The sequence below is a fragment of the Bacillus mojavensis genome, assembly GCF_012648005.1.
GTDB lineage: Bacteria > Bacillota > Bacilli > Bacillales > Bacillaceae > Bacillus > Bacillus mojavensis.
Map to the genome: position 1 here is coordinate 1,171,467 of NZ_CP051464.1, position 113,970 is coordinate 1,285,436.

The following is a 113,970-nucleotide window of genomic DNA, read 5'->3' on the forward strand; positions in this document are numbered from 1 at the left end:
TGAAAGGCTGGCTGACATTAAAATGCAGACGGATTACGGATCAAGCGGCCTGTCTCAATGGGCAGCGGCGCAATGGCTGTCACAAGGTTATTATGATGAACATCTCGCTTGGGTAAGAGTGGAACTGAAGAAAAGGAGAGACGCGGCACTTCAGTTTCTTCAGCAGTATGCAGGGGATATTGCCGAGTGGCGCATTCCAGCCGGCGGCTTTTATATATGGGTCACATTCCACAAACAACTGCCTGTTAGGCAGCTGTTTCTTGAATTATTGAAACAGCATGTGCTGGTGAACCCTGGTTCCGTTTATGACGGCGAAGACCGGCGCAGCATCCGGCTGTCGTATTCCTATGCGTCTCTTCAGGATCTGAAAACCGGCATTAAGGCGGCTGCAGAGACAGCCCACCGCCTGATGACACAGGCTTAAGCTAGACGATGACAGCCCCCAGCGCTCTCGCAAAGGCCATTGCGTGCTCCGGAGCAATTTTGCAGCCTTTTAATTTGTCTAGTGAAACATGGATCTGTTCAAACCTGCAGGAGCTGATGTCCACGTTTTGAAGTGACGTACCGGTAAAGTTGGCGCCCTCCAGTTCGCATGCATCAAAGTGTGTCTGCTGGAGCGCCATGCTGCTGCATTCACTTTGCAGTAGGACACAATGATGAAACAGAACGTGTTTCATGTTCGAATAATAAAATGAACTGAATTGTCCATGACATTCCTCGAACGACACATTCCGCAGCGTTGAGTCCGCCAGGTTCATCCCGACCATCTTCGATTGCTTAAATAAAGTTCTGTGAAGAACAGCCCCGCTGAAATCAGCGTTCGATACATCACATTTTTCGAAAATCACATCTGTCAGCTCAATAAAACGAAAGGAAACATCGATAAACATGACATTCCGAAATACGGTTTTTTCAATACAAAGCCTGTCTATGTCTTCACCGGAAATTGAACAATCTTCAAATAAATGCATGCTGATTACATCATCTGTTGCAGCCGTTTCATGAAAATCGGCAACTTGCAGGTTTTCTGGTACGTACGGTTTTTGAATCGCTGTTTTATTCATCATCTGACATCCTTTACATTCCTGAATGACCTAAAGCTATCAGGATCAATTTCATAGATCGTTTACGCGAATTGATACATATAGTAAAACGTGAAGGGCCTTTTCTGGGTGCTGCAAGCACGCTTGTTTTGTAAGCATAAATGCAAAGCTTCCAGCACGTCAAGGCGTTTACAAGACCGGAAAGAAAAGGGAACAGGAGGAATGTGGAGTGGGGCATTACGTAAAAACCGAGGAGCATGTGACACTGTTTGTGGAGGATATCGGGCAGGGAAGGCCGATTATTTTTTTGCATGGCTGGCCGCTGAATCATAAGATGTTTGAATATCAAATGAATGAGCTGCCGAAAAGAGGTTTCCGTTTTATTGGTATCGATTTTCGGGGCTACGGGGATTCCGACCGTCCGTGGGAAGGCTACGATTATGACACGATGGCAGATGACGTGAAGGCCGTCATTTATACGCTGCAGCTTGAGAACGCGGTTCTTGCCGGTTTTTCGATGGGCGGCGCAATTGCGATCCGCTACATGGCAAGGCATGAGAGCGCCGATATCGATAAGCTGGTTTTATTGTCAGCGGCCGCGCCTGCATTTACAAAGCGCCCGGGCTATCCGTACGGCATGAGGAAACAGGACATTGATGACATGATTGAACAATTCAAAAGCGATCGGCCGAAGACGCTTGCTGACCTGGGAAAGCAGTTTTTCGAGAAACAAGTCTCTCCGGAGTTCCAGCAATGGTTTCAGAACCTTTTGCTGGATGCTTCCTCTTACGGGACAATTCACTCAGGCATTGCGTTAAGAGACGAGGATCTCAGAAAGGATCTGGCAGACATCAAGGTGCCGACACTCATCCTGCACGGCAGAAAGGACAAAATCGCTCCGTTTGATTTTGCTAGAGAATTAAAACGCGGCATAAAGCAGTCGGAATTGGTTCCATTTGAAAACAATGGACACGGGCTCTTTTATGAGGAAAAAGAAAAAATCAACAGCCTGATTGCGCAGTTTGCTAAATAAAAAAACCCGATCAATGTCGGGTTTTTTAAATAATGCCTTTGCGCTGCAATTCTTTGATGATCAAATCAGCTCCGTCCGTAATGGACGTTTGGTCAGATTCAATGATTAAATCGGGAGAGAGAGGTGCTTCATATGGAGAATCAATCCCCGTGAAATGTTTAATGTCTCCGTTGCGCGCTTTTTTATAAAGGCCTTTCGGATCCCGCTGTTCACAAATCTGGAGCGGGCATTTCACATAAATTTCTAGAAATTCTCCGTTGGGAAACAGCGCTCTGACCATATCCCGATCCTCTCTGAACGGAGAAATAAAAGCTGTTAAGATCATTTGGCCGCTATCGACAAACAGCTTCGCGACTTCCCCAATCCGGCGGATGTTTTCAATTCTGTCCTCAGTCCGAAAGCCGAGATCTTGATTCAATCCGTGGCGGATATTATCGCCGTCCAGCACATAACTCCGAATTCCCATGCGATAGAGCTTTTCATCTACTGCATTGGCGAGGACTGATTTTCCTGAGCCGGACAGACCGGTAAACCAAAGGGCGCAGCTTTTATGTCCGTTTAAACTTTGTCTGTCAGATTTTTTGATCGCCGCGGGATGCCAAACGATATTTGGATTATGTGTCATTCTGATCCCTCGCTGTTTCTCTGAATGGCAACAGGCTGCTGATGGAGCCCCTTTATCAGTACGTTTGCGACCTCTGGCCGGCTGAATTCTTTCGGGGGCTTTTTGCCTTGGCGGAGAAGCTCTCTCACTTTGGTGCCTGATAAATGGATGTGATCTCTTGCGCTGTGCGGGCACGTTTTGGAGGTGCCCATATTTCCGCATTTCCGGCAGTAAAAGCTATGCTCAAAAAACAACGGCTTGATACCCAGCTCTTCCTCGGTGAACGATCCGAAAATGGTCTGTGCGTCGTACGTTCCGTAATAGCTGCCGACGCCTGCATGATCGCGGCCGACGATAAAATGGGTGCAGCCGTAATTTTTGCGGACGAGCGCATGGAAAATCGCTTCACGCGGTCCGGCATACCGCATGGCGGCAGGGAACACCGATAACATCACCCGGTCCTTTGGATAATACTGGTCAAGCAAAACTTGGTAGCTTTCCATTCTGATATCACTCGGAATATCATCTGATTTCGTTTCTCCTACTAGCGGATGAAGCAGCAGACCGTCGACGGTTTCCAACGCTGTTTTTTGAATATATTCATGGGCTCTGTGAACGGGATTTCGGGTCTGAAAGCCGACAATCGTTTTCCAGCCGAGCTTTTCAAAGGCCGTTCTCGTTTCCGCCGGCGCTGCATAAAACTGTTCGAAGGACTTGTCGGGAAAGCGGCTGACAAGGATAGGCCCTCCAATATAAAAGTCCGGCCGCTCCAGCAACTTTTTCACTCCGGGGTGAGCGGGATCGTTTGTTTTATAAACAGACAGCGCCTCCAGTGTTTTATCTGGCTGATAGATATCAGTCACTGTCATCATGCCGTACGTCACGCCGTGTTTCACAAGCTTCACGTGATTTCCGACAGACAGCTGTTTTGCTGTTTCTTCACTGACAGGCAGCGTAATAGGCAGGCTCCACGGCAAACCGTTCGCCAGCCTCATCTCTTTCACAACGGAATGATAATCTTTTTCTCCCAAAAAACCTGTTAACGGGCTGTATCCGCCGATCCCGATAAGCTCGAGGTCGCTCAGTGCCAGCTGATCAAGCTCAGCTTCGCAAGTGCAGCCATCAAAAGTGCATGCGGGATCGAAGCGGTTGATTAACACCCCTCCATGGGGCTCGATTGCATTCACGTGCTTAACCTCCATCTTTGCGATTTACGTTGTTTTTAACAGTCTGGACGGGCTTCTTCTTCAATTGAAAATGTGAAACCGTAACACATACAGACTTCATTCAAGAAAAAGAATAAAATCTGCTGGCGCTTCCATTCTCAGGACAAGCGTTCTTTCAATCCTGGTGCAGACCGCATTCAGTTTTCTCGCGTCCGGCCCATCTTCCCGCTCTCTCATCATTTGGGTTTGAAGAAGGCAATGTGCACATTTCACAGCCTATGCTCGGATAATTTTGATCGTGCAGTTTGTTGTAAGGCAAATTGTGGAGCCGGATGTACGTCCAAACATCATCCCATGTCCAGTAAATGAGCGGACAGATTTTAATAAGCTTAAATTTCTGATCCTGATTGATGAATTGAATATGCTTTCTCGTCGGCGACTGCTCCCGGCGCAGACCTGAAATCCAAGCTGTCATGCCCGATAAATGTTTTTGTAGAGGTGCGATTTTCCGTAATTGGCAGCAAAGATTTGGGTTGTGTTTCCATAATTCATCGCCGTACTGCTCCGCTTGTTCCTTTAAGTTCAGTTCAGGTTCAAGCAGCTGGATCGTAAATGCCGGGTATTTTTGTTTGACGGCTTCGATCAGCTCATATGTTTCCTGAAAATGGAGCCCTGTATCTAAAAAGATGATGTGCGCATGTTTGTTGATCTTTGAAATTAAGTCGAGAAGCACCATCCCTTCAGCGCCAAAGCTGCATGCATACACGATCTTATCCCCGTATGTCCTGTAAGCCCATTTCAATACATCGAGCTCATCGATCAATTGGTCCGTTATCTCTTTTGACAGCGTTTCGTTCCATGTGTCAAACGTGATGTGTTCGTTCAATATTTTCCCCCCGTTTTGCATCTGTCTGTTTTTTATCTATTGATCGAGTTATAGGCAGACTATTCACTTTTGAGATAAAGGTTCGTGCGGTAGCCGCCTAAAATGAGGAGACGGAGGCGCGGCGGAACCAATAAGAGACCAGCTGAATATGCTTTTTAGCAAAATGGTTTTATGCCCAAGGAGAGGTATTATGCCGATTACCATTTATCAGGGGCATCATCATTCACTTGCCCCGGCAGATATCAATATCGTTATTGACGTCATTCGAGCCTTTACCGTAGCCCATTTTGCTTTTATCGGCGGGGCGAAAGAAATTCTCTTGGTCCGGACAACTGAGGAAGCCTTCAAGCTGAAAGAAACCTATCCGGATTATGTATTAACAGGAGAGGAAAAGGGGGTCGGAATCAAGGGGTTTGAATTGGATAATTCCCCAAAGCGTATGGCTGAGCAGGATATGGTGGATAAGCGGCTGATTCAGAAAACGACAAACGGCGTCACAGCAGCGTTAGGAGCGCTGAAGGCCAAGCATCTTTTTGTGACCGGATTTTCTAATGCCAGAACAACAGCGGAATATGTGAAAAAGCTCACTGCAAAAGATTGTGTGCTGAACATTGTGGCTTCCCATCCGTCAGGTGATGATGATATGGCGTGTGCGGAATATATCAAAAGCATCATAGAAGGGACGAATGGTGCGGCGGCCGAAGTGATTGAAAGAATCAAAACCTCATCCGTTGCGGAGAAGTTTTTTGACAGCAGCCAGCCGTTATTTGATCCGGAAGACATTGCGTACTGTACAAAAGAAATAACGGGCGATTTCGTGATGAAAGTAAAACAAGAAAGAGAAGTTCCAACGATAGAGAGGGTCCTGATATGAATGATTTTTCACTAGAATTGCCAGTGAGAACAAGTAAACCGAGAGAAAACGGACAGACCATTTTAATCGACAACGGCTACCCCTTGCTGTTTTTCAAAGATGTAATAGGCGCGGCATCCGACTATATTGATTTTGTGAAATTCGGCTGGGGCACTTCATTACTTACAAAAGACCTTGAGGAAAAAATCAGCTCCCTGAAAGAGCATGACGTGAAGTTTTTCTTCGGCGGCACACTGTTTGAGAAATATGTAAGCCAGAATAAAGTCAATGAATTTCATCGGTACTGCACCTACTTCGGGTGCGAATATATTGAGATCTCAAACGGCACTCTCCCGATGACGAATAAAGAAAAAGCGGCTTACATTGCTGATTTTTCTGATGAATTTCTTGTGCTCAGCGAGGTGGGCAGCAAGGATGAAGAAGTGTCAAGCTGCCAGTGCTCTGAGGAATGGCTTGAGTATATTCTTGAAGATATGGAGGCAGGTGCAGAGAAAGTGATTACGGAAGCAAGGGAAAGCGGAACAGGAGGTATCTGTTCCAGCAGCGGAGATGTCCGGTTTCAAATCGTTGATGATATCATTTCGTCACATATTGATATCAGCCGAATGATATTTGAAGCACCGAACAAAACGCTCCAGCAAGGGTTCATTCAAAGGATCGGGCCGAATGTCAATCTGGCGAATATCTCATTTCACGATGCGATTGCTCTGGAGACTTTGCGCTTGGGGTTAAGATCCGATACTTTTTATTTGTAAAACAGCGGCTGCGGGGCTCTCGGTATCGGGAGAGCCTCTTGCCTATTACTTTTTATGACGGTACATAGGCGTAAGTATGGGAAGAGAGGTCAGGCGGATGTTATAGATGAAGTCGATGACTCTTGTTGAGATCACTTGGCAAATCAGAGCTTGAATCACAATGCCCCAGGCAATAATTGATGCGGTAATCATAAAAATGATGCAATTCATAATGAGCAAGATGGTTCCCGGGTTTCCGCCCCGGTAAATTGAGATCATGAGAGCGAGAGCTCCAAATCCTCCGTTAGAAATTTTATATTTGTATAAAAGTCCGATGCCGAGTCCTAATAAAACGGCGCCGCTTGCCAAATCAAGCCACAGGTTTGATGTAATGTCCGGAAAAATGACATCAAAAATCAATACCGAAACAGAGGTGACGGTAATCGAGGCGAGAGTGCCGGTAAATGTTCTCATCTCCAGCCATTTTAAAGCAGTAAAAAGCATCGACACATTCACAGCCCATACCGAGAAGCCGTGGGGAATGTGAAACAAATGGTGCAATAAGACCGCAATACCTGCCGCCCCGCCTGTCGGAATATCATGCGGAAATAAAAATAAGGACATGCCGAGTCCCTGTAATACACCGCCTGTGACAATCATAAACGTGAGTTTTGCTTTCATCAGCAGTTCAGCCATTAAGTCATTTGCTCCTTTATGAAAAGACTTGTCCGCTGTTACCATTTTATGAGGCTGTCCATGATTTATGTCTATAAATAAAGGGATAGGACAGCTTAAAACGCTGAACCATCCCACATGTACCGATTGATGATCTCCATATTGATTTCTCTGCCGATCCCTGTTCCTTTCGGGATGTGCACGATTCCTTTTGAAGGCTGAAGGCTGATCAGTTCTGTAAAAGGATTCTCCATTACATCCCACTCAATCGGTTCAATTTGGTCGTTTTCCATTTTTGACCACGGAGGCAGGCAGGCCTGAGCAAATAAAGCATAAAGCCGGGAAAGAGCGCCGTCATAGGCATGAGCAGACGCTCTCACACCGAAATAACGCGCGAGCTGGAGACAGTCGCGAAACTCATCGATTCCATTGACATGCATGACGTCAGGCTGAATAATATCCAAGCAGCCCTGTGAGAGAAGAGGCGCAAATTGCGCCGCGCCTTTCATATTTTCTCCGCCGGCGACAGGGACGGATAAACGGCTCCGCAGCAAAGTGTAATCCTGCGGCTGGTCAAAAGGCAGAGGCTCTTCCAGCCAGCTAATATTGGCCCATTTCGAAAAATGGCGCTCCCATTTGAAAGTTGCGGCTGTATCGTAGCTTTGGTTTGCGTCCAAAATAATGGAAACTGAGCTGCCGGCCGTGTTTTGCAGGGCAGTGATATGCCGCACATCTTCCTCAAAGGTTGTCCCGCCGATTTTGATTTTAATTTGATTGAAGCCCTTTTTCAATTGCGCTTCAACATTCGTAAGCGAGCTGCTGATGCACTGAGGATGGTCAGAATATGATTGGAAAGAGGCATATACAGGGAGTTCTTCTCTGTACCGTCCGCCCCACATGTCGCATACGGAACAACCTGCCGCTTTCGCAGCAATCTCCGTCAGTGCCATACTTACAGCCGATGCCGCCCGCTGATGCCATTTTTTGATTGTGCGCACTAAAGGCAGGCGGCTGCCTGCCTGTTTACCCAAGAGATAGGGGATGATTCGTTTTGTAAAACCGACATGCAGGGCCGGGAGCCAATCCACGCACTCTCCCCAGCCGTCAATGCCGCTTTCTGTGATAATTCTGATCAGATAGCATGTCCGATATTGTTTAAATCCGTTTGCATCTCCGTAAGGCTTCTCTAATCGGTGAAGAAGCGGGAAGGTCTCAATTCGTTCGATTTTCAAACCGGATGCTACCTTTCCTCAGCCGGCTGCAGCCGATTGCCATTCATTTTAGGCTCTTCTTTTTCATTCGTATCTTCTTTATTTTGTTTGACATGAATCAGCGTCAGCACAAGAATGCCGACAACCAGTGTTAGGCCCGCAATGCTTAAAAACATGCCGGGTCTTGACCACTGCATCAAGCGCCCGAAAATAGGAGGCCCGATCGCCACCCCGAGAAAACGCACTGATCCGTACAGCGATGTCACAAAACCCCGTCTTTCTTTGCCGACAGCGCCTGTGATAAAACTGTTAATACAAGGAAGGACAAGGCCCGAACCGATACTGCTCAGCACGAGAACGCTGATAAACAGGACGAGATTTTCAATGAATGACAGTGCCGCGTAAGACACAGTCATAAACGCTAAACCGATGACGATCAGCTTTTTCATTAACGATTGCTTTTGTCCGATTTTGCTGCCCGTCGTATAAGATGTCACACACATGACCAAAAGCGGAATCGCCAAAATCAGTCCTTTTTTGACGCCGTCTGTATCGTATGTTTTTTCCAGTACGTCTGATAGGTAAAACAAAATGCCGAATAAGGTAAACAAACAGGTAGCCCCGGCTAAATAAGCGGTAAACAGCCATCTGCCTTCATGCTTAAATACACTTAACAGCCCTTTTGCATATTTTCCGATAGGAGGCGGCTCTTCTTCTTTTTTCTTTTCTTTAATAAAAATCCAAGTCAGCACGATTGAAATGATACAAAACACAGGAAAGGCAAAAAATGCGCCATACCAAACGATCAGAGCGATAAGTGAGCCAATAATCGGCGATAGAACTTTCCCCATCCCGTTTGACGCTTCAACAAGGCCGAGCACTTTGCTTTCCTGCGCGCCTTTAAATAGGTCCGCTGACAGCGCCATCGCAATCGGTCCCGTTCCGGCTGCTCCGATACCCTGAAGAGCCCGTCCAGCCATGACCCACGGATAAGCATTGTCAAAAAAACCTGCCGCAAACCCGGCCAGCAATCCGCCTGCTCCATACAAAAATAAGCAGGGAATAATGATGATTTTTCGTGAAAACCGGTCTGCGAGATAGCCGACAATCGGAATCGCAAACGCCGCAATCAGGGAAAACACCGTGATCACGAGACTGACTTGAAATTGGGATAAATGAAGTTCAGATTTCATTTTTGGCAATATAGGAATAAGCATAGAGTTTCCAAGGGTTAATATTAAAGGGATTGAACCGATAGCTACAATCGTCATTCCGTTATTTTGTTTTGATGTATCCATCTCAAAGCACACTCCTTTTCTTCTGCTTAGAGTGTCCCTGAAGGCATGAAAAAAACCGAACAGAATCTTCCTGTCCGGGTAAAAAAGGGTTAACCGAGCGCTTGTGAGATGACAGCGAATAATTGTCCGTTTCGTACAGGCAGCGTCTTTTTTTGGTACATCATAAGCGGAGGTTCATCGTCTAAGTGAAATCCCATTGCTTCCAGGCTGTCATGCAACGATGCGGCGTCACCAGGCACGTCGATTCGCATCGGTCCTTGTTTTCCTGCGGCCAGCCTGTTGATCAATCCGGCAGCGAGACCCGGTGACGGAGCGATAATCGGGCCTAATTTCAGATTGGCCGGTGTTTGTACAGATAAGCCATAGCCAATGAATTCGCCTTCCATATTTCTCGCAATTATACATTCCCCTGATTGAGAGATCAATTGATGCAGGAGTGCTGCTCTGTCTCCGCCAAAGGCGGCTTGATCAGCCGCTGTTAATTCCGGTAAATCCTTCTCTGTAAAAGATGTCAGTTCAATGTCGTGCTGCTTTGTAATCGGATTGAAGCTTTGACAGCTATATTTGCGGATTGAACCCGCTGTTTGAAAACCGGATTTTTCATAAAGCGGCAACCCCTCCTTCGTGGCGCAAAGCATGATGGCGGTGTTTTCATCGACTTGACTGATACACGCGTTCACCATCCGCCGCCCCAGGCCCCGCCGTTTGTATTCGCTGTCGACGATAACAAGTCCAATAGAAGCAAGTCGGCCATACGAAAACAAACCGATGCAGGAGATGACGTCTCCTTGGCTGTTTTGATACCCGAATAATCGTCCGTGTTTTACGAGCAACAGCAGCTCTCGCTCGCCGTAATCCGGCCACCCGGCTTGCCGGGAGAGACGCAATAGACCGGGCACATGTTTTTCTGTAAGCTGAATCAGCTCAAACGCTGAATGCATGTCATCACCTGCTTGTTTCTGTTTTTTTGTACATCACAATATGGGTGCCAATGCCGGAAATCTCAAACGGCTCGCCAAGTTCTTTCCAGCCAAGCTTTTCGTAATAGCCTTTCACATGGTATCTTGCGTTGCACCAGACCGCCTGCACGCCCATATCGGCCAGTTTCTGCTCCGCGTATTTGATCAGTGTGCTTCCGGCTTTTTGATCACGGTATTCTTCGAGCGTTGCCATGCCTCTAAGCCGATATGCGGGAGAATCGGTCAAAAGCGGCTGATTCTCGGGAGAAAAGGAAGCGATGCTGATCAGTGTTTCTTCAAAAAAAGCGCCGAGATGGAAGGAGCCTTCTGCATGATCCTGATCATATTTGCATTGTTCAATTGATTGATGGGGACGCAAAATGCGGTTCCGAATTTCATAAGTATCCTCTGCGGGAATGGTTCTCACTTCAAGCATGATGTTCCTCCTCTAATGTAATTTATTTTCTATATCGTAACACGAATCGGGTTTGAAAAAGACTGCCCAATTGGTTCGGACAGTCTTAGAAAGGGATGTTAATGCAAATAAATATTCTGACGCTGTTCATCTTTTTGCTTAATGTAAGAAGTAAGTTCCGAGGTTAAGTCGGATCTGAGAAAAGGCGTTATTAAATAGATGCCGTTAAACAGCTCGCAGGCAGTATCCAGCAGGGAGCGTGCAATTGCAAGGCCTTCCGCCTTTTGTTTCTCTTTATCTTCGCCGGCACGCGCCATTTTTTCGCGAATGGAATCGGACAGTTTGATGCCGGGAATTTCATTATGGATAAACTCAGCGTTCCGGCTGCTTGTCAGCGGCATAACGCCGATATAAATCGGAGTCTTCAAATGCTTGGTTTCATTATGAATATCGACAAGCTGCTGCTCCGAATAGACGGGCTGTGAGATAAAATAATCAGCGCCGCAGTCCATTTTTTTCTCCAGCCGTTTTACGGCTTTATCGAGATGGCGGACGTTTGGGTTAAAAGCAGCTGCCACTGAGAAATTGGTTTTCTTTCCGAGCGGTTTTCCGGACAGAGACAGCCCTTCATTGAACTGTTTAATCAGCCTGATTAAATCAAAGGACGTTAAGTCATAGACAGACGTTGCACCCGGGAAATCACCGATTTTAGAAGGATCGCCGGTAATCGCCAGCACATCATGCAGCCCTAATGTGTCGAGTCCCATTAGATGTGACTGGAGGCCGATAATGTTTCGGTCCCGGCACGTAAGATGGACAAGAGACCGCATATCGAGCTGCTGCTTAACAAGGGCGCCGCAGGCAACATTGCTGATCCGCGGGGTTGCCAGTGAGTTATCGGCGAGCGTCAGGGCGTCGATTCCCGCTTCTTTTAATTCAGCAGCGGCGGACAGAAATTTGTCAAAGCTCAATTTCTTCGGCGGGTCCAGCTCAACAATAATGGAGCGCTTTTTCGCAGCGATTTCATCCAACCCCGGCTCTGTCCGTTCGTGCTGGACAGTCACCAATTCCTTTGCCCGAACCTTTACATGCTTTTCCGTAATGGGAGCGAGCCCGCCCACAGCCTCTGCCATGGCCCGGATGTGGTTTGGCGTTGTGCCGCAGCAGCCGCCGATAATCCGCGCGCCTTGCTTGCGGAACTCAGCTGCGCTGTTTTGAAAATACGTATCGTCAGTTTCATATACGAGCCGCCCTTCTTCGAGAGAGGGGAGGCTGCTGTTCGGGTAGACAGATAAAAACACGTCATCAAAAATCGGCACTTCACTGAGCGCTTCAATCATGTGGTAAGGGCCGAGCCGGCAGTTCATGCCGACGATATCGGCACCGAGATCCGCAATCGAGCGCAGCGCATCAGAAAGCGGCGTTCCGTCCTGAAGCACACCCTGCTCATGCATGGATACATTCAGCATAATCGGAAGATCGGTTTCTTTCCGGGCGATTTTCAGCACTTCACGGGCTTCTTCCAAATCATAATACGTTTCTAACAGCAACCCGTCCGGTTCTTCATGCAGCAGTAAATACAGCTGTTCGCGAAAGCTTCGTTTGATTTCGTCAAGGCTGTATGCGTTTTTGTTAAACGTGCGGATGCCTCCCATTGTCCCGAGCACATACGCATCGTCTGCGGAAGCCCGCGCAATTTTTACTGCTTCCTGATTCATTTTTTTGATGTCATCTTCAAGGCCGTGCCTCGATAATTTAATATAATTCGCTCCGTACGTGTTGGTTTGAATGATGTTTGCTCCCGCCTCGACATAAGCTTTATGTATACGCTGAATTTCCTCGGGTTTAGAAATATTAAGCTCCTCAAAGCATCTATCTATTCCGTAGGAGTAAAGCAGCGTGCCCATTGCGCCGTCACCGATTAACACCTGTTTCTTCAAATCTTCTAAAAGTCCCATTGTCTGCCTCCTTTATTCACATTCAGCAAGGAAAAAAGAGAAATAAAAAAAGTCCTCTTAAGAAGAAGACTTTGTCAGTGATATTGTCTCTTCTTATCTTCCAAGCTGTTCGAGCTTGCTGGATTTAGCACCTTGGTCATGGCAAATGCGCCATTACACCGGTTGCTGAAGCTTCGTCGGGCCAGTCCCTCTGCTTCTCTTGATAAGAACGGATATGAAATTTTAATGTTCAGGAGCTGCCAAAAGATGCCTGGCATTTTCCCTTTCTCCAAATTTACCGAAAATAAAGACAATAATCAATAGGAATCAGAAAAATTTATCTGAAATTTATAAATTGAACGTCAATTGGCAGATCGGCACCTCGAACTGCTGCGATAACCTGCTGAAGATCATCCTTGTTTTTTCCAGTGACACGCACTTGATCATCCTGTACCTGAGATTTCACTTTCAGTCCGGAGTTTTTGATGATCGTATTGATTTTTTTTGCGTTGTCTTTGTCAATCCCTTGAACGAGCTTTGCACGCTGGCGCACGGTGCCGCCGGACGCATTCTCAATTTTGGCGTAATCAATATTTTTTGTCGGGACGTTGCGCTTAATCAATTTGCTGACAAGCACATCCTTGAGCTGGCTTAATTTAAATTCATCATCGGAAATAAGAACAAGCTCTTCTTTATCTAATGAAATGTCACTTTTGCTCCCTTTGAAGTCATAGCGTGTGCTGATTTCCTTCAGTGCGATTTGAATCGCGTTTTGCACCTCAGGGAGCTCCACCTTGGATACAATATCAAAAGAACTTTCTTTTGCCATATGAAAACCTCCATAACATTTAACTTATGTGTTGATTATAGTAGAATAAAGAGAAACTTCCAACAGAACAAAGAATCAATTTGTGATGATTGGAAAAAATGTTAACAAGATCCGCAGTGAAATCAGCGGGAAGAGGAAGGACGATAGCATGAGACCAGGGCAGCAGTTAACCTTGAGTATAGATCACGAAACTGACTTCGGTTACTTTTTAACCGATGGAGAAGATACGATTCTCTTACATAACAGTGAAGTGACAGAGGATATAGAAGACAGAGATGAGGTAGAGGTCTTTATATACGTTGACCAGCAGGAACGGCTCGCAGCAACGATGAAAATTCCGGTCATCAGCGCGGATGAATACGGTTGGGTAGAGGTAGTGGACACGGTAGAGGATATGGGCGTATTCGTCGATGTCGGCCTCTCGAAAGACGCGCTTGTCGCAACAGAGCATCTGCCGCCGTATGAAGATGTTTGGCCGCAAAAAGGGGATAAGCTCTACTGTATGCTGAAGGTGACGAATCGGGGGCGCATGTTTGCCAAACCCGCACCGGAGGATATCATCAGCGAGCTGTTTACGGACGCTTCAGACGACCTGATGAATAAAGAGCTGACCGGAACGGTGTACAGGCTGATCGCTTCAGGATCGTTCATCATTACGGATGACGGAATCCGTGGTTTTATTCATTCAACAGAAAGAAAAGAAGAGCCAAGACTCGGCTCAAGAGTGACAGGACGAGTGATTCAAGTGAAGGAAGACGGCTCAGTGAATATGTCGCTACTTCCGAGAAAGCAGGATGCGCTGTCTGTTGATGCCGAGTATATTCTTACGTATATAAGAACAAGAAATGGCGCCATGCCGTACAGCGACAAAAGCCAGCCTGATGATATCAAAGAACGTTTTAACATGAGCAAGGCCGCCTTTAAACGGGCGCTCGGCCACTTAATGAAAAACGGAAAAGTGTATCAGGAAGACGGCTGGACATACGAGAAAAAATAGCGCATGAAAATGGCTCGCCTGCAGCAGAACTGCGGAGCGAGCCGTTTTTTATTTCTAATTTAATTCATCAACCAGCGTTCTGATTGCCATTTCGCGATCCACATTGTCTGAAATCGCGATCGGAGTAATATCAATGGCAAGAATGACAAGAATCAGCGCACCGGCTGCGGCAACATAAGAGACATAATAGAAATAGTTAGCGGTTTCGACCGTGTTGACGAGCTCAGCTTGAACTCTGGACGTATCATCCTTGGAAGCGGCAATTTCTTTTGCAGCTTCTACTTTTTCTTCAACGATTTGACCCGCTTTTTTCAGCAGTTCATCCACCTTCATTGCATCTTTGCTGTAAACAGCTTTCTTCAGATTGTCAAAAAAGTCAGCATCCTCTTTTTTAATATCAGCAACAACCTGATTGGCAAAAGCCTTTGCCTGTTTTGTGTTGAGTTTGTCAGTCATGGCTTTATTAAATACCTCTGGAAGCTGTTTGCCCACTTCACCCTGAGCGAACACAAACCCTTTAAAAATCTCTTCACCCGAATACTGAAGCTGCTTTGCCTGTGCTACACTTTCCTGCTGCTTCACCATAAACACTGTCGTCACCAATACAACCGACAAAAATACGAGAAACGCCTTCTTCAAACTGAAACCTCTCCCTTCTTTTCTTTTTTATTCCACTTCAGTCTGCGAATATATGTAAATTGAAACGTGGAATCAATTGGAGTGAGATACAATATCAAAATGCCGGCCATGATGATTGAAAAGCTGATTAAACCCAGCATAACCGCGAATATCTCATGCATAAAAACAGCGATGATTAAAATCAATCTCCAATGCTTCTTCGGCGCGAACAGTGCCGCAAAGATGACAATCTGGACGAGAAGCGTCCCCCATGTCGGAATCACCACAAACGGACTAGTCACAAACGGCTTCGTTAATGCCTGAAAAAAGCCGTTGAAGCCGATGGTTTTTTCCTGGGCGAAATAATAGACGGCTGTACCGTCCACCCATTCCTGCTGAGACAGCTTAGCGACAGTAGAGTGAAAATAAAGCACTGCTACTTGGAGCCTGATGACAAAATAAGAAATAAATGCTGTGATTTTTCCAATTGTTCTTTGGCCCTCTGCATCATCAGGCCTTCCGCTCCAATGCCATTTTCTCGGATCGGTCAGCGTGATAGGAATGAGCAAAAATGTCATAACTGCGGCTGCCTGCTCGCCTCCGTCGATGACAATTAACGACGACTGGAGGCTGTAACTGACATACCAATGAAGTATCCCGGTGATTCTGGGGCGCCATCCGATCACAACAAGCACCAGAATGGCAATGCAGATCCACCTGACCAGGTTTAACATCATATAGTTATTTTCGCCGAGGCAAAAGAGACTGAAATTCATTTTACAAGCAGGATAACTGCTGATTCCGCTGGCGGGCTTCATAATGAGGCTCGGATGATTGACGAGCAGCGTCAGCAGGCTGGATAAAGCAATAATGCTTCGCGCGAGTCCGTATACATTTGTCCACGGGTTTCTCTCGTCCCATCCGGTGATGGTCTGTTTTATGTTTTCGAGCATGAGATCACAACCTTGACTATGCTTTTTATCTGATAAGACGAAGCGGTATATTTAGAATAACTCCACGGAACGATATCCTCTTTCGTTAAATAATAGCTGCCGCAAAGCAGCGGGCGGGGTGCCGGTGTTTGCAGCTGAACGGTTTTGGCTTTGCTTTTGCAGGCACTCAGGTCCGTTTCTTTACATTCTGTCCACTGTTCCTTGCCGACTTGGCTGTAGATAACGCCCATTTCTACACCCTGCGATCGCCCATAACGATACAGGCCGAATATGTTATCAGCCCTCATATTGGGCCATCTGACCTTGGCGCTGGCATTTCCATCCTCATATAAGCCGATGGCGGTATCACGGGGGTTTTTGCTGAAAAAGCCCCAACCCTGAGGAATGACGCTGGACAAGAGAAATTTGGAGTCCTTTGTCAGCGGAATCGGGGTTGTCCCTAAGCTGCCAATGATTGAAAACAGAAATAAAGACCCCCAGAGGACCGAAAAAATGATAAAAAATGATATCGATTTCTGCATTCGACTGCTCCTTTTTAAACTGACGAAATTCACTTTTCTTACTTTTCATCATATTAAAACATTTTTGTAATAAAAAGGTTAGAAAGTAGGAGAAATTCCATTTTTGTTAAATGAAAAAACAGGACATTTTTCACTGCTATATGTCATTGATATATAGTGGTTTTTTCGATATATTTAAACCATGAAAACGAATCAAATTAACGACCGCTGGATTGTTCAATTTCGCAAAGGAATTTTCGAGCTGGCCATTTTATCCCTGCTGCGCTCAAAGCCGATGTATGGTTATGAATTGACATCGTCCTTAAAAACAACTCCGGCACTGGCTATTTCGGAGGGTGCGATTTATCCGATTTTGAAACGGATGACGGAGAAGGACTGGGTCGAATTTTTTTGGCAAGATTCTTTGGACGGCCCGAAAAGGAAGTACTACAAAATGACGCAAAAAGGAGAAGAGATGTTAAAAGAACGGCTGGAGAAATACCTGGAAACCCATCAAGCTTTATTGTCCTTATCGGGGGATTTGCTATGAATGCACAGCACATCATTGACCGCTATACGGAGGAACTAAACGCTGAGCTGGCGAATATGCCTGAAGTAGAGAGAGAAAACACGATAGCCGAATTGAAGGGCCATTTAACCGCTTTTGTACAAGACAGAATGAATGCCGGCCATAGTGTGGAGGATCTGCGGGAAGCTGTCGAAACTGAGTTTTCTCATCCGAAAGAGCTTGCCGAAGCGATGATGGGTGAAGGGGAGGAACAGAAACGGAGGGGTTCTGTGTTAGGAAAAAGCGGACTTTCGGTCTTTCTTATTGCTGTAATCATACTCCTGCCGCTGCTGCCGCCCTCATACAGATATGTGCCATTGGCTCTTTATTTGGCGGTGCTCGCAGGCTATGTATGGAAGCGGAAGAAGGTAATGATGTTTGCGGGTGTAAGAAAAAACAAAATGCGCTCTCAACATGAGATTGTCACGATTTCCAGGGTCGGTGCGGGCTATCTGCTGTTTTTGGCTGTTGTGCTTCTTGTGCAGCCGCTCATCAATGCATTCGTCGTCCTTCTGCTGATTGTGGTTAGCTGTGCCGCTTTTTTTCTTTATTTGAACGTCAAGTAATGTTGTAGGAGGCTGTAATATGGAAATCAGCATCAATTATCTATTAATTGTCATTTCGCTTTTATTCTTTGTGGTAGCTTATTTGGTCGGGATCAAAAAACAGACGTGGATGCTGGCGGGGTTTAATGAGGCACGTATCCGGGATAAGGATCGGCTGGCCAGAATAGCAGGCTACTTTTTCTTGAATTCCGGTTTGTTCATTCTGCTGAACAGCTTTATCTCATTTCAAGGCCAGGAGCAGCTGATTCCGCCGCTTATTTTGGCATATGGCGCAGGGGTTATTATTTACGTGAATAAAAAACTGGTAGAATAGGAGCTGAAGGACGGAGCGAAACCTCTGTCCTTCTTTCTTTTTCCTGAAAATAGGAACGAAGCACCACATACAAGTTTCGGTTTTTTTGTTAGGATGAACGAAAAATAAGTTCCAAATCAGGAAGGATGTGGTGTTTTGCCTACACTGTTCAAGACATCTCTGTTCATGGCCGGCTTATGCACGGCGGCTCAATGTGTTTTTGCATCAAATGCCTCAGCAGATCAAAGCATCAAATACGACCATACGTATCAAACCCCTTCATACATCATCGAAAAATCACAGCCATCATGGCAGCCAGCTCAAAACCTAACGCAGAAAGAAGCGCTTTTTTCATATCTGGACAAGCACCAAACGCATTTTAAGCTCAAAGGAAATGCGAACAGCCATTTTCGCATTTCGAAAACCATAAAGGATCCAAAGACAAAACAAACGTTTTTTAAATTAGAGGAAGTGTATAAAGGAATTCCTGTATACGGCTTTGGACAGGCGGTCGCGATGAAGGAAAACAAACAAGTGAAAAGTTTCTTCGGGAAGGTACACCCGCAACTAAATGACATATCTGTCACACCGTCTGTATCCAAGAAAAAAGCTATACATACAGCGCGCCGTGCGCTTGAGGCATCTATTGGAAAAATCGAGTATGTTGACGGGGAACCAAAAGCCGAATTATATATTTATCCGCACGAAGGCGCATATGATCTTGCCTACCTTGTAAGACTTTCGACGTCTGAACCTGAACCTGGATATTGGCATTATTTCATTCATGCCAAAAGCGGAAAGGTCATTGATTCTTTCAATGCCATTCATGAAGCAGCAGGTACAGGAATTGGCGTATCAGGCGAAGAAAAAAGCTTTGAAGTAACTGAACAGAATGGGCGTTATTATTTGGCTGATGAAACAAGGGGAAAAGGGATAAATACTTTTGACGCAAAGAACCTGAACGAAACCTTATTTACCCTTTTGTCTCAATTGATCGGGTATACAGGCAAAGAAGTGGTCAGCGGCACGTCCGTGTTTAAAGACCCGGCGGCTGTAGATGCCCATGCAAACGCGCAAACGGTTTACGACTATTACAGCCGCACGTTTGGCCGCCATTCCTTCGATCAAAACGGAGCAAGAATTACGTCTACCGTACATGTGGGAAAACAGTGGAACAATGCGGCGTGGAACGGTGTGCAGATGGTGTACGGGGATGGTGACGGCGCAAAGTTTAAGCCGCTTTCCGGATCGCTCGACATTGTGGCGCATGAAATGACACACGCGGTCACCCAGTATTCCGCCGGCCTTTTATATCATGGAGAACCCGGCGCGTTAAACGAATCCATTTCTGATATTATGGCGGTGATGACAGACCGGGATGACTGGGAAATCGGCGAGGATGTATATACGCCGGACGTACGCGGGGATGCTTTACGTTCGTTAGAGGACCCTTCCAAGCAGGGGAATCCGGATCATTATTCAAACCGTTATACGGGCACAGAGGATTACGGCGGGGTGCATATCAATTCGTCGATCCACAATAAAGCGGCATATCTTCTCGCGGAAGGCGGCGTACACCATGATGTGCGGGTAGAGGGGATCGGGCGTGAAGCTTGTGAGCAAATTTATTATCGGGCTTTGACCTATTATGTCACGCCTTCTTCAGACTTCAGCATGATGAGGCAAGCGGCAATCGAAGCTGCCAAGGATTTATACGGTGAGGGCTCGAAGCAATTAGCTTCTGTCAAAAAGGCATATGACGCAGTCGGAATCCAATAAAAATGAAAAAACAGCCAGGGCTTTTCAGCCTGGCTGTTTTTTTTATGACCTTCCCAGAAAAAATATCGCCAGTGTGCCGGGTCCGGAATGGGATCCGACAGCAGAGCCGATGGAGTGCATGATGATGTCTTTCGGCTTGAAGGCGTCTTCGATCAATTGTTTCATTTCATTGGCTGTTCCTTCGTTAGCGGCATAGCTGATTCCGACGGTTTGATCGCTCCAATTGTCTCCTCGATCTTTCATTAATTCGATAATCCGTTTGAACAGCTTTTTCTGTCCGCGGATTTTTTCAAGCGGCACAAGCTTGCCGTCCTCCATATGAAGCAGTGGTTTAATATTGAGCAGACCGCCGACAAAAGCGGACGTTTTTGAAATTCGGCCGCCCCGGGCGAGGTACGTTAAATCATCGACTGTAAAAATGTGCTCAAGCTGTGCGCAAAAGTTCTTTACAGACGTTTCGATTTCTTGTATTGTATTTCCGTTGATACAGAGTTCGCGTGCATGCCGGACGGCCAGACCGTAGCCTAATGAAGCGCATTTGGAATCAATCACCCGCAAATCAAAATCTGGGAATTCTTCCTTCACTTCATTGGCGATCATGACGGCTGTCTGATAGGTGCCGGAGAGCCCTGAGGAAAAAGCAATGTAAAGAGCGGGCTCTCCTGTTTCGGCATATTGCAAAAATACATTTTTAATGGTTTGCGGTGAGGCTTGGGACGTCTTGGGCGCTTCCCCATTTTGCATCGCTTCAAATATTTGTTCCGCATGGATCGTGACTGCATCTTCATATTCTTTGTCGCCGAGAGAAACTCTAAGCGGGATAAAGCCAAGGCCGTTTTCCTCAAAATAAGAACGAGGCAGATCAGCCGCGCTGTCAGCAATGAGGTGAACTGTCATTTTGCTTCCCTTCTTTCCATTTATCGCTCGTTATCATGTGATTTAAGCCAACTATATCATATTAATTACTCAAAATCGTGTTCAAATATTTGTTTTGAGGGAAAACATAATAAAGAAGAATGAGCGGAGGAACATGCCATGGTACTAGATCAAACAAAAAAATTACTCATCGTCATCATCGGGGCTTTACTCAATGCGGCCGGGCTGAACTTATTTCTGATTCCAGCAGATGTATATGCCAGCGGATTTACGGGTGTCGCCCAGCTTTTATCAAGCGTCGTTGACCAATATGCCCCCTTCTACATATCGACGGGAACGCTCTTGTTCCTCTTAAATATTCCGGTCGGTATTTTAGGGTGGCTGAAGGTCGGAAGATCGTTTACGGTGTACAGCATTTTGAGTGTCGCACTGACCACGTTGTTTATGGGAATCCTGCCGGAAATGAGACTGTCTCATGACATCCTGCTGAACGCGGTATTCGGCGGCGTAATTTCTGCGGTCGGCATCGGTTTAACATTAAAGTACGGCGCTTCGACAGGCGGTCTTGATATCGTCGCTATGGTACTGGCCAAGTGGAAGGATAAACCCGTCGGCACGTATTTCTTTATTCTGAACGGGATTATCATTCTGACGGCAGGATTATTGCAAGGTTGGGAGAAAGCTTTATATACCCTTGTTACTTTGTATGTGACAACGAGGGTGATCGACGCGATTCATACCCGCCATATGAAACTGACAGCGATGATTGTGACGAAAAAAGCGGACGAAATTAAAGAAGCCATTTATGGAAAAATGGTGCGGGGCATAACGACTGTCCCAGCCAAAGGCGCTTTTACAAACGAGCCGAAAGAAATGATGATTATCGTCATCACGAGGTATGAATTGTACGATTTAGAAAAAATCGTAAAAGAAGTGGACCCGAAAGCATTTACAAACATTGTCCAAACGACCGGGATTTTTGGTTTCTTTAGAAAAGACTGACGAAAGCAGGTGGAAGTCGTGAAACGGCTGCTTGTGATGCTCTTGCCTGTGGTGCTTTTAATGGGCTGCGGGAAACATGAGCGGACAGAACCCGATAAGGAGGTATCAGGCGGAATGGAGAATCAAGAGGTTGTTTTATCTGTTGACGCAATTCAGGAGCCTGAACAAATCAAGTTTAACATGTCACTGAAGAACCAAAGCGAACGCAGTGTGGAGTTTCAATTCAGCACGGGACAAAAATTTGAACTTGTCGTGTACGATTCAGATCACAAAGAAAGATACCGTTATTCAAAAGACAAAATGTTTACACAGGCTTTTCAAAACCTGACGCTTGAACCGGGAGAAACCTATGATTTCACTGATGAGTGGAAGGAAGTCCCTGAGCCGGGAACTTACGAGGTGAAGGTAACTTTTAAGGGCAAAGCGGAAAATCTCAAGCAGGTTCAGGCTGTTCAGCAATTTGAAGTCAAATAAGAGGCTATGGCGATTCGCCATAGCCTTTTTTTATTGCAATTTATCCAGTTGATCTTGAAATTGATGAAGCTGTTGACGTTCCGCATCTGTCGAATTGGCATACGCAGAAGACACAGCATTTTTGGCCCTCAGAATCGCTTGCTCCTGATCGCCTTCCTCAAAGCCGTTTGTCACCATGACAGCCTGTTGAACAAATGATTTCGCCTGCTGAAACAGTTCGTTTCTCATTAATATTCATACTGCCTTTCAGCCGAGTCTCGTGCCGCGGCATGCTGGTGAGCTTCTTCTAAAGTAGACCGATATGGAAATCTTGCGGCGTGTTGCCCGATGGAGTCTTTACCCTGGTGAATAAACCTTCTAGATTTGCTTCGTTTACCCATTGTGAGACTGCCCCCTTCCATACTTTGACGAGATGAGTCGTCTTCAATAGTATGGTGGGGCGAAGTAACGTTTATGAGTGGGAAAAATTAAAATGGGCGGTCTTTAAAGTGAGAAATATTCTTGTAAAAATCTTGCCACGCCGTCCTCTTCATTTGTAGCCGTTGTCCGGTTGGCAATCTGCTTGACCTCATCAATTCCATTTCCCATCGCAACGCCGCAGCCCGCGAATTCAAGCATCTCCAAATCGTTATCCTCATCTCCGAAAGCGATGATCCGCTCCCTCGGCACACCGTAATAATCACTGATTTTCTGCAGGCCGACCGCTTTATTCATGCCGCTTTTAATAATTTCTATAACATGCCACGGCGCGGCCCATCTTCTATGATCGATCACCTCGGCGTGCACATCCGATAAATAGGAGCGAATGGCCGGTACATCTTCTTCTTTTGCGTGAATGAGTACGGATGTAACATCTTCACCGAGATTTTCCCGCAAGTCTCCGACCGTCACATTTGTTGTATTCATGTTAAAGGCATCAATCAAGTGCTCGTCATGGTAATGAAAGTACACGTCATCAATGACTTCGGCAAGCACATTATGTACGTTATAGCTTTCGCTAATATCCACTAATTGTTTGACAACATCAAGCGGCAGCGAGGTATGATATCGTCCCCAGCTGTCGTCCTGCGGATGATGGACAAACGCTCCGTTAAAATTGACAATTGGCGTTGTCAGCTTCATCTGCTCATAGTACATGGAACTTGAACGGTACGGCCGGCCGGTGGAGATGCAGACGTAATGTCCGTCATTTTTTAGGCGCTGTATCGTTTGAAGGGTGTTTTCTGATATTGTTTTATCGTCCTTTAATAATGTTCCATCTAAATCTAATGCGATTACATAGGGTTTTGTCTCCATGAAAAGCTCCTTTAACCTTAGATTTTGCGTAAGCTGCCTTAATGACAGTGTAGCTTTTTACCATCTTTATTGTCTACATGTTACACTTATGATTATGGTTATCCTAAGGAGGGGACATTGTGATTCAAATTGAAAATCAAACCGTTTCCGGCATCCCGTTTTTACATATTGTAAAAGAAGAGAACAGGCACCGTGCCGTTCCTCTTGTTTTCTTTATACATGGCTTTGCAAGCGCCAAGGAACACAACCTTCATTTTGCTTATCTTCTTGCAGAAAAAGGTTTCAGAGCTGTTTTACCGGAGGCGCTGCACCATGGCGAACGCGGAGAGCATATAGCTGTTGAGAAGCTGGCCGGCTATTTTTGGGACATCGTGCTAAACGAGATTGAAGAGCTTGATGTACTTAAGAATCATTTTGAGAAAGAAGGCCTGATAGACGGCGGCCGTATTGGGCTTGCGGGTACATCTATGGGCGGCATTACAACGCTTGGCGCCTTAACGGTTTATGATTGGGTAAAAGCCGGCGTCAGTCTGATGGGAAGCCCGAATTATGTTGAACTGTTCCAGCAGCAGATCGACCACATCAAATCTCAGGGCATTGATATCGATGTGCCGGAGGAAAGGGTGCAGGAGCTCATGGAGCGCCTTAAAATGCGGGATCTCAGCCGTCAGCCGGAGAAACTACAGCAGCGTCCGCTTTTATTTTGGCATGGTGTTAAAGATCAAGTCGTGCCTTACGCGCCGACCCGGAAATTTTATGACACGATTAAATCTCATTATCGCGAGCAGCCGGAACGTCTCCAGTTTATTGCGGATGAACGAGCGGATCATAAAGTGCCGCGGGCAGCTGTGTTAAAAACCGTTGAATGGTTTGAAACGCATTTATAAAGCACAAAGGTATTAACACTGTCCGGATTTACGTTATACTGTATAAAAAAAGGAGTGAGGGAACGTGGAAGAAGCATTAAAAGAAAACATTATGGGCGCCCTGGAACAGGTTGTCGATCCTGAGCTTGGCGTTGATATCGTGAACCTCGGGTTAGTATACGATGTTGATATGGATGAAGACGGCTTAACGCACGTTACGATGACACTGACATCAATGGGCTGCCCTTTAGCGCCAATTATCGTGGATGAAGTGAAAAAAGCGTTATCGGACATTCCAGAAGTGAAAGAGACGGAAGTTCACATTGTGTGGAACCCGCCTTGGACTCGTGACAAAATGTCAAGATATGCAAAAATCGCACTTGGCATACAATAAAACAAAAGAGGACAGCCTTACTGTGAGGCTGTCCTTTTTAAAACTGAAAGGAGTGAAGCGAAATGATGTACCTGCTTGCCGTTCTATGCCCGCCGCTTGCTGTTTTGTTTACGGGGAAGCCGTTTCAGGCACTGCTCAATCTCATTTTGACATGTATCTTTTGGCTGCCGGGCGCCATTCACGCTTGTTTTATCGTGGCTGACCGCCGCGCTGAAAAACGGGCAAGACGTTAATCTGGAAAAAAGAGGACGCAAACATGGTATAATGGCCATAAAAAACAGGGAGAGCGCCATGAAAAAGAAATTGCTTGCATTCGCGCTGTGCACTGGTGCGTATGCTGCCCTGTTTGCGTACTCTGTTCACTCGGAGCAAAAAAACGACTCCAGCGAGATGACGGATGTCAGCCGTTTGATGCCGGTGAAAATTAAGCAGACAGTGAAAGGGCAGGAAGAAAATAACCTCATTGACACAGTCAAAGAGGCCAATCGAAAAAACATAAAAATCTCAATAGCCGGAACCCAGCATTCGATGGGCGGCCATACATATTACGAGGACGGCATCGTTCTCGACATGACAGGCTACAACAAAATCCTCGCTTTCGATAAAGAGAAAAAAACCATAAGGGTCCAAAGCGGGGCGACGTGGAATGACATACAGAAATACGTGAATCCATACGGGCTTGCGGTAAAAGTTATGCAATCACAAAATATTTTTACAATCGGAGGATCTCTCAGCGCCAATGCCCACGGGCGTGATATTCGCTACGGATCGCTGATTGATACAGTCAAATCATTCCGTCTATTAAAAGCCGACGGTTCAATTGTCACCGTCACTCCAAAAGATGATTTGTTTTCAGCAGTCATCGGCGGGTACGGTCTTTTTGGCGTGATTCTCGATGTTGAGCTTGAATTAACGGATGACGAGCTGTACGTCATGCAAACGGAAAAAATGAACTACAGTACATACGTCGACTATTTTGCAAAGCATGTCAAAGGCAATCCCGGTGTCCGCATGCATCTGGCACGCATCTCAACAGCAGAAAAAGGATTTTTGAAAGACATGTATGTCACAAATTACGCATTAGCAGAGGAGCAGAATCAGCTGACATCTTACAGCGATCTCAAAGAAGACGAGCATACACAAGTGACGAAATTCGCGCTCGGCCTGTCAAGACGGTACGAGTGGGGCAGAAACTGGCTCTGGAACACCCAGCAATCCTATTTTCTAAGCCAAAATGGAACAAAGATCTCACGCAATAACGTCATGCGGTCAGAATCAAAATTTCTCGAATACGAAAACAATGAAAATACAGACGTGCTGCAGGAATACTTTGTGCCGGTGAAGGAGTACGCTTCCTATATTGATGACCTGAGACAAACGCTGTCACATGAAGACCTGAATCTGCTTAATATCACGATCCGATATGTGCAAAAAAACGAAAAGGCCGACCTGTCTTATGCGAAGGAAGATATGTTTTCGCTCGTGCTCTTAATCAACGAGGGCTTCTTAAAAGAAGACCAGGCTGACACTGCTCGGATCATCAGGCGCATGACAGACGTTGCGCTCAAACACGGAGGAAGCTATTATCTGCCGTATATGACATATCAGACAAAAGCGCAAATGAGACAGGCGTACCCGAAAACCGAAGCGTTTTTTCAGAAAAAACGCACGTACGATCCGGATGAGCGGTTTATGAATTACTTTTATCAGAGGTATAAATAATGGGGAAAAACAAATTAAAATGGCTGACACTTTCACAAAGCAGCGTGTTTTTCGCAAGCAGTTTAATTTTTCCGTTTTATATTCTGTTTGTGAAAAATATCGGCTCAAGCTATACGCAGTTCGGGTTTTCCTATGGATTATTCGGACTGAGCGGAGCGCTCATTTACCCGCTCCTCGGCCGGCTGTCTGAAAGGATCGACAGCCGCTATTATCTGCTTGCGAACTCATGGGGCATGGCGGTTCTGCTTTTGTATGTCCCGCATGTTAACGGCGTTCTTCAAGTGTACATCGTGCAAGTGCTGTTAGGTCTCTTTGGAGCGATGCAAAAACACGGAGAAAAAGTATTAATCGCCGACTTTACAGACACTGGGGAACGCGGAAAAAAGATTGGGAATTACCACTTTTGGACCGCTGTTTTTTCAGCGGCTGCTATTATGCTCGGCGGTTTTCTCGCCGACTTTTTTACGGTGCAAATGATTTTTTATACAAGCTCTATTCTATATTTTCTAAGCGGATTGATGATGATGAAAACAGGCTGACACGGTCAGCCTGTTTTTTTATGCAGCTGCAAAAGGCGCTGGAACAACAATTTGAAGCGATTTCTGTTTGCTTTTTATGAGTGGATTTTTTTGTTGAACAGAAAATTTATAAATGAATAAAAATATTAAATATACGATTGAATTAATTTTTATTCATGTTATAATGTTAAATAATTTCACAAAGACCAAGAAGGTGAATTCGTTTTGAAAATAGGAATTGTAGGTGCTACGGGTTATGGGGGCGCCGAACTTGTCAGGATTCTTACACATCATCCTCATGCAGAAGAATGTATACTTTATTCATCCAGCGGGGAAGGAAAGGTCTATAGTAATGTTTACCCTCATCTAACCGGCTTGGCTGAGCAGAAGCTGAAGCCCATTGATATAAATACAATCAAACAAGAAATCGATGTCATGTTTCTTGCTGCGCCCCCGGGAGTATCAAGTGAACTGACTCCGCAGCTTGCAGAGGCGGGAATTCCGGTTATTGACCTGTCAGGTGATCTGAGGATACAAGAGCCTGCTGTATATGAAAAGTGGTATAAACGGACAGCGGCACCAAAAGAAACAATTCAAGAGGCGGTTTACGGCCTTTCAGAGCTGAATCAAAAAAACATTCAGCAGGCGAAGCTCATCGCCAATCCAGGTTGCTTTCCGACGGCTGTACTGCTAGGCCTCGCGCCTTTGGCACAAAAAAAGCTGCTTGATGAATCGTTCGTTATCGTTGATGCGAAAACAGGCGTTTCCGGCGCGGGAAGGAAAGCGTCCATGGGAACTCATTTTTCTGAGCTTAACGACAATTTTAAAATTTATAAAGTAAATGAACATCAGCACACCCCCGAGATTGAACAGACGTTAAAAGAATGGCAGCCAGAGTTGAAGGCTATTACATTCTCTGCTCACTTGGTTCCAATGACAAGGGGAATCATGGCGACGATGTATACGCAATTAACATCTGATCTATCTGCAGAAGATCTGCACGATTTATATTCGGAATTTTACCAAGATTCATATTTTGTGAGAGTGAGGCCTATGGGGCATTATCCGCAAACGAAGGAAGTGTTCGGCAGCAATTTCTGCGATGTATCCGTTACCCTCGACGAAAGAACAAACAGGGTAACGATCGTATCTGTAATTGATAATCTGATGAAGGGTGCCGCCGGGCAGGCAGTACAAAATTTCAATATCATGAATGGCTGGAACGAAGAGACAGGTCTGACCATGACACCAATTTATCCATAGAACAGGAGAGAATCGAACCATGATTCAGTTGAGTGAAGATCAAATAGTGAAAGTAAAAGGTGATATATCCTCGCCGAAAGGATTTCAGGCAAAGGGTGTGCATTGCGGACTGCGCTACTCGAAAAAAGACCTTGGCGTCATCATCAGCGAGACACCGGCAGTGAGCGCGGCAGTTTATACGCAAAGCCACTTCCAGGCGGCTCCGATTAAAGTCACACAGGACAGCTTAAAGCATGGATCAGCTCTGAAAGCAGTCATTGTCAACAGCGCTATTGCCAATGCTTGTACAGGGGAACAAGGCTTAGAGGACGCATACAAAATGCGGGGGAGCCTCGCTTTACAGCTGGGTATTGAGCCGGAGTTTGTCGCTGTTTCATCAACGGGTGTCATCGGCGAATATTTAGACATGGAAAAAATTCAGGCAGGCATCGAGCTCCTGAAACAAACACCTGCGGGATCGGGAGATTTCGAGGAAGCGATTTTAACGACAGATACCGTCATCAAGCAAACGTGCTATGAACTGACCATCGGCGGTCAAAAAGTCACCATCGGCGGAGCGGCTAAAGGCTCCGGAATGATTCACCCAAACATGGCCACCATGCTGGGGTTTGTGACAACAGACGCGGCAATCGAAGAAAAAGCGCTGCAAAAAGTGCTTCGCGACATCACTGATGTCTCTTTTAATCAAATTACAGTTGACGGAGAAACCTCCACCAATGACATGGTATTGGTCATGGCAAATGGCTGCGCGGAAAATGAGTGCCTTACGGAAGATCATAAGGACTGGCCGCTCTTTAAAAAAGCGCTTCTTATGACTTGCGAGGATTTGGCTAAGGAGATTGCCAGAGACGGAGAAGGCGCGACAAAACTAATCGAAGCCCAAGTAAAAGGGGCAAAAAACAATCTTGATGCAAACGTAATTGCCAAGAAAATTGTCGGTTCGAACCTCGTAAAAACAGCTGTGTACGGAACAGACGCAAACTGGGGGCGCATTATCGGGGCTATCGGGCACAGCGCGGCCCAGGTGAAGGCTGAAGAAGTAGAGGTTTATCTCGGGGGCCAATGCCTGTTTAAAAACAACGAACCTCAGCCATTCTCTGAATCTCTCGCGAAAGAATACCTCGAAGGAGACCAGATCACCATTGTCATCAAGATGCATGAAGGGGACGGGAACGGAAGAGCATGGGGCTGTGATCTGACCTATGATTATATCAAAATTAATGCGAGCTATCGCACGTAATAAAGGGGAGCACAATGAAGAAAACAATCGTTTTTAAATGCGGGGGAAGTGTCATCCGTGAGCTGTCGGAAGAATTTTTTCAAAGCCTGAAAGAATTGATGGAATCAGGATGGAAATTGGCAATTGTGCACGGCGGCGGACCGGAAATTACACATATGCTGAAACGGTTAAACATCAAAACAGAGTTCTCAGGCGGACAGCGGAAAACAACCAAACCGGTATTGGAAGTGGCTGAAATGGTCCTGTCCGGCTCAGTCAATAAATTTTTCGTTGCCGAGCTTGCCAAACACGGGCTGCGGGCTGCGGGAGTGTCCGGCAAGGATGGAGGCCTTCTCGAAGCAGACTATCTCGATCCGGACACATACGGCGAAGTCGGAGAAATTAAAAAGGTTAATGCCTCTATGGTAAATGCGCTGATGGATGAAGACATCATTCCGGTTATCGCGCCCCTGTCCTTGACGAGCGACTACAAAACACTGAATGTCAATGCTGATCTTGCGGCTTCGGCGGTCGCCGGGGCGCTGAAAGCCGATAAGCTGATGTTCGTCACAGACGTTGAGGGAATCATGAAGGAAAAACAGCGTCTCGACATCCTGACCCCTGAGGAAATTCAGACTCTCATCAAACAGGAAGTGATCACAGGCGGGATGATACCGAAGGTCAATTCAGCCTTGTCAGCTTTATCGGATCAGGTTTCAGAAGTGATGATCGTAAATGGAAAAGGGTCGTTTTTCTCAAATCAAACATTTGAAGGAACAAAAATCGTCAAAGCAAAGGAGGCTGTTTCATGAGCAGCTTGTTTCAAACCTACGGTCGGTGGAACATCGAGATAAAGAAAGCGAAGGGAACTTGCGTTGAGGATCAAAACGGCAAAACATACCTCGATTTCATTCAAGGGATTGCGGTTTCCAACCTGGGCCACTGCCATGAAGCGGTCACAGAAGCGGTTAAAAAACAGCTCGACAGCGTATGGCACGTATCCAATCTGTTTGAAAACAGTCTTCAGGAGCAAGCGGCACAGCAGTTAGCGGCAAACAGTGCCGGAGATCTCGTTTTTTTCTGCAACAGCGGAGCGGAAGCGAATGAAGGCGCGATTAAGCTGGCACGAAAGGCAACTGGAAAAACGAAAATCATCACGTTTCTCCAATCATTCCACGGCCGCACCTATGCAGGGATGGCAGCTACCGGACAGGATAAAATCAAAACAGGCTTCGGCCCGATGCTGGAAGGCTTTCACTACCTCCTGTACAATGATCCAGCCGCTTTTGCCGCTCTTGGGGGGGAAGACGACATAGCCGCGGTCATGCTTGAGACCGTACAGGGAGAAGGCGGAGTCAATCCGGCCAGTGCAGAATTTTTAACAGCCGTACAGTCGTTTTGTAAGGAAAAGCAGGCGCTTCTGATCGTAGATGAAATTCAGACGGGTATTGGACGGACAGGAAAAGGCTTCGCATACGAACACTTCGGCCTCTCACCTGATATCATCACGGCTGCAAAAGGATTGGGGAACGGCTTTCCAGTCGGTGCGGTAATCGGAAAGAAAGAGCTGGGAGCAGCGTTTACTCCTGGGTCTCACGGAACGACTTTCGGAGGGAATATGCTGGCGATGGCCGCCGTCAATGCAACATTGCAGGTTGTATTCCAGCCTGAATTTCTGCAAGAGGCTGCTGATAAGGGTGCGTTTTTGAAAGATCAGCTGGAGGCTGAACTGAAGAGTCCTTTTGTGAGGCAAATTCGCGGCAAAGGATTAATGCTTGGAATTGAGTGTGATGGGCCGGTTGCAGACATCATTGCTGAATTGCAGACATTAGGCTTGCTCGTACTGCCGGCCGGACCGAACGTGATTCGTCTGCTGCCGCCGCTCACCGTGACAAAGGATGAAATAACAGAAGCCATCAGCAAGCTGAAACAAGCGATTGCACAGCATTCCGCTGTCAATTTGTAAATTTTTTTCGATACAAAAGCATAAAAATTCATTTTTATAATTAATTATTCATCAAGAGGTGGGCTTTTAGATGGAAGGTTATTTAGTATTAGAAGATGGGACAGTGTTCAGCGGCGAACTGGACGGACATGAAAACTGCACGGGCGAAGCTGTGTTTTTCACAGGAATGACGGGCTATCAGGAAGTGCTGACAGACCCGTCATACAAAGGACAGATTATCGTATTTACGTATCCGCTGATCGGCAACTACGGCATTAATGAAAACGACTTTGAAAGCAAAAAACCGCAAGTGAAAGCAGCTGTTGTTTACGAGGCATGCGATCATTTTTCTCATCATGAAGCGGTATACAGCCTTAAGGAATATCTGAAAAAATGGAACATCCCGCTTTTATCCCATGTCGATACGAGGGCTGTCGTCAAAAAAATCCGTGCGAACGGAACGATGGGGGCGTCTGTCACTGCCTCTAAAGAAGCGGCTGAGATTGCTCTGCAGCCTGAGAACGTCGCAGAACAGGCGGCAGCACAGGACATCAGCACAATCGGCGAAGGAAATAAACATATCGCTCTCATTGACTTTGGCTATAAAAAATCAATTGCATCATCACTCGTGAAACGAGGCTGCAAGGTCACCGTTATACCGTATCAGCAAATGGAAACTGTTTACGGCATAAAGCCGGACGGTGTCGTGTTATCCAACGGACCCGGAGATCCGAAAGCCATTACACCGTATATGGAACAAATCAAAAACATCGTCAGCCGTTTTCCGACGCTCGGCATATGTCTCGGCCATCAGCTGATTGCGCTCGCTTTTGGCGGAAATACGTTTAAGCTGCCGTTTGGACACAGAGGCGCAAACCATCCGGTCATCGACCGTGAAACGAAGCGGGTTTTCATGACCAGCCAAAATCACAGCTATGTGGTTGATGAAAAATCCATCAACCAAGAAGAGCTGACGATCAGATTCCACCATGTCAATGACACGTCAGTTGAAGGGCTTTCTCATAAAAAGCTGCCAGTCATGAGTGTGCAATTCCACCCGGAAGCCCATCCCGGCCCGGCGGAAAGCGAATGGATTTTTGATGATTATTTAAAGAATGTGATACCAGCAAGGAGAGAAATCGCCCATGCCTAAAGACACCAGTATTTCAAGCATATTAGTAATCGGCTCAGGCCCGATTATCATCGGCCAGGCGGCAGAATTTGATTATTCAGGCACTCAAGGGTGCATCGCGCTCAAGGAAGAAGGCTATCGGGTTATTCTCGTCAACAACAACCCGGCCACAATTATGACCGATGAAGCTTTCGCGGATGACATTTATTTTGAACCGCTCACGGCGGAAAGCTTAACAGACATTATTAAGAAAGAAAAGCCCGACGGACTTTTGGCCAATTTAGGCGGGCAGACTGCCCTGAATCTAGCGGTTGAACTTGAAGAGGCGGGTATCCTAAAGGCGCACGGCGTCAAACTTCTAGGTACATCCGTGGATACAATCCAAAAAGGAGAGGACCGGGAGAAATTTCGTTCTTTAATGAACGAGCTGAATCAGCCAGTTCCAGAGAGCGAAATTGTCGATAACGAAACCGACGCCATTCGCTTTGCGGAATCGATCGGCTTTCCGGTCATTATCCGGCCTGCTTACACGTTAGGCGGAAAAGGCGGGGGCATCGCGCCTACGAAAGAAGCATTTACCGCCATGATCAAGCAAGCACTTTTGGCTAGCCCGATCAATCAATGCCTGGTAGAAAAGAGCATTGCCGGCTTTAAAGAAATTGAATATGAAGTGATGCGTGACAGCAACAACACATGCATTACCGTCTGTAATATGGAAAACATCGATCCTGTCGGTGTGCATACAGGCGATTCAATCGTAGTGGCGCCTTCACAAACATTAACTGATGAAGACTATCAAATGCTCCGGACGGCAAGTCTGACGATCATTTCGGCACTTGATGTCGTAGGCGGCTGCAACATTCAGTTTGCGCTTGATCCGTTCAGCAAGCAATACTACGTTATAGAAGTGAATCCGCGTGTGAGCCGTTCATCTGCTCTCGCGTCAAAAGCAACAGGTTATCCCATTGCGAAAATGGCTGCGAAATTGGCGGTTGGATACACGCTTGCCGAATTAAAAAACCCGCTTACAGGCTCCACTTATGCGAGCTTTGAACCGGCATTGGACTATGTCATCGTCAAGTTTCCGCGCTGGCCGTTTGATAAATTCAAAAACGCGGACCGCAAGCTCGGCACGAAAATGAAAGCCACCGGAGAAGTGATGGCGATTGAACGTAATATAGAAGCGGCAATCCAAAAGGCGGCAGCCTCCCTTGAGCTGAAAAACGTCGGCACGCATCTGCCCGAGCTCGGCGGCTTATCAATTGAAGCGCTCTGGGAACTGGCAATCACACCTGACGATCGAAGATTTTTCGTTGTGATGGAGCTGTTAAGCCGAAGGATATCGATAGAAGAAATCCATGCAAAAACAAAAATCGACCCGTTTTTCCTCCATACCTTTAACAATATCATTAAGCTGGAAAATCAGATCATGGAAGCGGGGAGCGACCTCTCTTATGATTTATTAAAAAAGGCAAAGGAAAAAGGGTTTTCAGATGCAACGATTGCCTCGCTTATCGGCAAGACAGAGGAAGAGGTGCGCGCTCTTCGCAAGGAGAAGGGGATTACGCCTTCCTTCAAAATTGTTGATACTTGCGCAGCTGAGTTTGATGCGAAAACCAACTATTTTTACTCCACGTATTTCGGAGAAACCGATGGAGACATCAGCCGCAAAGAGAAAAAGCGCGCGCTGATTATCGGATCAGGACCGATCCGCATCGGCCAGGGCGTTGAATTTGATTATAGTGCTGTTCATGGGGTGTTAACGCTGCAAAAGCTTGGGTTCGAAACGATTATGATTAACAACAACCCGGAAACCGTGAGCACAGATTATGAAATTGCGGATCGACTGTATTTTGAACCGCTGACAACGGAGCAAATATTAAACGTGGCGGAGCAGGAAAGCATTGACTTTGCGATCGTGCAGTTCGGCGGCCAAACCGCGATCAATGCTGCTGAAGCGCTCGAAAAAGCCGGAATCACGCTTCTCGGCACATCGTTTGAAACGCTTGACGTGTTAGAGGATCGCGATCAATTTTATCAGCTTCTTGATGAACTCGGATTGCAGCATGCTAAAGGAGAAATTGCCTATACAAAAGAAGAGGCTGCAGAGAAAGCTAACGGCATCGGCTATCCGGTATTAATCCGTCCTTCTTATGTCATTGGCGGGATGGGTATGATTATCGTTGACTCGGAAGCTGCGCTTTCTCAGCTGCTGGACGGAGAAGACAGCATGCCGTACCCCATTTTAATTGATCAGTACGTGTCAGGAAAAGAAGTCGAAATTGATTTGATTTCCGACGGTGAAGAAGTCTTTATCCCGACATATACCGAACATATTGAGCGGGCGGGCGTCCACTCAGGGGACAGCTTTGCCGTTCTCCCGGGGCCTTCCGTCACAAACAAATTGCAGCAAGGAATGAAAGATGCTGCACAAAAAATTGCCCGAAAGCTTTCGTTTAAAGGCATTATGAACATCCAATTTGTGATCGATAACGAAAACATTCTCGTCCTTGAAGTGAATCCGAGAGCGAGCCGTACAGTTCCGGTTGTCAGCAAAGTCATGGGGGTTCCGATGATTCCGCTCGCCACACGGCTTCTGGCGGGGGCATCTCTAAAAGATGTAAACCCGGCAGTTCAAAATCACCACGGCGTTGCTATAAAGTTCCCGGTCTTTTCAACACATGCCATTCAAGATGTAGATGTGAAGCTTGGACCGGAAATGAAATCGACGGGAGAAGGCATGTGTGTTGCATACGACGCCGACAGCGCCTTGAAAAAAATCTACACGCGTGTTTGGAATCAAAAAGGAAGCATTTATTTGCAAAACGGACCCGAAGATTTGAAGACATTAGCGGAAAACGCCGGTTTTACGGTTCATGAAGGTACATTCGCCTCATGGATGGAACAGGATGAAAAAGCTCTTCATATCAATTTAAACGGCTCTGAAGAAGCACGCAAAGAGCGTCTGGAAGCCATGACACACGGCATTACCGTCTTTACTGAAGAGGAAACCGTACGGGCGTTTTTGCAAAGCGGATCAGGCAGTCCGCACCCTGTTTCCCTCAGAGATCTTTATAAAAAGGAAGTGGCATCATGCACACAGTGAATATGGGAGAAACGCAAACCAGTCTATTCGGAAAAGACCTATTAACGCTAAAAGATCTCAGTGAACAGGATATCAGCGCGTTGCTTGCTGAAGCCAGTGAACTGAAACAAAACAAAATTCAGCCTATTTTTCGAGGCAAAACCCTTGCGATGATTTTTGAAAAATCATCCACGCGGACTCGTGTTTCATTTGAAGCCGGAATGGCGCAGCTTGGCGGAAATGCCCTCTTTTTAAGCCAGAAAGATCTGCAGCTGGGCCGCGGTGAAACTGTGGCTGATACGGCAAAAGTGCTCTCAGGCTATGTAGATGCGATCATGATCCGGACCTTCGAGCATGAAAAGGTGGAGGAGCTTGCTGAACACGCTGATATTCCAGTTATCAACGGGCTTACCGATAAATATCATCCTTGCCAGGCGCTTGCGGATCTATTGACGATCAAGGAAATCAAAGGCGATCTCAAAGGTGTGAAAGTCGCATATATCGGTGACGGAAATAATGTGGCGCACTCCCTGATGATCGGCTGCACAAAAATGGGCTGTGATATCTCGATTGCTTCACCTGAGGGATACGAAGTGTTAGACGAAGCGGTGGAAGCAGCCAAGGCAGCGGCCCTTCAATCAGGTGCTTCCATTACACTTACAGCTGATCCGATTGAAGCCGTAAAAAATGCGGACGTCATTTATTCAGATGTATTCACTAGCATGGGACAGGAAGCGGAAGAGCAAGAGCGTCTCGCAGTCTTTTCGCCTTACCAGGTGAATGCATCGCTTGTCAGCCATGCTAATCCTGACTATACATTTTTGCACTGTCTTCCTGCACACCGTGAAGAAGAAGTGACGGCGGAGATTATTGACGGTCCGAATTCCGCTGTATTCCAGCAGGCCGAAAACCGCCTCCATGTGCAAAAAGCGCTGTTAAAGGCGATCCTATACAACGGAGAATAACCAAAAAAACTGCTGAGCCGGCTCTCAGCAGTTTTTTTATGGAAACATATTCACACCCGCTTAGGCGCATACTACACGAAAAAGGAAAAGGAGGAAAAACAGTGGGACAGCAACATCAATTCCGGCCCGGGCAGAAAGCGCCCAACAACGGCGTTTACGTAGAAATCGGCGAGACGGGGAGTATGGTCAAAAATCCGCAAAAGGTCCATCTGTCTGCAGGAGATATGTTTCCTGAAACATCTAATCACAACCGCCTGTGGACGTATAAAAGAAAACCGTGATCACGAAAAAACCCAAAACAATATATGTTTTGGGTTTTTGGCTTATTAATGCTGGCTGGCATTGTTGTTCATAGGCATGATTGCTGCTAGCGCCATGATCAGCACATATAAAACGACAGCAATTATGGATGATGTTGTGAAGTTATACGCTACACTGTTCATGCTGGCAATCAAATAGCATGCCATATGCGATAAAAGGAACGTCCAAATAAAAGCAATAATAAATCGCACGTTTCCACCTCGTCCTTCTCATTCTATTCTAGAAGTTATCATACCATACATAAAGCCAAGGGGGAATCTAATTTTAGAAGAAAGTGAGGTGACAAAAGAGTCTGATTCGTCACATTTTTAATGGTAAAATATAAAAAATAAATATCGTCAATTGGTATAATAGCCAAAACATAGAAAGGCTAGGACTTTACCTTATTCGTTTCTTTTCTTTTTACATAAGATAGCGTGAGATGAAGTGTGAAAGGAGGCGGGCAAGCGATGGGAATAACGGAAAGGTATTTTCAATTGGGAACGGAGCATAACGTGATTCATCTGCCCTATCGTCCGAACGGCTTCGGTATCTTCGTCCTCGGAGACAGAACCCACTTTGTCGGTAATGATTCGAGCTTTTGGCTTCAGCATTACGGCAGAAATCAGCTTTTAAATATGCTGAGGGACGAAGGCTATACCATTTTTAACAGCAATCTGTTCGGAAGGCACTGGGGCGCGGAAAAAGCGGTCACCTATGCCAAGCAGCTGATACATTTCGTGTTGAAGCAGGAAATACTCAATCCGAAGATTCATATTTTAGCAGAAGGAATGGGCGCTCTCGTGGCCGATGAACTGCTTCGTTTTTCCCCGGATCATATCCGATCAGCCGCGATGTTGAATCCTTGTCTCGATCTTCAGGCACATTATGAATCAGAAAAAGAAAATAAATTTTTCTATAAGCAATTTTTGAAAGAAGTATCGGAAAGCTACGAAATCCCCGAAAAAGAAGCGGCTTCACTTCGTTATAAAACAATCGAAACCTATCCGAGCAGCGTACCGGTTCATATATGGCAGAGGATGACCGGATCTCCGTATCCGTACAGCCTGCATGCGGAGGTATTTAAGGAAATGCAGCAGCGAAAACAAGGCTGTCCGGTTGACATAACGTTTCATTTATTTGAGCACCCAAGCAGGATCTATGCATCAATCTGCAAATTCTTTCACAGTCATGAAAAAGAGCTATAAAGAATACAATAACAATAGCCTTCTCTTTTGCGGAGGCTGTTTTGCTTTGGATAAAATGAAAAACCGGAAGGGCGGCAGATGAAATGAAATCAACGCTGATTGTAGGGGCGGATGAATTTTTCGGCCTTTCTTTATGCGAGCGAATGATGGATGAAGGCATATACGTCGATGTCGTTTTGGCTGAAACAGATGATGAAAGCAGACAAATGTACTTAGAGGAAAGACTCATGTGGCTTGGGAGAAATGAGCACTTTCGGAAGCTCGAGCACATTGAGGATCAATTATATGATACAATTTGTATCCAATATGGCAGCGGCTTTTTGCCTTTGGATCAATATAAATCAGCTTATGTTTTGGTATATGAACAAGACCGAAAAGAGTGGGAGAAACGTGAAAAGACAGGTTCAGAAAAAGCGGTGATTCTTCCGAAAATGTATGGGCCGTGGAAAGAAGAACAGGAGGAAGAGGGCTTTTATACAGAAGATGTAGCTGAAGAGCTTTTGAGATTCCTGCTAGACCCCGGCCGTGATCCTGGCGAAAGTTCCATTTTTGATTTGCAAATCACTAAAAAAACCTCCAAAGATGAAGCGAAAACAAAAATTCTCGAGTGGAAAAGACAATTTCCATCAATTTTCGACAAATATTAAGAAAAACCTTCCATGTTTCGAGTTTTCTAGATACAATAAACATATCATTTTAATACATGTTATAGCTTGTCAAAAAGGAGTTGAACATGACTTGATCACAAGGCTTGTCATGATCTTTTCTGTCCTCCTTTTATTAAGCGGATGTGGACAAACTCCGTTTAAAGGAAAAATTGAGAAGGTCGGCATGCTCTTTCCTGATACGATTAATGACCTCGTATGGGGCACAAAAGGGTATAAAGGATTATTGAATATACAGTCTAAATACAATGTGGACGTCTACTATAAAGAAGGCGTAAAAACAGATGAAGATATTATAAATGCGATTGAAGATTTTCATAAGCGCGGCGTCAATCTCCTCTTTGGCCATGGAAGTGAGTTTGAAGAAGTATTTAACTTGGTCAGTGAAGACTATCCGGATATGCAGTTTGTGATTTCAAATGCAAAAGCAAAAGCGGACAATGTCACAAGCGTCCATCTCAGCGGGGAAGCAATCGGCTTTTTCGGCGGAATGACTGCTGCCCATATGTCAAAAACCAATCAGGTCGGTGTTATCGCTTCTTTTACATGGCAGCCAGAAGTTGACGGCTTTATAAAAGGGGCTAAGTATGAAGATCCTAATATAGAAGTGAATACAAAATATACGGATCACTGGGATGATGATTCGACTGCGGTTAACCTTTATCAAAAAATGAAGAATGAAGGCGCAGATGTTGTGTATCCTGCCGGAGATGGGTATAATGTTCCTGTCATTCAGCAAATCAAAAAAGACGGCCTATATGCGATCGGCTATGTCACAGATCAATCCGATCTTGGCGAGAACACCGTGTTAACCAGCACGGTGCAAAATGTGGACAAGGCCTATGAAATCATAGCTGAGCAATTCGACAAAGGCACTTTAAAAGGCGGCGATCACTATTACGATCTGAAAAGCCGAGTTGTCGAAATGGGAACCTTCAGTCCGCTTGTGGACAAAGACTTTCAGAAAAAAATCGCCAAACTGGTCAAAATGTATAACAAAACAGGTGAACTGCCAAAAAACGAGTAACGGGGTGACGTCACATGCAGCACGAAAAATCACTTGAGTTTTTGCAAATTGCAATGAAATATCTGCCTGAAGCGAAAGAGCAGCTAGAAAAATCGGGAATAGAACTGTCGATGGAGGCCATTCAGCCGTTTATGAATTTATTTACAACGGTAATGGCGGAAGCCTACGAGCTAGGTAAATCCGACGCAAAATCTGAAACCGAATAAGAAGAAGCCACTTTCTCGAAAGTGGCTTTTCACATGATTTTCTTTTTAATAGCGGATACCATAGGTGCGAGCTCCTTCAGAGCGGGTTTGATTTGATCGAGAGAGTTCATAATCGAACCGATTTGGTTCATGATATACATGTAATCAATCGTCTCTTCTTCGTTGGTCGGGGAAACCTCCTCCTCCTGCACTTCTTCTTTTTCTGTTTTTTGTTTGGCGTTATCGCCGAACATCATTTTTGAAAACACATCCACCTGCATACGCCTCCTTTTCCATATACCATACTCTATGAGTAAGTTGAACTGATAGTTTAGACGAATATATTGCCATGTGAAAAAAAATAGGATAGAATTAGTACCTGATACTAATAATTGATCATAACCTGATTGATCTTCTAAATTAACTATATAAAGGAGTCTTCCCTTATGAAAGCTGGAATACTTGGAGTTGGACGTTATATCCCTGAGAAGGTTTTAACAAATCATGATTTAGAAAAAATGGTTGAAACTTCTGACGAGTGGATTCGTACAAGAACAGGAATAGAAGAAAGAAGAATTGCCGCAGATGACGTATATTCATCACATATGGCTGTGGCAGCAGCGAAAAAAGCGCTGGAACAAGCTGAAGTGTCCGCTGAGGATCTCGATATGATTCTCGTTGCGACTGTCACACCTGATCAGTCATTTCCTACAGTTTCTTGTATGATTCAAGAGCAGCTCGGCGCAAAGAAAGCATGTGCCATGGATATCAGCGCGGCTTGTGCAGGCTTTATGTACGGGGTTGTAACCGGTAAACAATTTATTGAATCCGGAACCTATAAGCATGTCCTTGTTGTCGGTGTAGAAAAGCTCTCAAGCATTACAGACTGGGAAGACCGCAACACAGCCGTTCTGTTTGGTGACGGAGCGGGCGCTGCGGTAGTCGGGCCAGTCAGTGATGACAGAGGAATCCTTTCATTTGAACTAGGAGCAGACGGCACAGGCGGTCAGCACTTGTATCTGAATGAAAAAGGACATACAATCATGAATGGACGTGAAGTTTTCAAATTTGCGGTCCGCCAAATGGGTGAATCATGCGTAAATGTCATTGAAAAAGCAGGGCTCTCAAAAGAGGACGTTGACTTTTTGATTCCGCATCAGGCGAACATCCGCATCATGGAAGCTGCACGTGAGCGTTTAGAGCTTCCTGTCGAAAAGATGTCTAAAACTGTTCATAAATATGGAAACACTTCTGCCGCATCCATTCCTATTTCTCTCGTAGAAGAATTGGAAGCCGGTAAAATCAAAGATGGCGATGTGATCGTCATGGTAGGATTCGGCGGAGGATTAACTTGGGGCGCCATTGCAATCCGCTGGGGCCGATAAAAAAAGGTGAGGTGCACACAAGATGAGTAAAAAAAGAGTAGTTGTTACAGGACTCGGAGCATTGTCTCCGCTTGGCAACGACGTTGATACAAGTTGGAATAACGCAATCAACGGTGTGTCCGGAATTGGTCCGATCACTCGTGTTGATGCTGAAGAATATCCGGCTAAAGTAGCCGCTGAATTAAAAGACTTTAATGTTGAAGATTACATGGACAAAAAAGAAGCAAGAAAAATGGACCGTTTCACTCAATATGCGGTTGTCGCTGCGAAAATGGCAGTTGAAGACGCAGGTCTTAAAATTACTGATGAAATTGCGCCGAGAGTCGGTGTTTGGGTTGGTTCCGGAATCGGAGGACTTGAAACGCTTGAGTCTCAATTTGAAATCTTCTTAACAAAAGGCCCAAGACGGGTAAGCCCGTTTTTTGTGCCGATGATGATTCCTGATATGGCGACAGGCCAAATTTCTATTGCTTTAGGAGCAAAGGGAGTTAACTCTTGTACGGTAACAGCATGTGCAACAGGAACAAACTCTATCGGTGACGCGTTTAAAGTCATTCAGCGCGGCGATGCAGACGCTATGATCACAGGCGGAACAGAAGCGCCGCTGACTAGAATGTCATTCGCTGGCTTCAGTGCCAACAAAGCGCTTTCTACAAATCCGGATCCGAAAACAGCAAGCCGTCCGTTTGATAAAAACCGTGATGGATTCGTCATGGGTGAAGGTGCGGGAATTATCGTTCTTGAGGAACTTGAGCACGCACTTGCACGCGGCGCTAAAATTTACGGAGAAATCGTCGGTTACGGCTCGACGGGAGACGCTTATCATATCACAGCGCCTGCCCAAGACGGCGAAGGCGGAGCGAGAGCGATGCAAGAAGCCATTAAAGATGCGGGCATTGCGCCTGAAGAGATTGACTATATCAATGCTCACGGCACAAGCACATATTACAATGACAAATACGAAACAATGGCGATTAAGACTGTTTTTGGCGAGCATGCCTACAAACTTGCGGTAAGCTCTACAAAATCTATGACGGGCCACCTTCTAGGCGCGGCGGGCGGTATTGAAGCCATTTTCTCTATCCTTGCCATTAAAGAAGGCATGATCCCGCCAACAATCAATATTGAAACGCCTGACGAAGAATGCGATTTAGATTATGTGCCTGGTGAAGCACGCAGACAGGATCTCAGCTATGTTCTCAGCAACTCACTGGGATTCGGCGGACATAATGCAACGCTCATCTTCAAAAAATATCAGTAATCATGACGCCAAACCGGCTGCCCTAAAAGGGTAGCCGGTTTTTTTCGTGCGCATAGGATAAAAAAGAGGAGGCGATAGCATGAGCGTGGAACAAACATACAAATGGTTTGAAAAAGCCGCTTCAATAGATGATCTGGCGCATTACATTGTCCCGCACTTTTCAGGAACGGAGAAAGAAGACTGGAAAGGCATCTTGAGACATTTGCAGCATCACGGAATGTTTAAAAACATAGAAGAGGGAATAAGCACGTCTTCCATTCTGAAAGAAAAAGGACTTTTTCAGCATATACAAAAAGAGGAGCAGTATCTCAAAAAGAAGTGGCAAGGACCTGACGTGCCAATCGTAGCACTGCCGGTTGATGAACGAAACAGAAGAATCCGTTTAGAATTCGGATCAAAATCAGGGCTCGCCTTTCCAGATAAAATGTTTCTCTTTCTCTCGTCAGATATCGAATTATCCTCGGTGTCAGCCCTTATGACACATGAATATCATCATGTTTGCCGGTTAGATCATATGACTAAAGAGGAAAAAGACGTCACATTACTTGATACAATCATCATGGAGGGGCTGGCAGAATATGCTGTTTATGAGAGGTTAGGCCAGAGTCAAACGGCTGAATGGACCAACTGGTATACCCCTCTGCAGCTTGAGGTTTTTTACGAAAAAAAGATTGCTCCCCATTTGAACATCAAACGGGAACATCGATTGTTCGATCAGCTTTTATACGGCAAAGGATACCAGCCGAAAATGCTTGGATATGCAGTCGGATTCAATATTGTAAAAAAATATTTATCAGAGAACAAAGCCAATACAGCAGACGGGCTGTCCATCTCTCCTGAAACCTTTTTGAAGGCAACGCTTTAATAGAATAAAATAATGGAATTTCGTTAATAATATTACATTTATCCTAAAAAATTCTTGATTTTGCAAAATGATTGTAATAATATACAACTATAAAATTTTTCGATAATTCAATATTATTTATTATTTCTGAATAAAGGGATTACTTTCTCTTGAAAACGTTTGACGACAAGAGGGGGAAAGGGGAGCTAGCATGAGCACACTTTTAGAAGTGAATAATTTAAAGACTTATTTTTTTAGAAAAAAGGAGCCGATCCCTGCGGTGGACGGAGTCGATTTCTACATCAAAAAAGGCGAAACCGTCGCGCTTGTAGGCGAATCCGGCTCCGGCAAAAGTATTACTTCATTGTCTATTATGGGTCTTGTCCAGAGCTCAGGCGGAAAAATCATGGACGGTACGATTAAACTCGAAGACAAGGACCTCACCTCATTCACTGAAAATGACTATTGCAAAATCCGCGGAAACGAAGTATCCATGATCTTTCAAGAACCAATGACCTCCCTCAATCCGGTGTTAACGATCGGAGAACAAATTACCGAAGTGCTGATTTACCATAAAAACATGAAGAAAAAAGAAGCGTATCAAAGAGCCGTCGAACTCTTGAAGATGGTTGGGTTTTCAAGAGCGGAGCAAATTATGAAGGAATATCCGCATCGTCTATCTGGCGGAATGAGGCAGAGGGTAATGATCGCCATCGCGCTCAGCTGTAATCCAAAACTGCTGATTGCCGATGAACCGACAACGGCGTTAGACGTGACGATACAAGCCCAAGTGCTGGAGCTTATGAAGGATCTCTGCCAGAAGTTTGATACGTCAATTTTGCTGATTACACATGACTTAGGTGTTGTATCGGAAGCAGCCGACAGAGTGATTGTCATGTACTGCGGACAAGTCGTAGAAAATGCTTCAGTCGATGAGTTATTTTTAGAGCCCCTTCATCCTTATACAGAAGGACTGCTTATGTCGATTCCCGTCATAGATGGAGAGATTGATAAATTAAATGCGATTAAAGGCAGCGTGCCGACTCCAGATAATTTGCCGCCGGGGTGCCGTTTTGCTCCAAGGTGCCCAAAAGCCATGGATAAATGCTTGACCCATCAGCCTTCGCTTTTGACACACAAAAGCGGAAGGTCAGTGAGATGCTTTTTATATGAGGAAGAAGGTGCCGAACAATCATGACAGCAGCTAATCAGGAAACAATTTTAGAACTTCGGGACGTGAAAAAATATTTCCCGATCCGCTCAGGCTTTTTTCAAAGAAAAGTTGGTGATGTAAAAGCGGTGGACGGTGTTTCGTTTTCCTTAAAAAAAGGAGAAACACTCGGAATCGTTGGAGAATCGGGCTGCGGAAAATCGACTGCCGGCCGGACGATGATCAGGCTGTACAAACCGACTGAAGGCCAAATTTTCTTTAAGGGGCAGGATATTTCCAATCTGTCAGAGGAGAATTTACGAAAAAACGTCCGCAAAAATATCCAGATGGTCTTTCAAGATCCATTCGCTTCGCTGAATCCAAGAAAAACGCTGCGTTCTATTATTAAGGAGCCTTTTAACACGCACCATATGTACACGATGCGAGAACGAAATGAGAAAGTCGAAGAGCTGCTTGCGAGAGTAGGTCTTCATCCGTCGTTTGCCTCCCGCTATCCTCATGAATTTTCCGGCGGACAGCGTCAGCGGATCGGCATTGCGAGAGCCCTCACGCTGAATCCGGAGCTTATCATTGCAGACGAACCGGTTTCTGCACTTGATGTATCGATTCAGGCCCAGGTCATCAACTTAATGGAAGAATTGCAGGAAGAATTTAATCTGACGTATCTATTTATCTCTCATGATTTAAGTGTCGTCCGCCATATCAGCGACAGAGTCGGGGTAATGTACCTTGGCAAAATGATGGAACTGACCGATAAGCACGAGTTATATGACAATCCGCTCCACCCATACACCCAAGCGCTTTTATCATCTGTCCCGGTTACAAGAAAAAAAGGATCTGTCAAACGCGAACGCATCGTCCTGAAAGGAGAACTGCCCAGCCCGGCCAATCCGCCAAAAGGCTGTGTTTTCCATACGAGATGTCCCGTTGCAAAACCAATATGCAAGGAACAAATACCAGAATTCAAAGAAGCTGCTCCCAGCCATTTTGTGGCTTGTCACCTTTATAGCTAACTGTCGCCCGCACAGCTTTGAGAGGGGGTATGCATACTACATAAACAGCAGCTAAGAAGAACGAACATTTCAAGAGGGGGAATATGGAATGAAAAGACGTAAAACCGCACTGATGATGCTAAGTGTATTGATGGTGATGGCCATCTTTTTATCGGCCTGCTCGGGATCGAAATCAAGCAGCAGCGAGAAAAAATCAACCGGCAAACCGCAGCAGGGCGGGGACTTGGTTGTTGGTTCAACTGGGGAGCCCACTTTGTTTAACCCGCTTTACTCTACTGACGTTTCCAGTTCTGATATTGAAGGGATGATCTATAGCACTTTACTGGAAACAGATGAAAAGTTAAATGTGAAGCCTGCATTAGCCGAGAAAGTGACAGAATCCAAGGATGGTCTGACTTATAATGTCAAGATCAGAAAAGGTGTAAAATTCCATGACGGAAAAGAACTTACAGCGGATGATGTCGTTTTCACATACAGCATACCTTTAAATAAGGATTATAATGGTGAACGCGGCTCTGGTTTTGAATCACTAAAGTCTGTTACAAAAAAAGGTGATTATGAAGTTGAATTTAAATTAAAGAAAAAAGATGCATATTTTTACAATGTTGTTCTAGATAGTTACGGTATTTTGCCTAAACACATTTTAGGGAAAGTACCAGTTGCAGATTTAGGCGAAAATGAATTTAACAGGAAGAATCCGATTGGTTCAGGTCCATTCAAGTTTGCTGAATGGAAAAAAGGGGATTATGTAAAACTTGAAGCCAATGAAGATTATTACGGCGGAAGACCATATTTAGATACAGTTACAGTAAAAACAATCCCAGATTCAAATGCAGCTATTGCCCAGTTAAAGGCGGGAGATATTGATTTCTTTGTTGTCCCGGGTACTGATTTTGAGACAGTCAAAACATTTGATAATGTGCAAGTTAAATCAGATCTTGGTTTGAACTACAGCTATATCGGATGGAATGAAAAAAAAGATTTATTTAAAGACAAAAAAGTCCGCCAAGCTCTTACGCACGCACTTGATCGAAAAGCAATGGTGGATCAAGTATTAAACGGTGATGGTGAAGTCGCAAACGTTCCTGAAAGTCCGCTATCTTGGAATTACCCGAAAAGTGATGTGCCTACATTTGATTACAATCCTAAAAAAGCTAAAAAGCTACTGAAAGAAGCGGGATGGAAAGATACAGACGGAGACGGTTACCTTGATAAGGACGGAAAGAAATTCTCGTTTACCATTAAGACCAATCAAGGCAATAAAATTCGGGAAGATTTAGCGGTTGTTGTTCAGCAGCAGCTAAAAGAAGTAGGAATTGAAGCAAAACCGCAAATTGTAGAATTTAGTGCTCTTATTGAACAGACGAGTCCGCCAAATTGGGATTATGATGCATTACTGCTCGGATGGAGTCTAGCTACGTTCCCTGACCAATACACGATCTTCCATTCAAGTCAGTCTGAAAATGGCTTGAACAACATTTGGTACAAAAACCCTAAGGTTGATAAACTCTTAGTTGAGGCAAAGTCAATCACAGACAGAAAAGAATATCAGAAAAAATACGAAGAAATTTATAAATTGATTGCAGAGGATCAGCCTTATTCATTCTTATTTTATTACAATTATCATAGGGCAATTCCGGCAAACATGCATGGGTACGTATTCCATCCTAAGAATGACTTATACCATATTGAGAAATGGTGGCTTGAACAATAAAAATTATATCCCTAGAGAGGTGAGGATTCAGCATCCTTTCCTCTTTATCCTATTTTAGAAAAGGGGACAAGAATATGGTTACATATATTGTTCGTAGAACATTAATGTCTCTGCCGATTCTTTTGGGCATTACAATATTATCTTTTGCGATAATGAAAGCGGCACCAGGTGATCCGATGTCACTTATGATGGATCCGACAATCAGTCAAGCGGACAGAGCAAAATTTATAGAAAAGTACGGACTTAATGATCCTGAACCAGTTCAATATTTAAAATGGCTTGGAAACATGTTGCAAGGAGATTTTGGTACATCTATTGTTAAAAAAGGTACACCTGTTTCCGACTTAATCCTATCACGTTTACCCAACACTCTGGTGCTCATGGTATTTTCAACACTTGTTGCTCTTCTGATTTCCATTCCTTTCGGTGTTCTTTCTGCAAAACGCCCTTATTCAAAGCTTGACTACGGTATAACTGTCACGTCATTCTTAGGTCTGGCAATACCTAATTTTTGGTTCGGATTAATTCTAATTATGATTCTTTCGGTAAATCTCGGTTGGTTTCCTACGGGGGGCGTTAGTACTTTAAATGCTGATTTTAACATTTTTGACAGACTTCATCATTTAATTTTACCTGCTTTTGTTTTAGCAACTGCTGATATGGCTGGTATTACTCGTTATACACGTTCAAGTATGCTCGATGTATTGAAACAGGACTATATAAGAACAGCTCGTGCAAAAGGGTTTAGAGAAAATAAAGTGATTTTCAAACATGGCTTAAGAAATGGTCTTCTTCCTGTTATTACAATTTTCGGATTGATGATCCCGTCATTTATTGGTGGTGCTGTCGTGGTAGAACAGATTTTTACTTGGCCGGGACTTGGGAAGTTATTTATTGATTCAGCATTTTCCAGAGATTATCCGGTTATTATGGCGATGACTGTTATTTCCGCTGTTTTGGTTGTACTAGGAAACTTGATAGCGGATATTTTATATGCATTAGTTGATCCGCGAATCGAATATTAAAAGGGGGAGGTACATATGACAATACCGAATACTGCAGCTCCCTCTAATGAGGTAAAGCTAAAAGAAAATATTAGACAAAAACCAGAAACAATGACTAAGATTTTTTTTGAAAAATTTTTAAAGAATAAGTTGGCTGTTATAGGAGGTATTATTTTAACAGTCATTATTTTAATGGCCGTTTTTGCACCTTTTATTGCGCCTTATTCGCCAGAAAGTCAGTCACTATTAAATAAACTGAAGCCGCCAAGCTCTAAAAATTTAATGGGAACAGATAAATTTGGCCGTGATATATTCACAAGGGTGTTATATGGGGCTCGTGTTTCCTTATTAGTCGGTTTTGCTTCAGTAATTGGTGCAATTACAATAGGCACTGTAGTTGGCGCTGTGGCAGGATATTTTAAAGGTATAGTAGATGCTATTTTGATGAGGATAGTAGATGTAGTTCTATCTATTCCAGATATTTTTCTCCTTATTACATTGGTAACAATTTTTCAGCCGGGTATGGATAAGTTAATTTTAATTTTTTCTCTGACAGGTTGGACAACAACAGCGCGGCTGGTTAGAGGAGAGTTTTTATCACTGAGATCAAGAGAATTCGTATTAGCTGCTAAAACGATTGGGACTAAAAATTACAAAGTCATTTTTTCGCATATATTACCCAATTGTTTAGGACCAATAATTGTCTCAGCCACTTTAAAAGTGGGCAGTGTAATTCTAGCTGAATCAACATTAAGTTATCTGGGCTTTGGAATCCAGCCTCCAATTGCAAGTTGGGGGAATATGCTTCAAGATGCGCAAAACTTTACGTTGATGATTCAAGCATGGTGGTACCCATTATTTCCCGGGCTATTTATTTTAATTACTGTGCTGTGCTTCAACTTTGTCGGAGACGGTTTGCGGGATGCTCTTGATCCTAAAAATATTAAATAAAATGAAAATTTTGTTCGTTAGAAAATGTAACAAATTCCTGAAGTAAGCAGATTTCCTTTGTCAGAAAATATACGAGGAAGTCTGCTTCTTGTGTTCATAAAAGAAACCCAGTTATTCCAGATTTCCTCAATCTCTATGGAATAATTTCTCTGCACCTTGCCTATACTGTGGACAACAGTTTTTATAAAGTGAGGGGTTAGAGATGTTATTTCTTCATGATGTGTGGGTCAATTGGTTTGAAGGGGAAGAAAATGGCTACAATGTATGCCACTTTCATGAATGGCGCAAGGAAGATACGGTTGAGCTTTTGGATCAGGTGCCTCTCTTAAGGGTGCCGTCAGTACTGTTTCATTACATAGAAAATGATTTGTCAGAGCTTCCGAAAGATTTGCTTGAAGAGGTTCATCAAAAATCGTACATTCGCAAAAATCATGAACGCACAAAGCTGGAGTATTGTTTTGTTGTGACAGACGGAATCGGCATTTTGGCTGTTGATACAATCGGCTACACGATCCCTGTCAGAAAAAGCCGCCTTATCCCGCGGCAGGAGCAGCTTGTGTATGAAATGGTGAAAGATGTAGAGCCGGAAACGTATGAATTTGAGCCGAAGAAGCTGGAGTCCTCAAAAGAATATCATATCTTATCATTGGCACCAGAGCACGTCAGAGGATTAACGAGAAAAGAGCGGCAAATTAAGCAGCTTATGTTTATGGCGCTGGATCAATTAAAAGGGCTGAAAAACCGTGCGGAGATCGGCTACTGGTACACAGAGTGGAACCCGCATATGTATGAACAAATCAAACGGATGAGCTTTGAAGAGATTTGGGACATGCTGTATAACGAAACGATTGAAGGCTGGTCGGACAAGCATTTGGCTTTTTGCGAAAACCTGATCAAAGGACAGCCTTTTTTCGAGAAGCTTTGGGAAATGGAAAATGAATCAAAGGTAAACTAAAAAAAGCCGCTCTTTGCAAATCGCAAGAGCGGTTTTTTGATTAGCGTCTTTTTCGGCCAAGACCCATGGCGTTTTCCATTTTTTTGAGCATTTTGTTCGCTGTCCGGTTCGCCCGCTCAGCGCCTTCATCAAGAATCCGGTCTAATTCTTCGGACTCAATCAGTTCATGATAACGGTCTTGAATTGGCTTCAATGCACCGACTACCACTTCTGCCAAATCACCTTTGAACTCGCCATAGCCTTTTCCTTCGTATTTCGCTTCAAGCTCTTCAATCGTCGTATTGCCGAGAATTGAATAAATCGTAAGTAGATTGGAAACGCCAGGTTTGTTTTCTTTATCAAATTTTACAATACCTTCAGAATCAGTCACAGCGCTTTTGATTTTCTTTTCAAGCTGCTTTGGTTCATCCAGCAATGTAATAAAAGATTTCTGGTTCGGATCAGATTTACTCATTTTCTTCAGTGGGTCAGTCAGAGACATGATCCGAGCGCCTACTTTTGGAATCTTCACTTCGGGAATTGTAAAGATATCGTTATATTTTTTGTTAAATCGCTCTGCAAGGTTTCGTGTCAGCTCAAGATGCTGCTTTTGATCCTCGCCGACAGGCACAAGGTCTGTTCCGTACAGCAGAATATCTGCAGCCATCAGCGGCGGGTATGTTAACAGACCCGAGACAACTGCTTCTTTTCCATTTGACTTGTCCTTAAATTGAGTCATTCGCTCAAGCTCGCCGATATAAGCGACGCACTGCATCATCCAACCGGCCTGTGCATGTGCGGGAACCTCTGATTGAATAAACAGCGTTGCCTTTTCAGGGTCGAGACCGACAGCTAGATAAAGCGCCGCCAAACTGCGGATATTCTTTCTCAGCTGAAGCCGATCCTGAGGAACTGTGATCGCATGCTGGTCTACGATGCAAAAATAGCTGTTATAATCATGCTGGAGTTCGACAAACTGCTTCATTGCACCGATGTAGTTGCCGAGTGTAACGGAACCGCTCGGCTGGATGCCTGAAAAAATCGTCTGTTTCATTGGAAAATCAACCTCATTTCTTAAAACATAATAAAAAAGGCTCATTCTTCCCCTGTAAAAAAGGGACGAATGAACCGTGGTACCACCCTGATTATTCCATTAAAATGGAATCACTCTGGCGTTTGTAACGGAGACTGCTCCGGCTGAGCCTACTTTTTGGTTCGGTCAGCTGCTCCAAAGTCCATTCCACATTGCCCGTTATCTGCTCCCAGCACCGCAGACTCTCTTCAAACGGGTGAAATGTGTACTACTCTTTTTCATAGCAAGCTTTTCTTTTGATTGCTTCATTATAAATCAATTATAACCAATTGTCATCCTGAAAAAACATTCTTTTTGCATGAAAATTGTAATGATATAAATAATAGAACAGCCGTAAATCGCCCAAATGATAACAGCTCTCAGCGGTTAAACAGCTAGATATTATATGTATAAAGCAATATGGATTGGAAACTCCTACAATAGTTTTTAATCAATTTATGCTTTAAACGGTAGAAGGATATCGCGTTATTGGCAGAAAAACTAACGAAGTTTAAAAATTTTAAATTGATAAAATAATATTGCAATAAAGAATTTGTTTCATTATAATGAACTTGTTCACTCTATTGTTACAGCTTTTTTACAAAAATAATCAGAAAAGACGGAACAGAATAAAAGTTATGCAAATTCAGGTTCATTTGTCTGATATTTCTGAGGATTTAGCCGTAAGGAGCTGAAAAATGATTATTAGGGGGTTTGTGGATATGAAAAAACGTTGGTCGATTGTCACGTTAATGCTCATTTTCACTCTCGTACTGAGCGCATGCGGCTTTGGCGGCAGCGGTTCAAACGGTGATGGGAAAAAAGACAGCAAAGGGAAGACAACTCTTAACATTAATATTAAAACTGAGCCGTTCTCCTTACATCCGGGATTGGCAAATGACTCGGTATCAGGCGGTGTTATCCGTCAGACTTTTGAAGGATTGACACGTATTAATGCAGATGGAGAGCCTGAAGAAGGCGCAGCCTCTAAAATTGAAACAAGCAAAGATGGAAAAACCTATACGTTTACGATTCGTGATGGTGCAAAGTGGTCAAATGGCGACCCTGTCACAGCGCAAGATTTTGAATATGCATGGAAATGGGCGCTTGATCCTAATAACGAATCACAATACGCTTACCAGCTCTACTACATAAAAGGTGCTGAGGCGGCAAATACCGGTAAAGGCAGCCTTGATGATGTGGCAGTGAAAGCTGAAAACGATAAAACATTAAAGGTTGAACTAAACAACCCAACTCCATACTTCACTGAATTAACAGCATTTTATACTTATATGCCGATTAACAAAAAGATTGCAGAGAAAAACAAAAAGTGGAACACAGATGCCGGAGATGATTACGTGTCAAACGGACCATTTAAGATGACGGCATGGAAACACAGCGGATCTATCGATCTTGAAAAGAATGATCAATACTGGGATAAAGACAAAGTCAAACTGAAGAAAATCAATATGGTTATGATCAACAACAACAATACTGAACTGAAAAAATTCCAAGCTGGTGAACTTGATTGGGCCGGTATGCCGCTCGGACAGCTTCCGACTGAATCTCTGCCTAGCTTGAAAAAAGACGGTTCTTTACATGTTGAGCCGATTGCAGGTGTGTATTGGTACAAATTTAACACTGAAGCGAAGCCGTTAGACAACATAAATATCCGTAAAGCTTTAACATATGCAATTGACCGCCAATCGATTGTTAAAAACGTTACACAAGGTGAGCAAATCCCGGCTATGGCCGCAGTTCCGCCGACAATGAAAGGATTTGAAGATAACAAAGAAGGCTACTTCAAAGACAACGATGTCAAAACGGCAAAAGAATACCTTGAAAAAGGCCTGAAAGAAATGGGCTTAAGCAAGGCATCTGACCTGCCGAAAATCAAATTATCTTATAACACGGATGATGCACATGCAAAAATCGCTCAAGCAGTGCAAGAAATGTGGAAGAAAAATTTAGGCGTTAATATTGAGCTTGATAACTCAGAATGGAATGTATATATTGATAAGCTTCACAGCCAAGATTATCAAGTCGGCCGTATGGGCTGGCTTGGCGACTTCAACGATCCGATTAACTTCCTTGAGTTGTTCCGTGACAAAGACGGAGGAAATAACGATACCGGCTGGGAAAATCCAGAATTCAAAAAGCTTCTGAACCAGTCACAAACTGAAACAGATAAAACAAAACGTGCAGAGCTGCTGAAAAAAGCAGAGAATATTTTCATTGATGAAATGCCGGTTGCCCCAATCTATTTCTACACTGATACATGGGTACAGGATGAAAACCTAAAAGGTGTTATCATGCCAGGTACTGGTGAGGTTTATTTCAGAAACGCATATTTTAAATAAGGCTTTATCTGAAAATAAAAGACCTCAAGGTATATGGGGAAAAAAGCCCCATATACCTTTCTTTCTTACTGATGGAGTATAAAAAAAGTAAAAACCATGGAGGTGTTCCCCCTTGCTAAAATATATCGGAAGACGTTTAGTCTATATGATCATCACATTATTTGTGATTGTAACCGTGACATTCTTCTTAATGCAAGCAGCACCGGGCGGGCCATTTTCAGGTGAGAAAAAGCTTCCGCCTGAAATTGAAGCAAACTTAAATGCGCATTATGGCTTGGACAAGCCGCTGTTTGTACAATATGTAAGTTATTTGAAATCAGTTGCAATGTGGGATTTCGGACCGTCATTTAAATATAAAGGTCAGAGTGTCAATGACCTGATCAGTTCAGGTTTCCCCGTTTCATTCACTCTTGGAGCAGAAGCTATTCTCCTCGCTTTAGCATTAGGTGTATTGTTTGGGGTCATTGCAGCCCTTTACCATAATAAGTGGCAGGATTATACCGTCGCGATTTTAACGATCTTTGGTATTTCAGTTCCGAGCTTTATCATGGCGGCTGTGCTGCAATATGTGTTCTCCATGAAGCTTGGGCTGTTTCCGGTCGCGGGGTGGGAGTCCTGGGCATACACCTTTCTGCCTTCCATCGCTCTTGCTTCCATGCCGATGGCGTTTATTGCCAGACTTTCCCGTTCAAGCATGATCGAAGTGTTAAACAGTGATTATATTCGCACAGCGAAAGCAAAAGGGCTGTCACGTCCTGCAGTTACAGTGCGACATGCCATCCGAAACGCGCTGTTGCCTGTCGTTACATATATGGGCCCTATGGCCGCTCAAGTTTTAACCGGAAGCTTTATCATTGAAACCATTTTTGGTATACCGGGGCTTGGTGCACACTTTGTTAACAGTATTACAAACCGTGATTATACAGTCATTATGGGTGTAACGGTGTTCTTCAGTGTCATCCTGCTTTTATGTGTATTAATCGTAGACGTGTTATACGGCATTATTGATCCAAGAATCAAGCTTTCCAAAGCAAAGAAAGGAGCCTAGGCCATGCAGAACATTCCAAAAAACATGTTTGAACCAGCCGCAGCGAATGCCGGCGATGCTGAGAAAATAAGTAAAAAGAGCCTTTCCCTCTGGAAAGATGCGATGCTACGTTTCCGCAGCAATAAGCTTGCGATGGTCGGGCTTGTTATTATTATTCTCATTATTCTAATGGCGATTTTTGCACCTATTTTCTCAAAATATGATTATTCGACTACCAATCTCTTAAATGCGGATAAGCCGCCTTCAAAAGATCACTGGTTCGGGACTGATGATCTTGGAAGGGACATTTTCGTCCGTACATGGGTAGGTGCCCGAATTTCAATCTTTATCGGTGTCGCAGCCGCTGTTCTTGACTTGCTGATTGGCGTGATTTGGGGCAGTATTTCAGGGTTCCGCGGAGGCAGAACAGATGAGATTATGATGCGTATCGCAGATATCCTTTGGGCTGTTCCTTCATTATTAATGGTTATCCTGCTGATGGTCGTTCTTCCGAAAGGGCTGTTAACGATTATTATTGCTATGACGATTACGGGCTGGATTAACATGGCCAGAATCGTCCGCGGCCAAGTGCTGCAGCTGAAGAATCAGGAATACGTGCTTGCGTCGCAGACACTCGGGGCAAAAACATCCCGTCTGCTGTTTAAACATATCGTGCCGAACGCAATGGGCTCTATTTTAGTCACGATGACACTAACTGTTCCAACCGCGATTTTTACAGAAGCCTTTTTAAGCTATTTAGGACTTGGTGTTCCGGCTCCTCTTGCAAGCTGGGGAACGATGGCTTCTGACGGATTGCCTGCATTGACCTATTATCCGTGGCGTTTGTTTTTCCCTGCCGGTTTTATCTGCATTACCATGTTTGGTTTTAACGTTGTCGGCGACGGATTAAGAGACGCATTGGATCCTAAGTTACGTAAATAAGGGAGTGATACGGGTGACACGCCTATTAGAAGTAAAAGATTTAGCGATTTCATTTAAAACATACGGCGGAGAGGTCCAGGCGATCCGCGGAGTGAATTTCCATCTGAATAAAGGAGAAACATTGGCAATCGTCGGGGAGTCAGGCTCTGGAAAAAGTGTGACATCTCAAGCAATCATGAAGCTGATTCCGATGCCTCCGGGTTATTTTAAACGCGGTAAGATTTTATTTGACGGCAAGGATTTAGTGCAGCTTTCTGAAAAAGAGATGCAAAATGTACGGGGGAAAGAGATCGGAATGATATTCCAAGATCCGATGACCTCTTTAAATCCGACAATGAAAGTCGGCAAGCAAATTACAGAAGTGCTTTTTAAACACGAAAACATTTCAAAGGAAGCTGCGAAAAAGCGTGCTGTTGAGCTGCTGGATTTAGTAGGTATCCCAATGCCGGAAAAACGGGTCAACCAATTTCCGCACGAGTTTTCAGGCGGGATGAGACAGCGTGTCGTCATTGCGATGGCACTTGCGGCGAATCCGAAGCTGTTAATTGCCGATGAGCCGACAACTGCTCTTGACGTGACCATCCAAGCGCAGATTCTTGAATTGATGAAAGAATTGCAAAAGAAAATTGATACGTCCATCATCTTTATCACTCACGATCTCGGTGTTGTTGCTAACGTAGCCGACAGAGTTGCCGTGATGTATGCGGGACAGATTGTAGAAACCGGAACGGTAGACGAAATTTTCTACGATCCGAGACATCCGTATACTTGGGGGCTGCTGGCGTCCATGCCGACACTTGAAAGCTCAGGAGACGAACAGCTGACAGCAATCCCTGGCACGCCGCCTGATTTGACAAATCCTCCAAAAGGAGATGCCTTTGCGCTCCGGAGTCCATATGCGATGAAAATTGATTTTGAACAGGAGCCGCCAATGTTTAAGGTTTCCGATACTCATTATGTGAAATCGTGGCTGCTTCATCCTGATGCGCCAAAGGTAGAGCCGCCTGAAGCGGTAAAAGCGAAAATGCGGACGCTGGCGAATACGTATCAAAGACCTGTCTTAGTGAGAGAGGGTGAATAAATTGACTGAGAAACTATTAGAAATCAAACATTTAAAACAGCACTTTGTTACGCCGAGAGGAACGGTTAAAGCCGTAGATGACCTGTCGTTTGATATCTATAGGGGTGAAACATTAGGTCTGGTTGGTGAATCTGGCTGCGGTAAATCGACAACAGGCCGAAGTATCATTCGGCTATACGAAGCAACCGATGGCGAGGTGCTGTTTAACGGTGAAAATGTTCACGGTAAAAAATCCCGTAAAAAGCTGCTCGAATTCAACCGCAAAATGCAAATGATTTTCCAGGACCCATATGCATCGCTGAATCCGAGAATGACAGTCGCAGATATTATTGCAGAAGGCCTTGATATTCATAAGCTGACGAAAACGAAGAAAGAGCGTATGCAGCGGGTTCATGAGCTCCTGCAAACAGTCGGTTTAAACAAGGAGCATGCCAACCGTTATCCGCATGAATTTTCCGGCGGTCAGCGGCAAAGAATCGGGATTGCGAGAGCTCTTGCTGTAGATCCGGAATTTATTATTGCAGATGAGCCAATTTCCGCTTTGGATGTATCCATTCAAGCGCAGGTCGTGAATTTAATGAAAGAACTGCAAAAAGAAAAAGGGCTCACATACCTGTTTATTGCCCACGATTTATCGATGGTCAAATACATCAGCGACCGTATCGGAGTGATGTATTTCGGTAAGCTGGTTGAGCTTGCGCCGGCAGATGAACTTTACGAAAACCCGCTACACCCGTATACAAGATCATTGCTTTCTGCCATTCCGCTTCCTGATCCGGATTATGAGAGAAATCGTGTCCGCCAAAAATACGATGTATCCGTGCATCGGTTAAAGGATGGAGAAAAGATGGAATTCCGTGAAGTAAAACCAGGTCATTTTGTTATGTGCACGGAAGAGGAATTTAAAGCCTATTCATAAGTTGAAAATCCTTCAAAACAAATGTTTTGAAGGATTTTTTTTATAGGATGATAGAAAGTAAGAGTCACATCTTTTACAATTAGAGGAAAAACGGAGGCGGACACTATTCAAATTCTTCGTCAGAAAAATGTCTTTGCACTGCTTCTGTCGCAATCTCTGCAATCTTTAGCTGGAGTCCTGGTGACAATCGTTTTAATGGTAAAGGTCTATCAAATGACCGACTCTGTCTTTTTTTCGGGTCTTATTTTATCCTTCATGTCGTTTGCAAGTGTTGCGGCAAGCTTTTGCATTTCGGGTGTACTCCATAAGCTTGGTTTTAAAAAGGTGCTTGCCGGTGCAAGTCTGCTGAGAGCGGTCTTTGCATTGCTAATCGCATACAGTGTCAGCCAAGATGGAATTGCCTTCTATATCATGACGCTGCTGTTTGTTTTTTGTTTTTCATTTTCTGGCGCCTTTTTTCAGCCGGCAAGGTTCGCGCTGCTGCCTGTTATTGTTTCAAAAGAGCATTACGTGAAAGCAAACGGTGTGATTTCACTCGCTAATCAATTGTTTTTAACAGCTGGCTGGGGACTTGGAGGTCTTCTGACATTTGCTGCACCTTTTGAGTTTGTTGTCGGCAGTGCCATTTGCCTGTTTGTCTTTTCCGGAGCTGTCATCAGCCTGCTTCATGTGAACGATGCAAGAACGAAAAGAACAGCTGAAACAGCATCTGCAAGAAGTGTATGGAAGGATTTGATGACAACCCCGATTGTAAGAGACATCACTGCAATGGACATGATAGAAGCTCTTGCCGGCTCAGTTTGGTCATCCGCTATTCTATTGGCTTTTACAGTGGCGGTTCTGCATGAAACAGAAGTATGGTGGGGAATCTTTAACGCTTCTTATTTTATTGGTGCTATGATCGGCAGTGTCATCGCCATCCATTTTTCTGCATGTTTTGAGCAAAATATGGGGTACGCGATTATATTCAGCTCACTTGTGATGGCAGTGCTGACATTCCTCTTTGCGGTTTCTCCCTTGCCGTTTTTATGCGCCCTGGCTTGCGCGGCGATGGGGCCTTTTTATCAAGTCAGAGATATATGTCAGGAAACCGTATTGCAGGAGGTCATTCCGGCACATAAGCGCATCGGGATGATGGCTGCCAAAAACGCGCTGTTGACTCCTTGGTCTGGTGTTACCTATTCCATCATGGGGCTGCTGACTGATGCTGCCGGTGCAAAAACAGCTTTTATTTCGGCGGCTGTATTATATGGCATGACTTTTTTGATTGCGTTGGCGCAGCCCGGCCTGAGTCATTACAAACGGGAGAGACACGCGAATTGAGCATGATCAAACATCTCCGGTGGAACGACGAATTGCCTTACTTGCTGAAAAAAAATGAAACCATGCGGAAAGTTCGTACGTCTTTATAGATGTAAGGCTGTTTAAACAAGAAGAAATGGGGTATATCTAAAAGTATGAAGACAACGAACTCATAAGGAGCAAATCAATGAACTGGTACGAAAAGCTTAGCGAGTACTTTCCAATTGAAGAATTGAAATCAAAAGCGCATATGGAAGCTCTTTTGAAAGAGCGAAGCGATATTTATCATAAAGATGAAGGCAAGCATCATATCTTAATGTTTGCGGAATTTGAATCTTTTATCTTCGTTGATTATCTGTATGTGTCAAAAGATGCAAGAGGGCAAGGGCTTGGCGGCAAACTGATTGCCAAGCTGAAAAAGAAAAATAAGCCGATATTGCTTGAGGTGGAGCCTGTGGATGAAGATGATGCTGATACAGAAAAACGCCTGAGATTCTATCAAAGAGAGCATTTTAAGCATGCTCAGTCAATTGGGTACCGGCGCCGGTCATTGGCTACGAATGAAGTCAATAAGATGGAGATTCTGTACTGGTCACCGAAAACAGAATCAGAAGAAGAGATTCTTGAAGCCATGAAACAGACATATGAAAACATTCATACTTATAAAGATGAGAAATGGTACGGGGAATCATACGAAAAAACGGATGAAGTCCTGACACTCATTGATGAAGAAAAGCAAAAAAATATTTTCGATGAGTTAAGCTAATTGAGAATGCAAACACATGAATAAAATAAAATTTGCTGGATTGACACATTTTTTTCTTAGGACACTGTTCACACTTACTTTTTTATAGTATAATACCTATAAAGATTCCTTTTTTAGAGTAATTTCAATTTAAGAATAAAATAGATGTTCATCCTACTAATTAGAGGAGTGAAGATGAATGGTTACATTATACACATCACCAAGCTGTACTTCATGCAGAAAGGCGAGAGCGTGGCTCGAGGAGCATGAGATTCCGTACGTAGAAAGAAACATTTTCTCTGAACCTTTATCAATTGATGAAATAAAACAAATCTTAAGAATGACTGAGGACGGAACAGATGAGATCATCTCAACCCGTTCAAAAGTATTCCAAAAATTGAATGTGAACGTTGAATCAATGCCGCTGCAAGACTTGTACCTCTTGATCAACGAGCACCCAGGTTTGCTTCGCCGTCCGATCATCATCGATGAAAAACGTTTGCAGGTCGGATACAACGAAGACGAAATCAGACGTTTCTTGCCAAGAAAAGTCCGCTCTTTCCAATTAAGAGAAGCACAGCGTTTGGCAAACTAATAGATCGCACGTTAAAAAGAAGGCTGAGACATCAGCCTTCTTTTATTTTTCAACCTGCTGATAATAAATGCTGGCAAGGATCACAAAGACGACAGTTAAAATGGGGAGAAGCGCTTCAACCGTGCCGTGCTGAGCCATAAAAAAAGACAGCTTTTGATCCCGGACAATCATTTCTCCGCCTGTATAAGCCAATAATCCGCTTCCCACATAAATCAATAACGGTATTTTCTCAAGCGCGATGTGGATGAGTTTGCTGCCCCAAATTATAACCGGCACCGATACACACAGACCAATCATAACGAGAGAAAGCTCACCGTGCGACGCTCCTGCGACAGCAATAACATTGTCCAATGACATAAACAGGTCTGCGAGTACAATCGTTCGTATGGCTTTCCATAGAGAGGTGCTGCTTTTGACGTGCTGGGCGTCTTTTTTTTCAATTAATAGCTGGTATCCCAAATATAGAAGGAATATTCCCCCGGTACATTGCAGGAAAGGAATATTCAAAAGATAAACCGCTGCACTTGTTAATCCGATTCTCATCGCAACGGCGATAAATGTTCCGAGAATAATGGCTTGCTGTCTTTGCTTGTCCGGCAAATTTCGGCTGGCCATGGCGATCACGACTGCATTATCGCCGCCGAGAATCAGATCAATTCCGACGATAAGCAGCAGTGAAATCAGATAGTCATGCTCCATGCATCGGCACCTCGCTTTCGTTCCATCGCTTGTACCACTAATATATGAAGCGGGACGCAATTTATGATAGCGGTGCTGGAAGACAAGCCATTTTTTGGGCGAAGATGCATTTTTATTTCTTTTGTGACTGATTTATCATAAAATAGAAATACAAAGGAATTCACACTTCCTTGGTTCAAGGTTAAGATGTGGACGGAATGGGTAAAGTGTAGTAAAGTACTATTAATCGGGAGCTTAGATGTCCCTTCAACATCTTATATAGAAGGGAAGGTTGGCAAATGGAAATTGAAAGAATTAACGAGCATACAGTAAAATTTTATATGTCTTATGGAGATATTGAAGATCGCGGTTTTGACAGAGAAGAAATTTGGTATAACCGTGAGCGCAGTGAAGAACTGTTCTGGGAAGTTATGGATGAAGTTCATGAGGAAGAGGAATTCGCTGTTGAAGGCCCTCTTTGGATTCAAGTTCAGGCAATGGACAAAGGATTAGAAATTATCGTCACCAAAGCCCAGCTTTCCAAAGACGGACAAAAGCTCGAACTGCCGATTCCTGAGGATAAAAAACAAGAACCAGCATCTGAGGATCTTGACGCCTTGCTGGATGATTTCCAAAAAGAAGAGCAAGAAGTCAATCAGGAAGAGAAGGAACAAAAGCTACAATTTGTCTTGCGGTTTGATGACTTCGAAGATGTAATTTCTCTATCTAAATTAAACGTTAACGGAAGTAAAACGACTTTATATTCGTTTGAGAACCGATATTATTTATATGTGGATTTTTACAATTTGACTGATGAAGAGGTTGAAAATCAGCTAAGCATCCTGTTGGAGTATGCGTCTGAATCCTCAATCAGCATACACCGACTTGAAGAATACGGCAAGCTGGTTGTGTCAGAGCACGCTCTTGAAACGATAAAAAAACACTTTGCATCATAGCAGACCGATTTCTTGCCGGAAATCGGTTTTTTTCTATTTCAAAACAACATATTGAAGCTGGAAAATCAAAAACATACATAAAGGCAAAACATCAGCAAACAGGAGTTCATCGGTCATTTCCAGAAAGAGTGATGAATCTGGAAAGGAGAGATGACAATTGTTTAGTGCTGTGACAGAAGACGGTCAAGTTTTCCACCTCATAGGCAGGCAGAGCAGAGAAAAATTAAAGCAGACCAGGTTTTTTTGCCCGGTGTGTGCAGAGGAGCTCGATGTGAAGCTAGGGTCTCAGAAAGCGCCGCATTTTGCCCATAAACAGAACAAGTCCTGCACGATAGACATAGAACCTGAGAGCGCCTATCACTTAGAAGGAAAACGGCAGCTATATGTATGGCTGAAAACGCAAAAGGCTTCACCGCTCTTAGAGCCGTATGTCCGAGAGATTAAACAAAGGCCCGACATCTTGGCGAAAGTTAAGGGGAATACGCTTGCTGTTGAATACCAATGCGCGACTCTCCCTCCTGATGTCTTTCAAAAAAGAACAGCCGGTTTCAAACAAGCAGGAATGATACCGCGGTGGATTCTTGGGGTCAGCCGCTTAAAACGGACATCTTCATCCTTTTACCAGCTGTCCGCTTTCCATTGGCAGTTTATCAATACCAGTCAGAACAGCGATCTGTTATGTTACTGCCCCAAAACACATTCTTTCCTGAGGCTCAGCCACATGATCCCGTTTTACACAACCCATTTTTACTGCTCCGTCCAAACGATTCCAGTCCGTCAGGCAGCGGCAGAAGATCTCTTTTTCACTGAATCGGATTCATCGTTTAAGCACACAGATTGGACAGGAGCCATTCTCCGTTTTCGCCGCAAAACTCATCGGTTTCTCTCTAAAGATATAAATCGGCTTAGGCTTTTGTTTTATGAAAAACGGCAAACGCCTCTCTCTTTTCTTCCGACAGAGGTGTTTGTTCCTGTACAGAAAGGAGCCGTTTTCAAGAGTCCCGTTTTTGTATGGCAGGGTTATCTTTATCTGTTTATTACGGATCTTGGGTATAAACATGCGCCCATTCGCTTTTCAGCCATTTTGCAGCACTGCAAACTACACATTCATAAAAAGAACATTCTACTCAGAGGAGAATACAGCGATCAGGGTCTCAGTGAGGCTGTTAAACAGTACATTGAATTTTTGTGCAAGAAGGGATTTTTAAGAGAGACTCAGAAAGAAGTATATGTGCTGAATCAGCCCGCAAAGCGCAGCCAATCATTACAGGATCTCATTGAAAAAGACAGAAGCTGTTTTATCGAATGAGTTTTCCTGATTTGGCTCACCCTAAGACAAAGGTGGTGGGCTGGTTGTGAGAAGCACAAAAGGAAAGGTTTTTCGTGTTTTTACTGCTTTTTTGGCATTCGTTCTCTTCATAACTGCATATGATTTGACAAATGGCAGTGAAAAACCGGAAGATATTCACAACACAAGTTTATTGAGAAACAACCGTTTTTTCAATTGGCTTGAATTAAAGAAAACGAGGGGGATCACCATGGCTGAGGAAAAAAAAGCAAATCAACTGCCTGACCGAAGTGAGGTAAAGGTAGAGGACACATGGAGACTTGAGGATATTTTTCCTAGTGATGAGGCCTGGAATAAAGAATTTCAAGCTGTTAAAGAATTAATACCGGATTTATCTAAGTATAAAGGCAAGCTGGCTGATTCAGCCGATCATTTATACGAAGCCCTTACTTACCAGGATAAGGTGATGGAGCGTTTGGGCAAACTTTACACATACGCGCATATGCGCTCAGACCAAGATACAGGGAACTCCTTTTATCAGGGACTTAATGATAAGGCTGGAAATCTGTATACACAGGCCGCAAGCGCAACAGCTTATCTTGTTCCGGAAATTTTATCCATAGAAGAAGACAAACTGCAGCAGTTTATTCTTGAAAAAGAAGAGCTGAAGCTTTACTCTCATGCCATTGAGGAAATCACAAAGGAACGACCGCACGTGCTGAGCGAGAAGGAAGAAGCGCTGCTGGCTGAAGCTTCTGAGGTGCTGTCTTCGTCGTCAAATACGTTCAGCGTGTTAAATAATGCCGATATTACATTCCCATCTATTAAAGATGAAGAGGGGAATGAAAAACAGATCACTCACGGCAATTTTATTAATTTCTTAGAAAGTGAAAACCGTGAAGTCCGCAAAAATGCGTTTGACGCTGTATATAAAACATACGGCCAATATAAAAATACAATGGCGACTACCTTGAGCGGGACTGTGAAAAAAGACAACTTCTACGCAAGAATGAAAAAATACAAGTCAGCACGTGAAGCTGCGCTTTCTAACAACAGTATTCCTGAAGAGGTATACGACAATCTCATCAAAACGATTAACAAGCATCTTCCGCTGCTGCATCGTTATATTGCACTGAGAAAGAAAGTGCTTGAGCTGGATGAAGTGCATATCTATGATCTGTATACACCGCTTGTGAAGGATGCGGGAATGAAGGTTACGTACGAGCAAGCTAAGGATTATATGCTGAAGGGGCTTGCACCTTTAGGAGAGGAATATCGCTCTATCTTAAAAGAGGGGCTTGAAAACCGCTGGGTTGATGTTTATGAGAATAAAGGGAAACGCAACGGCGCTTATTCTTCAGGAACATACGGCACAAATCCGTATATTTTAATGAACTGGCATGATAACGTCAATAATCTCTTTACGCTAGTGCATGAGTTCGGCCACTCTGTTCACAGCTACTATACGAGAAAACACCAGCCATATCCTTACGGCAATTACAGCATCTTTGTCGCAGAAGTTGCTTCTACGACAAACGAAGCACTGCTTGGTGAATATTTGCTGAACAATTTAGAGGATGAAAAACAGCGTTTATATATTCTCAACCACATGCTTGAGGGCTTTAGAGGAACCGTCTTCAGACAAACGATGTTTGCAGAATTTGAACATCTTATCCATATAAAAGCGCAAGAAGGGGAGCCGCTGACACCTGAGCTTCTGACCAATGTATATTATGATCTGAATAAAAAGTATTTCGGAAACGACATGGTGATTGATAAAGAAATCGGACTCGAATGGTCACGGATTCCGCATTTCTATTACAACTACTATGTGTATCAGTATGCGACAGGGTACAGTGCTGCACAGGCGTTAAGCAGCCAAATTTTGAAGGAAGGCAAGCCTGCGGTTGACCGTTATATTGACTTCCTGAAAGCGGGCAGCTCACAATATCCGATCGACATCCTGAAAAAAGCCGGCGTTGATATGACGTCACCAGAACCGATTGAAGCTGCGTGCAAAATGTTTGAGGAAAAGCTTGATGAAATGGAAGAACTGCTGCTGAAAGTAAAGCAGTCTTAATAAAAAATGGCCTGTGCATATATGATGCACAGGCTTTTTAAAATCCTTTAAAGGTTTTCCGATGATTCAGACGGTACAAGGTAAACAGAATAGACAGAAACAGCAGAGGAGACGTAATGTAAAGAGGCAGCATATGCATCATAGCTAATAAATTTAAACAGAAAAAAACAACAATGCATACAATTGAGATCACATTAAACAGCATGGCGATCCTCCTCGTCCTTGTTCCTTACAAGCATATGAATGAAACCTGTCAGTTATGTTTTGTGACAAAAATATGAACATTAAACTTAATGGTTGTCAACAGTCGACAACTTTTGATATGATAAGGATGTGAAATTGATCACAAACAAACATTACCCCTTTGTTTGACCGTGAAAAATTTCTCCCATCCCCTTTGTTGTCGTTAAGACATATGAAACCGCGCTTATCCCGGCGCGGTTTCTTTAGTGCTTTGTACAGAACGTATGTTTGATTTTTGTGCAAAAAATAGCCTCAAGCATATACATGCCTGCGGCTATTTTTCACATGATTGGTATTCATCAGAACTGCTGGTGAGGGACTGCCAAAACATTCCGTGCTTGGCCTCTACTTTGGCAACTTTTTTAGCAAACGCCAATTTTTTCATTTCCTTTTCTACCTCTTCAAGACTCAAATCATATACAAGAGCGATTTCCTTAGAGGCAACGAAACGGAAATATTCAATAAAACATTCCAGAGGCGGTGTTTCCGAGGGCTTAGGCTCGTCGCCAAGCATCTCAAATAAGATTTCTTCATACACATGGTATGAATAGCTGCCGGGGACTTTAAGTCCTTCGTCGTCATGCTGCGTATTAAAGAACGTCAGCGTCGGAGTGGCTGTAACATCCATCTCAGCCGCGATTTTCATGTCGCATTGAAGCGCCTTGACCGCGCTTTGGGAATGGAGGTCTTTTTGAAATTCCTCTAGATCCAGGCTTGTTTTTGACGCTATTTCCAAAAGCACGTTTTCATCCGTAATGTTCTTCTTCGAAACGAACAGACTCTCCTGCATATTCCGAAGAAATTGCATACCGGCTCTTCTTCCTTGAAGTTCTGCTGCCTTAAATGCGAGAGCAGCCATATATGGAGAAGAGAGCGGCTGATCTTGCTCAAACCATACACTGCCGTCACACGGCATACCGGAGCGGCTTGCGATCTTTTCCCAGGCTTCTGCCAGAAGATGCTTTTTACGTTTCTTATTTAACGCTGTAAGGCTTGCGGAAGCTATGATGCGTAAGGTAAAAAAACGTCCGTATCTGATTTTCATTTTTTTTATGACAGGTTCTAAGGACCAGCATTCGGGACATAAAGGGTCAACAAACATGTAGATTTCCAGCGGTTTTTTTGGATGGCCGTGGCAATGGGCGAAGTATTGCTCATGCTGATAGTTTGTCAATATGATCGATCCTCCGCTTCTGTTTGATTCACCATATGCCTTGCTGTCAACTCCAGCCGGCCAAACAAAAACTCACGAATGTCGCCCTCTAGTCCTACATGGTCCATTGCGTCTTTCATACAGCTGAGCCACGCATCGGCCCTCTCGTTTGTAATCGGAAAGGGAAGATGCCTTGCCCTGAGCATGGGATGGCCGTGTTCCTCGGTATAAAGGGGAGGCCCGCCTAAATACTGTGTCAAAAATTGCTTCTGTTTTCTGGCCGTTTCTGTTAAATCGCTCGGAAATATGGGCTTAAGCAAAGGATGAGACGCGACACGCTCATAAAAAGTATCAACAAGTTGCGATAGAAGTTCTTCTCCAATCGCTTCATAAGGTGCGTTAAACGATTGTCCCATGTTGACTACTCCTTTAAATATGGCTAATAGGAATCATAATTCCTATTGCAAAAAGTTATTTTCTGTATTTATTTCAATTCATCTATGAATTATTTTAGCAACAAGGCATCATTTCTACAAACAAACTGCCTTTTAAGCGCTTTTTATGCGCTTGAAGACAGGGTTCGGCTGAGCGCCGGGTTTGTATTTCATATCATATCACATACAAATCATGAATGTGTAAGATTTCACTCCGCAAAAAAACCGGAGGGCAAGTGCCGCTCCGGTTACGCGTAATAGGTTGCTGTTATTTTTTTTACATAGTTTTGAGTTTCTCTGAAAGGCGGAATGCCTCCGTATCGATCAACGTTTCCCGGGCCGGCGTTATAAGCTGCTAACGCCATGGATACATTGCCATCGTATTTATCCAGCATTTGTTTTAAATATTTCGTTCCGCCCTCAACGTTTTGCTGCGGATTAAGCGGATTGGAAACGCCAAGTGAGGTTGCTGTTGACGGCATCAGCTGCATTAAACCCATTGCGCCTGCACCGCTGACGGCTTTTGCATTAAAGCCGGATTCCTGTTTGATGACAGCGCGGATTAGTTTTTCATCGACTCCGTATTTGTCAGAGGCTTTTTTTATAGCGCTGTCGATTGAGAAGTCACCCGAGCTGATGTTTTTATCCTCTTGTTTGTTTGAGGAGGCATCAACAGCAGCTGTTTCAGTGCTTTCACTCGCTTTTGTAAATTGGCCGAGATTGTCGTTTGAATAGGAGTTAAGCCCGTAAGCTGAAAGCAGTGACGGCGATGTCCCGTAAGCGCTGTTCAGCTGGCTGATAGGGCTTGAAGATGCTGTTGACACAGGTGTTTGCTGGGACAGTCCATTTGTATATTGGCTGAGCAAGGAGCTGAAGTTTGACAGCGGGCTCTCAGCGCTCTGACTGCCCGTGCTGCGTGCATTTGATATAGACTGTAATGCCTGAAGCTGAAGGAGAGCCGCCCAATTCGTTACGTTCACTATGTCATTCCACCTTATATAGACTTTCGTTTTTCTTCATAAAAACGCTGAATTTTATTTTTGGTTTCTCGCAGAGGAATACTGAATTGCTGAAGCAGCTTTTCAAAGGCCAACTTGCCTTCATTCCAGTCAGCCGCCTCAAATTCGATTTCATAATCCTCTTTATTTAAATATCGGCTGTGATCTAAAACTATTAAACCTTTTTCTGTTTCTTTTTCTGCGCGATTTGTTGCTAAAGATCCAAAATAATGAATGGCGTCTGTATCGATGTGAAGCTTCTTCAGCTGGTCCTTGACAGGGCCTTTCGGAATCGTGAAACGTGTAAAGTCGGATACGCCGGAAAGCTTCTGGTGGGTTTCCAGAAGTCCAACTTCAGCCGGTTCTTTTAATGTCAGCACATATTCGTCATTTTTCTTGCGGATTCGAAGCGCCGCCTGTTTCTGTTTCAGTGCGAAGCAGTTTGTATCAAAATAGTGATTCTCTTGATTTGTAAATTCTTTTTCTGCCAAATCCAGTGCCGCAGCTATGTTTTCAAATTCATGTTTTGTAAGCAGATTTTTAAATTCAATTTCAATTTCTTGGCTCATGATGGTCTTCCTTTCAGCTCTGTAAATCTCATTTTTACTATTATCTCTTTAGATGTTAGGTTTATCAATATCAAGCTTGATATGATAAAATGAATCTGTACTTTGTTTATAAAGGAGAGCATTATGCAAAACAGAATCGAAATTTTAAATGCAACACTATCGGATGATGAGCTTCGCCTTACCTGTGAGACAGAAGGAAACGAAGCAGAACGCAAGCCGTCAGGTCAAATGCTAGTTGATTCTGACAACATTGCTTTTGTATACATACTTGAATTAGCTGATTCTTTTGAATATGTCATGATAAAGGAACATATATGGCCTGAACTAAAGCAGGCTCATGATCAAAGAAAACCGATCGTCTTAGAGGCAGGGAATGAAAGCATTGAGCTGTCAGGCCTGCATGAGGAGCTGGAGTATCTTTTAGAAAATATTAAAGATAATGCGAACTACGGAGAAGAAATGGAAGAAACAGTGAAACGCGTTTTTCTATAGAAACTGGTGCTGAATTGGGGGATGTATGATGGATGACAAGCAATGGGAGCGTTTTTTAGTGCCGTACCGCCAGGCTGTTGAAGAATTAAAAGTGAAGCTCAAGGGGATCCGCACGCTTTATGAATATGAGGATGACCATTCACCGATTGAGTTTGTGACAGGACGCGTCAAGCCTGTGGCGAGTATACTCGAAAAAGCCAGACGGAAAAGCATACCATTACATGAAATTGAAACCATGCAGGATATCGCAGGCCTTAGGATCATGTGCCAATTTGTCGATGACATCCAATTTGTAAAGGAAATGCTGTTTGCCCGAAAAGATTTCACCGTTGTGGATCAGAGAGATTATATTGCAGAACATAAAGAGAGCGGGTATCGGTCATATCATCTTGTCGTGATGTATCCTTTGCAGACGATATCCGGAGAGAAACATGTTCTTGTTGAAATACAGATCCGTACGCTGGCGATGAATTTTTGGGCGACCATTGAGCATTCATTAAATTATAAATACAGCGGAAACATTCCTGAAAAAGTAAAACTGAGGCTTCAGCGCGCTTCTGAAGCTGCTTCACGGCTTGATGAAGAGATGTCGGAGATCAAGGGTGAAATACAGGAAGCTCAAGCTGCCTTTTCTAGAAAGAAAAAAGGAAGCGAGCATCAATAGGTAAAGGGGAAGAAAAAGCATGAAATTTGCCGTATCGTCAAAAGGAGACAATGTTTCTGATACGCTGAAAAGCAAAATACAGGCGTATTTATTGGATTTTGACATGGAACTGGATGAAAATGAACCGGAAATCGTCATTTCAGTCGGGGGCGACGGGACGCTTTTATACGCTTTTCACAGATACAGCGACAGATTAGATAAAACAGCTTTTGTCGGCGTTCACACGGGTCATCTTGGGTTTTATGCGGACTGGGTTCCTCATGAAATTGAAAAACTCGTGCTCGCAATTGCGAAAACACCGTATCACACTGTGGAATATCCGCTCCTTGAAGTAATAGTAACCTATCATGAAAATGAGCGGGAAGAAAGATATTTGGCGTTAAATGAATGTACGATTAAAAGTATAGAAGGAAGCCTTGTGGCGGATGTGGAAATCAAAGGGCAGCTTTTTGAAACGTTTCGTGGCGACGGCCTTTGCCTGTCCACGCCTTCTGGGAGCACAGCCTACAATAAAGCGCTGGGCGGAGCAATTATCCACCCATCCATCAGAGCGATTCAGCTGGCGGAAATGGCATCTATCAATAACCGCGTATTCCGGACGGTCGGATCACCGCTCCTTCTCCCTTCCCATCATGATTGCATGATTAAACCGAGAAACGAAGTTGACTTTCAAGTGACAATTGACCATTTAACCCTGCTTCATAAGGATGTAAAGTCCATCCGCTGTCAGGTGGCATCCGAAAATGTAAGATTTGCAAGATTCCGTCCGTTTCCGTTTTGGAAAAGAGTCCAGGATTCATTTATCGGAAAAGGTGAGTAGAAAGAGGACGTATCGTGAAGCAATTTATTCTTGAAAAGAAGATCACTACCGCTGAAGACGGAATGACCTTAAAGGAATATACGGTCGATCTGGGAATTTCGAAGCGTCTGCTGACCGACATCAAATTTGGCGGAGGAGATCTTCTCATTAACGGTGAACATGTGACTGTTAAATACGTATTGAAAGAGGGGGACTTTCTTATTGTAAAGTTTCCTGAGGAACAGGTGAGCGAGACGCTTTTGGCCGAGCCTGTTCCGCTCGATATTATGTATGAGGATGAACACGTGCTTGTGATAAACAAACAGCCGTATGTGTCATCTATTCCGTCGCGAGAGCACCCGGCGGGAAGCATCGCGAATGGCATCATCCATCACTACCAAAAAAACGGAGTGCGGGCCACGGTTCATCTTGTCACCCGGCTAGACCGGGATACGTCAGGTGTCATGCTTGTTGCCAAACACCGCTTTGCCCACTCCATTTTATCGTCGGCGCAAAAAAACGGCCTTGTGAAACGCAGATATGTTGCGATTGTGCATGGACGTATGGCAGAGACAGAGGGAAAGGTAGACGCCCCGATTGGCAGACATCCTGACAGTATCATTGAACGGATAGTGACACCGGGCGGTCAGAAGGCTATTACTCACTTTCGTGTCACACGTCTTACGGATGACTTAACCACGGTGGCATTGCAGCTTGAGACAGGGCGGACCCATCAAATTCGCGTCCATATGAGCTATCTCGGCCACCCGCTGTGCGGCGATACGTTGTACGGCGGAACGAGACAGAAGATGGACAGGCAGGCACTGCACAGTGAGCAGCTGTCGTTTATCCACCCGCTGACGCAGGAAAAAATGACGTTTCATGCGGCTCTGCCGCACGATATGTTAGGAATTATGTAAAGGAGAGAATCATTAAAACGATTCTCTCCTTTTTTATATGGGGCGAAATCTAGTCTCGTCATAAGGCATAGAGCTTGGAACGGAGACGGTCTCCAGTTCGGGAAAACGGAAGGCCGTCAGTTCATTTCCAAACACACAGCCTGTATCAATGTTAATGGTGCGATTTTTTATGCGGGGCTCTTTAACAGGTGTGTGTCCGTATACAACCCAGGCTGTCCCGTTATAAGCAGCGGCCCAATCCCGCCTGACGGGTCTGCCGTCCGGATACGTTTCACCCGTCACATCGCCGTAAAGCACAAAGTCCTTTACTCTCCTCGTGTTTTTGCCGATATCGTCAGCCTTTATGCCAGCATGGGCGACAACCAATTCTCCATTATGTAAGATGTCATAAAGCGGCGCAGTTTCATAAAGCCTCATAAATTGTTCGCTGACTTTTCTTCTTTCTTCTTCAGAAAGTGCTTTAAGCTCTGCTGCGGTTGTTTCAAGACCGTGCATCACTTTAACTGGATTTCCTTTTAAGTAGCGGTACAGCTTGTTGCAATGATTTCCCGGGACATAGCGCACTGCTCCTTGTTCATAAGCTCCGGCTACAAAGCGGATGACTTCAATTGATTTGGGGCCCCGGTCTGTCAAATCCCCGGCAAAAACAAGCACCCTGCCTTCATCATGTACAGGCAATCCATTTTTTATTGTGTATCCAAGTTTTTCTATTAGGGCTGTCATTTCATCGTAGCAGCCATGAATATCGCTGATGATATCGTAGTAGGCCATGCAGCATCCTCCTTACTCATGATTTTATTTATTATGAAGCAAATTGCTGTGAGTCATCACCGGCTTTTATGTGCAAATTATAGAAGAATCATTTTCTAAAAAAAAATGAGACCTTATTACTTTATTTTTCATCATCACCCTTGTTAAAATCGCGTTATGTTTTTTTAAAAGGAGGTTCAGATTATGGCGCATACATCTGTCGCATCATTAGTTGTCGTACTTATCGTTGCATTTTTGACTCCCATCCTTTTGCATCGGTTTAAACTCAGCATCCCTGTTGTTGTTGCTGAAATTATTATGGGATTGATTATAGGAAAAAGCGGTCTTAATTTAGTTGTGGAGGGTGATACTTGGCTTCAGACGCTCTCTATGCTCGGATTTATCTTTTTAATGTTTTTAAGCGGTCTTGAAATTGATTTTTCATCCTTTGAGAAGGGAAAGAAAAAGCAGTTTCTGCAAAACGGCAAGGAAGCACCCAATACATTTGCAACAGCATCCATTATTTTTATCGGTATTTTTATTTTATCATTGCTGCTGTCTTATGGGTTCGTCGTGGCCGGATTTATCCAAAATGCTTTCTTAATGACGCTTATTATTTCTACAATATCGTTAGGTGTTGTCGTTCCAACCTTAAAGGAAGAACGGATCATGGATTCAAACATCGGGCAGATTATCCTGCTTGTTGCCGTGATTGCTGACTTGGTCACTATGATTCTTCTTGCTGTATTTTCTTCTTTGTACGGGGAGGACAGCGGAAACATGTGGCTCTTAATGATCTTGTTTGCAGCGGGAGTAGTGCTCTACTTCTTCGGCCGGATCTTTAAACACCGTTCTTTTGTTCAGTCCATGTCTAAAGGGACGATCCAGATTGGCACCCGTGCTATTTTCACTTTAATTATCGTACTGGTGGCTCTGTCTGAATCACTGGGGGCAGAAAATATACTCGGCGCTTTCTTAGCGGGCGTGCTTGTTTCCCTGCTCTCGCCGAACAAGGAATTGGTTCAGCAGCTCGATTCCTTCGGCTATGGGTTCTTAATACCGATTTTCTTTGTGATGGTCGGCGTAAAATTGGATATTTGGACACTTTTTCAGGACCCGAAAATTTTAGTGATGATTCCGCTGCTGCTTATGGCACTGTTAGTAAGCAAGATTCTTCCTATCCTGTACTTGAAGAAATGGTATGATAACCGCACAATATTGGCGTCTGGTTTCCTGCTGACATCAACGCTTTCTCTTGTGATTGCCGCTGCGACAATCGGCCAGCAGCTTCATGTCATCAGTGCGAATATGTCAGGAGCGCTTACGCTGGTGGCGGTTATTGCAAGCATTTTTACGCCGGTCGGATTTAAAAAGCTGTACAAAAAACAGGAGCAGCCGGAGGAGAAAAAGAAGATCACATTTATCGGCGCTAATCAAATGACACTGCCTGTTACACTTGAATTGCCTGAGAGTGAGTATGAAGTGCGTGTCGTGCACGTTTATCAAGAAAACGCTGAGGAAAAGCTGTCAGACTCAGTATTTTCCGTTGAAACGCTTCCTGATTATGAGCATCAAACCCTTGAATCACTCGGTATATTTGATACAGATATCCTTGTAGTGGCGACAGGGGATGAAGACATGAATACGGACATCGCATTATACGCCAAAGAAAAGGGGACAGAAAGAGTCATCGCCAGCACCGGATCACCGAAGAACGAAGCGAAATTGAAGGAGCAGGGCATCGGCATCTTTTCCATCTTGCTGTCGACCAAAACACTGCTTCGCGCGCTGATAGAAGCGCCTGGCGTCATGAAACTGCTCACAAACCAGGAATCTTCGCTGTATCAAATTAATATGGAGAACAGCAAATACGACGGCGTGATTCTCCGTGAATTCCCTTTAACAGGCGATGTGATTTTTGTCAGGATTTTCAGAGGTGTGGACAGCATCGTTCCTCACGGCGATACAAGGCTGAAAATCGGAGACCGCTTAATTGTCACCGGATCACGCGGGTACGTAACGGATCTTAAGAAAACATTGGAAGGATAATATCTTGACCAAATAAGGATTCGTGTTAATATAGAGGTGCAGAACAATTCAATATGTATTCGTAAAACCACTAGGGGTGTCCTTTATAAGGGCTGAGATAAAAGTGTGACTTTTAGACCCTCATAACTTGAACAGGTTCAGACCTGCGTAGGGAAGTGGAGCGGTATTTGTGTTATATAACTATGCCAATTCCAAACCACTTTTCCTTGCGGGAAAGTGGTTTTTTTATTATCAGACAGGGGGAATGACGTGTGAAGTTTTCAGAAGAATGCCGCAGTGCAGCCGCAGAATGGTGGGAAGGCAGCTTTGTCCATCCATTTGTTCAGGGGATCGGTGACGGAACTCTTCCGATTGACCGTTTTAAATACTACGTGCTTCAGGATTCTTATTATTTAACGCATTTTGCGAAGGTGCAATCGTTCGGCGCCGCTTATGCGAAGGACCTTTACACAACGGGACGCATGGCCAGCCATGCTCAAGGTACATATGAAGCGGAAATGGCGCTTCATCGCGAGTTTACAGATCTTTTGGAAATTAGTGAGGAAGAACAGAAGGCATTTAAGCCATCTCCTACCGCTTACTCTTATACATCTCATATGTACCGTTCGGTCTTGAGCGGGAATTTTGCAGAAATCTTGGCAGCTCTTCTCCCGTGCTATTGGCTTTATTATGAGGTTGGTGAGAAATTGCTGACATGTGATCCGGGGCATCCGATCTATCAGAAGTGGATTGGTACCTACGGTGGTGACTGGTTCAGACAGCAGGTGGAAGAACAAATTAACCGTTTGGATGAGTTGGCGGAAAACAGCACCGAGGAAGTGCGTGCCAAGATGAAAGAGAATTTTGTTATTTCCAGCTATTATGAATATCAGTTCTGGGGAATGGCTTATCGAAAAGAAGGCTGGTCAGACAGCAGCGTAAAAGAGGTGGAAGGACTTGGAGCTGCACGCCATAACTGATGACCGCAAGCCGGTTGAAGATCTAGTGAGATCCATTATAGCCATTCAGGATGAGGTTGATTACATCCATATTCGCGAACGGTCTAAATCGGCGGCTGACATTTTGAAACTGCTGGAGCTTATTTCTGAAGGCGGTGTTGATAAGCAAAAGCTGGTGATGAATGGCCGGGTTGATATTGCACTTTTTTCAAATATTCATCGTGTTCAGCTGCCGAGCTGCAGCTTTTCGCCGAAACAAGTAAGAGCCAGATTTCCTCACCTGCACATTGGGCGATCAGTGCATTCACTGGAGGAAGCGCTTCAGGCAGAAAAGGATGATGCTGATTATGTTTTGTTCGGCCATGTGTTTGAAACGGATTGCAAACAAGGCCTTAAGGGCAGAGGCGTGTCTTTGCTTTCAGAAATCAAACAGAGGATCTCGATTCCGGTTATTTCAATTGGAGGGATGACACCTGCCAAATTAAGAGAAATGAAGCAAGCAGGTTCAGACGGTATTGCTGTCATGTCCGGAATTTTTTCTTCCGATGATCCTTTGGAAGCTGCCAGACGATATTCCCGCAAGCTAAAGGAGATTCAGTATGAAAAGGCATTATGATGCAGTTGTCATTGGAGGCGGAATTATTGGTTCCGCGATCGCTTATCAGTTGGCAAAAGAAAAGAAAAACACCGCATTGCTTGAAAGCGGAACAATAGGCGGCAGAACAACAAGCGCCGCGGCAGGGATGCTTGGCGCCCATGCCGAGTGCGAGGAACGGGATGCGTTTTTTGATTTCGCCATGCACAGTCAGCGTATGTACCGAGGTCTTGGAGAGGAGCTATTTGCATTATCCGGTATCGATATTAGAAGGCATGATGGCGGTATGTTTAAGCTTGCATTCTCCGAAGAAGACGTGTCACGCCTCAGACGGATGGACGATTTGGATTCTGTCAGCTGGCATACAAAAGAAGAAGTGCTGGAAAAAGAGCCGTATACGGCCAGTGAGATTTACGGGGCGAGCTTTATTCAGGATGATGTTCATGTTGAGCCTTATTTTGTATGCAAGGCATATGCTAAATCGGCTAAAGCGCTTGGTGCGGATATTTTTGAGCATGCTCCTGTTTTCGATGTGACACGTGGCGGTGAATCCATTTTGGTCAAAACAGCGTCCGGTGACATGCATGCGGATTATGTCGTGGTTGCCAGCGGGGTCTGGAGCGGGATGTTTTTTAAGCAGCTCGGGCTGAATCAGTCATTTTTTCCTGTAAAAGGAGAGTGCCTGTCTGTTTGGAATGATGACATTCCGCTGACAAAAACACTTTATCATGATCATTGCTATATCGTACCGAGAAAAAGCGGCAGACTGGTTGTCGGCGCGACGATGAAGCCTGGTGACTGGAGCGAGAAGGCTGATCTTGGCGGACTTCAGTCGGTTATGGAAAAAGCGAAAACGATGCTGCCGGCGATTCAGAATATGAAGGTTGATCGTTTTTGGGCGGGACTGCGTCCGGGGACAAAGGACGGAAAGCCATACATTGGCAAGCACCCTCAGGACAGCCGCATTTTATTTGCGGCGGGCCATTTCAGAAACGGGATTCTGCTTGCTCCTGCAACGGGTGCTTTAATTGGTGATCTCATTATGAATAAAGAGGTCAAGGCGGACTGGCTGCACGCCTTTCGAATTGATCGCAAGGAGGCGGTTCAGATATGATGCTTCAGCTGAACGGTAAACAAGTTGAATGGGATAGAGACACAGGTACGATTCAGGATCTGCTTGCGTCTTATCAGCTTGAACATAAAATCGTTGTCGTTGAAAGAAATAAAGAAATTATCGGCAAAGAACAATATCACGAGGTAGAGCTGTGTGATCGTGATGTCATCGAAATTGTCCATTTTGTAGGAGGCGGATGAGAATGTTAACAATTGGCGGGAAACAATTTCAATCAAGGCTGCTGTTGGGCACGGGAAAATATCCATCGTTTGATATTCAAAAGGAAGCGGTGGCTGTTTCAGAGTCTGATATTTTAACATTTGCTGTACGGAGAATGAATATCTTTGAAGCGTCTCAGCCTAATTTTCTGGAACAGCTTGATTTATCCAAATATACGCTTCTGCCAAATACAGCTGGCGCCAGTACGGCGGAAGAAGCAGTTCGAATTGCACGGCTCGCGAAAGCATCCGGGCTTTGTGACATGATTAAAGTCGAAGTCATCGGGTGCAGCCGTTCATTGCTGCCCGATCCTGTGGAAACGTTAAAAGCGTCTGAACAGCTTCTTGAAGAGGGATTTATTGTGCTGCCGTACACCTCGGATGATGTGGTGCTGGCGAGAAAGCTTGAAGAGCTTGGTGTTCATGCTATTATGCCGGGGGCTTCTCCGATTGGATCGGGACAGGGGATTTTAAATCCTCTGAATCTGTCATTTATCATTGAACAGGCCAAAGTGCCGGTCATCGTGGATGCCGGAATCGGATCGCCAAAAGATGCGGCATATGCAATGGAGCTGGGAGCGGACGGCGTACTGCTGAATACGGCCGTATCAGGTGCGAACGATCCGGTGAAAATGGCGCGCGCCATGAAGCTCGCAGTAGAAGCAGGGCGCCTATCTTATGAAGCAGGCCGCATTCCAGTCAAGTCATATGGAACGGCAAGCAGTCCGGGAGAAGGTCTTCCTGTATGACGGACAGGTACTCCAGACAGGAGCTGTTTGCTCCAATCGGCCCCGAAGGCCAGAAGAAACTGAGAGAGGCGCGCGTTGTGATCATCGGCGCCGGCGCACTGGGAACGGCCAGCGCAGAGATGCTGGTGAGAGCGGGAGTCGGATCGGTGAAAATCGCCGATAGAGATTACGTCGAATGGAGCAATCTTCAGCGCCAGCAGCTTTACACAGAAAATGATGTCAGAAAGGAAATGCCGAAAGCAGCGGCAGCTGAGCAGCGCCTTCGTTCCATTAACAGTGATGTGGATGTGACCGGACTTGTCATGGATGTCACAGCAGAAAACGTATCCGAACTGATTCGCGGAGCATCAATCATTGTAGATGCCGCCGATAATTTTGAAACCCGGCTTATTGTTAACGATGCTGCAGTGAAAGAAGGCATTCCGTTTCTTTACGGCGCTTGTGTGGGTAGCTACGGCCTTACGTTTACTGTATTGCCGGGGGTAACCCCCTGCCTTCATTGTTTACTCGATACCCTTCCGATTGGCGGTGCGACATGCGACACAGCCGGCATTATCAGCCCGGCTGTTCTGCAGGTTGCTGTCCTTCAGGTGACAGACGCTCTGAAACTGCTAACGGGAGAGGAATGCGAGCCCGTGTTGCGCTCCTTTGACCTGTGGAAACATGAGCGGTCAGAAGTAAGAGCAGCGGGACTTAAAGATGACTCGTGTCCAAGCTGCGGCACAAAGGATTTTCCGTTTTTATCATACGAAAACCAAACGAAAGCAGCAGTATTGTGCGGCAGAAACACGGTGCAAATCAGATCCTCTTTCACAAAAGAAGCAGATCTTGACGTGATGGCGGGGCAGCTGAGGCAGGCGGGGCTGGAAGTAGCAGCGAATCCGTATTTAATTTCCTGCCGCTCGGATGACATGAAAATGGTGCTGTTTCGGGACGGCAGAGCATTGATCCATGGAACAAATGATATTGCCAGGGCAAAATCCATCTATCATAAATGGATCGGGTAATAAAAGGAGTGTAGTGTAATGAGTATATATAAAGCCTTGACGATCGCCGGCTCTGACTCAGGCGGAGGCGCGGGGATACAGGCAGATATTAAAACCTTTCAGGAGCTTGGTGTATTCGGAATGTCTGCCATCACGGCGGTAACTGCACAGAATACACTTGGCGTTCACGGCGTGTATCCGCTGACTGCAGAGGCACTGAGAGAGCAAATTGATGCTGTGGCGGAGGATTTGAGACCGGACGCCGTAAAAACAGGAATGCTTTGGAATGCAGAAATGATTGAAGAAGTGGCAAGGAAAATTGATCAATACGAATTAACCCGGGTGATCGTTGATCCGGTTATGATCGCGAAGGGCGGGGCGTCCTTGCTGCGCGATGAATCAATCGCTACGCTGAAGGAGCTGCTGATCCCACGAAGCTATGCGATCACGCCGAATGTGCCGGAAGCAGAAGCGCTGACGGGTATGGTGATCCGTTCGCTTGATGACCGGAAGAAAGCTGCGGAACAGCTAGTGAAGATGGGTGCGCAGCATGTGATTATCAAAGGCGGGCACCAGCCTGAGGACAATCACATTACTGACCTTCTTTTTGATGGAAACATGTTTATGCAAATCAGCCATCCTTATATCGATACGAAGCATACGCATGGCACTGGCTGCACCTTTGCTGCGGCTTTAACAGCCCAAACCGCTAAAGGAGACAGCATCCATCAGGCATTCGAGGTTGCTGCCAACTTTGTCCGCGAAGCCGTAGAAAATACGCTCGGCATCGGATCGGGCCACGGGCCGACAAATCATTTCGCTTTTAAACGAAACAGCATAAAAATAAACCGATGAGACCACCTGCTTATGGTGGTCTCTTTCATGTTTGACTTTGGTATGCGCTTTTCATCTGGACAAGGTTATGATATGATAGGTATTAAGATCAGGTACTAATACTATGTCTTTAACAAATATAGGAGGCTTTATACATATGAATTTTTCACTTGAAGGCCGCAACATTGTTGTTATGGGAGTAGCCAACAAACGCAGTATCGCTTGGGGAATTGCGCGCTCTTTACATGAAGCGGGTGCACGATTGATTTTCACATATGCAGGTGAACGCCTGGAGAAATCTGTTCATGAACTCGCTGGAACTTTAGAGCGAAACGATTCCATTATCCTTCCTTGCGACGTAACAAACGACAAGGAAATCGAAACTTGTTTCGCAAGCATTAAGGAGCAGGTCGGTGTGATCCACGGTATCGCACATTGTATCGCGTTTGCCAACAAAGAAGAGCTTGTCGGCGAATATTTAAACACAAACCGTGAGGGCTTCCTTCTAGCTCACAACATCAGCTCATACTCACTGACCGCTGTCACAAAAGCGGCGCGTCCGATGATGACTGAAGGCGGAAGCATCGTAACGCTGACTTACCTTGGCGGAGAGCTCGTTATGCCGAACTACAATGTGATGGGTGTAGCGAAAGCTTCTCTTGATGCAAGTGTGAAGTACTTAGCTGCTGACTTAGGAAAAGAAAATATCCGCGTTAACAGCATTTCTGCTGGTCCGATCAGAACATTATCTGCTAAAGGCATCAGTGACTTCAACTCAATCTTAAAAGACATCGAAGAGCGTGCACCGCTTCGCCGCACGACCACACCTGAAGAGGTGGGAGATACAGCTGCATTTTTATTTAGCGATATGTCCCGAGGCATTACAGGTGAAAATCTTCATGTTGATTCAGGTTTCCATATCACTGCCCGCTAAGCAGTTTCACCTTCAAGCAGTCCCAAACAGGGATTGCTTTTTTATTTCTTCTGATTTTCAGCATTCTGTCATATAGATAGAATATGACAGAATCGGAGGGATGAAGATGTCTAATAAGAAAAGAAACGCGGATAAAAAACCGCTCATGTATATTGTTCAGCCGGACTATGTGGAAACACGCTCGTCCATGCAGGAGATCGTCATTAAAAGAAAGGCTAAACCGGCTCCGCCAAAAGCAGAGGAACAGCCGGTTTACCATGAAAAAGAGCGGGAAGACATTCAGGTAAAAGATGCTGTGGAAACAGAGGAAAAAAAGCGGGAAGACATTCAGGCAAAAGATGCTCAGCAAACAGAGAAAAAACAGGCAGAGGAACCAGTGCGTCAGCAAAAACAAGAGGTAAGAGAGCCGGAGAACCAGAAAAAGCAGCAGGTACCGTTAGAAGAGCCGCAGGCAATTGAAGAAATCCCCAAACAGCAGTCTCGGGAAGCGGAAAAAAAGGAAGAGCCTGCACCTGAAGCCCGTAAGCCTGAAAAGGAACCGGAGGCCGTGCATAATGCAGCTAAAGCTGAAGAAAAGGCACCGCCGGCCAGAAAAGTGAAAAAACCGATGAGCAAGATGTCCATCCATGAAAAAATCGATTTTTTAACAAAACTGCCGCATAACATGCCGAGAGCGCTTTGTCTGATTGAAGCCAATGGAAAAACGTACAGAGGCGTGATTGTCGGAAGAAGAAATGATTCCGTCCTGCTTCGGACGACCGGAAATGGTGCTCCGACTGAGCTGGCGATCGATGAGATAACATCTCTGCACCCGTTAGGTTTTTAATGAAAGCAAAAAGCTGCCCGGCAGATCGTTCCGGCAGCTTTTTTACATAGAGAAAAGCCTGCAAATCTTGCAAGCTTTTCCGTCTTATCATGAATGATGATGTGTGCGATTGATTAAACGAGGATTTAAGCAATTGATCGCGCAGAAGCAGTCTAAATCCACTTCAATACAGTAGTTCGTTTTTTCAAGTCGGAACACTTCACAAATCGTGTCTTTATCGGTGAAGTCCAAAATGTGTTTGTGTTCGTCAAAAGCGATTAATAAGGATAGCGTTGCGCAGCTGCCATGAACTTTTTCCACTCTAAAAAATACTGTATTAAAGCAAGGTCCGTTATCCAGCTCGCCGACATTTCCGAAGGCGACTAAAGGCTTTGATTTTGATGTAAATATTGCAAAAGGCACTGTATCGCCTAATGAATGGTTTACTGACAAAAGCTTGGAATGGCAGCCGGTCGGGCAATCCTCTTCAACCGCGTTTTGCAGATCTTCAATTTGTTCTACCGCTTCACGCACGCAGCTTGATGTTTTCTGGCTCATATTATCCCTCCTGCCTTGTAATTTTGAGACTGGCGAAATGATGGAGAGTCAGCTGCCTCACTTTCGAAGCAGCTGAATGATTTGCACCTGTAATAGAGTTTGGAAGGGGATTCCTCTTTACAAGTGTTTATCCATTGTGATGATGCTTTTTATCTCTGTTAGGGGATGTTCTGTCAACTAACTCTGGTGACAGGCATTGAATCGCACAGAAGCATCCGAGATCCACTTCTATGCAGAAATCTGTTTTTTCAAGCCCGAAGAAATCCGGGTCGCAAGGATGGCAAACACTTAAGGTTTCGCCTTTAACATCGACCGGGCGTAAAATAGACAGTGTAGCGCAGCAATCGCATAATTTCTCGACGCGGAAGAAAATGGATTCAAAGCATTGCATATCATCCACAAATCCCCCCACGTTTCCGAATGTGGAGAACAACCCGCCTTTTTTATCAAAAACGAGAAACGGAATTGTGTCTTTTCCAGCAATCGTAGGGTTTAAAAGGTTGGTATAGCAGCCAGTCGGACACTGTTCTTCAACTGCCTCCTGCTCTGCTAAAATCTTTTCCACTGCATCGCATACACAGTTCTCATGTCGGCCATGGGTTTTTCCGCAGCTCATTGATTTCAGCTCCTTCTTTATAGGGTATTTGACTTTAGTCCTTAACAACATATGTACTCGTGCCTCACTTGGTGTGGGTGAACGTCTATATATTCATCATATGCGGGAAAATAAGAAAAAGCAGAGCGTTTTTAGCTCTGCTTTTAGATTTACAGGATGAGTATGATGACTAGGGCTGCCACAAGTGTGTTAGTAGCTGTGGAGATTAATGTTGCTACATCAGCATCTACTGTTGTGACATTTACACCGCGGGAGCATTCGATGAGAAGTTTTTGGCGGTTTACTTGTTTGTTAGCTGTCAGCTGCAATAAATCTTGTGCGACTAATTCTGCAATTACTCCGTCTGCAATGGATGTGAGAGCTACTGTTAGAACAGCTGCATTAAGCGCTGTTACAACTGATGTTACGGCTTGAATGTCTGTAGATGAAATGTTGATGTCACAAGAGTCTCTAATAATAATTGTTTCATCGGAAACTTGTTTGTTGAGATTTGCCTGTGCGAGATTTTGGTCAATGAAGGCGTTGTCGTCGCCAAAAGCCCCATTGCCATTACAGCAAATATCGCAATTGCATTTTCTTTCTTCTTTTTTATCTTTTTCGTCTAACGGATGGTCACAGTCAGGATCAAGTGCAACCCAAGAATATGGTCTGCTTTCCATATCTATTCCTCCTTTTCTTTTACTGTTATTAGATGAGCGAGCCTCAAATTTTGACTGAGGCATATATCCTGATGAAGAACCCTATTTTTTATGATTGGTTTGAATTGTTATTGTTTTGACGTCTTTGTCTGAGCTGTTCAATTAATTGTTCTCTCCGGCTTAGCGGTTTTTCGTTCTTTTGCTCTTGCACAGTGGCTTCTTCTTTTTTCTTCTTTTGTTTTTCAACTATTTCCGCTGATTTAGCTTGCAAGTCTTTTACCATATTCAATAGCATTTCCTTTTCTTCATCTGAAAGTTTTTTCATTTTGTCTTTGGTGACGCCGTGTTTCAGAAAGATATTTTGAACCAGCATTTTCGACATAGGATCAACTTCCGGAAGCTTTTCAAGCTCTTCTTTGATTTTATCGTTATCTGACATTTGTTTTCACCTCGACTTTTAAGTTTGTGAAAAGAAAGGGTTAAAGGACGTCAAGCTCAAGGAGAATACTATTTAGCACCTGAAGCAAAATTTGTACAAAGGTTATTATTTCGTCGGCAGATAAAGTGATTTTGATATTTCGGCTGTTGATAATTTTAATGATGGTTCTTTTTTTGATTTGGGAGTTATCGAGAATGAGTATTTCGCTTGCTACTGTGTCAGACAAGTCCTCGTCGGCGATGACGAGCTGTATCGTCAGGATAATCAATGTTGTAGCCAAGGCTTGTATAGAAAGGGCAGCTGTTATATGTGACGTATCTATTGTGATATTTTCGCAATCAATGACTTCGATCTGCTGTTCGAATTCGCTTGATAATTGCTCAAATATTTCAGGATGCAGGGATTCAACTTCTTCTTCAAATGACATAACCTTCACTCCTTTCTTATCCATACTGTATATAATGCAGAAGAGGTGCAGAGCGGAATAAGAAAAATAACCAATTTTCAACAGGACAAGATACAAATTCATGAAAGCTAGGGTTTCTGCATATATGTGAAGGGGATGATGAAAGGAGTGAACAAGTGGTTATCAATTGGCTGTCTCTTTTCCTTCTTTCGCTTGCGGTCTTCCGGCTCGCGCGTCTTTTCGTGTTTGATACGATTATGGCGCCGCTTCGCAGCCTTTTTCATGAAGAGAAGGAGGAAAAGGATGCGGACGGGAACATCGAAACGTACATTGTCATAAAGGGAACAGGTGTGAGGGCGTTTATCGGTGAATTGCTGAGCTGCTATTGGTGCACAGGCGTGTGGTGCGCGGGCTTTTTAATTTTGTGCCAGGCATTCATTCCAGAGGCGGCCCAGTGGCTGGTTTTGCTGCTGGCGATCGCCGGGCTGGCCGGTATAATTGAAACCCTTGTATCAAAATGGCTGCAGGAATGAGGCATTCCCACCAGCAACTTTCCGTCAGTCTCCGCATAAAGTAGCATATATGACATAAGGAAAGGAAGGGATCAAAGTGAATCAAATTAACAAACCTTCCCAAAAAACTCCATATACAGATTCATCGTATCAAACAAAAAAGATCAAAAAGAAAGGCTGCGGGTGCGGCAGTAAAAAGAAAAAACCTCAATAGCCTGACCCTGACAAGAGACCGGAGATGTCCGGTTTTTTGTTTTTTTAACAATGATGGTTCGCTCAGCATATGTCATGAGAGGGGGGATCTCATGAATGAGTTTGAAAAATTCATAGAGGGCAGGTATGAACCGCACGAACAAAAGCAAAACAAGCATGACAAGATGATCAAACAGATTGAAAAGGAGTTGGCTTTATTTGACGAAGCCGGCCTGTCGTTTGAACAAGAAATTGAAGAATTGGCTGAAAAGACGGAAGCCTTACTGAAAAAACGGCAGGCTCAGCATGATCCAATATAAATCCGCAAGCGCCCTATGCGGATATCCAAGCCGATCATGATGACTCGCATAGTGTATAGAGAGTAAAGGAGGTGCTTAGTTATGGGATTTGGTTACGGAGGCGGCTGCTGCGGCGGCGGTTATGCTGGAGGATATTCAGGCGGTTACGGTTCAACATTCGTTCTTGTGGTCGTACTGTTCATTCTTCTCATCATCGTAGGTGCATCTTTTTTTAACTACTAAGAAATGAATGAAGGAGGAAGTACGGATGATTTCCGTGCTTCTTCCTACTTTATGTATTCTTTGCTGCTTTTTAAATCAGTAACTTATTTCTGCTTGCAAATCATCACATTATACGTAAAGCGGTCATATAATACTGTATTACTCCGCCAAAAGGAGGCGTATTATGGATAATCAATTTTTTAAGAACATTGAAAAGAAAACGGGCGTGAACATGCAGGATGTCATGAATCTTGCAGGCTCACTTCAAAACGCCAATTTTAAAGATGAAAACACAGTCCGCAGCGTCATTAAGCGCGTGGCGCAGCTGGCAAACAGACGCGTGCCGAAAGAAATGGAAGATAAGATTGTCCAGTCCATTACAAGCGGAAAAGAAAAGCTTGATTTTGGAACAATTTCTAAAATGTTGGATAATAAATAAGCGGATGGCCTGGGCAACGGGCCTTTTTTACAGTGAAAAACCCGGCAGTATCGCTGCCGGGCTGTTTATTTGGGCAAGAGCTGTCTCGTTTGCTGCAAAAGAGGATACAAAAACCTTGAACGGTGGGCTGTTTTGCCGCGCCTGTTTGCGGGACAAGACAAATATAAATGCTGTTTGGCCCGTGTCATTGCAACATACAGAAGACGTCTTTCTTCCTCAAGCGGAGCTTCGTCTCCCTTTCTCGCTGTTTCTAATGAGAAATCATGCGGAATAGAGCCGTCTACCGTGCCCAATACATAGACGGTTTTGAATTCAAGGCCCTTTGATCGGTGAATGGTCATCAGCTGTACACCGTTTTCATCTGTTTTGTTTTTCTCAGCAGCCCGCATGTGATCCACATGGGCGAGAAAGTCAGGGATGGTTTTGAATTTTTTGGCGACAACCTTGACGTCACGCAAGTCATCAGAGCCTTTTTCCAGCTTATTTCCTTCGTTGCCCCGTTTTTTTAAGTATTCGGAGAAGCCCATTTTTCCTTCAGCAAAGGTAATGGCTTCCACCGGCTTCATGGTGCGGATGCTTGCGAAAAAGGGTACGATTTTTTTGATTTTATCCAGCTGGAACGGCTTCAGATCCGGCAGTTTGGCCAGCGCCTTAATCATGGAGCAGTCCTCGGTAATCGAGAGCGCCTTCAGCGTGTTTAAAGCAGACTGCTTTAGAAATAAGGCAGGCAGCAAGTGTTTAATCGCTTCAGTATCATCCTCGTTTTGACTCGCGTACAAGTATGCGAGTATCTGGCGGACGATTCTTCTGCTGTAAAAGGACTGGACGCCGCGATCAGCGGTATACGGAATTGATGATTGATGAAGCCTTTCATAAATGGCGCGGCCGGCGCTGTTTGTCCGGTAGAGAACCGCAAAGTCTTCAGGTTTTGCGCCGTTTTGAATTTTTTCTTTCATATCGGAAACCACCATTGTCGCTTCTTCTTCTTCGTCATAAGGATAAAACAGCACAGGGACCTGCGCGTCGTCACGAGCAGCTTCCAGCATCTTGGCATACCTGTTTTTGTTCTTTTTCACGACAATATCAGCACTGGAAACGATCGGATGTGTTGAACGGTAGTTCGCTGTTAAGTAGATTGTTTTGGCACCAGGATAATCCTTTTGAAACTCCAGAATAAAAGAAGGGCTGCTGCCGCGAAACGCATAGATCGATTGATCGTCGTCCCCAACACAGCACAGGTTTTGTTCCGGACTCGCCAGCATTTGCATGATTTTATATTGGACCGGATTAATGTCCTGAAATTCATCAATTAAAATATACGTAAACCTAGATTGATATTGCTCCAGAAGATCAGGCCGCTCTATGAACAGTTCATAGCAGGCAGACGCCATATCATCAAAATCAAATTGGCGGTGTTCTTTTTTCTGGCGCTCATAATATTCGTACAGGCGGTAGACTTGTTTTTCCCAGTCATCCTTTAAAGGAATACGTTCATTCGGCAAATAAGAGTTTTTCCAGAAACCGATTTGCTGCAAGGCCTGATCGACGGGGAACTCTTTCTCATCTACGCCTTCCTCATAGAGTGCTTTTTTCATATATTGTTCCTTTTGCCATTCCATTTTCAACAGGTGCTCGCCATTCCACTTGGCAGAATCATAGTGATACAGGATTTTATAAGACAAGCTGTGGAAGGTTCCGGTGACAAGTCTTCTGACTTTTGACGGCTGTAATCCGTACTGCTTCGCCATGCGATCTTTCATTTCCGCGACGGCCTTTGTTGTAAAGGTGACAAGCAGCATATGTTCCGGCGGTATGTCTAGGTGTTCGATCATGTGGGCAGCGCGCGCAGTCAGCACACGTGTTTTTCCGCTTCCTGCACCGGCAAGCACCAATAATGGGCCTTCCGTTTCCGTGACAGCTTTCAGCTGATCTGTGTTTAAGCCGACAGTCGGAAAAAGGCTCGTATCAGGTTCTATTGTTTTTTGAACAAATGGTGTTCCGGGTTTAATGCTTCTCGGCCGCTGCCATTCCGTGACAGCCGGAGACGAGTCAGCAGCAATCGCTTTCCCCTTGGGTAATCGAAAAACACCGGATTCCTGATAGTTTTCCTTCTTTTCTTCTTTAGCGGGTTTCGTTTCGCAGGCCTCCTCACATGCCGGAAAATGGCCTGGCTGGCGGTGGATAAACTCCGGCGGATCGGTGATATTAAGCCTTAACAAAACGGGTTTTCCGCAATGAGAACAAAATAAATGGCCTTTTATTCCTTCTTCAAAAAGGAATTGATAATGTTCTCTCGAATATGTATGTAAATGTATGGTTCGATCATTCAGTCGGGCGCATTTCAAAAAGGGGTCCTCCCAATCAAAAAAAGGTGTTCATTACAGACAAAGACTATCATATCAAAAGAAACGTGTTTCAAAAAGTAAGTTTAAGGGAAAAGAGACAGCAGAAGGGTGGGTACCGAATGATATATGCAGGTCAGATTCAGAACCAGCAATACGCTCAATATGCCAATCGCACAATAGGCCATAAACAGGATTATGCCGGAACAGAGAAGGTCAGATACGTCCCGTTTCAGCGGATGTACAAGGAACTTGAAAAACAGCAGGAGATTCAGACAGCCGCTGAAAGAAAAGTAAACGAGGCGAAACGTAAGCGCTCTCTTTATAAAAGATTGCGAGAAAAAGGGATAGGTACATCTATTAATCGATACGTATAAAAAACCGTTCACATGAGAGAGCGGTTTTTTTATATGCGAAAAAATCCGGATCTCAGAAGACCCGGATGGTGTTTAATCCTTAATCATTTGCAAATGGGGAATGCCGGCATCGAGAAATTCCTCTTCAGACAGCACCCGATAGCCATGTTTTATGTAAAATGGCACTGCTTGTGTTTGCGCATTTAACATAAAACCTGAAGCACCGCCGTCTGCTGCCGCTTTTTCCAGCGCTTTCATAATGATGCCGCCGACACCGGCTGAGCGGTGGCTTTTCAAGACACAAATTCGCTCTAATTTGCCGTATCCGTTCTTTAGCCGCCATCTTCCGGCGCCGACCGGCTGATCTCCGTCATACACCACAATATGCTCTGATTCGTTTTCAAGCTCATCAATTTCTTCTTCAGCTGGTACGTTTTGTTCTTTGACAAAGACTTCTTTTCTTACATAAAATGCATCTTTCATTTGTTCTTCATTTTTTGCGATAACAGCTTCCAAATCGTTTATTCTCCTCCGCCTAACAGGAACGTTTCATATACCGTCCATGAACCGTTTTCCAATTGATACAAGAGATGAAAACGGTCAACGATTTCTTCATGAGATACTTCCTGCATTTTTAACTGCCCTAATACATCAGAATGCTCATCGTCGGAAAGGTTTTGGCCGACCGTCACATGCGGAACAAAATTGTATTCCTGATTACCGGCTAATACACCGGTGTAAAGTTTTTCATTCAGTGTTTTTAATTCTTCCGTCGGCTCTGCTTTAATGTAAATGACATTATTGACAGGCGCAAAAGAACTGTATTTGGTCATTTTGAGAACAATCGGATGAGATTCTTTAGCGATTTCTCTCAATTGTGATACCAATTCACCGGCTTCCTCTTCTGTAAATTCAAATGAAGATCTCAGCGTCAAATGAGGCGGGATCAGGGAATAGCTCGGATCATAGCGCTTTCTGTAAGAGTTCGCGAGATCTTGCAGTTTTTTTGATGGAAATAAAACGATTCCGTATTTCATAGTATGTCCCTCCTGAAAATAAAGTATGTTAGAGCATTTTTTTCAGCGCCGGCGTAATGAGCGGCTGCCAGTATGTCCACTTGTGGTCTCCGTCAAATGGCTCAAAATAATAATCGGAAAGCTTCTCCTCCAAGAGCATTTTCAGCTCCTGATTCGGTTCTGTGAAGTCCAAAATATTGCCGTCTGTCGTATGGACATCTGTTTCTTTTGTTCCGATTTGGTGGTAAAGAGAGAGGTGTTTGATGTCGTCTGACTGTCTCACGGCATCTAATACATGTTGATCAACATAGGGAGACTGCATGATGATATTCCCAAACATATTTGGATAATCAAGCGCTGTCATAAGAGAAACGGTCGCTCCGAGAGAATCACCGATCAGTGTCCGCCCGTAGCCGACTTGGTACGTCGGAAATTCATGATCCGCAAAAGGAACTAGCTCGTGGGCAATAAATCGTTTATATGCCGAAAACTTAGAACCTTCCGGATGATAGGTTTTTCTGCGTTCTTTTACATCCTTGTAAGGAACACCGATAATAATGCTTCGGTCTATTTCTCTTTTAGACAGCAATTCCTCCACTTGTCTGCCGATTCTCCCCAGCCTGAAATAATCGTGGCCGTCCTGCGCGATAATAAGATGATATTTATAAAGAGGGGAGTAGTTTGACGGCAGATAAACGAGTACTGTCATTTCCTCGTTAAGCTCTTTTGAAAAGAGCTTCTTTTCTTGAACTGTGCCGTTTTTCGGTGCCATAATACATTCCTCCAGGACATCACTAGACTTTCTTGCATTTGAAATTATTGTACCATGAATTATTAGAAATTTCTCTCTTTAAACCGTTCGGAACTCGAAGAAAAAAGTATTGAAATAAACTGCAAATTGCGCTAATATAAAACAATCAGAAAATTGAAACCGATATTTCTTATCGTGAGAGGTGGAGGGACTGGCCCTTAGAAACCTCAGCAACCGGCTTGCTTTGCATATGCAAAGCGCCAAGGTGCTAAATCCAGCAAGCGTTTTTTATGCTTGGAAGATAAGAAGAAGCGTTAAACCCCTTCTTCTTATGAAGAAGGGGTTTTTATTATGAAAAGGGAAGGTGTCAGCTATATGTCACAGCACGTTGAAACGAAATTAGCCCAAATCGGAAACCGAAGCGATGAAGTAACAGGAACAGTGAGTCCCCCTATTTATTTATCAACAGCATACCGCCACAGAGGGATCGGTGAATCAACCGGATTTGATTATGTTCGGACAAAAAACCCGACACGCCAGCTTGTTGAGGACGCGATTGCCAGTTTAGAAAATGGAGCGAGAGGGCTTGCTTTCAGTTCGGGAATGGCAGCAATTCAAACGATTATGGCGCTGTTTAAAAGCGGGGATGAACTGATCGTTTCATCGGACTTGTATGGCGGCACGTACCGTCTGTTTGAAAATGAATGGAAAAAATACGGCTTGACCTTTTATTATGATGATTTCAATGATGAGGACTGTTTACGCTCCAAAATTACACCAAATACAAAAGCAGTGTTTGTGGAAACACCGACAAATCCGCTGATGCAGGAGGCGGACATTGAAAAAATCGCTCGGATTTCAAAAGAGCACGATCTTCTGGTGATTGTTGACAACACATTTTATACACCGGTTTTGCAGCGTCCGCTTGAGCTTGGAGCCGACATTGTCATTCACAGCGCAACCAAATATTTAGGCGGGCATAACGATCTGCTTGCAGGGCTTGTCGTTGTCAAGGATGAACAGCTTGGAGAAGAAATGTTTCAGCATCAAAACGCCATCGGCGCCGTCCTGCCTCCGTTTGACTCATGGCTTTTGATGAGAGGAATGAAGACGCTCAGTCTCAGAATGCGCCAGCATCAGGCGAACGCTCAGGAGTTAGCGGCCTTTTTAGAGAAGCAAGAAGAAATCAAGGATGTGCTTTACCCGGGAAAAGGAGGCATGCTGTCCTTCCGTCTGCAAAAAGAAGAATGGGTGAATCCATTTTTAAAAGCACTGAAAACGATTTGCTTTGCGGAAAGCCTCGGCGGGGTGGAGAGCTTTATTACATATCCTGCCACACAGACACACATGGACATTCCTGAAGAGATCCGCATCGCAAACGGCGTCTGCAACCGTTTGCTGCGCTTCTCGGTCGGAATTGAGCATGCCGAAGATTTAAAAGAGGACCTAAAACAGGCGTTATGTCAGGTCAAAGAGGGAGCTGTTTCATATGAGTAATCATAATTGGACGCTGGAGACCCAGCTCGTGCACAATCCATTTAAAACAGACGGCGCAACCGGGGCGGTCAGTGTACCGATCCAGCACGCCTCGACCTTCCACCAATCTTCATTTGAAGCGTTTGGCGCATATGATTACAGCCGCTCAGGCACGCCGACAAGAACAGCACTCGAAGAAACAATTGCCGCACTGGAAGGCGGAACGAGAGGATTTGCTTTCAGTTCAGGCATGGCTGCGATCTCAACAGCATTTTTACTTCTCTCACAGGGCGATCACGTTCTTGTGACAGAAGATGTATACGGCGGAACCTTCCGCATGGTGACAGAGGTTTTGACCCGTTTTGGCATTGAGCACACGTTTGTTGATATGACAGATATCAACGAAGTGGCGCGGAGTATCCAGCCAAACACAAAGGTCATTTACATGGAGACACCGTCAAATCCGACACTTGGGATTACTGATATTAAAGCGGTTGTCCAGCTTGCAAAAGAAAACGGCTGTCTGACCTTTCTGGATAATACATTCATGACACCGGCACTGCAGCGTCCGCTTGATCTCGGCGTGGATATTGTGCTTCATAGTGCAACAAAATTCCTGAGCGGACACAGCGATGTGCTGTCAGGCCTCGCTGCTGTCAAGGATGAAGAGCTTGGGAAGCAACTGTATAAGCTCCAAAACTCGTTCGGCGCCGTCCTTGGTGTGCAAGATTGCTGGCTCGTGCTGCGCGGCTTAAAAACATTACAGGTCCGTTTAGAAAAAGCGAGCCAAACAGCGCAGCGGCTTGCGGCATTTTTCCAGAAGCATCCGGCGGTGAAACGCGTGTATTACCCGGGGCTGTCTGATCATCCGGGCGCTGAAACTCATAAAGGCCAGTCGTCGGGAGCGGGTGCTGTGCTTTCCTTTGAGCTAGAAAGCAAGGAAGCTGTTCAGAAATTAGTAGAGAACGTGTCGCTGCCGGTCTTTGCTGTGAGCCTTGGCGCCGTGGAATCAATTTTGTCCTATCCGGCAACGATGTCTCATGCGGCAATGCCTAAGGAAGAACGCGAAAAACGAGGCATTACTGACGGCTTGCTCCGTCTCAGTGTGGGAGTTGAACATGCAGATGATTTAGAGCGCGATTTTGAACAAGCGCTGAAAGAAATCGCGCCAGTGGCGGTCCGTTAAAAAAGAAGCCGGCGATAGCCCGGCTTCTTTTTATTTTTCATCATCAGGATTGAGAATCGCCAGTACTTGATGATCCTCCCATTTTCCGTTGATTCTCACGTTTTTTCGGGCAATGCCCTCTTTATGAAATCCCGCTTTTTCTAATACGCGCATGGACCCCAGATTGCGAGGCATGACACCGGCTTCAATGCGATGAAGTTTTAACTCGTGGAACGCATAATCAACAACCAATCTGACCGCCTCAGTCATCAGGCCCTTTCCGTTATGTGCTTTGTCTAAAAAGTATCCAATAAACGCGCATTGCAGCGCTCCGCGGATCATTTGAAAAAGGGAAACCGTCCCGATTAATGTATGGTCTGTGTTTGTGAAGATGCCGAAGTGATACTCTTGGTCATTCTCCAACCTTTGCTGATATTGTTCGATCCTTTTTCTCTGTCCTTCAATCGTATAGTAATCGTCTGCGCGAATCATGGAGAACTGTTCAAAAAATTCCCGGTTTTCGCTTTGCAGCCGAAGATTCTCTTCAGCATCTTCTGTTTCTAAAGGTCTTATATAAATAGTATGTCCTTTTAACATACAGCAATCTCTCCGTTCTCTCGTCAGCAATTTCTTTTACATAATATTCTAAGAAGAGTTTGGGAATCCTTTACAAAAAGGAAGAAAACCAATTTCCCATAAAGGTGCCAACATAATTGCCGATCAAGTAGCCGAGTGTGCCGACCAGCATAATTGGCGCAACAAGCTCCCGCCACCCTTTGGCAATCGCCATCGCAGCAGCTGTCGTAGGGCCGCCGACAGTGGCGTTTACGGCAAGCAGAATTTCCTCAAGGCGCACGCGGAACAATTTACCGACAGCTAAGGAAACCGCTAAATTGCTGATGGCAATGATAAAGACAAATAAGAGAATAAGAGGCGCATTTGTAATGATTAATCGGAGATCTGCAGGAATGCCAATTACCACAAAAAACAAATAAATCAAGTAGGTGCCAAGCTCCTGGGATCCATTGAGCCCTTCAAAAAAACGAGGGAACAGAAAGATGATGAGAACAGATAGAGACGTCAACACAAGGTACTGATCGCCAAGCGTCCCGGTCAAAAGAGGATGAGAAAACGTAATTTTGAAATAGCCGGAAATCTTAACACTTACCGCAACAAGGGCAAAAGCAGCTCCGGTATTAAAGGCAATATCCTTTAATGAAATGTCCCTCCGCTTCCAATAGCTTTCCGCGCTGTTATCACTGTTTCCTTCTGCTTTTGCCTTATCTTCAAACGGCATTGCATAATGCCGGCGAAACCATTTGAGTGCGGGAATGCTGATTAAAATAAAAAACAACAGCGCCATCATAAAGTTATCTGCCACAACCGTTGCCGACACATATTCGCCCGGTGTCTCAAATTTTGCAGCCATCGCCGCAAAATTAATCCCGCCGCCGATATAAGAGGCACTGATCATTCCGCCGATCTTGTCTAGATAGGGAATATGCTGTTTTAATAGAAAAAAAGCGGCGATGCTGCCAAACACAGTCCCTAAGGAACTTATAAGAAAAATAAACAGCAAACGCCTGCTTTCCTTAAATATCTGCCGCACATTGATCTGAAACAGCAACAGAGGAATCGCAAGCGGCACCACATAAGACCACACAGTATCATATACAGGCGATTCAACAGGAAGCACTCCGATATTTGTAAACACCATAGCACCTAAAAGCGCGATGATAGCGCCAGACACAGCGGACGCCCACTTAAACCGCTGCTCCAGCCCGATGCTCACCGCTGCCCACACCGCAATAAACCCCCACAGCACCCAAACATCATCAGAAGAAATCAAAGAATGCAAAACTCATCACCTCAATTATTAGAAAATTAAGACATATTATAAAGGCCTGAGGAAAGAACAGCAAGTCCGGACAAAAAAAGTTTTTCTGAAAAAGCAGTTGACGAATAGAAGGGAAGGTAATATAATAGAACTTGTCAGAAAGACAACAACATACCCAGCAACACATACATATCATGATTCCGTAGCTCAGCTGGGAGAGCGCTACCTTGACAGGGTAGAGGTCGCTGGTTCGAGCCCAGTCGGAATCATAGCTTAAACCCTTGCGTAGCAAGGGTTTTTTATTTTGCTTTAATAAAGCCGGTTTATCAAATTCGCGAGTTGTTGGCAAACTTGATTTTTTGGCGAAGTAAAAAAGGTCCTGAATTTTCAAGGGGCCTAAGATTAAAAATTTTAATCATCGCTCTTATACCTTTGTGTGTCTCTCCAAACAAGTATAAGGTTTTTAAATGTTTCTGTTTTCATGGAACTTTTGTCGTTTTCACTTTCTGTATAAAGGTGTTCTACGACTGTTTGATCTTTTTTTATATATGCAATGGTGGTGTTTAATTGAATCTCATATTCTTCAGAAGAGCTATCCAATACTTCTTGAATAATTTTCAAGTATTCATCAGCTTCATCCACCGTAACAATGTCTTCAATGAAATCAGAAAAGTATCCTAGTTCTGTAGGAAGAACTACTCTTAAGTATCCTAAAGGGTCTCTTTTAAATGCAAATGAATAATCCATGATAATCATTCCTTTATTTTTTTATATAAAGGATATTTAGTTGCTACTGAGCCATATTTAATCCAAATACTTTTAATATACCGAACCAAATTATTACCTTGATTTATTTGAAGAGAGCCATTCTCATCAAAAAGTAGGAGAATGGCTTTGCGTTTTTATTTTTTCTTGGTTTACTATATCCGTTCATTACGCCTCATAGAGCTTATCTACTAACTCGGAAAACGAATTACTTATTTGAATCAAAGCTCCATCAGGTCTTCATATGCAATTTCATGATTCTAAAAAACCAAAGACGGATCAACGATTCGAAATAGATAACATATCAAATACATCATGTGAACTGGTATGCTCTGCGAAATCCCATTCAACCGTATGAAATCTCCATTTCGATGATATAAAGCCCTTCTCTACGTAAGAAGGGTTTTATTTTTATTTAACCTTTAAATATTTCTGGCATTTTTTCTCGCCATATTATTAACAATTCTCTAAATTGATCGGTTTCAATTGAGTTTTCATAGGGTTCTTCTATCCTAAAAGAGTTTTCAACAATTGTCACATCTTTTTTGATGAGAACACTTGTAGCATTTAACTCAATCTCAAAATCTTCATATATCCCTTCTAAAACCTTTTCAATGTAATCTATATACTCGTTGGCTTGTTCTTCTGTAGCGATGTTTTCAATAAAATCAGAGAAAATACTGATTTCTTCTGGCAATACCATTCCTAAATCACCAAATGGATCTTTTTCAAATTTATATGTATATTTCATATGCTATTTCACCTTCAAGATTATTTTTTGTATAGCGGATAGGCAGTTGCGATTGTTCCATCTTTATTTAGATACATTTCTATTTTAATACCCGAAGCAGAGATGCCCCTGAATTTATTTGAGCCGATTTGCTTTTTAGTTTGATAAGCTTCATCAATAGCTTTTAATACATCTGCACGGTTCCACTCTTTAGGGAAGAAACTAGAATCAGCTATTTTTTTAACACCATCAACCTCAATCTTTGCCATATAAACTCCATTTTTATCTGGTTTCTTTTCAGTACCTTGAATAATCTTTCCGCCCATCATACTTTCATGGTGATAACCAACTGCTTTTCCGCGTTTATTTATTTCTCCATGGTAAATGTGCTTCATTGTACCTGTAGTATACTTACCATTTCCCGAATTGAAATTAGAAGTCTCTGATTTCCTGAGAACACTCTCTTTTTGATCTTCAACAATCCTTTTTAATAGAGGCGTATTTTTTGCGTTATACGTATTATCGATGTCTTGGGCAATCCCGACAAGTGCAAGATCATTCTTATTTCTAACAATAGAATGAATATAGGCTGTTCCCTTTTTAATCCCATTATTCACATGAGCAGCGGCTGTTCCACCTTCAGCCACTTTACCTACTTTAGAAAGCTTGGTAGTGGTTTGTACTGCGGCACCCGCACCTTTTGGTCCAACAATATTGCCGATTGCATAACTGATATAATGTGCTCTTGTGTATGCATCACCATTTATCATTTTATCATTCCATGAATCGGAGATGTTTGTCCAGATTATTTTTGGATAAGAGGGAACGCTTAAGACTGTTGTAATTGTTTTTGTAAGTTTTAATTCCATAGGAAGCTGTGAATATTCCCAGGCTCCTACAACCAAGTCTTTGATGCCATATATCGTATCGTCAATCGTATCGTTAACCCCATCATTAACACCATCGATGATATCAAATGCTGTCTTACCAGCATTGATGACACTTTCACCGACGGCCTCCAGCTGTTTTGCTTGTTCAAGCTGAACCACATACTGGAGCTGCTCAGGGGTGAGATTCTCATATCCGACCTTCTTAGCGATTTCTAAGTATTCATCCGGATCCGTGACTCTGTCAGCTAGCTTCTTTTTCAATTCTTTGATTTCTCGTTCTTTCGCTTCATCTTTCTTGATCTTCAGATAGGCTTCAGTCTGTTTCTCGATATCACCATTTTTCTTATGTATGTCACTTTCACGGTACGCCTTGGCATTGTAATGGATGGGTGTAGCATTCTTGCCTTTGCCAGTTGATTCCTCAAGCTTTTGGAAGTCCTTCTTGATGAATTGCTCGTTTGGCTCTGACTGAGCATATTCAGAAACAAGTGCTTCGTCCACGCTGCCTAGTTTATCGACTGTTTTTTTACGTTTGTTCTCTGCATCAGCAAGTTCGTCTTTGAAGACTTCTGTCGAGAACAAATCAAGCGGAAGAATATCGTCGATATCATGTAAGATATCTTTCAGCGCTTTTTTCTGTTCAGACATAATGGATTTTGATTTTGTGTAGGCGTTAGCCAGCTCATGTTCTAAGAAGGATTCTTCTATATATGCATCAGATAAGCTGGCGTCCTCTAAAGCGCCTGAAATGCTTGTCAAGAAAGCAATTTTCATATCAATTAGATCAATCCAATTGTCAGCCACACCCGTATGATCTTGATAAAATGCTTTGATGTTATCGGCACCTTTGCCGGAAAACTCACTTTCATCTAAATCAGCTACAGCTTTGAAGGCTTTCTTTAGATTGACCATCTGACTTCTTAATTCTTTGTATTCTTTTGCACGTTTATCTGCTTCAGAAAGCAACGTCTTGGCTTCAAATACTTTCATGTTCATATCCTTTCATTTAAAAAGCTCCAACTAGATTTTACCATGGGAGAATGAAGAACAAGACAGCGATGTGATTCAAAAGTGCGAAATGAATCATTTGATCTGTGTCAATTTACCTATCTTGATTATTTGTTTGGAAACTGATGACGCAGTCAGACGGTTCCTGCTGATAAATGGATTAAAAGCTTACGGCATTTATGGTCCAGCTACAAAAGCAAAACTTGAAGCAAAATAAACCCCTTCTGTTGTAGAAGGGGTTTAAAATTCATTTATCAATTTTCTTGTGGAGCAATCTTTGCCACTGGAGCACCACAGAGTAGGAAGAATGCAAACACTGCTGGTGGGGAAACTGCTAAACCTATAGTTCCTAGAAATCCTACAACAGTCAACCAATCTCCTTTTTCAATGGCTTTTTGAACTTGATTCAAAGCCCCTTTACTTAAGTTAAGTGCATCTTCTAAACATCCTTGAACACTACTTATTTTTACATTTGTATAATTATATTCCTTATTCATATAATTAGCGAAAGCGATCATTCCATCTTTTTGACCTGTAGTATAAGCAGACTTTTCAAGCTCATCCTCTTTGACTGTATACCCCGTCTTTTTGTCAAAAACTAAAATTTTAGTAAAGATGTACTCAACTTCAGCTACAGATTTTTCAATTTGTTCTTCAGTTAAGCCATCTAAGCCGTCCTCCGGATTCATTTGTGTTGCTGAAGCTACTGGTGCTATTGTGGCAATAGCAAGAAAGAAAATCGACGCCAGAAAAAACAATCTTTTTAACATGTGTGAGCTCCCCCTTTTTGAAATAATTAAGCAATTTAATAGTAACATACATTTTTTCAATAAAAAGGGAGTTCGATTTAGAATTAATAAAATAGACATAATTAGTAAAATATGAACAGAAGATTGTTACCATAAATGCAAAGCAAGAAACGAAAGTGCCCATGCAAATATGCCGAACATTACAAAGAACCTAAGAAAAGTTTCATATTTTGTTAGTTTTCGTTCTTTTTTAGTTTTACCTAATCTCCAATAAAGGGCGTAGCCGGAGAACAATAAAATTATTTGTCCCAGTTGCGACACGGACTCTAAAAATTCTATACCATTCATTGATTTCACCTCTTATTTAATTATCGCAGACGGAAAAACCGTTTCCAACAGTTATATAAAAATTAAGCAATCCGTAATATGTCTAATGGTATAGAATGATGTTTCCCTTATCCAGTTATTATTTTAACGGAGAAGGATTTTTTAATTAAACCTATATACAATTGTTTATAGATAGGGATCTGTTGTGTCGGATAAATGGGAAGTTGATTATTGGATTGAAGATAAAGCCAAGTCAATGATAAAGAGCTTTTACCCCACTATTGTATCTAAGGACACAGATATACCCCTTTCAGTGGTTTTCGGGAGACTATTAGATTTATCGAAGGATAACAAGTTGAACTTAAAATGGTAAATAAGGTGCCCTGAATGCTATTATACGTTAGCGACGCTTGATGATTTCCCTGATTTAGTTAATGGAAAGACTGTTTATTGTAATGAACTTTGTCATGAAGAGCATGAAATAACAGCAGATTGCATTTTTCCGGTTTTTGAATTTTATCCGGAATACAAAACATCGAAAAAAAAGCAGTGGCACTAAAACCAGGAAAAGAAACAGAAATAGAGGACAAAGTCCTAGTCCTGTGTCTATCATAGATGATGAATTGTTTGATCAAGAAATAGTGAATATTCTTAAGCAAATGTCACCAAATTTTGATAAGGCTTTAGACAAAGGGTTATTGCCAAACATTACGATGTATTTTTGGGGAAATCATATGAATGATCATAGAAGTATCGGCGATGTTAGTGTTAACGGAGACAACGTTAATGTAATGGGAGATCATAATCAATTCAATAAAGCAACTATTTCAGAAAAACAAGAGATTGATAAAGCATATGAAGAACTCTTATCTGAAATCAAGAAATTCAGGATGAGAATAAACGAGATACTACAGAGTTTATGGCACAACAATTAAAGAAGCAATCGATAAAAAGGATTCAGAAAAAGGAAAGAAGATAATACCATTAATACAAGGAGCTATCGGGACAATTGGATCGCTAACAACCATTGGCTTTCCTGTTTTCCTTTTCAAATCGTCCAGAGTTGGATTCTTTCCATACAAGTACATGTTCACTATGATCTGATATACTTTCCATTCAAAATCAGTCATTGGATCATCTCCCAACTTCATATGTCCTAACGGATAAAAGGGAATCAAATTCAATAAACCATGTATCAACTTTTAAGTCCTTCCCACGTAATTCCTTCCGTGGGTGGTCCACGTAATGAACTGCGCCGATAACCTCGCGTATGTATCCGTCGTGATAAAGATCGAACGACAAATCTGTGCCTAACATTTCATAAAATATGGCACTCTATATTTTTAAACCTTAAGAATATATAAGAATTTATAGAATTTATAAGTTCAATTTTCTTTTCAATTTATCAATTTAATGAAGGGAAAATAGAAAAGAGAGAAATGAGAAAGTATTTTGGGATAGTGTCGCTTATCATCCTTTTATTCACATTGTGTTTTCTACCTCATATTCATTGGGTGCTTGGAATTCTAGGAATTGTCGTGGGGAGTATTCTAGCAATCAAATCACCTAAAGGAACTGCTAAGTATATTTCTTTTGTTATCCTAGCACTTTGTTTACTTTTACTATTATTATTGATTGTGATGGGCGTTTTGATGGCAGATCTAGTGGGAAATTAACTTTAATTTATAATGCTATTTGGGGACAGATGGAGACGAATGGGGACCAACTTGTTCATTTTTAGTCAAAATAGAAGATTTTTTATCAGAAACACTTGTCAGCAAACCTTATAAAATAAGTTTTTAAAATAAAACATCAGTTCGTGTCAGAACATAATCGCTACTTTAACAGGGGAGAGGTCGCTGATTCGAGCCTAGTCGGAATCATAGCTTAACCCCTTGCGCAGCAAGGGGTTTTCACAATCGTTTAATAAAGTCTGATTATCAAATTCGCGAGGCGTCTTTTTTAGATTTGAAATCCATTGATAATATCTGTTTTTAGGGTCATAATTATTTAAAATATAAGCAATTTCATCAGCTGATTTTTTTGTTGCTTGACCACACCTATCAAATGTAGCTCGATAACTGGCGTGATTGAATCGTTCTTGAATGATATAACTCATGAAGTCGTATTTTATTTAGCCCATACTTTTTAGTGAATTTGGATCATTTTGCAGTGGGGGTTGTGTAATAATAGGGCTTACCTTTCCCACTATGGAAAATGTATCGAAGAGAATTCTAAATCTTCTATTAGATCTGATTAAGTAATACACTACAGGAATTATGGTATAAAATACTTGTAATAATTTAACATAATTTTAAATGTATAAAAAGATCTAGGAGAAAAAATGAACAAGAAAACTAAAATTATACTTTCCCTTTTAGCAGCACTTATAGTTATATTGATAACACTACCGGTTCTATCTCCTGTTGTCTTTACAGCATCTTCTGAAAAAGGAGCAATCAGATTTGAAATTTATAAAAGGGGATATCCATACCAAAGCTACTTTGCAATTCTCCAAAAGAGAGAAGGTGACAATGAATCTGGGAATCTTTATTATGTAAATTGGTTAGCTTGGAAAGATGAAACTGGACAAACTCCACACTTATGCTATTCAAAAAAAGCATCAGAAGGTGAATACAAAGTAAGCTGTGGAACTGGACCGTAACAAAAACAGAAATTAATACTCTATTATTTCTTGTTATTTGATATACTTCACAGTTTTCAAGTACTAGGAAATCCATAGGACAACCACTAGATCTTTTCGTAGTTGTTTTCATTTTTCGAGAAAATGCTATATGAAAAGCCCTGACATAATGTGAAGAGGGGGAAATTCGATGCATTACATAACTATGCTTAAAAATCATCAGTGATAAGGACCTTAATGAAATAATGAAGGAATTTAAAAAACTTGAGGAAGAAACAAACAAAGAAGAAGGGTGCATTAAATTTCATGCTTATCCGCTTGAACCATCAGAACGTAAAATAATGCTTTGGGAGATTTGGAAAAACGAAGAAGCTGTTAAAGCCCATTTCACGCAAAAACACACAAAAGACGTTCAAAAACAAGAATTAACGGAAGTTGAATGGTTAATGAAAAGTAATGTGAATGAGTAAAAGGTTCCTTATAAAGAGCCATTCAATGACTAAGAACACAGCCACTTGTAAATTATTGACGGATTTATGTCCAACTCTGCCAACAATCATCATTTTCATACAGAAGTCATCAGATGTATAATTCAATATGCCTTGAAATAAAAGGACAAACTTGATTTTTCGGCTTAGAAATTCATTAATCCTGTCTCGTTTTAGGGCCAAAATTATTGAAAGTTCAGCGGTGTTTAATTTCAACCTGTACATGTACATAAAATCTCAAATTTCTAAGAAAAGCTCCCACAGAATAGGGAGCTTTTCTATTTTCACATCACTTGCCATAAAGTGTATTAATTATATAAAACTTTTATAGGTGTTAAGAGATTTAGTGATGTTTTTTATACGATTTGACATAATCATAATAATGATCATCGTCATCAAAATACTTTTTATCGTAATGATAATCGTGATCATCATCATAATACTTCTTGTCATGATCAAAATCATAATACTTTTTGTCGCAATCATAATGCTTCTTATCGCAGTCATAATACTTCTTGTCGCAATCATAATGCTTTTTATCGTGGTCGTAATACTTCTTGTAATAAGTTTTTTTCCAAGTGTAATACTCTTCTTTATATTTTTTATAATAACCCAATGTAAACCCTCCTATTGTTTTGATCAAAATTAATATATGAAGTTTATATTATATGGTATGGTCAAATTCACTGATATTTTATTAATAGGGCTGTTTAAAATAAGTTAGGTGAAAGAATTCGATCACAGTGATTAGACGAACTATTGTATGCCGAAAGTTATGAAGACGAACATCTTTTAGGCCGTACTTCTTTTTAATGTTAGCTCACTTTACGGTAGGGCTTGTATAGCAGTAAGGCTTTCCTTAACCACTGTTGATTTTTATTCTCAGGATACTACTGTTTCAACTAATAGGATGCGGCTTTAGGATATATGTCCAACACGATTACAGGCCGGGCATGAGAGCGAACCCTACTTTGATCGGGGGAATCATTTCATTCACGCTGCGGCTTACTTAAGAGATATTGAAATTATATAGAGAGGGGGAGACAAATGAACGGATTTTTAGAAATATGAACATGCTTTAGATTGAACCAGATCTGTATCAATTCACAAAATGCTCCTAATCTAGAGAGAGTAGTCAGGGGGATTGCTTTTCCAGCTGCTTAATAGGTCAAGCGGAAGGATATCGTTTATAGCACTTAAGATATCTTTTATGTATGGCTTTCTTCTGTTCAGACATAATGGATTTTGATTTTGTGTAAGCGTTAGCAGCTTGTGTTCTAAAGAGGATTCTTCGATGTATGCACAGATAAGCTGGCGTCCTCTAAAGAACATGAAATGTTTATCAAAAAGCAATTTTTATAGCAATTAAATCAATCGAATTGTCAGCAACACTCGCATAATCTTTATAAAATGGGTTGATGTTATGGCACCTTTGCCGGAAAACTTACTGTCATCTAAATCTGCTCCGGCATTGAAGGCTTCTTGAGATTGACCATCTGGCTTCTTCTTCTCTTGAATTCTCTTGATCAGCTCTCAGCTTCAGATAGCAATGTTTTAGCTTCAAAGACTTTCATGATCATATCCTTACCTTTTTGAGTCCTGTGGCACGAAAAAGTTCATTTGATAACGATGAAGTGTTTCAATTGTTTAAAGGCATCTTATTATTTCCACCATTTAAATCGCAGTTCCCACACATATCTTTAAATTATATCCCTCTCCCAATAAAGTTAGCAGATACTGGCTTTAAGTTTAATTCTCTTGCCCAAACAGATAGTTGTCCAATGTGATGAATTTCGTGAGCAACTATATGATGTAATATCTCACTCCTTTTGAACATTTCTTTCATCCATGGAATTGAAACAAGTTCATCTTCTAAATTGTCTAAGTCTGTGTCAACAAACTCCTTAATTTCAGTACGCAGAGTAACTGAAAGGGATTTAAGTTTTTGAATGGTATTGTAGTCACTAAAATTCACTGCAATGTCTTTCTTGCCTTGAATGGCACGAATCCAACTATACTCCACGTCAATGATATGAAAGAGGGTATATAAAATACTTTCAACTCCTCCAATGCGGTTTTTTAATAATTCCTCAGTAGTTAAGTGATTGCACCATTCAAACCATTCATCTCTTACCTGCCAGTTATACTCAAAAAATTTAATCATTGTAAACACTCCAAATATAATATTTGTTCCTCTGATAAAAATTAGCGTTTTATGCCTAAACTCCTTTTCTGCCGCTAATATATCATCCTCATCCTCTATTATAATGCGTTCCCGCCGATTTTTGTTTTGTCTGCTTATATAGCGACATGTGCAGAGGATGGGAGGGAAATGAAATCAAAAAGTAAGATATACGTTCAATACTGGGAGGAATAGAAGGGCAAAAAACATTGCTCCTGCTCTGATTATGCTAGTACTCAACATACATTGAGCACTGAAACGTACAATTCAAGAAAAAAATAAGGATAGGCAAACAGCTCAAGAATGATCCAACTTTACAAAATCAAACATCAACGTATTGGTACATGTAAAAACAGAAAAAAAATGAGCATCCCGATTTCAATATCATCTGGATGCTTAATGTGTGCAATGTTTTGTTTTATCTTTTCGCAATGAGATAAAGTGATATGGCTCTTTGGGTTTGAAGAGGATTATGAATCGTAATCACCCACTGGTTTCTTCTCCTTGGATAGCTGCCTATTGCATACAATGGAGCATAATCACGTGGAGTAAACCCGCCATTAATGACCTTTATCTCTCTTCCTTCAAGATAACAAACAAGGTATTCACCAGGATCTATGACCTGTTGGTTAGTCCATGCGTAAGAATAAAAGCCGTCACCAAGATCCTCGGTGGAAGATGGCGGTATAAAGCCATCTACATTCAATGTGATTTCTCTTCTTCGCTGTCTTTCTGAAAAGTCTTGATTTCTTTGCATGTGATGAGCAGGTGGTGAGTGAGGAATTAACGCAGGAACATAATAGTAATGATACAACGTAACCACTCCTTCGTTTACATTCATACAAAGTGTATGTTGGCATATTTCGTTAATTCCTGTTTTGTTTCACGTTGACTAAGAATGGAACTAAAGGAGTGAGGATCATGAACTTGTCTATTTTTGTTTTAAGCCTGCCTTCATTTTTTGTATAGCAAGCTATTTGATAATGAGATCTTTTTGCCATTGACTAGTTTTATAGACCTCCTATTTTTCATTGTTTTTATGATATAATGGATATGTTTTGCAGTAAACTATAGTATTGGTAACGGAGGAAATGATATGAAGTGGTATTGGAATGGCTTAAAGAACTATGTCAATTTTGAAGGCAGAGCTCGGCGAAAGGAATACTGGATATTTCATCTTTTTAATGGCATCATTTGTGTTATTTTATTACTATTATCATTAATACTAGTTGGATTATTTACATCAGGCCCATTGGCGGCAGAAGGATATGCCAGTTCTCAAGTAGGATACGTAATTGGATATGGCGGGGGATTACTGGCATATATTCTGATCTTTCTTTATCAGTTAGCTGTTTTTCTTCCGTCGCTTGCTCTCAGTATCCGCAGATTGCATGATATCGGCAAAAGTGGCTGGTGGATATGTATAGGCTTTATTCCGGTAGTCGGTCCTATTATCATGCTTGTCTTTAATTGCCAAGATAGTGAAACAAAAGTTAATCAATATGGAGAAAATCCTAAGGCTGCTATAAATGAATCGTAAATTGCGCCCCAATTGTTAGACAACGAGTTTAGCGATTGGGGTGTTTTTTATAGCCTGAAGAACTCATAAGGAAACTATATATTCAAGATAGAGAACAACTTCACCAAAGAGGGAGGAATAAATCAACCTTAGAGAATTTTGTGCTGTAAGATATCGACATGTATGATCTTACATTATGTTGTTTAAAATGGTTAACTGCATTTTGAATAGTTGTTGTTATTTTTTCTTCTTAAACCAATTAAAAAGAGTTGTTATCCACTAACTTAGAACCACTTCCTAAGCACCTTTGATATAATTTTCGCAAAGGATTGAATTAATATGCTGATCAAGAAGACATGTAAGAATGGAACGAATCAAAGTGAACTTAATGGACAAACTTATATGGATTAAAAAGAAGAGAGGAGGGTGGAAATGAGTAAAAAATGGCTGCAAATAATAACTGCGTTATTTCTTTCCACTTTTATATTAATGGGCTGTAATAACGATCAAAATAATAATGATCAAGATAACAATACTCCAGATGTTGAGGAGAACGATCAGGATAATAACGGTAACAATGCGCCGGGTGTTGATGAGGACGATACGATCAATAAAGATGATGAAAAAGATAATGAGACCGATCCCGAAGATCCGGTTGAGGATAATGAAGATGCCGATAAAGATAAAAAAGATGAGTAAGAAAACAGCACATCATCATTGTTTGCAGAAGAACCGACTCTTCGTGCAGAGAAGTTTTATAACTCTTTTCCATGCTTTGTGAAAGGCTCTAAAATGACAAAAAGCTCTGTCCTTAGTGGATGGGGCTTATTGTGTGTTTGTGACAATATTATTTACCGAATTTAAAACATAAGAAAAAAATCAAATAATACTTTAGAATCATTGATTTCAACTCGAATTTTTGATAACTAATAATTGTCTATATTGTCAAAAGGAGTTGGAATCATGAACAAGTTTTTCTTGGCTCTCTTTTTATCCGTTTTCACTTCTGTCAGCATTGTTTCAACAGCAAATGCAGCAGTAATCGATCATGACAAGGTTGTCGGCTTTAAAGAGGCAGCGCCTGCCACTGTTACTCAAAAAGCGGCGAAACGTTTTCAGCCATATTTGAAGGTTTATAGCGGCTGCGTTCCTTTTCCTGCAGTCGATGCACAAGGCAATACAAGTGGAGGTTTAGAGCCTACTGGAGCGCCTGAAGGACATTGCAGCAAAAATACTGGACAAGTATATTCGCGTTCTGCATGGTACAATGGGGTTTGGGCAATTATGTATTCCTGGTATTTTCCAAAAGATGAAGCCTCACCAAAATTAGGTCACAGACATGACTGGGAAGGAATCGTTGTATGGATTGATAATCCAAATCAAAATCCAAAAGTTTTATCCATTGCATATTCCGGACACGGAAAATTCACAAATGCAGCACCGAGTGGAAGCAATATGAGAGGTCATCATCCTTTGATTGCATATGACAGCACTTGGCCGCTGAACCATGAATTACGTATGAGCGATGATGTAGTAGGCGGAACTCAACCGTTAATCGGATGGGATGATTTAACTCCTGCCGCAAGGAATGCATTAAATACAACTGATTTCGGTAAAGCAAATGTTCCTTTTAATGATAATAACTTTACAATCAATTTAAAGAAAGCATGGTTTAAATAAAAACATCTTGGTGTTGGGAAGAGTCCTTACAAAGAAGGATTCTTTTTTTTGACTTACACGAATTTCTATTAGTTGCAGTTTCTAAACAATAGTTGATTGGGAATGATTACTTTAAAAAATGGAACGAATGATAATAAGAGAAGTCCTTGTCGGAAAGCCTTTTCTCTCAAGAATCTCTCTGTGGTGAAAATGATGTCTGTCTTTTAAAAGAGAGGATAAGGTTCAAGCCGCAATCTATTAACCATTAAGAGTAGTAATTAAGGTTCAAAATATTGACAAATCGATGTGTTTTCAACAAAAGGGCAGCCCCTTCATGTATACTGAGTCCGTAATTAAAATGAAGAAAGGGGTAATAGAATGAAAATCAGTTTGGAGAAAAAAGCAGGTTTCTGGAAGAAGGCAGCGATTTCATCACTTATTTTCACCATGTTTTTTACCCTGATGCTGAGTGATACGGTTTTTGCGGCCGGACTGAACAAGGATCAAAAGCGCCGGGCGGAACAGCTGACCAGTATCTTTGAAAACGGCACGACGGAAATCCAATACGGATATGTGGAACCATTGGGTGATGGAAGGGGCTATACATGCGGACGGGCAGGCTTTACAACGGCTACCGGGGATGCATTGGAAGTAGTTGAAGTATACACAAAGGCAGTGCCGAATAACAAACTGAAAAAGTACCTGCCTGAATTGCGCCGTCTGGCCGAAGAAGAAAGCGATGACATAAGCAACCTCAAGGGATTTGCTTCTGTCTGGCGCTCGCTTGGAAATGATAAAGATTTCCGTGCTGCCCAAGACAAGGTAAATGACCGCTTGTATTATCAGCCTGCCATGAAACGATCAGAGAATGCCGGATTGAAAACGGCACTGGCAAAAGCTGTGATGTACGATACAGTTATTCAGCATGGCGATGGTGATGACCCTGACTCTTTTTATGCCTTGATCAAACGCACGAATAAAAAGGCGGGCGGCTCACCTAAAGACGGAATAGAAGAGAAGAAATGGTTAAATAAATTTCTGGACGTGCGCTATGACGACCTGATGAATCCAGCAGATCCGGACACCCGTGATGAGTGGAGAGAATCGGTTGCCCGTGTGGATGTGCTTCGCTCTATTGCTAAGTCGAACAACTACAATCTGAATGGACCGATCAATATCCATTCAACAGAATACGGTGATTTCGTAATCAAATAAGCAGCGAGTGTATAGAAACCGGATGCACCCTTTGCGTATACACCCGCCGCCCTCATTAATATGGCGGGGGTTAACGTGTGAACCGATTGTGTAAATGTCATTACCATTACTTAGCCCTTCTCAGAGAAGGGCTTTTTTCAATAATCTGCTTTTCCGATTCAATGAAAAAAACCAGATTCACTAGGCATGAATGTATCTGATCCAACGGCAGTCACATCAGCAATTAGTCTTAATACATAATTCTAGACTTGTTTTCATGCTGGCTGATCCTCTAAATAAAGAGTGTTTTTCTTACAGTAAACGGAACAGTTTCTGTCATATTACATTCTTTAAACTTATTGTGTTGACTGAAAGATAAATTATGCTTTGGCAGATACAGAACTAGTACTAATGACGAATGGTCACTCTTAAGAGTTTTTTTGTTATTGGTCAAAAGGGGTGAATGAATGCCTGCTCAAAAGACAGAATAAGGGTGAAGCTGATATTCCAATGTTTTCAGAAAAGAGGTGAAAGCATGACTAAAAAAGGGATTCAAAATTCAAGTATTGAACAAATGAGAAATGATCATGAGACTGAAACAGCATTCAAAGCAGATGATCCTAAAAAACATGGTACAGATTCAAAGAGGACAAAATAAGTTTTGCACAAGATTTAGGCCAATTGTTTTTGGCCTGTCGTATTGATTGATAAGGAATGGGAGTGGATGATGTGACTCAAAAAAATGGAGCAGACAGACCTGATGATTATAAAAGATTTTCTGAAATCGACAAGGACTTTGATTTTAATCAAACCCTACATGGCAATCCTAAGTCGGAGACATTAGACAAGAACGAACAAACCAATAACAAAGAAGAAGCAAACGAAAATATGGATGTGGCAGGAAGATATTTTGAACCGTCAGATTACAAAGGAAGCACGCAATTGGAACAGGGTTTGGCAGAAACGCATGAACAAGTCAGTGATGACTATTTTGAGGGAACCATCGACCAAAACTTGGACTAATCATCAAGCGGAGCTGACTCGAATGAACTTGAGTTAGTTCCGTTTTTATTTTTCATCTGATCGCCGGCTACTTCTAAGGCCTTTTTCAAAAGAGGTGTGAAAATAATGGCATTCACGGTTTATGTGAACGGGCCTGACAGCTGCCGGCATTTGCGAAACGAAAAGGAAACCGAAGCCTGATGATCTTTTGAAAGAAGAGAACCCATCTCATTACAAGAGAGGCTATAACAAGCCATTATATTTAATCTTTTTCAGGCTTCTTTGGATTTCTTAATTTTGAATAGAGAAAAAGGTTCATGCTGATGCATGAAACAAAACGTAAAGATGCTCTCAATCTCTTTTCTCTAGTTGGAAAAATTGATAAAATTTATGCAGAAGAATGAAAAAACACGATTCGGTTGGTAGTCCGGATGCATTTTACATGTCAGTAACCTTCCCCTCCTCGGGATGTCCGTCATTCTTTCATCATTTAAAAGAGGAGGGATCGTTATGAAATTAACGATTTACTACGATGGTCAGTTTTGGGTAGGCGTTATCGAGGTTGTGAAAAACGGAAAACTAAAGGCCTCTCGGCATTTGTTTGGCAATGAGCCGAAGGATTCTGAAGTATTCGATTTTGTTAATAGGCAGCTCTTAAAGACTCTGTCTCAGGCTGAGCAGGAAGGGGTTCGTGTAAAAGCCCAAGATCAGAAAAAGATAAATCCGAAAAGATTGCAACGTAAGGTTTCGAAGGAATTAAAACGTGCCGGAGCATCCTTAAAGGCACAGGAAGCCATGAAACAAGAGTTTGAAGCGAACAAGCAAAAGAAAAAACAAATAACCAAAGAACAAAGAGAAAAAATAAAAGAACAAAAGTATCTCCTCAGAAAGCAAAAAGCTAAAAAAAAGCATAGAGGAAAATAGCTCAAGAAAGCAGGTATAGAGCCTGCTTTCTTATATGTTTTTACACTTTGGTGTATCTCCAATGGATAAAGTCCTTTTTCTTTAGCGCCCAGTTTAAACCCTAACTTCTCCAAAATATGTTGTGAACCAATATTGCCATGTTCACATCTAGCCGTAATACAGCTAACATTCTCTTGGCTTAATGCCCAGTTTATTAACTTTTGAGCAGCCTCAAAACAATAACCTTTACGGCGGTGACTTTTATTTGTTGCAAAGCCGATTTCAACCATGCCATCCGTATCAGGGTCGCCTAAAAATCCAATTCCTCCAACAATTTCATAATCATCCTTCTTTAAAATGATCCATGAATCGAATCCTTTTGTTCCTTTGTTTTTCATTAAAATCTCGCGGAAATAAGGAATTGCTTCAAAAAAATCGGAGTTTGGCCATTCCCCATTTGTTTTATAACCCAGGTCTATAATAGCCTGATGATCCCGTTTAGATGCAGCGTCTAGAAGGTTAACATCAATCGTTTTTAATAGTAACCGATCCGTTTCAAGAAGAACCATCTCTTTAGCCTCTCTTCTGCTTGATATCCATACTTGTGAATCCTTTTTTACGTTAATTTATCCCGAGAATGAATTGGCACTTCATAACATAATTTTTTCTCTCTTTAACGTATCCGTCATATGTGCCACACCAGAAAAATTCATTAACTAGGTACAGGAAAACGATTAAGAAATCAGTATGCCTTCAAAATGGTAAGAAAAACCGTCTGCATCTAAATACTAAATAGAAAAAATGGATGACACGGAGTAAAGGGGGAGCAGAGTTGGTGCTTGCTCTTTATTATTTATCATTCACAGGAATATGCATAAGTTTGGCGGTGAGAACAAAGCAGTCGCAGATTTCCTTAAGACATACTCATCTTTTGATGCTCACTAATCGTCTTCAGCAGGCTGCGCATCGAATGTGTCATGTAAGCGTCTTTGTGACGAATAAAGATGGTTGAGATCATGCTATATTTCTCAGGAAGCGGGTGACAATAAACCTTACCTGCGGCTGAAAGATGTGTAATGGCAGATTCGGGTACGACTGTGATTCCAAGACCAAGTGCAACACTGTTTAAAATGGTCTCTAGAATGTTAAATTCCAAGATTCTTTTTGGAAGCAAACCTTCATCTTTGAGCCAATGTTCTAGCCTAGAACGATATCCGCATCCTTGATTAGACACAAGGATCGGCGTCGTCATAAAATCCTCTATTTGAAACGTTTTATTTGCTGTTACTAGAGTAAGTTTTTCAGTATTGACATCATATTGTTCGAGTATGGAGTGCTTAATTGGCCCTGATATAAAAGCCCCGTCTAATTCGTGGTTAGTTACCTTCTCAATCAGTTCCTCTGTTAAGCCAGCCTGCAATGATAAATCAACGTTAGGATACTTTTTATAATAAGAGGCTAAGATGGTCGGCAGTATCCTCACTGTTTCCACTGTCCCGATTTTTAATATTCCCGACGGTATATCACTATCAAGAAAGACTTGTTTTAGCTCTTCAACATCTATCAAGATTTTGTTTACGTATTCAAGCATTTTTCGGCCCTCGGGATTTAATGTTACCCCTTTTTTATGCCGATTGAAAAGAGGTGTTTTGAGTTCGTTTTCTAATTGCTTAATACGTGCTGTTACATTGGATTGTACATAGCTTAATTCCTTTGCAGCGCTGGTAATACTTTTGTGATGGGCAACGCTTTGGAAAATTTGTAAGTCTCGCAACTCCATTTGGTATCCCTCCTTCATTTAAAATATCATTATAAATGATGTTTTTCATCATTTTTATTCATTTTACATGATGTCATTCCTCTTTTTATAATTCTCATTGTCAATACAAGAAAAGGAGGGGAATGACAATGAAAAACGGCCAATTATTCATTGGTGTCCTCACATGTTTAGTAGCAAGTATGTCGTGGGGCGCAATGTTTCCAGTTGCGGATCATGCATTAGCATTTGTTGATCCATTTTATTTTTCATCTATTCGATACGGTGTGGCAGCAGTTATCTTAGTGATTTTATTATTGGTGAGGGAGGGGAAGAAATCATTTCGTTTAGAGGGTAAAGCAAAATTGCTCATTTTTTTTGGTGTGATGGCGTTTACTGTATACAATGTTTTTATTTTTTGGGGCCAAAGATTGATGGGGAAGTCTGGAATCATGACTGCGTCTATTGCAGAGGCACTAATGCCAATCATTTCTATTTTTATCCTTTGGGGGTATAAACATGTGAAGCTGAAAAAATATAAGATTCTATCTATTATGATTGCTTTTTTTGGTGCCGCACTTGTTATTACCAAAGGTAATATGAGTTTCTTTTATACATTGAGAGATAATCTGTTTTCGCTAACCTTTATTTTAATGGGTGTTGTGGGATGGGTAATCTATACAATGGGAGGACAGATGTTTCAAGAATGGTCTACACTGCGCTATTCAACATTGACATGTTTATTTGGTACAGCTGTAACGGGTATTCTAACAGCTGCGCTCACCGCTCAAGGATACGTGTCCATACCAAGTATAAAAGTGATTGCTGAAATTAAGTATGACTTATTATTTATGATTACTTTACCAGGTATCGTAGCTCTCCTTAGCTGGAACTATGGTGTTAAAATTTTATCACCCATTAACGGGATTTTATTTATTAACTTTGTTCCCATTACTACGTTGTTGATCATGATGATACAAGGATTTAAAATCACCATTTTTGATGTAGCAGGAACAATGCTTGTCATGACAGCACTTATTCTAAATAACATTTTTCAGCGTAGGGAAGATAAAAATGATAAGCAATCTTTAGAAAATAAACAAACACAGTTGACTATTTCTTAAACGTTGGAGGATGCTATATGTTTGAAGGTTTATTGTTTTTTATTTCGGCTGGAATTGTCTGCGAACTAGCAGCAATTAATCGAAATGGCCGCAAAAATATAAAACAACAGGAGGAGTTCAA

Annotated in this window: 126 protein-coding genes, 1 tRNA gene, 9 pseudogenes, 3 riboswitches and 1 other annotated feature (2 of these 140 running past the window's edge); of the genes and pseudogenes, 84 read left to right on the top strand and 52 right to left on the bottom strand. The window is 43.2% G+C overall.

Translation table 11 applies throughout. The annotated features are described in order from the left end of the window. Window positions 1–424 carry the 3' end of a MocR-like pyridoxine biosynthesis transcription factor PdxR gene (gene pdxR, locus HC660_RS05990; RefSeq protein WP_168749413.1) on the top strand. The gene continues 1,049 nt to the left of window position 1, outside the view, so 424 of the gene's 1,473 nt are visible here — the last part of the coding sequence; its start codon lies off the left edge, out of view; its stop codon occupies window positions 422–424. A 1-nt stretch (window position 425) separates the two neighbouring features. On the opposite strand, the gene HC660_RS05995 is transcribed toward pdxR, so the two are convergent. Further along, window positions 426–1,064 carry a pentapeptide repeat-containing protein gene (locus tag HC660_RS05995; RefSeq protein ID WP_168747384.1) on the bottom strand — a complete coding sequence of 213 codons (639 nt, stop codon included), beginning with the start codon at window positions 1,062–1,064 and terminating at the stop codon, window positions 426–428. A gap of 208 nt (window positions 1,065–1,272) precedes the next feature. Between HC660_RS05995 and HC660_RS06000 the strand changes: the two genes are divergently transcribed. After that, complete coding sequence (locus HC660_RS06000; RefSeq protein ID WP_168747385.1) at window positions 1,273–2,076, top strand: alpha/beta fold hydrolase; 804 nt, start codon at window positions 1,273–1,275, stop codon at window positions 2,074–2,076. Window positions 2,077–2,101: 25 nt separating this feature from the next. Here the strand turns inward: HC660_RS06000 and cysC are convergent, their stop codons facing one another. The 3 genes from cysC to HC660_RS06015 form a co-directional block, all read right to left on the bottom strand. Further along, window positions 2,102–2,701: an adenylyl-sulfate kinase gene (cysC, locus tag HC660_RS06005; protein WP_168747386.1), complete on the bottom strand. Its 600-nt coding sequence runs from the start codon at window positions 2,699–2,701 to the stop codon at window positions 2,102–2,104. Next, window positions 2,698–3,867 carry a sulfate adenylyltransferase gene (gene sat / locus HC660_RS06010; RefSeq protein ID WP_168747387.1) on the bottom strand — a complete coding sequence of 390 codons (1,170 nt, stop codon included), beginning with the start codon at window positions 3,865–3,867 and terminating at the stop codon, window positions 2,698–2,700. Before sat ends, cysC begins: the two co-directional genes overlap by 4 nt. A 154-nt stretch (window positions 3,868–4,021) precedes the next feature. Next, window positions 4,022–4,732 (bottom strand): phosphoadenylyl-sulfate reductase, encoded by a 711-nt coding sequence (locus HC660_RS06015; protein WP_168747388.1) that lies wholly within the window; start codon window positions 4,730–4,732, stop codon window positions 4,022–4,024. A 190-nt stretch (window positions 4,733–4,922) separates the two neighbouring features. Here HC660_RS06015 and HC660_RS06020 point away from each other — a divergent pair, with 190 nt between their 5' ends. Both HC660_RS06020 and HC660_RS06025 read left to right on the top strand, forming a co-directional pair. Beyond that, on the top strand, window positions 4,923–5,606 hold the full coding sequence (locus HC660_RS06020; protein ID WP_168747389.1) for a 2-phosphosulfolactate phosphatase: 684 nt from the start codon (window positions 4,923–4,925) through the stop codon (window positions 5,604–5,606). After that, complete coding sequence (locus HC660_RS06025; RefSeq protein WP_168747390.1) at window positions 5,603–6,361, top strand: phosphosulfolactate synthase; 759 nt, start codon at window positions 5,603–5,605, stop codon at window positions 6,359–6,361. Before HC660_RS06020 ends, HC660_RS06025 begins: the two co-directional genes overlap by 4 nt. 45 nt (window positions 6,362–6,406) lie before the next feature. Here the strand turns inward: HC660_RS06025 and HC660_RS06030 are convergent, their stop codons facing one another. The 7 genes from HC660_RS06030 to HC660_RS06060 all read right to left on the bottom strand — a co-directional run bounded on the left by HC660_RS06030 (window position 6,407) and on the right by HC660_RS06060 (window position 13,664). Next, window positions 6,407–7,036 (bottom strand): YitT family protein, encoded by a 630-nt coding sequence (locus tag HC660_RS06030; RefSeq protein ID WP_010333695.1) that lies wholly within the window; start codon window positions 7,034–7,036, stop codon window positions 6,407–6,409. 95 nt (window positions 7,037–7,131) lie between these two features. Further along, on the bottom strand, window positions 7,132–8,247 hold the full coding sequence (locus HC660_RS06035) for a mandelate racemase/muconate lactonizing enzyme family protein (RefSeq protein ID WP_168747391.1): 1,116 nt from the start codon (window positions 8,245–8,247) through the stop codon (window positions 7,132–7,134). A gap of 8 nt (window positions 8,248–8,255) precedes the next feature. Beyond that, window positions 8,256–9,524, bottom strand: coding sequence for an MFS transporter (locus tag HC660_RS06040; RefSeq protein WP_168747392.1), 1,269 nt, complete (start codon window positions 9,522–9,524; stop codon window positions 8,256–8,258). Window positions 9,525–9,613: 89 nt separating this feature from the next. Then, a complete protein-coding gene (locus HC660_RS06045) occupies window positions 9,614–10,465 on the bottom strand; it encodes a GNAT family N-acetyltransferase (RefSeq protein WP_168747393.1) in 852 nt (283 codons plus the stop codon). Window positions 10,466–10,469: 4 nt separating this feature from the next. Beyond that, a complete protein-coding gene (locus HC660_RS06050) occupies window positions 10,470–10,919 on the bottom strand; it encodes a GNAT family N-acetyltransferase (protein WP_168747394.1) in 450 nt (149 codons plus the stop codon). 98 nt (window positions 10,920–11,017) lie between these two features. Then, window positions 11,018–12,856 (bottom strand): bifunctional homocysteine S-methyltransferase/methylenetetrahydrofolate reductase, encoded by a 1,839-nt coding sequence (locus HC660_RS06055; RefSeq protein WP_168747395.1) that lies wholly within the window; start codon window positions 12,854–12,856, stop codon window positions 11,018–11,020. Window positions 12,857–12,946: 90 nt separating this feature from the next. Then, window positions 12,947–13,065, bottom strand: a riboswitch (SAM riboswitch). Window positions 13,066–13,172: 107 nt separating this feature from the next. Further along, window positions 13,173–13,664 (bottom strand): YajQ family cyclic di-GMP-binding protein, encoded by a 492-nt coding sequence (locus HC660_RS06060; protein ID WP_168747396.1) that lies wholly within the window; start codon window positions 13,662–13,664, stop codon window positions 13,173–13,175. A 98-nt stretch (window positions 13,665–13,762) separates the two neighbouring features. Here HC660_RS06060 and HC660_RS06065 point away from each other — a divergent pair. Beyond that, window positions 13,763–14,661 (top strand): annotated as a pseudogene (locus HC660_RS06065) (CvfB family protein). A 54-nt stretch (window positions 14,662–14,715) separates the two neighbouring features. On the opposite strand, the gene HC660_RS06070 reads toward HC660_RS06065, so the two are convergent. From HC660_RS06070 to HC660_RS06080, 3 genes are read right to left on the bottom strand one after another with little or no spacing between them, the layout of a single operon-like run. After that, window positions 14,716–15,300, bottom strand: a complete 585-nt coding sequence (locus HC660_RS06070) for a sporulation delaying protein family toxin (protein WP_168747398.1) — start codon at window positions 15,298–15,300, stop codon at window positions 14,716–14,718. Then, a complete protein-coding gene (locus HC660_RS06075; protein WP_168747399.1) occupies window positions 15,297–16,232 on the bottom strand; it encodes a sporulation-delaying protein SdpB family protein in 936 nt (311 codons plus the stop codon). Before HC660_RS06075 ends, HC660_RS06070 begins: the two co-directional genes overlap by 4 nt. Continuing rightward, window positions 16,217–16,753 (bottom strand): SdpA family antimicrobial peptide system protein, encoded by a 537-nt coding sequence (locus tag HC660_RS06080; protein WP_168747400.1) that lies wholly within the window; start codon window positions 16,751–16,753, stop codon window positions 16,217–16,219. The genes HC660_RS06075 and HC660_RS06080 overlap by 16 nt, the downstream gene beginning before the upstream one ends. A gap of 181 nt (window positions 16,754–16,934) precedes the next feature. On the opposite strand from HC660_RS06080, the gene HC660_RS06085 reads away from it, so the two are divergent. The 4 genes from HC660_RS06085 to HC660_RS06100 all read left to right on the top strand — a co-directional run bounded on the left by HC660_RS06085 (window position 16,935) and on the right by HC660_RS06100 (window position 19,937). After that, a complete protein-coding gene (locus HC660_RS06085) occupies window positions 16,935–17,282 on the top strand; it encodes a PadR family transcriptional regulator (RefSeq protein ID WP_010333707.1) in 348 nt (115 codons plus the stop codon). Beyond that, window positions 17,279–17,866 carry an HAAS signaling domain-containing protein gene (locus tag HC660_RS06090; protein WP_168747401.1) on the top strand — a complete coding sequence of 196 codons (588 nt, stop codon included), beginning with the start codon at window positions 17,279–17,281 and terminating at the stop codon, window positions 17,864–17,866. The genes HC660_RS06085 and HC660_RS06090 overlap by 4 nt, the downstream gene beginning before the upstream one ends. A gap of 19 nt (window positions 17,867–17,885) precedes the next feature. Beyond that, window positions 17,886–18,179: a DUF3784 domain-containing protein gene (locus HC660_RS06095; RefSeq protein ID WP_010333709.1), complete on the top strand. Its 294-nt coding sequence runs from the start codon at window positions 17,886–17,888 to the stop codon at window positions 18,177–18,179. 135 nt (window positions 18,180–18,314) lie between these two features. Further along, entirely contained in the window at window positions 18,315–19,937 is a 1,623-nt protein-coding gene (locus tag HC660_RS06100) for a M4 family metallopeptidase (RefSeq protein WP_168747402.1), read from the top strand. Window positions 19,938–19,979: 42 nt separating this feature from the next. On the opposite strand, the gene HC660_RS06105 is transcribed toward HC660_RS06100, so the two are convergent. Then, window positions 19,980–20,834: a DegV family protein gene (locus tag HC660_RS06105; protein ID WP_168747403.1), complete on the bottom strand. Its 855-nt coding sequence runs from the start codon at window positions 20,832–20,834 to the stop codon at window positions 19,980–19,982. 138 nt (window positions 20,835–20,972) lie between these two features. On the opposite strand from HC660_RS06105, the gene HC660_RS06110 reads away from it, so the two are divergent. Together HC660_RS06110 and HC660_RS06115 are read left to right on the top strand one after the other, a co-directional pair. Beyond that, window positions 20,973–21,815, top strand: coding sequence for a YitT family protein (locus tag HC660_RS06110; RefSeq protein ID WP_010333712.1), 843 nt, complete (start codon window positions 20,973–20,975; stop codon window positions 21,813–21,815). Between the two features lie 18 nt (window positions 21,816–21,833). Continuing rightward, window positions 21,834–22,289 (top strand): BsuPI-related putative proteinase inhibitor, encoded by a 456-nt coding sequence (locus HC660_RS06115; RefSeq protein ID WP_010333713.1) that lies wholly within the window; start codon window positions 21,834–21,836, stop codon window positions 22,287–22,289. A 30-nt stretch (window positions 22,290–22,319) separates the two neighbouring features. Here HC660_RS06115 and HC660_RS06120 read toward each other — a convergent pair whose 3' ends face one another. The 3 genes from HC660_RS06120 to yitU form a co-directional block, all read right to left on the bottom strand. Continuing rightward, window positions 22,320–22,517, bottom strand: coding sequence for a DUF3813 domain-containing protein (locus HC660_RS06120; RefSeq protein ID WP_003224518.1), 198 nt, complete (start codon window positions 22,515–22,517; stop codon window positions 22,320–22,322). Beyond that, a complete protein-coding gene (locus tag HC660_RS06125) occupies window positions 22,517–22,669 on the bottom strand; it encodes a hypothetical protein (protein ID WP_010329347.1) in 153 nt (50 codons plus the stop codon). Before HC660_RS06125 ends, HC660_RS06120 begins: the two co-directional genes overlap by 1 nt. A gap of 103 nt (window positions 22,670–22,772) precedes the next feature. Continuing rightward, entirely contained in the window at window positions 22,773–23,585 is an 813-nt protein-coding gene (gene yitU, locus HC660_RS06130; protein WP_168747404.1) for a 5-amino-6-(5-phospho-D-ribitylamino)uracil phosphatase YitU, read from the bottom strand. Window positions 23,586–23,704: 119 nt separating this feature from the next. On the opposite strand from yitU, the gene HC660_RS06135 reads away from it, so the two are divergent. From HC660_RS06135 to HC660_RS06195, 13 genes and pseudogenes are all read left to right on the top strand, one after another. Further along, window positions 23,705–24,472, top strand: coding sequence for an alpha/beta fold hydrolase (locus HC660_RS06135; protein WP_168747405.1), 768 nt, complete (start codon window positions 23,705–23,707; stop codon window positions 24,470–24,472). A gap of 64 nt (window positions 24,473–24,536) precedes the next feature. Continuing rightward, on the top strand, window positions 24,537–24,845 hold the full coding sequence (locus HC660_RS06140; protein ID WP_010333717.1) for a metal-sulfur cluster assembly factor: 309 nt from the start codon (window positions 24,537–24,539) through the stop codon (window positions 24,843–24,845). A 62-nt stretch (window positions 24,846–24,907) separates the two neighbouring features. Next, a complete protein-coding gene (locus HC660_RS06145; RefSeq protein ID WP_003224527.1) occupies window positions 24,908–25,078 on the top strand; it encodes a YqaE/Pmp3 family membrane protein in 171 nt (56 codons plus the stop codon). A gap of 58 nt (window positions 25,079–25,136) precedes the next feature. Next, window positions 25,137–26,567, top strand: coding sequence for an FAD-binding oxidoreductase (locus HC660_RS06150; protein ID WP_168747406.1), 1,431 nt, complete (start codon window positions 25,137–25,139; stop codon window positions 26,565–26,567). Further along, entirely contained in the window at window positions 26,567–27,106 is a 540-nt protein-coding gene (locus HC660_RS06155; protein WP_029441206.1) for an MFS transporter, read from the top strand. Before HC660_RS06150 ends, HC660_RS06155 begins: the two co-directional genes overlap by 1 nt. Before the next feature lie 204 nt (window positions 27,107–27,310). Next, complete coding sequence (gene argC / locus HC660_RS06160) at window positions 27,311–28,348, top strand: N-acetyl-gamma-glutamyl-phosphate reductase (protein ID WP_168747407.1); 1,038 nt, start codon at window positions 27,311–27,313, stop codon at window positions 28,346–28,348. 19 nt (window positions 28,349–28,367) lie between these two features. Next, complete coding sequence (gene argJ / locus HC660_RS06165; RefSeq protein ID WP_168747408.1) at window positions 28,368–29,588, top strand: bifunctional ornithine acetyltransferase/N-acetylglutamate synthase; 1,221 nt, start codon at window positions 28,368–28,370, stop codon at window positions 29,586–29,588. A gap of 14 nt (window positions 29,589–29,602) precedes the next feature. Further along, complete coding sequence (gene argB / locus HC660_RS06170) at window positions 29,603–30,379, top strand: acetylglutamate kinase (RefSeq protein ID WP_168747409.1); 777 nt, start codon at window positions 29,603–29,605, stop codon at window positions 30,377–30,379. After that, a complete protein-coding gene (locus HC660_RS06175) occupies window positions 30,376–31,533 on the top strand; it encodes an acetylornithine transaminase (protein WP_168747410.1) in 1,158 nt (385 codons plus the stop codon). Before argB ends, HC660_RS06175 begins: the two co-directional genes overlap by 4 nt. A gap of 70 nt (window positions 31,534–31,603) precedes the next feature. Continuing rightward, complete coding sequence (locus HC660_RS06180; protein ID WP_010333723.1) at window positions 31,604–32,665, top strand: carbamoyl phosphate synthase small subunit; 1,062 nt, start codon at window positions 31,604–31,606, stop codon at window positions 32,663–32,665. Beyond that, window positions 32,658–35,750 (top strand): carbamoyl-phosphate synthase (glutamine-hydrolyzing) large subunit, encoded by a 3,093-nt coding sequence (locus HC660_RS06185; protein ID WP_168747411.1) that lies wholly within the window; start codon window positions 32,658–32,660, stop codon window positions 35,748–35,750. Before HC660_RS06180 ends, HC660_RS06185 begins: the two co-directional genes overlap by 8 nt. Further along, a pseudogene (gene argF, locus HC660_RS06190) lies at window positions 35,738–36,710 on the top strand (ornithine carbamoyltransferase). Before HC660_RS06185 ends, argF begins: the two are co-directional and overlap by 13 nt. 85 nt (window positions 36,711–36,795) lie before the next feature. After that, window positions 36,796–36,975, top strand: a complete 180-nt coding sequence (locus HC660_RS06195; protein ID WP_010333726.1) for a YjzC family protein — start codon at window positions 36,796–36,798, stop codon at window positions 36,973–36,975. A gap of 45 nt (window positions 36,976–37,020) precedes the next feature. On the opposite strand, the gene HC660_RS06200 is transcribed toward HC660_RS06195, so the two are convergent. Next, window positions 37,021–37,206, bottom strand: a complete 186-nt coding sequence (locus tag HC660_RS06200) for a YjzD family protein (protein WP_168747413.1) — start codon at window positions 37,204–37,206, stop codon at window positions 37,021–37,023. Between the two features lie 258 nt (window positions 37,207–37,464). On the opposite strand from HC660_RS06200, the gene HC660_RS06205 reads away from it, so the two are divergent. From HC660_RS06205 to comZ, 4 genes are all read left to right on the top strand, one after another. After that, a complete protein-coding gene (locus HC660_RS06205) occupies window positions 37,465–38,202 on the top strand; it encodes a hypothetical protein (protein WP_168747414.1) in 738 nt (245 codons plus the stop codon). A gap of 83 nt (window positions 38,203–38,285) precedes the next feature. Next, window positions 38,286–38,849: a hypothetical protein gene (locus HC660_RS06210; protein ID WP_168747415.1), complete on the top strand. Its 564-nt coding sequence runs from the start codon at window positions 38,286–38,288 to the stop codon at window positions 38,847–38,849. Window positions 38,850–38,940: 91 nt separating this feature from the next. Then, window positions 38,941–39,894, top strand: coding sequence for a transcriptional regulator Med (locus tag HC660_RS06215; protein WP_010333730.1), 954 nt, complete (start codon window positions 38,941–38,943; stop codon window positions 39,892–39,894). Window positions 39,895–39,908: 14 nt separating this feature from the next. Beyond that, the gene (gene comZ / locus HC660_RS06220) at window positions 39,909–40,100 is read left to right on the top strand and encodes a ComG operon transcriptional repressor ComZ (RefSeq protein WP_003224559.1); all 192 of its coding nucleotides are present in this window, start codon (window positions 39,909–39,911) and stop codon (window positions 40,098–40,100) included. A gap of 29 nt (window positions 40,101–40,129) precedes the next feature. On the opposite strand, the gene yjzB is transcribed toward comZ, so the two are convergent. Beyond that, entirely contained in the window at window positions 40,130–40,360 is a 231-nt protein-coding gene (gene yjzB, locus HC660_RS06225) for a spore coat protein YjzB (RefSeq protein WP_081638273.1), read from the bottom strand. A 165-nt stretch (window positions 40,361–40,525) separates the two neighbouring features. Between yjzB and fabH the strand changes: the two genes are divergently transcribed. From fabH to HC660_RS06270, 9 genes are all read left to right on the top strand, one after another. Further along, window positions 40,526–41,464 (top strand): beta-ketoacyl-ACP synthase III, encoded by a 939-nt coding sequence (gene fabH / locus HC660_RS06230; RefSeq protein ID WP_010333732.1) that lies wholly within the window; start codon window positions 40,526–40,528, stop codon window positions 41,462–41,464. Between the two features lie 22 nt (window positions 41,465–41,486). Beyond that, window positions 41,487–42,725 carry a beta-ketoacyl-ACP synthase II gene (fabF, locus tag HC660_RS06235; RefSeq protein WP_106022352.1) on the top strand — a complete coding sequence of 413 codons (1,239 nt, stop codon included), beginning with the start codon at window positions 41,487–41,489 and terminating at the stop codon, window positions 42,723–42,725. Between the two features lie 79 nt (window positions 42,726–42,804). Beyond that, window positions 42,805–43,590: a DUF2268 domain-containing putative Zn-dependent protease gene (locus HC660_RS06240; RefSeq protein ID WP_106022351.1), complete on the top strand. Its 786-nt coding sequence runs from the start codon at window positions 42,805–42,807 to the stop codon at window positions 43,588–43,590. A gap of 190 nt (window positions 43,591–43,780) precedes the next feature. Next, window positions 43,781–44,767, top strand: coding sequence for an oligopeptide ABC transporter ATP-binding protein AppD (gene appD, locus HC660_RS06245; protein ID WP_168747416.1), 987 nt, complete (start codon window positions 43,781–43,783; stop codon window positions 44,765–44,767). Continuing rightward, window positions 44,764–45,753: an oligopeptide ABC transporter ATP-binding protein AppF gene (gene appF, locus HC660_RS06250; protein ID WP_029441207.1), complete on the top strand. Its 990-nt coding sequence runs from the start codon at window positions 44,764–44,766 to the stop codon at window positions 45,751–45,753. Before appD ends, appF begins: the two co-directional genes overlap by 4 nt. An 88-nt stretch (window positions 45,754–45,841) precedes the next feature. Then, complete coding sequence (locus tag HC660_RS06255) at window positions 45,842–47,467, top strand: peptide-binding protein (RefSeq protein WP_168747417.1); 1,626 nt, start codon at window positions 45,842–45,844, stop codon at window positions 47,465–47,467. A 74-nt stretch (window positions 47,468–47,541) separates the two neighbouring features. After that, window positions 47,542–48,492, top strand: a complete 951-nt coding sequence (locus HC660_RS06260; RefSeq protein ID WP_105990589.1) for an ABC transporter permease — start codon at window positions 47,542–47,544, stop codon at window positions 48,490–48,492. A 15-nt stretch (window positions 48,493–48,507) separates the two neighbouring features. Beyond that, window positions 48,508–49,422: an oligopeptide ABC transporter permease gene (gene opp4C / locus HC660_RS06265; RefSeq protein WP_168747418.1), complete on the top strand. Its 915-nt coding sequence runs from the start codon at window positions 48,508–48,510 to the stop codon at window positions 49,420–49,422. A gap of 202 nt (window positions 49,423–49,624) precedes the next feature. Further along, window positions 49,625–50,377: a YjbA family protein gene (locus HC660_RS06270; RefSeq protein WP_029441208.1), complete on the top strand. Its 753-nt coding sequence runs from the start codon at window positions 49,625–49,627 to the stop codon at window positions 50,375–50,377. 40 nt (window positions 50,378–50,417) lie between these two features. On the opposite strand, the gene trpS is transcribed toward HC660_RS06270, so the two are convergent. Then, window positions 50,418–51,410: a tryptophan--tRNA ligase gene (trpS, locus tag HC660_RS06275; protein WP_010333741.1), complete on the bottom strand. Its 993-nt coding sequence runs from the start codon at window positions 51,408–51,410 to the stop codon at window positions 50,418–50,420. A gap of 58 nt (window positions 51,411–51,468) precedes the next feature. Next, window positions 51,469–51,680, bottom strand: a binding site (T-box leader). Between the two features lie 470 nt (window positions 51,681–52,150). Between trpS and oppA the strand changes: the two genes are divergently transcribed. The 8 genes from oppA (at window position 52,151) to spx (ending at window position 60,399) form a co-directional block, all read left to right on the top strand. Next, window positions 52,151–53,788, top strand: coding sequence for an oligopeptide ABC transporter substrate-binding protein OppA (gene oppA / locus HC660_RS06280; RefSeq protein ID WP_010333742.1), 1,638 nt, complete (start codon window positions 52,151–52,153; stop codon window positions 53,786–53,788). 112 nt (window positions 53,789–53,900) lie between these two features. Next, a complete protein-coding gene (gene oppB, locus HC660_RS06285; RefSeq protein WP_003239289.1) occupies window positions 53,901–54,836 on the top strand; it encodes an oligopeptide ABC transporter permease OppB in 936 nt (311 codons plus the stop codon). A 3-nt stretch (window positions 54,837–54,839) separates the two neighbouring features. Continuing rightward, window positions 54,840–55,757, top strand: a complete 918-nt coding sequence (gene oppC, locus HC660_RS06290) for an oligopeptide ABC transporter permease OppC (RefSeq protein ID WP_010333743.1) — start codon at window positions 54,840–54,842, stop codon at window positions 55,755–55,757. Window positions 55,758–55,761: 4 nt separating this feature from the next. After that, complete coding sequence (gene oppD, locus HC660_RS06295; protein WP_168747419.1) at window positions 55,762–56,838, top strand: oligopeptide ABC transporter ATP-binding protein OppD; 1,077 nt, start codon at window positions 55,762–55,764, stop codon at window positions 56,836–56,838. 1 nt (window position 56,839) lies between these two features. Then, window positions 56,840–57,757, top strand: coding sequence for an oligopeptide ABC transporter ATP-binding protein OppF (gene oppF / locus HC660_RS06300; RefSeq protein WP_168747420.1), 918 nt, complete (start codon window positions 56,840–56,842; stop codon window positions 57,755–57,757). 105 nt (window positions 57,758–57,862) lie between these two features. Then, entirely contained in the window at window positions 57,863–59,080 is a 1,218-nt protein-coding gene (locus tag HC660_RS06305) for an MFS transporter (protein ID WP_168749415.1), read from the top strand. Window positions 59,081–59,246: 166 nt separating this feature from the next. Further along, complete coding sequence (locus HC660_RS06310) at window positions 59,247–59,825, top strand: GNAT family N-acetyltransferase (RefSeq protein WP_010333747.1); 579 nt, start codon at window positions 59,247–59,249, stop codon at window positions 59,823–59,825. A gap of 178 nt (window positions 59,826–60,003) precedes the next feature. Continuing rightward, the gene (spx, locus tag HC660_RS06315) at window positions 60,004–60,399 is read left to right on the top strand and encodes a transcriptional regulator Spx (RefSeq protein WP_010333748.1); all 396 of its coding nucleotides are present in this window, start codon (window positions 60,004–60,006) and stop codon (window positions 60,397–60,399) included. 42 nt (window positions 60,400–60,441) lie between these two features. On the opposite strand, the gene HC660_RS06320 is transcribed toward spx, so the two are convergent. Continuing rightward, window positions 60,442–61,098, bottom strand: a complete 657-nt coding sequence (locus HC660_RS06320) for a TerC family protein (protein ID WP_168747421.1) — start codon at window positions 61,096–61,098, stop codon at window positions 60,442–60,444. Between the two features lie 186 nt (window positions 61,099–61,284). On the opposite strand from HC660_RS06320, the gene HC660_RS06325 reads away from it, so the two are divergent. The 4 genes from HC660_RS06325 to pepF all read left to right on the top strand — a co-directional run bounded on the left by HC660_RS06325 (window position 61,285) and on the right by pepF (window position 65,401). Next, complete coding sequence (locus tag HC660_RS06325; RefSeq protein ID WP_120698858.1) at window positions 61,285–61,410, top strand: hypothetical protein; 126 nt, start codon at window positions 61,285–61,287, stop codon at window positions 61,408–61,410. Continuing rightward, a complete protein-coding gene (gene mecA / locus HC660_RS06330; protein WP_010333750.1) occupies window positions 61,377–62,033 on the top strand; it encodes an adaptor protein MecA in 657 nt (218 codons plus the stop codon). The genes HC660_RS06325 and mecA overlap by 34 nt, the downstream gene beginning before the upstream one ends. 157 nt (window positions 62,034–62,190) lie before the next feature. Beyond that, window positions 62,191–63,342 carry a competence protein CoiA gene (locus tag HC660_RS06335; protein WP_168747422.1) on the top strand — a complete coding sequence of 384 codons (1,152 nt, stop codon included), beginning with the start codon at window positions 62,191–62,193 and terminating at the stop codon, window positions 63,340–63,342. 229 nt (window positions 63,343–63,571) lie between these two features. Next, window positions 63,572–65,401 (top strand): oligoendopeptidase F, encoded by a 1,830-nt coding sequence (gene pepF, locus HC660_RS06340; protein WP_010333752.1) that lies wholly within the window; start codon window positions 63,572–63,574, stop codon window positions 65,399–65,401. Window positions 65,402–65,438: 37 nt separating this feature from the next. Here the strand turns inward: pepF and HC660_RS06345 are convergent, their stop codons facing one another. From HC660_RS06345 to HC660_RS06365, 5 genes are all read right to left on the bottom strand, one after another. Next, window positions 65,439–65,606, bottom strand: a complete 168-nt coding sequence (locus tag HC660_RS06345; RefSeq protein WP_010333753.1) for a hypothetical protein — start codon at window positions 65,604–65,606, stop codon at window positions 65,439–65,441. A gap of 312 nt (window positions 65,607–65,918) precedes the next feature. Then, the gene (gene spxH / locus HC660_RS06350) at window positions 65,919–66,818 is read right to left on the bottom strand and encodes a protease adaptor protein SpxH (RefSeq protein WP_010333755.1); all 900 of its coding nucleotides are present in this window, start codon (window positions 66,816–66,818) and stop codon (window positions 65,919–65,921) included. After that, complete coding sequence (locus HC660_RS06355) at window positions 66,815–67,213, bottom strand: globin domain-containing protein (RefSeq protein ID WP_010333756.1); 399 nt, start codon at window positions 67,211–67,213, stop codon at window positions 66,815–66,817. Before HC660_RS06355 ends, spxH begins: the two co-directional genes overlap by 4 nt. Window positions 67,214–67,479: 266 nt before the next feature. Continuing rightward, window positions 67,480–68,211 (bottom strand): bifunctional muramidase/murein lytic transglycosylase, encoded by a 732-nt coding sequence (locus tag HC660_RS06360; protein WP_168747423.1) that lies wholly within the window; start codon window positions 68,209–68,211, stop codon window positions 67,480–67,482. A 14-nt stretch (window positions 68,212–68,225) separates the two neighbouring features. Next, a complete protein-coding gene (locus tag HC660_RS06365) occupies window positions 68,226–68,798 on the bottom strand; it encodes a CYTH domain-containing protein (RefSeq protein ID WP_168747424.1) in 573 nt (190 codons plus the stop codon). Window positions 68,799–68,921: 123 nt separating this feature from the next. On the opposite strand from HC660_RS06365, the gene HC660_RS06370 reads away from it, so the two are divergent. From HC660_RS06370 to HC660_RS06385, 4 genes and pseudogenes are all read left to right on the top strand, one after another. Beyond that, on the top strand, window positions 68,922–69,290 hold the full coding sequence (locus HC660_RS06370; RefSeq protein ID WP_168747425.1) for a UPF0738 family protein: 369 nt from the start codon (window positions 68,922–68,924) through the stop codon (window positions 69,288–69,290). 28 nt (window positions 69,291–69,318) lie between these two features. After that, window positions 69,319–69,954, top strand: coding sequence for a GTP diphosphokinase (gene yjbM / locus HC660_RS06375; protein ID WP_024120930.1), 636 nt, complete (start codon window positions 69,319–69,321; stop codon window positions 69,952–69,954). Window positions 69,955–69,973: 19 nt separating this feature from the next. Further along, complete coding sequence (locus tag HC660_RS06380) at window positions 69,974–70,774, top strand: NAD kinase (protein ID WP_010333761.1); 801 nt, start codon at window positions 69,974–69,976, stop codon at window positions 70,772–70,774. A gap of 62 nt (window positions 70,775–70,836) precedes the next feature. Beyond that, a pseudogene (locus HC660_RS06385) lies at window positions 70,837–71,689 on the top strand (RluA family pseudouridine synthase). 17 nt (window positions 71,690–71,706) lie between these two features. On the opposite strand, the gene prpE reads toward HC660_RS06385, so the two are convergent. Continuing rightward, window positions 71,707–72,444 carry a bis(5'-nucleosyl)-tetraphosphatase PrpE gene (gene prpE / locus HC660_RS06390; protein ID WP_168747427.1) on the bottom strand — a complete coding sequence of 246 codons (738 nt, stop codon included), beginning with the start codon at window positions 72,442–72,444 and terminating at the stop codon, window positions 71,707–71,709. 183 nt (window positions 72,445–72,627) lie between these two features. Between prpE and HC660_RS06395 the strand changes: the two genes are divergently transcribed. The 10 genes from HC660_RS06395 to cotO all read left to right on the top strand — a co-directional run bounded on the left by HC660_RS06395 (window position 72,628) and on the right by cotO (window position 81,666). Further along, window positions 72,628–74,472, top strand: a complete 1,845-nt coding sequence (locus HC660_RS06395) for a monovalent cation:proton antiporter family protein (protein ID WP_168747428.1) — start codon at window positions 72,628–72,630, stop codon at window positions 74,470–74,472. A 62-nt stretch (window positions 74,473–74,534) separates the two neighbouring features. Further along, window positions 74,535–74,643: riboswitch (TPP riboswitch) on the top strand. A gap of 80 nt (window positions 74,644–74,723) precedes the next feature. Beyond that, window positions 74,724–75,431 carry a thiaminase II gene (gene tenA / locus HC660_RS06400; RefSeq protein WP_168747429.1) on the top strand — a complete coding sequence of 236 codons (708 nt, stop codon included), beginning with the start codon at window positions 74,724–74,726 and terminating at the stop codon, window positions 75,429–75,431. Next, window positions 75,409–76,026 carry a thiazole tautomerase TenI gene (tenI, locus tag HC660_RS06405; RefSeq protein WP_168747430.1) on the top strand — a complete coding sequence of 206 codons (618 nt, stop codon included), beginning with the start codon at window positions 75,409–75,411 and terminating at the stop codon, window positions 76,024–76,026. Before tenA ends, tenI begins: the two co-directional genes overlap by 23 nt. Continuing rightward, window positions 76,010–77,119 (top strand): glycine oxidase ThiO, encoded by a 1,110-nt coding sequence (gene thiO, locus HC660_RS06410; RefSeq protein WP_168747431.1) that lies wholly within the window; start codon window positions 76,010–76,012, stop codon window positions 77,117–77,119. Before tenI ends, thiO begins: the two co-directional genes overlap by 17 nt. Next, a complete protein-coding gene (gene thiS / locus HC660_RS06415) occupies window positions 77,119–77,319 on the top strand; it encodes a sulfur carrier protein ThiS (protein WP_081720798.1) in 201 nt (66 codons plus the stop codon). Before thiO ends, thiS begins: the two co-directional genes overlap by 1 nt. Next, window positions 77,316–78,086: a thiazole synthase gene (gene thiG / locus HC660_RS06420; RefSeq protein WP_081720775.1), complete on the top strand. Its 771-nt coding sequence runs from the start codon at window positions 77,316–77,318 to the stop codon at window positions 78,084–78,086. The genes thiS and thiG overlap by 4 nt, the downstream gene beginning before the upstream one ends. After that, window positions 78,083–79,093 carry a thiazole biosynthesis adenylyltransferase ThiF gene (gene thiF / locus HC660_RS06425; RefSeq protein WP_168747432.1) on the top strand — a complete coding sequence of 337 codons (1,011 nt, stop codon included), beginning with the start codon at window positions 78,083–78,085 and terminating at the stop codon, window positions 79,091–79,093. The genes thiG and thiF overlap by 4 nt, the downstream gene beginning before the upstream one ends. An 18-nt stretch (window positions 79,094–79,111) precedes the next feature. Next, window positions 79,112–79,927 (top strand): bifunctional hydroxymethylpyrimidine kinase/phosphomethylpyrimidine kinase, encoded by an 816-nt coding sequence (gene thiD / locus HC660_RS06430; RefSeq protein ID WP_168747433.1) that lies wholly within the window; start codon window positions 79,112–79,114, stop codon window positions 79,925–79,927. A gap of 136 nt (window positions 79,928–80,063) precedes the next feature. Further along, window positions 80,064–80,840: an enoyl-ACP reductase FabI gene (gene fabI, locus HC660_RS06435; protein WP_168747434.1), complete on the top strand. Its 777-nt coding sequence runs from the start codon at window positions 80,064–80,066 to the stop codon at window positions 80,838–80,840. A gap of 100 nt (window positions 80,841–80,940) precedes the next feature. After that, window positions 80,941–81,666, top strand: a complete 726-nt coding sequence (gene cotO, locus HC660_RS06440; RefSeq protein WP_168747435.1) for a spore coat protein CotO — start codon at window positions 80,941–80,943, stop codon at window positions 81,664–81,666. A gap of 87 nt (window positions 81,667–81,753) precedes the next feature. Here the strand turns inward: cotO and cotZ are convergent, their stop codons facing one another. From cotZ to cotV, 5 genes are all read right to left on the bottom strand, one after another. After that, window positions 81,754–82,203, bottom strand: a complete 450-nt coding sequence (cotZ, locus tag HC660_RS06445) for a spore coat protein CotZ (RefSeq protein ID WP_168747436.1) — start codon at window positions 82,201–82,203, stop codon at window positions 81,754–81,756. Between the two features lie 127 nt (window positions 82,204–82,330). Continuing rightward, the gene (gene cotY, locus HC660_RS06450) at window positions 82,331–82,819 is read right to left on the bottom strand and encodes a spore coat protein CotY (protein WP_010333777.1); all 489 of its coding nucleotides are present in this window, start codon (window positions 82,817–82,819) and stop codon (window positions 82,331–82,333) included. A 149-nt stretch (window positions 82,820–82,968) separates the two neighbouring features. After that, window positions 82,969–83,478, bottom strand: a complete 510-nt coding sequence (cotX, locus tag HC660_RS06455) for a spore coat protein CotX (RefSeq protein ID WP_168747437.1) — start codon at window positions 83,476–83,478, stop codon at window positions 82,969–82,971. A gap of 88 nt (window positions 83,479–83,566) precedes the next feature. Continuing rightward, on the bottom strand, window positions 83,567–83,896 hold the full coding sequence (locus HC660_RS06460) for a spore coat protein (protein WP_168747438.1): 330 nt from the start codon (window positions 83,894–83,896) through the stop codon (window positions 83,567–83,569). Window positions 83,897–83,936: 40 nt separating this feature from the next. Continuing rightward, the gene (gene cotV, locus HC660_RS06465) at window positions 83,937–84,323 is read right to left on the bottom strand and encodes a spore coat protein CotV (RefSeq protein ID WP_168747439.1); all 387 of its coding nucleotides are present in this window, start codon (window positions 84,321–84,323) and stop codon (window positions 83,937–83,939) included. A 155-nt stretch (window positions 84,324–84,478) separates the two neighbouring features. Between cotV and HC660_RS06470 the strand changes: the two genes are divergently transcribed. The 4 genes from HC660_RS06470 to spoVIF all read left to right on the top strand — a co-directional run bounded on the left by HC660_RS06470 (window position 84,479) and on the right by spoVIF (window position 85,966). Next, entirely contained in the window at window positions 84,479–84,835 is a 357-nt protein-coding gene (locus tag HC660_RS06470; RefSeq protein WP_010333781.1) for a DUF1360 domain-containing protein, read from the top strand. A gap of 284 nt (window positions 84,836–85,119) precedes the next feature. Continuing rightward, entirely contained in the window at window positions 85,120–85,326 is a 207-nt protein-coding gene (locus HC660_RS06475; RefSeq protein WP_168747440.1) for a protein YjzK, read from the top strand. Between the two features lie 81 nt (window positions 85,327–85,407). Continuing rightward, window positions 85,408–85,548 (top strand): YjcZ family sporulation protein, encoded by a 141-nt coding sequence (locus tag HC660_RS06480; RefSeq protein ID WP_168747441.1) that lies wholly within the window; start codon window positions 85,408–85,410, stop codon window positions 85,546–85,548. Window positions 85,549–85,711: 163 nt separating this feature from the next. Then, window positions 85,712–85,966 (top strand): sporulation-specific transcription regulator SpoVIF, encoded by a 255-nt coding sequence (gene spoVIF / locus HC660_RS06485; RefSeq protein WP_010333784.1) that lies wholly within the window; start codon window positions 85,712–85,714, stop codon window positions 85,964–85,966. Window positions 85,967–86,031: 65 nt separating this feature from the next. Here the strand turns inward: spoVIF and HC660_RS06490 are convergent, their stop codons facing one another. Next, window positions 86,032–88,311 carry an ATP-dependent helicase gene (locus HC660_RS06490; RefSeq protein ID WP_168747442.1) on the bottom strand — a complete coding sequence of 760 codons (2,280 nt, stop codon included), beginning with the start codon at window positions 88,309–88,311 and terminating at the stop codon, window positions 86,032–86,034. Between the two features lie 119 nt (window positions 88,312–88,430). On the opposite strand from HC660_RS06490, the gene HC660_RS06495 reads away from it, so the two are divergent. After that, the gene (locus tag HC660_RS06495) at window positions 88,431–88,685 is read left to right on the top strand and encodes a hypothetical protein (protein ID WP_010333786.1); all 255 of its coding nucleotides are present in this window, start codon (window positions 88,431–88,433) and stop codon (window positions 88,683–88,685) included. A gap of 72 nt (window positions 88,686–88,757) precedes the next feature. Here the strand turns inward: HC660_RS06495 and HC660_RS06500 are convergent, their stop codons facing one another. Genes HC660_RS06500 through HC660_RS06510 form a run of 3 tightly spaced genes read right to left on the bottom strand, consistent with a single transcriptional unit; the run spans window position 88,758 to window position 90,452 of the window. Further along, window positions 88,758–89,180: a GNAT family N-acetyltransferase gene (locus HC660_RS06500; protein ID WP_168747443.1), complete on the bottom strand. Its 423-nt coding sequence runs from the start codon at window positions 89,178–89,180 to the stop codon at window positions 88,758–88,760. Between the two features lie 5 nt (window positions 89,181–89,185). Beyond that, entirely contained in the window at window positions 89,186–89,701 is a 516-nt protein-coding gene (locus tag HC660_RS06505; protein WP_010333788.1) for a YjcG family protein, read from the bottom strand. A 28-nt stretch (window positions 89,702–89,729) separates the two neighbouring features. Beyond that, a complete protein-coding gene (locus tag HC660_RS06510; protein ID WP_168747444.1) occupies window positions 89,730–90,452 on the bottom strand; it encodes an esterase family protein in 723 nt (240 codons plus the stop codon). A 166-nt stretch (window positions 90,453–90,618) separates the two neighbouring features. Continuing rightward, window positions 90,619–90,739: riboswitch (SAM riboswitch) on the top strand. A 67-nt stretch (window positions 90,740–90,806) separates the two neighbouring features. Here HC660_RS06510 and metI point away from each other — a divergent pair. Continuing rightward, on the top strand, window positions 90,807–91,928 hold the full coding sequence (gene metI / locus HC660_RS06515; protein ID WP_168749417.1) for a cystathionine gamma-synthase/O-acetylhomoserine thiolyase: 1,122 nt from the start codon (window positions 90,807–90,809) through the stop codon (window positions 91,926–91,928). After that, the gene (gene metC, locus HC660_RS06520) at window positions 91,921–93,093 is read left to right on the top strand and encodes a cystathionine beta-lyase (RefSeq protein WP_168747445.1); all 1,173 of its coding nucleotides are present in this window, start codon (window positions 91,921–91,923) and stop codon (window positions 93,091–93,093) included. Before metI ends, metC begins: the two co-directional genes overlap by 8 nt. 30 nt (window positions 93,094–93,123) lie before the next feature. On the opposite strand, the gene HC660_RS06525 is transcribed toward metC, so the two are convergent. Continuing rightward, window positions 93,124–93,669 carry a GNAT family N-acetyltransferase gene (locus HC660_RS06525; protein ID WP_010333792.1) on the bottom strand — a complete coding sequence of 182 codons (546 nt, stop codon included), beginning with the start codon at window positions 93,667–93,669 and terminating at the stop codon, window positions 93,124–93,126. Window positions 93,670–93,739: 70 nt separating this feature from the next. Continuing rightward, a complete protein-coding gene (locus tag HC660_RS06530) occupies window positions 93,740–94,930 on the bottom strand; it encodes a DUF819 family protein (protein WP_168747446.1) in 1,191 nt (396 codons plus the stop codon). 175 nt (window positions 94,931–95,105) lie between these two features. Between HC660_RS06530 and HC660_RS06535 the strand changes: the two genes are divergently transcribed. Further along, window positions 95,106–95,178, top strand: a tRNA-Val gene (locus HC660_RS06535). A 142-nt stretch (window positions 95,179–95,320) separates the two neighbouring features. On the opposite strand, the gene HC660_RS06540 is transcribed toward HC660_RS06535, so the two are convergent. The 3 genes from HC660_RS06540 to HC660_RS06550 all read right to left on the bottom strand — a co-directional run bounded on the left by HC660_RS06540 (window position 95,321) and on the right by HC660_RS06550 (window position 98,284). Continuing rightward, complete coding sequence (locus HC660_RS06540) at window positions 95,321–95,656, bottom strand: tRNA-Val4 (protein ID WP_425321650.1); 336 nt, start codon at window positions 95,654–95,656, stop codon at window positions 95,321–95,323. A 433-nt stretch (window positions 95,657–96,089) separates the two neighbouring features. After that, window positions 96,090–96,425 (bottom strand): tRNA-Val4, encoded by a 336-nt coding sequence (locus HC660_RS06545; RefSeq protein WP_168747448.1) that lies wholly within the window; start codon window positions 96,423–96,425, stop codon window positions 96,090–96,092. 20 nt (window positions 96,426–96,445) lie between these two features. Then, window positions 96,446–98,284 carry a T7SS effector LXG polymorphic toxin gene (locus tag HC660_RS06550; protein WP_168747449.1) on the bottom strand — a complete coding sequence of 613 codons (1,839 nt, stop codon included), beginning with the start codon at window positions 98,282–98,284 and terminating at the stop codon, window positions 96,446–96,448. Window positions 98,285–98,420: 136 nt separating this feature from the next. On the opposite strand from HC660_RS06550, the pseudogene HC660_RS21010 reads away from it, so the two are divergent. After that, window positions 98,421–98,519, top strand: a pseudogene (locus tag HC660_RS21010) (peptidoglycan-binding domain-containing protein); the annotation flags it as partial. A gap of 37 nt (window positions 98,520–98,556) precedes the next feature. On the opposite strand, the gene HC660_RS06555 reads toward HC660_RS21010, so the two are convergent. Next, window positions 98,557–99,072 carry a hypothetical protein gene (locus HC660_RS06555; protein ID WP_168747450.1) on the bottom strand — a complete coding sequence of 172 codons (516 nt, stop codon included), beginning with the start codon at window positions 99,070–99,072 and terminating at the stop codon, window positions 98,557–98,559. A 126-nt stretch (window positions 99,073–99,198) separates the two neighbouring features. Beyond that, complete coding sequence (locus tag HC660_RS21015) at window positions 99,199–99,399, bottom strand: hypothetical protein (RefSeq protein WP_015715692.1); 201 nt, start codon at window positions 99,397–99,399, stop codon at window positions 99,199–99,201. A 581-nt stretch (window positions 99,400–99,980) separates the two neighbouring features. Between HC660_RS21015 and HC660_RS06565 the strand changes: the two genes are divergently transcribed. After that, window positions 99,981–100,313: a hypothetical protein gene (locus HC660_RS06565; RefSeq protein ID WP_168747451.1), complete on the top strand. Its 333-nt coding sequence runs from the start codon at window positions 99,981–99,983 to the stop codon at window positions 100,311–100,313. Here the strand turns inward: HC660_RS06565 and HC660_RS06570 are convergent. Further along, a complete protein-coding gene (locus HC660_RS06570; RefSeq protein WP_168746726.1) occupies window positions 100,296–100,508 on the bottom strand; it encodes a hypothetical protein in 213 nt (70 codons plus the stop codon). The two genes, HC660_RS06565 and HC660_RS06570, sit on opposite strands and share 18 nt — an antisense overlap. Window positions 100,509–101,722: 1,214 nt before the next feature. On the opposite strand from HC660_RS06570, the gene HC660_RS06575 reads away from it, so the two are divergent. Then, window positions 101,723–102,043: a YjcN family protein gene (locus HC660_RS06575; protein WP_168747452.1), complete on the top strand. Its 321-nt coding sequence runs from the start codon at window positions 101,723–101,725 to the stop codon at window positions 102,041–102,043. Between the two features lie 169 nt (window positions 102,044–102,212). Further along, a pseudogene (locus HC660_RS06580) lies at window positions 102,213–102,492 on the top strand (putative quinol monooxygenase). Between the two features lie 361 nt (window positions 102,493–102,853). Here HC660_RS06580 and cotU read toward each other — a convergent pair. From cotU to HC660_RS06595, 4 genes and pseudogenes are all read right to left on the bottom strand, one after another. Beyond that, window positions 102,854–103,126, bottom strand: a complete 273-nt coding sequence (gene cotU / locus HC660_RS06585) for a spore coat protein CotU (RefSeq protein WP_168747454.1) — start codon at window positions 103,124–103,126, stop codon at window positions 102,854–102,856. A 539-nt stretch (window positions 103,127–103,665) separates the two neighbouring features. Then, window positions 103,666–104,084 (bottom strand): annotated as a pseudogene (locus HC660_RS21020) (T7SS effector LXG polymorphic toxin); the annotation flags it as partial. A 131-nt stretch (window positions 104,085–104,215) separates the two neighbouring features. After that, entirely contained in the window at window positions 104,216–104,674 is a 459-nt protein-coding gene (locus tag HC660_RS06590) for a DinB family protein (protein WP_168747455.1), read from the bottom strand. Window positions 104,675–105,110: 436 nt separating this feature from the next. Beyond that, window positions 105,111–105,506 (bottom strand): hypothetical protein, encoded by a 396-nt coding sequence (locus HC660_RS06595; RefSeq protein ID WP_168747456.1) that lies wholly within the window; start codon window positions 105,504–105,506, stop codon window positions 105,111–105,113. 282 nt (window positions 105,507–105,788) lie between these two features. Between HC660_RS06595 and HC660_RS06600 the strand changes: the two genes are divergently transcribed. The 4 genes from HC660_RS06600 (at window position 105,789) to csn (ending at window position 109,085) form a co-directional block, all read left to right on the top strand. Beyond that, window positions 105,789–106,232, top strand: a complete 444-nt coding sequence (locus tag HC660_RS06600; protein ID WP_168747457.1) for a DUF805 domain-containing protein — start codon at window positions 105,789–105,791, stop codon at window positions 106,230–106,232. A gap of 411 nt (window positions 106,233–106,643) precedes the next feature. After that, entirely contained in the window at window positions 106,644–106,910 is a 267-nt protein-coding gene (locus HC660_RS06605; RefSeq protein ID WP_168747458.1) for a hypothetical protein, read from the top strand. A 264-nt stretch (window positions 106,911–107,174) separates the two neighbouring features. After that, window positions 107,175–107,891 (top strand): NPP1 family protein, encoded by a 717-nt coding sequence (locus tag HC660_RS06610; protein ID WP_168747459.1) that lies wholly within the window; start codon window positions 107,175–107,177, stop codon window positions 107,889–107,891. A gap of 357 nt (window positions 107,892–108,248) precedes the next feature. Further along, window positions 108,249–109,085 (top strand): chitosanase, encoded by an 837-nt coding sequence (csn, locus tag HC660_RS06615; protein ID WP_168747460.1) that lies wholly within the window; start codon window positions 108,249–108,251, stop codon window positions 109,083–109,085. A gap of 158 nt (window positions 109,086–109,243) precedes the next feature. Here csn and HC660_RS21435 read toward each other — a convergent pair. Beyond that, window positions 109,244–109,318: pseudogene (locus tag HC660_RS21435) on the bottom strand (CDI toxin immunity protein); the annotation flags it as partial. A 281-nt stretch (window positions 109,319–109,599) separates the two neighbouring features. On the opposite strand from HC660_RS21435, the gene HC660_RS06620 reads away from it, so the two are divergent. From HC660_RS06620 to HC660_RS06630, 3 genes and pseudogenes are all read left to right on the top strand, one after another. Beyond that, entirely contained in the window at window positions 109,600–109,722 is a 123-nt protein-coding gene (locus HC660_RS06620) for a biofilm-forming protein (RefSeq protein WP_168747461.1), read from the top strand. 71 nt (window positions 109,723–109,793) lie between these two features. Further along, window positions 109,794–110,087, top strand: coding sequence for a YozQ family protein (locus tag HC660_RS06625; protein ID WP_010333836.1), 294 nt, complete (start codon window positions 109,794–109,796; stop codon window positions 110,085–110,087). Between the two features lie 421 nt (window positions 110,088–110,508). Continuing rightward, window positions 110,509–110,990, top strand: a pseudogene (locus tag HC660_RS06630) (YjdF family protein). A gap of 40 nt (window positions 110,991–111,030) precedes the next feature. On the opposite strand, the pseudogene HC660_RS06635 reads toward HC660_RS06630, so the two are convergent. Continuing rightward, a pseudogene (locus tag HC660_RS06635) lies at window positions 111,031–111,538 on the bottom strand (GNAT family N-acetyltransferase). Between the two features lie 344 nt (window positions 111,539–111,882). After that, window positions 111,883–112,749 (bottom strand): LysR family transcriptional regulator, encoded by an 867-nt coding sequence (locus tag HC660_RS06640; RefSeq protein WP_168747463.1) that lies wholly within the window; start codon window positions 112,747–112,749, stop codon window positions 111,883–111,885. 128 nt (window positions 112,750–112,877) lie between these two features. Here HC660_RS06640 and HC660_RS06645 point away from each other — a divergent pair, with 128 nt between their 5' ends. Continuing rightward, entirely contained in the window at window positions 112,878–113,849 is a 972-nt protein-coding gene (locus HC660_RS06645) for a DMT family transporter (protein ID WP_168747464.1), read from the top strand. 17 nt (window positions 113,850–113,866) lie between these two features. Beyond that, on the top strand, window positions 113,867–113,970 hold the 5' portion of the coding sequence (locus HC660_RS06650; RefSeq protein WP_010333841.1) for a YrzO family protein. Its footprint extends 40 nt past the window's final position; 104 of the gene's 144 nt are visible here — the first part of the coding sequence; its start codon is at window positions 113,867–113,869; the stop codon falls past the right edge of the window.

Coding starts and splice junctions, on each gene's coding strand:
- HC660_RS05995 (WP_168747384.1), bottom strand. CDS start 1,064: ATGAATAAAACAGCGATTCAAAAACCGTACGTACCAGAAAACCTGCAA.
- cysC (WP_168747386.1), bottom strand. CDS start 2,701: ATGACACATAATCCAAATATCGTTTGGCATCCCGCGGCGATCAAAAAA.
- HC660_RS06020 (WP_168747389.1), top strand. CDS start 4,923: ATGCCGATTACCATTTATCAGGGGCATCATCATTCACTTGCCCCGGCA.
- HC660_RS06025 (WP_168747390.1), top strand. CDS start 5,603: ATGAATGATTTTTCACTAGAATTGCCAGTGAGAACAAGTAAACCGAGA.
- HC660_RS06030 (WP_010333695.1), bottom strand. CDS start 7,036: ATGGCTGAACTGCTGATGAAAGCAAAACTCACGTTTATGATTGTCACA.
- HC660_RS06040 (WP_168747392.1), bottom strand. CDS start 9,524: ATGGATACATCAAAACAAAATAACGGAATGACGATTGTAGCTATCGGT.
- HC660_RS06045 (WP_168747393.1), bottom strand. CDS start 10,465: ATGCATTCAGCGTTTGAGCTGATTCAGCTTACAGAAAAACATGTGCCC.
- HC660_RS06050 (WP_168747394.1), bottom strand. CDS start 10,919: ATGCTTGAAGTGAGAACCATTCCCGCAGAGGATACTTATGAAATTCGG.
- HC660_RS06055 (WP_168747395.1), bottom strand. CDS start 12,856: ATGGGACTTTTAGAAGATTTGAAGAAACAGGTGTTAATCGGTGACGGC.
- HC660_RS06060 (WP_168747396.1), bottom strand. CDS start 13,664: ATGGCAAAAGAAAGTTCTTTTGATATTGTATCCAAGGTGGAGCTCCCT.
- HC660_RS06075 (WP_168747399.1), bottom strand. CDS start 16,232: ATGCTCGAAAACATAAAACAGACCATCACCGGATGGGACGAGAGAAAC.
- HC660_RS06080 (WP_168747400.1), bottom strand. CDS start 16,753: ATGCAGAAATCGATATCATTTTTTATCATTTTTTCGGTCCTCTGGGGG.
- HC660_RS06085 (WP_010333707.1), top strand. CDS start 16,935: ATGAAAACGAATCAAATTAACGACCGCTGGATTGTTCAATTTCGCAAA.
- HC660_RS06090 (WP_168747401.1), top strand. CDS start 17,279: ATGAATGCACAGCACATCATTGACCGCTATACGGAGGAACTAAACGCT.
- HC660_RS06095 (WP_010333709.1), top strand. CDS start 17,886: ATGGAAATCAGCATCAATTATCTATTAATTGTCATTTCGCTTTTATTC.
- HC660_RS06105 (WP_168747403.1), bottom strand. CDS start 20,834: ATGACAGTTCACCTCATTGCTGACAGCGCGGCTGATCTGCCTCGTTCT.
- HC660_RS06110 (WP_010333712.1), top strand. CDS start 20,973: ATGGTACTAGATCAAACAAAAAAATTACTCATCGTCATCATCGGGGCT.
- HC660_RS06120 (WP_003224518.1), bottom strand. CDS start 22,517: ATGAGAAACGAACTGTTTCAGCAGGCGAAATCATTTGTTCAACAGGCT.
- HC660_RS06125 (WP_010329347.1), bottom strand. CDS start 22,669: ATGGGTAAACGAAGCAAATCTAGAAGGTTTATTCACCAGGGTAAAGAC.
- yitU (WP_168747404.1), bottom strand. CDS start 23,585: ATGGAGACAAAACCCTATGTAATCGCATTAGATTTAGATGGAACATTA.
- HC660_RS06145 (WP_003224527.1), top strand. CDS start 24,908: ATGATGTACCTGCTTGCCGTTCTATGCCCGCCGCTTGCTGTTTTGTTT.
- HC660_RS06150 (WP_168747406.1), top strand. CDS start 25,137: ATGAAAAAGAAATTGCTTGCATTCGCGCTGTGCACTGGTGCGTATGCT.
- HC660_RS06155 (WP_029441206.1), top strand. CDS start 26,567: ATGGGGAAAAACAAATTAAAATGGCTGACACTTTCACAAAGCAGCGTG.
- argJ (WP_168747408.1), top strand. CDS start 28,368: ATGATTCAGTTGAGTGAAGATCAAATAGTGAAAGTAAAAGGTGATATA.
- argB (WP_168747409.1), top strand. CDS start 29,603: ATGAAGAAAACAATCGTTTTTAAATGCGGGGGAAGTGTCATCCGTGAG.
- HC660_RS06175 (WP_168747410.1), top strand. CDS start 30,376: ATGAGCAGCTTGTTTCAAACCTACGGTCGGTGGAACATCGAGATAAAG.
- HC660_RS06180 (WP_010333723.1), top strand. CDS start 31,604: ATGGAAGGTTATTTAGTATTAGAAGATGGGACAGTGTTCAGCGGCGAA.
- HC660_RS06185 (WP_168747411.1), top strand. CDS start 32,658: ATGCCTAAAGACACCAGTATTTCAAGCATATTAGTAATCGGCTCAGGC.
- HC660_RS06205 (WP_168747414.1), top strand. CDS start 37,465: ATGGGAATAACGGAAAGGTATTTTCAATTGGGAACGGAGCATAACGTG.
- HC660_RS06210 (WP_168747415.1), top strand. CDS start 38,286: ATGAAATCAACGCTGATTGTAGGGGCGGATGAATTTTTCGGCCTTTCT.
- comZ (WP_003224559.1), top strand. CDS start 39,909: ATGCAGCACGAAAAATCACTTGAGTTTTTGCAAATTGCAATGAAATAT.
- yjzB (WP_081638273.1), bottom strand. CDS start 40,360: ATGCAGGTGGATGTGTTTTCAAAAATGATGTTCGGCGATAACGCCAAA.
- fabH (WP_010333732.1), top strand. CDS start 40,526: ATGAAAGCTGGAATACTTGGAGTTGGACGTTATATCCCTGAGAAGGTT.
- fabF (WP_106022352.1), top strand. CDS start 41,487: ATGAGTAAAAAAAGAGTAGTTGTTACAGGACTCGGAGCATTGTCTCCG.
- HC660_RS06240 (WP_106022351.1), top strand. CDS start 42,805: ATGAGCGTGGAACAAACATACAAATGGTTTGAAAAAGCCGCTTCAATA.
- appD (WP_168747416.1), top strand. CDS start 43,781: ATGAGCACACTTTTAGAAGTGAATAATTTAAAGACTTATTTTTTTAGA.
- appF (WP_029441207.1), top strand. CDS start 44,764: ATGACAGCAGCTAATCAGGAAACAATTTTAGAACTTCGGGACGTGAAA.
- HC660_RS06255 (WP_168747417.1), top strand. CDS start 45,842: ATGAAAAGACGTAAAACCGCACTGATGATGCTAAGTGTATTGATGGTG.
- HC660_RS06260 (WP_105990589.1), top strand. CDS start 47,542: ATGGTTACATATATTGTTCGTAGAACATTAATGTCTCTGCCGATTCTT.
- opp4C (WP_168747418.1), top strand. CDS start 48,508: ATGACAATACCGAATACTGCAGCTCCCTCTAATGAGGTAAAGCTAAAA.
- HC660_RS06270 (WP_029441208.1), top strand. CDS start 49,625: ATGTTATTTCTTCATGATGTGTGGGTCAATTGGTTTGAAGGGGAAGAA.
- trpS (WP_010333741.1), bottom strand. CDS start 51,410: ATGAAACAGACGATTTTTTCAGGCATCCAGCCGAGCGGTTCCGTTACA.
- oppA (WP_010333742.1), top strand. CDS start 52,151: ATGAAAAAACGTTGGTCGATTGTCACGTTAATGCTCATTTTCACTCTC.
- oppC (WP_010333743.1), top strand. CDS start 54,840: ATGCAGAACATTCCAAAAAACATGTTTGAACCAGCCGCAGCGAATGCC.
- HC660_RS06310 (WP_010333747.1), top strand. CDS start 59,247: ATGAACTGGTACGAAAAGCTTAGCGAGTACTTTCCAATTGAAGAATTG.
- spx (WP_010333748.1), top strand. CDS start 60,004: ATGGTTACATTATACACATCACCAAGCTGTACTTCATGCAGAAAGGCG.
- HC660_RS06320 (WP_168747421.1), bottom strand. CDS start 61,098: ATGGAGCATGACTATCTGATTTCACTGCTGCTTATCGTCGGAATTGAT.
- HC660_RS06325 (WP_120698858.1), top strand. CDS start 61,285: ATGTGGACGGAATGGGTAAAGTGTAGTAAAGTACTATTAATCGGGAGC.
- mecA (WP_010333750.1), top strand. CDS start 61,377: ATGGAAATTGAAAGAATTAACGAGCATACAGTAAAATTTTATATGTCT.
- pepF (WP_010333752.1), top strand. CDS start 63,572: ATGGCTGAGGAAAAAAAAGCAAATCAACTGCCTGACCGAAGTGAGGTA.
- HC660_RS06345 (WP_010333753.1), bottom strand. CDS start 65,606: ATGCTGTTTAATGTGATCTCAATTGTATGCATTGTTGTTTTTTTCTGT.
- HC660_RS06355 (WP_010333756.1), bottom strand. CDS start 67,213: ATGGGACAATCGTTTAACGCACCTTATGAAGCGATTGGAGAAGAACTT.
- HC660_RS06365 (WP_168747424.1), bottom strand. CDS start 68,798: ATGAGCCAAGAAATTGAAATTGAATTTAAAAATCTGCTTACAAAACAT.
- HC660_RS06370 (WP_168747425.1), top strand. CDS start 68,922: ATGCAAAACAGAATCGAAATTTTAAATGCAACACTATCGGATGATGAG.
- yjbM (WP_024120930.1), top strand. CDS start 69,319: ATGGATGACAAGCAATGGGAGCGTTTTTTAGTGCCGTACCGCCAGGCT.
- HC660_RS06380 (WP_010333761.1), top strand. CDS start 69,974: ATGAAATTTGCCGTATCGTCAAAAGGAGACAATGTTTCTGATACGCTG.
- prpE (WP_168747427.1), bottom strand. CDS start 72,444: ATGGCCTACTACGATATCATCAGCGATATTCATGGCTGCTACGATGAA.
- HC660_RS06395 (WP_168747428.1), top strand. CDS start 72,628: ATGGCGCATACATCTGTCGCATCATTAGTTGTCGTACTTATCGTTGCA.
- thiO (WP_168747431.1), top strand. CDS start 76,010: ATGAAAAGGCATTATGATGCAGTTGTCATTGGAGGCGGAATTATTGGT.
- thiS (WP_081720798.1), top strand. CDS start 77,119: ATGCTTCAGCTGAACGGTAAACAAGTTGAATGGGATAGAGACACAGGT.
- thiG (WP_081720775.1), top strand. CDS start 77,316: ATGAGAATGTTAACAATTGGCGGGAAACAATTTCAATCAAGGCTGCTG.
- thiF (WP_168747432.1), top strand. CDS start 78,083: ATGACGGACAGGTACTCCAGACAGGAGCTGTTTGCTCCAATCGGCCCC.
- thiD (WP_168747433.1), top strand. CDS start 79,112: ATGAGTATATATAAAGCCTTGACGATCGCCGGCTCTGACTCAGGCGGA.
- fabI (WP_168747434.1), top strand. CDS start 80,064: ATGAATTTTTCACTTGAAGGCCGCAACATTGTTGTTATGGGAGTAGCC.
- cotO (WP_168747435.1), top strand. CDS start 80,941: ATGAAGATGTCTAATAAGAAAAGAAACGCGGATAAAAAACCGCTCATG.
- cotZ (WP_168747436.1), bottom strand. CDS start 82,203: ATGAGCCAGAAAACATCAAGCTGCGTGCGTGAAGCGGTAGAACAAATT.
- cotY (WP_010333777.1), bottom strand. CDS start 82,819: ATGAGCTGCGGAAAAACCCATGGCCGACATGAGAACTGTGTATGCGAT.
- cotX (WP_168747437.1), bottom strand. CDS start 83,478: ATGGAAAGCAGACCATATTCTTGGGTTGCACTTGATCCTGACTGTGAC.
- HC660_RS06460 (WP_168747438.1), bottom strand. CDS start 83,896: ATGTCAGATAACGATAAAATCAAAGAAGAGCTTGAAAAGCTTCCGGAA.
- cotV (WP_168747439.1), bottom strand. CDS start 84,323: ATGTCATTTGAAGAAGAAGTTGAATCCCTGCATCCTGAAATATTTGAG.
- HC660_RS06475 (WP_168747440.1), top strand. CDS start 85,120: ATGAATGAGTTTGAAAAATTCATAGAGGGCAGGTATGAACCGCACGAA.
- HC660_RS06480 (WP_168747441.1), top strand. CDS start 85,408: ATGGGATTTGGTTACGGAGGCGGCTGCTGCGGCGGCGGTTATGCTGGA.
- spoVIF (WP_010333784.1), top strand. CDS start 85,712: ATGGATAATCAATTTTTTAAGAACATTGAAAAGAAAACGGGCGTGAAC.
- HC660_RS06495 (WP_010333786.1), top strand. CDS start 88,431: ATGATATATGCAGGTCAGATTCAGAACCAGCAATACGCTCAATATGCC.
- HC660_RS06505 (WP_010333788.1), bottom strand. CDS start 89,701: ATGAAATACGGAATCGTTTTATTTCCATCAAAAAAACTGCAAGATCTC.
- HC660_RS06510 (WP_168747444.1), bottom strand. CDS start 90,452: ATGGCACCGAAAAACGGCACAGTTCAAGAAAAGAAGCTCTTTTCAAAA.
- metI (WP_168749417.1), top strand. CDS start 90,807: ATGTCACAGCACGTTGAAACGAAATTAGCCCAAATCGGAAACCGAAGC.
- metC (WP_168747445.1), top strand. CDS start 91,921: ATGAGTAATCATAATTGGACGCTGGAGACCCAGCTCGTGCACAATCCA.
- HC660_RS06525 (WP_010333792.1), bottom strand. CDS start 93,669: ATGTTAAAAGGACATACTATTTATATAAGACCTTTAGAAACAGAAGAT.
- HC660_RS06540 (WP_425321650.1), bottom strand. CDS start 95,656: ATGGATTATTCATTTGCATTTAAAAGAGACCCTTTAGGATACTTAAGA.
- HC660_RS06545 (WP_168747448.1), bottom strand. CDS start 96,425: ATGAAATATACATATAAATTTGAAAAAGATCCATTTGGTGATTTAGGA.
- HC660_RS06550 (WP_168747449.1), bottom strand. CDS start 98,284: ATGAAAGTATTTGAAGCCAAGACGTTGCTTTCTGAAGCAGATAAACGT.
- HC660_RS06555 (WP_168747450.1), bottom strand. CDS start 99,072: ATGTTAAAAAGATTGTTTTTTCTGGCGTCGATTTTCTTTCTTGCTATT.
- HC660_RS21015 (WP_015715692.1), bottom strand. CDS start 99,399: ATGAATGGTATAGAATTTTTAGAGTCCGTGTCGCAACTGGGACAAATA.
- HC660_RS06570 (WP_168746726.1), bottom strand. CDS start 100,508: ATGACTGATTTTGAATGGAAAGTATATCAGATCATAGTGAACATGTAC.
- HC660_RS06575 (WP_168747452.1), top strand. CDS start 101,723: ATGAACAAGAAAACTAAAATTATACTTTCCCTTTTAGCAGCACTTATA.
- HC660_RS06590 (WP_168747455.1), bottom strand. CDS start 104,674: ATGATTAAATTTTTTGAGTATAACTGGCAGGTAAGAGATGAATGGTTT.
- HC660_RS06600 (WP_168747457.1), top strand. CDS start 105,789: ATGAAGTGGTATTGGAATGGCTTAAAGAACTATGTCAATTTTGAAGGC.
- HC660_RS06605 (WP_168747458.1), top strand. CDS start 106,644: ATGAGTAAAAAATGGCTGCAAATAATAACTGCGTTATTTCTTTCCACT.
- HC660_RS06610 (WP_168747459.1), top strand. CDS start 107,175: ATGAACAAGTTTTTCTTGGCTCTCTTTTTATCCGTTTTCACTTCTGTC.
- csn (WP_168747460.1), top strand. CDS start 108,249: ATGAAAATCAGTTTGGAGAAAAAAGCAGGTTTCTGGAAGAAGGCAGCG.
- HC660_RS06620 (WP_168747461.1), top strand. CDS start 109,600: ATGACTAAAAAAGGGATTCAAAATTCAAGTATTGAACAAATGAGAAAT.
- HC660_RS06640 (WP_168747463.1), bottom strand. CDS start 112,749: ATGGAGTTGCGAGACTTACAAATTTTCCAAAGCGTTGCCCATCACAAA.
- HC660_RS06645 (WP_168747464.1), top strand. CDS start 112,878: ATGAAAAACGGCCAATTATTCATTGGTGTCCTCACATGTTTAGTAGCA.